The 112,120-nt window shown below is 59.1% G+C and carries 110 protein-coding genes, 2 tRNA genes and 1 riboswitch (1 of these 113 cut by a window edge); of the genes, 56 read left to right on the forward strand and 56 right to left on the reverse strand.

Translation table 11 applies throughout. The features are described from left to right. Nucleotides 1-59: 59 nt before the first annotated feature. Nucleotides 60-1,268, reverse strand: coding sequence for a 2-aminoethylphosphonate--pyruvate transaminase (locus tag GOX63_RS00005; RefSeq protein WP_367646670.1), 1,209 nt, complete (start codon nucleotides 1,266-1,268; stop codon nucleotides 60-62). A gap of 99 nt (nucleotides 1,269-1,367) precedes the next feature. Between GOX63_RS00005 and GOX63_RS00010 the strand changes: the two genes are divergently transcribed. Beyond that, a complete protein-coding gene (locus GOX63_RS00010) occupies nucleotides 1,368-2,252 on the forward strand; it encodes a LysR substrate-binding domain-containing protein (protein WP_170324435.1) in 885 nt (294 codons plus the stop codon). 29 nt (nucleotides 2,253-2,281) lie between these two features. Here GOX63_RS00010 and GOX63_RS00015 read toward each other — a convergent pair whose 3' ends face one another. The 3 genes from GOX63_RS00015 to GOX63_RS00025 form a co-directional block, all read right to left on the reverse strand. Beyond that, nucleotides 2,282-4,303 (reverse strand): putative 2-aminoethylphosphonate ABC transporter permease subunit, encoded by a 2,022-nt coding sequence (locus GOX63_RS00015; protein WP_170544411.1) that lies wholly within the window; start codon nucleotides 4,301-4,303, stop codon nucleotides 2,282-2,284. Then, nucleotides 4,300-5,433, reverse strand: a complete 1,134-nt coding sequence (locus GOX63_RS00020; protein WP_367647187.1) for a putative 2-aminoethylphosphonate ABC transporter ATP-binding protein — start codon at nucleotides 5,431-5,433, stop codon at nucleotides 4,300-4,302. The genes GOX63_RS00015 and GOX63_RS00020 overlap by 4 nt, the downstream gene beginning before the upstream one ends. Nucleotides 5,434-5,565: 132 nt before the next feature. Continuing rightward, complete coding sequence (locus tag GOX63_RS00025; RefSeq protein ID WP_170544414.1) at nucleotides 5,566-6,585, reverse strand: putative 2-aminoethylphosphonate ABC transporter substrate-binding protein; 1,020 nt, start codon at nucleotides 6,583-6,585, stop codon at nucleotides 5,566-5,568. Between the two features lie 379 nt (nucleotides 6,586-6,964). Between GOX63_RS00025 and GOX63_RS00030 the strand changes: the two genes are divergently transcribed. After that, a complete protein-coding gene (locus GOX63_RS00030; protein WP_170544417.1) occupies nucleotides 6,965-8,377 on the forward strand; it encodes a radical SAM/SPASM domain-containing protein in 1,413 nt (470 codons plus the stop codon). A gap of 20 nt (nucleotides 8,378-8,397) precedes the next feature. Here the strand turns inward: GOX63_RS00030 and GOX63_RS00035 are convergent, their stop codons facing one another. Next, nucleotides 8,398-9,357: a radical SAM protein gene (locus GOX63_RS00035; RefSeq protein ID WP_170324439.1), complete on the reverse strand. Its 960-nt coding sequence runs from the start codon at nucleotides 9,355-9,357 to the stop codon at nucleotides 8,398-8,400. Between the two features lie 343 nt (nucleotides 9,358-9,700). Between GOX63_RS00035 and GOX63_RS00040 the strand changes: the two genes are divergently transcribed. The 6 genes from GOX63_RS00040 (at nucleotide 9,701) to GOX63_RS00065 (ending at nucleotide 17,258) form a co-directional block, all read left to right on the forward strand. Continuing rightward, nucleotides 9,701-11,512 (forward strand): hypothetical protein, encoded by a 1,812-nt coding sequence (locus GOX63_RS00040; protein WP_170544421.1) that lies wholly within the window; start codon nucleotides 9,701-9,703, stop codon nucleotides 11,510-11,512. 78 nt (nucleotides 11,513-11,590) lie between these two features. After that, nucleotides 11,591-11,914, forward strand: a complete 324-nt coding sequence (locus GOX63_RS00045) for a hypothetical protein (RefSeq protein ID WP_170324441.1) — start codon at nucleotides 11,591-11,593, stop codon at nucleotides 11,912-11,914. Nucleotides 11,915-11,919: 5 nt separating this feature from the next. Beyond that, nucleotides 11,920-13,002: a hypothetical protein gene (locus tag GOX63_RS00050; protein ID WP_170324442.1), complete on the forward strand. Its 1,083-nt coding sequence runs from the start codon at nucleotides 11,920-11,922 to the stop codon at nucleotides 13,000-13,002. Continuing rightward, complete coding sequence (locus tag GOX63_RS00055) at nucleotides 12,999-15,062, forward strand: glycosyltransferase (RefSeq protein ID WP_170324443.1); 2,064 nt, start codon at nucleotides 12,999-13,001, stop codon at nucleotides 15,060-15,062. The genes GOX63_RS00050 and GOX63_RS00055 overlap by 4 nt, the downstream gene beginning before the upstream one ends. Continuing rightward, nucleotides 15,059-15,511, forward strand: coding sequence for a hypothetical protein (locus GOX63_RS00060; RefSeq protein ID WP_170544424.1), 453 nt, complete (start codon nucleotides 15,059-15,061; stop codon nucleotides 15,509-15,511). Before GOX63_RS00055 ends, GOX63_RS00060 begins: the two co-directional genes overlap by 4 nt. A 103-nt stretch (nucleotides 15,512-15,614) precedes the next feature. Next, the gene (locus GOX63_RS00065) at nucleotides 15,615-17,258 is read left to right on the forward strand and encodes a N,N-dimethylformamidase beta subunit family domain-containing protein (protein WP_170544427.1); all 1,644 of its coding nucleotides are present in this window, start codon (nucleotides 15,615-15,617) and stop codon (nucleotides 17,256-17,258) included. A gap of 3 nt (nucleotides 17,259-17,261) precedes the next feature. Here the strand turns inward: GOX63_RS00065 and GOX63_RS00070 are convergent, their stop codons facing one another. After that, nucleotides 17,262-17,726, reverse strand: a complete 465-nt coding sequence (locus GOX63_RS00070; RefSeq protein WP_170544430.1) for a putative molybdenum carrier protein — start codon at nucleotides 17,724-17,726, stop codon at nucleotides 17,262-17,264. Between the two features lie 237 nt (nucleotides 17,727-17,963). Between GOX63_RS00070 and GOX63_RS00075 the strand changes: the two genes are divergently transcribed. Next, a complete protein-coding gene (locus GOX63_RS00075) occupies nucleotides 17,964-19,367 on the forward strand; it encodes an MATE family efflux transporter (RefSeq protein ID WP_254435836.1) in 1,404 nt (467 codons plus the stop codon). 5 nt (nucleotides 19,368-19,372) lie between these two features. On the opposite strand, the gene GOX63_RS00080 is transcribed toward GOX63_RS00075, so the two are convergent. From GOX63_RS00080 to GOX63_RS00115, 8 genes are all read right to left on the reverse strand, one after another. After that, a complete protein-coding gene (locus tag GOX63_RS00080) occupies nucleotides 19,373-20,470 on the reverse strand; it encodes a M56 family metallopeptidase (RefSeq protein ID WP_170544432.1) in 1,098 nt (365 codons plus the stop codon). Beyond that, the gene (locus GOX63_RS00085; RefSeq protein WP_170324448.1) at nucleotides 20,457-20,852 is read right to left on the reverse strand and encodes a BlaI/MecI/CopY family transcriptional regulator; all 396 of its coding nucleotides are present in this window, start codon (nucleotides 20,850-20,852) and stop codon (nucleotides 20,457-20,459) included. The genes GOX63_RS00080 and GOX63_RS00085 overlap by 14 nt, the downstream gene beginning before the upstream one ends. Nucleotides 20,853-20,918: 66 nt before the next feature. Then, on the reverse strand, nucleotides 20,919-21,320 hold the full coding sequence (locus tag GOX63_RS00090) for a DUF2160 domain-containing protein (protein ID WP_170324449.1): 402 nt from the start codon (nucleotides 21,318-21,320) through the stop codon (nucleotides 20,919-20,921). An 8-nt stretch (nucleotides 21,321-21,328) separates the two neighbouring features. Further along, the gene (locus GOX63_RS00095) at nucleotides 21,329-22,126 is read right to left on the reverse strand and encodes a carbohydrate ABC transporter permease (RefSeq protein WP_170324450.1); all 798 of its coding nucleotides are present in this window, start codon (nucleotides 22,124-22,126) and stop codon (nucleotides 21,329-21,331) included. Further along, nucleotides 22,123-22,986 (reverse strand): carbohydrate ABC transporter permease, encoded by an 864-nt coding sequence (locus tag GOX63_RS00100; RefSeq protein WP_085807799.1) that lies wholly within the window; start codon nucleotides 22,984-22,986, stop codon nucleotides 22,123-22,125. Before GOX63_RS00100 ends, GOX63_RS00095 begins: the two co-directional genes overlap by 4 nt. Next, on the reverse strand, nucleotides 22,983-24,059 hold the full coding sequence (locus tag GOX63_RS00105; protein ID WP_170544435.1) for an ABC transporter ATP-binding protein: 1,077 nt from the start codon (nucleotides 24,057-24,059) through the stop codon (nucleotides 22,983-22,985). Before GOX63_RS00105 ends, GOX63_RS00100 begins: the two co-directional genes overlap by 4 nt. A gap of 1 nt (nucleotide 24,060) precedes the next feature. After that, complete coding sequence (locus GOX63_RS00110) at nucleotides 24,061-25,110, reverse strand: ABC transporter ATP-binding protein (RefSeq protein WP_170324453.1); 1,050 nt, start codon at nucleotides 25,108-25,110, stop codon at nucleotides 24,061-24,063. A gap of 83 nt (nucleotides 25,111-25,193) precedes the next feature. Continuing rightward, on the reverse strand, nucleotides 25,194-26,933 hold the full coding sequence (locus GOX63_RS00115) for an ABC transporter substrate-binding protein (RefSeq protein ID WP_170324454.1): 1,740 nt from the start codon (nucleotides 26,931-26,933) through the stop codon (nucleotides 25,194-25,196). Nucleotides 26,934-27,176: 243 nt separating this feature from the next. Between GOX63_RS00115 and GOX63_RS00120 the strand changes: the two genes are divergently transcribed. Genes GOX63_RS00120 through GOX63_RS00150 form a run of 7 tightly spaced genes read left to right on the forward strand, consistent with a single transcriptional unit; the run spans nucleotide 27,177 to nucleotide 34,563 of the window. Further along, on the forward strand, nucleotides 27,177-28,538 hold the full coding sequence (locus GOX63_RS00120; protein WP_170324455.1) for a V-type ATP synthase subunit B: 1,362 nt from the start codon (nucleotides 27,177-27,179) through the stop codon (nucleotides 28,536-28,538). After that, nucleotides 28,516-29,121, forward strand: coding sequence for a V-type ATP synthase subunit D (locus tag GOX63_RS00125; RefSeq protein WP_170324456.1), 606 nt, complete (start codon nucleotides 28,516-28,518; stop codon nucleotides 29,119-29,121). Before GOX63_RS00120 ends, GOX63_RS00125 begins: the two co-directional genes overlap by 23 nt. After that, nucleotides 29,118-30,914, forward strand: coding sequence for a V-type ATP synthase subunit I (locus GOX63_RS00130; protein ID WP_170324457.1), 1,797 nt, complete (start codon nucleotides 29,118-29,120; stop codon nucleotides 30,912-30,914). Before GOX63_RS00125 ends, GOX63_RS00130 begins: the two co-directional genes overlap by 4 nt. Then, nucleotides 30,911-31,354, forward strand: a complete 444-nt coding sequence (locus tag GOX63_RS00135) for an ATP synthase subunit C (protein WP_170324458.1) — start codon at nucleotides 30,911-30,913, stop codon at nucleotides 31,352-31,354. The genes GOX63_RS00130 and GOX63_RS00135 overlap by 4 nt, the downstream gene beginning before the upstream one ends. Further along, nucleotides 31,354-32,031, forward strand: a complete 678-nt coding sequence (locus GOX63_RS00140) for a hypothetical protein (protein WP_170324459.1) — start codon at nucleotides 31,354-31,356, stop codon at nucleotides 32,029-32,031. Before GOX63_RS00135 ends, GOX63_RS00140 begins: the two co-directional genes overlap by 1 nt. A 1-nt stretch (nucleotide 32,032) precedes the next feature. After that, the gene (locus GOX63_RS00145) at nucleotides 32,033-32,725 is read left to right on the forward strand and encodes a hypothetical protein (RefSeq protein ID WP_170324460.1); all 693 of its coding nucleotides are present in this window, start codon (nucleotides 32,033-32,035) and stop codon (nucleotides 32,723-32,725) included. Beyond that, nucleotides 32,722-34,563 (forward strand): V-type ATP synthase subunit A, encoded by a 1,842-nt coding sequence (locus GOX63_RS00150; protein ID WP_170324461.1) that lies wholly within the window; start codon nucleotides 32,722-32,724, stop codon nucleotides 34,561-34,563. Before GOX63_RS00145 ends, GOX63_RS00150 begins: the two co-directional genes overlap by 4 nt. An 8-nt stretch (nucleotides 34,564-34,571) precedes the next feature. On the opposite strand, the gene GOX63_RS00155 is transcribed toward GOX63_RS00150, so the two are convergent. The 5 genes from GOX63_RS00155 to GOX63_RS00175 all read right to left on the reverse strand — a co-directional run bounded on the left by GOX63_RS00155 (nucleotide 34,572) and on the right by GOX63_RS00175 (nucleotide 39,295). Next, nucleotides 34,572-34,646 (reverse strand) — tRNA-Glu (locus GOX63_RS00155). 98 nt (nucleotides 34,647-34,744) lie between these two features. Further along, entirely contained in the window at nucleotides 34,745-36,487 is a 1,743-nt protein-coding gene (gene recJ / locus GOX63_RS00160) for a single-stranded-DNA-specific exonuclease RecJ (protein ID WP_170324462.1), read from the reverse strand. Nucleotides 36,488-36,578: 91 nt separating this feature from the next. Next, nucleotides 36,579-37,562 (reverse strand): class II fructose-bisphosphatase, encoded by a 984-nt coding sequence (gene glpX / locus GOX63_RS00165; RefSeq protein ID WP_170324463.1) that lies wholly within the window; start codon nucleotides 37,560-37,562, stop codon nucleotides 36,579-36,581. A 69-nt stretch (nucleotides 37,563-37,631) separates the two neighbouring features. Next, entirely contained in the window at nucleotides 37,632-38,918 is a 1,287-nt protein-coding gene (locus tag GOX63_RS00170) for a homoserine dehydrogenase (protein WP_170324464.1), read from the reverse strand. A 128-nt stretch (nucleotides 38,919-39,046) separates the two neighbouring features. Then, nucleotides 39,047-39,295, reverse strand: a complete 249-nt coding sequence (locus tag GOX63_RS00175) for a hypothetical protein (protein ID WP_170324465.1) — start codon at nucleotides 39,293-39,295, stop codon at nucleotides 39,047-39,049. A 99-nt stretch (nucleotides 39,296-39,394) separates the two neighbouring features. On the opposite strand from GOX63_RS00175, the gene GOX63_RS00180 reads away from it, so the two are divergent. Beyond that, nucleotides 39,395-39,982, forward strand: coding sequence for a TetR/AcrR family transcriptional regulator (locus GOX63_RS00180; protein ID WP_170324466.1), 588 nt, complete (start codon nucleotides 39,395-39,397; stop codon nucleotides 39,980-39,982). Nucleotides 39,983-39,987: 5 nt separating this feature from the next. Here the strand turns inward: GOX63_RS00180 and GOX63_RS00185 are convergent, their stop codons facing one another. Further along, complete coding sequence (locus GOX63_RS00185) at nucleotides 39,988-40,899, reverse strand: pirin family protein (RefSeq protein WP_170324467.1); 912 nt, start codon at nucleotides 40,897-40,899, stop codon at nucleotides 39,988-39,990. Nucleotides 40,900-41,055: 156 nt separating this feature from the next. Here GOX63_RS00185 and GOX63_RS00190 point away from each other — a divergent pair, with 156 nt between their 5' ends. Then, a complete protein-coding gene (locus GOX63_RS00190; RefSeq protein WP_170324468.1) occupies nucleotides 41,056-41,550 on the forward strand; it encodes a hypothetical protein in 495 nt (164 codons plus the stop codon). On the opposite strand, the gene GOX63_RS00195 is transcribed toward GOX63_RS00190, so the two are convergent. Genes GOX63_RS00195 through GOX63_RS00205 form a run of 3 tightly spaced genes read right to left on the reverse strand, consistent with a single transcriptional unit; the run spans nucleotide 41,498 to nucleotide 44,388 of the window. Continuing rightward, a complete protein-coding gene (locus GOX63_RS00195; protein WP_170324469.1) occupies nucleotides 41,498-42,118 on the reverse strand; it encodes a TadE/TadG family type IV pilus assembly protein in 621 nt (206 codons plus the stop codon). The genes GOX63_RS00190 and GOX63_RS00195 overlap by 53 nt on opposite strands. Next, on the reverse strand, nucleotides 42,119-42,649 hold the full coding sequence (locus GOX63_RS00200; protein WP_170324470.1) for a TadE/TadG family type IV pilus assembly protein: 531 nt from the start codon (nucleotides 42,647-42,649) through the stop codon (nucleotides 42,119-42,121). Further along, complete coding sequence (locus tag GOX63_RS00205; RefSeq protein WP_367646675.1) at nucleotides 42,646-44,388, reverse strand: pilus assembly protein TadG-related protein; 1,743 nt, start codon at nucleotides 44,386-44,388, stop codon at nucleotides 42,646-42,648. Before GOX63_RS00205 ends, GOX63_RS00200 begins: the two co-directional genes overlap by 4 nt. 327 nt (nucleotides 44,389-44,715) lie before the next feature. On the opposite strand from GOX63_RS00205, the gene GOX63_RS00210 reads away from it, so the two are divergent. The 4 genes from GOX63_RS00210 (at nucleotide 44,716) to rpoD (ending at nucleotide 50,720) form a co-directional block, all read left to right on the forward strand. Then, nucleotides 44,716-46,146, forward strand: a complete 1,431-nt coding sequence (locus GOX63_RS00210) for a Glu/Leu/Phe/Val family dehydrogenase (protein ID WP_170324472.1) — start codon at nucleotides 44,716-44,718, stop codon at nucleotides 46,144-46,146. 147 nt (nucleotides 46,147-46,293) lie between these two features. After that, nucleotides 46,294-46,590 (forward strand): hypothetical protein, encoded by a 297-nt coding sequence (locus GOX63_RS00215; protein WP_170324473.1) that lies wholly within the window; start codon nucleotides 46,294-46,296, stop codon nucleotides 46,588-46,590. 80 nt (nucleotides 46,591-46,670) lie between these two features. Continuing rightward, nucleotides 46,671-48,617, forward strand: a complete 1,947-nt coding sequence (gene dnaG / locus GOX63_RS00220) for a DNA primase (RefSeq protein WP_170324474.1) — start codon at nucleotides 46,671-46,673, stop codon at nucleotides 48,615-48,617. Between the two features lie 114 nt (nucleotides 48,618-48,731). Then, on the forward strand, nucleotides 48,732-50,720 hold the full coding sequence (gene rpoD, locus GOX63_RS00225; RefSeq protein ID WP_170324475.1) for an RNA polymerase sigma factor RpoD: 1,989 nt from the start codon (nucleotides 48,732-48,734) through the stop codon (nucleotides 50,718-50,720). 185 nt (nucleotides 50,721-50,905) lie between these two features. Here the strand turns inward: rpoD and GOX63_RS00230 are convergent, their stop codons facing one another. After that, nucleotides 50,906-51,925: a helix-turn-helix domain-containing protein gene (locus GOX63_RS00230; protein WP_170324476.1), complete on the reverse strand. Its 1,020-nt coding sequence runs from the start codon at nucleotides 51,923-51,925 to the stop codon at nucleotides 50,906-50,908. A gap of 323 nt (nucleotides 51,926-52,248) precedes the next feature. Here GOX63_RS00230 and GOX63_RS00235 point away from each other — a divergent pair, with 323 nt between their 5' ends. The 5 genes from GOX63_RS00235 to ribD all read left to right on the forward strand — a co-directional run bounded on the left by GOX63_RS00235 (nucleotide 52,249) and on the right by ribD (nucleotide 55,836). After that, entirely contained in the window at nucleotides 52,249-52,686 is a 438-nt protein-coding gene (locus GOX63_RS00235) for a thiol-disulfide oxidoreductase DCC family protein (RefSeq protein WP_170324477.1), read from the forward strand. Beyond that, complete coding sequence (locus tag GOX63_RS00240) at nucleotides 52,687-53,235, forward strand: DUF4166 domain-containing protein (protein ID WP_367646676.1); 549 nt, start codon at nucleotides 52,687-52,689, stop codon at nucleotides 53,233-53,235. A 498-nt stretch (nucleotides 53,236-53,733) separates the two neighbouring features. Continuing rightward, nucleotides 53,734-54,147, forward strand: a complete 414-nt coding sequence (locus GOX63_RS00245) for a secondary thiamine-phosphate synthase enzyme YjbQ (RefSeq protein ID WP_170544438.1) — start codon at nucleotides 53,734-53,736, stop codon at nucleotides 54,145-54,147. Nucleotides 54,148-54,268: 121 nt separating this feature from the next. After that, complete coding sequence (gene nrdR / locus GOX63_RS00250; RefSeq protein ID WP_170324479.1) at nucleotides 54,269-54,739, forward strand: transcriptional regulator NrdR; 471 nt, start codon at nucleotides 54,269-54,271, stop codon at nucleotides 54,737-54,739. Continuing rightward, the gene (ribD, locus tag GOX63_RS00255) at nucleotides 54,736-55,836 is read left to right on the forward strand and encodes a bifunctional diaminohydroxyphosphoribosylaminopyrimidine deaminase/5-amino-6-(5-phosphoribosylamino)uracil reductase RibD (RefSeq protein WP_170324480.1); all 1,101 of its coding nucleotides are present in this window, start codon (nucleotides 54,736-54,738) and stop codon (nucleotides 55,834-55,836) included. The genes nrdR and ribD overlap by 4 nt, the downstream gene beginning before the upstream one ends. Here the strand turns inward: ribD and GOX63_RS00260 are convergent. The 3 genes from GOX63_RS00260 to GOX63_RS00270 all read right to left on the reverse strand — a co-directional run bounded on the left by GOX63_RS00260 (nucleotide 55,833) and on the right by GOX63_RS00270 (nucleotide 60,353). After that, a complete protein-coding gene (locus GOX63_RS00260) occupies nucleotides 55,833-57,833 on the reverse strand; it encodes a capsular polysaccharide biosynthesis protein (protein ID WP_170324481.1) in 2,001 nt (666 codons plus the stop codon). The two genes, ribD and GOX63_RS00260, sit on opposite strands and share 4 nt — an antisense overlap. Further along, nucleotides 57,833-58,963 carry a polysaccharide biosynthesis/export family protein gene (locus GOX63_RS00265; protein ID WP_170324482.1) on the reverse strand — a complete coding sequence of 377 codons (1,131 nt, stop codon included), beginning with the start codon at nucleotides 58,961-58,963 and terminating at the stop codon, nucleotides 57,833-57,835. The genes GOX63_RS00260 and GOX63_RS00265 overlap by 1 nt, the downstream gene beginning before the upstream one ends. A 91-nt stretch (nucleotides 58,964-59,054) precedes the next feature. After that, on the reverse strand, nucleotides 59,055-60,353 hold the full coding sequence (locus GOX63_RS00270) for a capsule biosynthesis protein (protein WP_170544440.1): 1,299 nt from the start codon (nucleotides 60,351-60,353) through the stop codon (nucleotides 59,055-59,057). Between the two features lie 137 nt (nucleotides 60,354-60,490). Here GOX63_RS00270 and GOX63_RS00275 point away from each other — a divergent pair, with 137 nt between their 5' ends. The 6 genes from GOX63_RS00275 (at nucleotide 60,491) to GOX63_RS24055 (ending at nucleotide 65,206) form a co-directional block, all read left to right on the forward strand. Beyond that, nucleotides 60,491-61,078, forward strand: a complete 588-nt coding sequence (locus GOX63_RS00275) for a riboflavin synthase (RefSeq protein WP_170324484.1) — start codon at nucleotides 60,491-60,493, stop codon at nucleotides 61,076-61,078. A gap of 109 nt (nucleotides 61,079-61,187) precedes the next feature. After that, nucleotides 61,188-62,309, forward strand: a complete 1,122-nt coding sequence (gene ribB, locus GOX63_RS00280) for a 3,4-dihydroxy-2-butanone-4-phosphate synthase (protein WP_170324485.1) — start codon at nucleotides 61,188-61,190, stop codon at nucleotides 62,307-62,309. A gap of 2 nt (nucleotides 62,310-62,311) precedes the next feature. Next, nucleotides 62,312-62,863 carry a 6,7-dimethyl-8-ribityllumazine synthase gene (locus GOX63_RS00285; protein ID WP_170324486.1) on the forward strand — a complete coding sequence of 184 codons (552 nt, stop codon included), beginning with the start codon at nucleotides 62,312-62,314 and terminating at the stop codon, nucleotides 62,861-62,863. Then, nucleotides 62,860-63,342 carry a transcription antitermination factor NusB gene (gene nusB, locus GOX63_RS00290; protein ID WP_170324487.1) on the forward strand — a complete coding sequence of 161 codons (483 nt, stop codon included), beginning with the start codon at nucleotides 62,860-62,862 and terminating at the stop codon, nucleotides 63,340-63,342. The genes GOX63_RS00285 and nusB overlap by 4 nt, the downstream gene beginning before the upstream one ends. Before the next feature lie 59 nt (nucleotides 63,343-63,401). After that, nucleotides 63,402-63,698: a hypothetical protein gene (locus GOX63_RS00295; protein WP_170324488.1), complete on the forward strand. Its 297-nt coding sequence runs from the start codon at nucleotides 63,402-63,404 to the stop codon at nucleotides 63,696-63,698. A gap of 125 nt (nucleotides 63,699-63,823) precedes the next feature. After that, nucleotides 63,824-65,206: a PIG-L deacetylase family protein gene (locus tag GOX63_RS24055; protein ID WP_170324489.1), complete on the forward strand. Its 1,383-nt coding sequence runs from the start codon at nucleotides 63,824-63,826 to the stop codon at nucleotides 65,204-65,206. A 214-nt stretch (nucleotides 65,207-65,420) separates the two neighbouring features. On the opposite strand, the gene GOX63_RS00305 is transcribed toward GOX63_RS24055, so the two are convergent. Further along, nucleotides 65,421-66,278: a hypothetical protein gene (locus GOX63_RS00305; RefSeq protein WP_170324490.1), complete on the reverse strand. Its 858-nt coding sequence runs from the start codon at nucleotides 66,276-66,278 to the stop codon at nucleotides 65,421-65,423. 208 nt (nucleotides 66,279-66,486) lie between these two features. On the opposite strand from GOX63_RS00305, the gene GOX63_RS00310 reads away from it, so the two are divergent. After that, on the forward strand, nucleotides 66,487-66,918 hold the full coding sequence (locus tag GOX63_RS00310; RefSeq protein ID WP_170324491.1) for an MmcB family DNA repair protein: 432 nt from the start codon (nucleotides 66,487-66,489) through the stop codon (nucleotides 66,916-66,918). Between the two features lie 4 nt (nucleotides 66,919-66,922). Here GOX63_RS00310 and GOX63_RS00315 read toward each other — a convergent pair whose 3' ends face one another. Continuing rightward, nucleotides 66,923-67,111, reverse strand: coding sequence for a DUF6324 family protein (locus GOX63_RS00315; RefSeq protein WP_068334412.1), 189 nt, complete (start codon nucleotides 67,109-67,111; stop codon nucleotides 66,923-66,925). A 77-nt stretch (nucleotides 67,112-67,188) separates the two neighbouring features. Between GOX63_RS00315 and GOX63_RS00320 the strand changes: the two genes are divergently transcribed. After that, nucleotides 67,189-67,671, forward strand: a complete 483-nt coding sequence (locus GOX63_RS00320) for a GNAT family N-acetyltransferase (protein WP_170324492.1) — start codon at nucleotides 67,189-67,191, stop codon at nucleotides 67,669-67,671. Between the two features lie 47 nt (nucleotides 67,672-67,718). Beyond that, nucleotides 67,719-67,795: transfer RNA gene (locus GOX63_RS00325), tRNA-His, on the forward strand. 102 nt (nucleotides 67,796-67,897) lie between these two features. On the opposite strand, the gene GOX63_RS00330 is transcribed toward GOX63_RS00325, so the two are convergent. The 10 genes from GOX63_RS00330 to secG all read right to left on the reverse strand — a co-directional run bounded on the left by GOX63_RS00330 (nucleotide 67,898) and on the right by secG (nucleotide 76,131). Continuing rightward, nucleotides 67,898-68,704: an ABC transporter permease gene (locus tag GOX63_RS00330; RefSeq protein WP_170324493.1), complete on the reverse strand. Its 807-nt coding sequence runs from the start codon at nucleotides 68,702-68,704 to the stop codon at nucleotides 67,898-67,900. After that, nucleotides 68,701-69,588 carry an ABC transporter permease gene (locus GOX63_RS00335; protein WP_170545024.1) on the reverse strand — a complete coding sequence of 296 codons (888 nt, stop codon included), beginning with the start codon at nucleotides 69,586-69,588 and terminating at the stop codon, nucleotides 68,701-68,703. The genes GOX63_RS00330 and GOX63_RS00335 overlap by 4 nt, the downstream gene beginning before the upstream one ends. A 71-nt stretch (nucleotides 69,589-69,659) precedes the next feature. After that, nucleotides 69,660-70,373 (reverse strand): transporter substrate-binding domain-containing protein, encoded by a 714-nt coding sequence (locus GOX63_RS00340; RefSeq protein ID WP_170544443.1) that lies wholly within the window; start codon nucleotides 70,371-70,373, stop codon nucleotides 69,660-69,662. Between the two features lie 33 nt (nucleotides 70,374-70,406). Further along, complete coding sequence (locus GOX63_RS00345; protein WP_170324495.1) at nucleotides 70,407-71,183, reverse strand: ABC transporter ATP-binding protein; 777 nt, start codon at nucleotides 71,181-71,183, stop codon at nucleotides 70,407-70,409. 146 nt (nucleotides 71,184-71,329) lie between these two features. Continuing rightward, on the reverse strand, nucleotides 71,330-72,061 hold the full coding sequence (locus GOX63_RS00350) for a PhnD/SsuA/transferrin family substrate-binding protein (RefSeq protein ID WP_170324496.1): 732 nt from the start codon (nucleotides 72,059-72,061) through the stop codon (nucleotides 71,330-71,332). Then, on the reverse strand, nucleotides 72,058-72,495 hold the full coding sequence (locus tag GOX63_RS00355) for a TerB family tellurite resistance protein (RefSeq protein ID WP_170324497.1): 438 nt from the start codon (nucleotides 72,493-72,495) through the stop codon (nucleotides 72,058-72,060). Before GOX63_RS00355 ends, GOX63_RS00350 begins: the two co-directional genes overlap by 4 nt. Nucleotides 72,496-72,515: 20 nt before the next feature. After that, nucleotides 72,516-72,965, reverse strand: a complete 450-nt coding sequence (locus tag GOX63_RS00360) for a TerB family tellurite resistance protein (protein WP_170325500.1) — start codon at nucleotides 72,963-72,965, stop codon at nucleotides 72,516-72,518. A gap of 122 nt (nucleotides 72,966-73,087) precedes the next feature. Next, nucleotides 73,088-73,861 (reverse strand): isocitrate lyase/PEP mutase family protein, encoded by a 774-nt coding sequence (locus GOX63_RS00365; RefSeq protein ID WP_170324498.1) that lies wholly within the window; start codon nucleotides 73,859-73,861, stop codon nucleotides 73,088-73,090. 101 nt (nucleotides 73,862-73,962) lie between these two features. Next, nucleotides 73,963-75,606, reverse strand: a complete 1,644-nt coding sequence (locus GOX63_RS00370) for a CTP synthase (RefSeq protein ID WP_170324499.1) — start codon at nucleotides 75,604-75,606, stop codon at nucleotides 73,963-73,965. Nucleotides 75,607-75,765: 159 nt separating this feature from the next. Then, nucleotides 75,766-76,131: a preprotein translocase subunit SecG gene (secG, locus tag GOX63_RS00375; protein ID WP_170325501.1), complete on the reverse strand. Its 366-nt coding sequence runs from the start codon at nucleotides 76,129-76,131 to the stop codon at nucleotides 75,766-75,768. Between the two features lie 151 nt (nucleotides 76,132-76,282). Here secG and nthA point away from each other — a divergent pair, with 151 nt between their 5' ends. The 5 genes from nthA to GOX63_RS00400 all read left to right on the forward strand — a co-directional run bounded on the left by nthA (nucleotide 76,283) and on the right by GOX63_RS00400 (nucleotide 79,656). After that, on the forward strand, nucleotides 76,283-76,897 hold the full coding sequence (gene nthA / locus GOX63_RS00380) for a nitrile hydratase subunit alpha (protein ID WP_170324500.1): 615 nt from the start codon (nucleotides 76,283-76,285) through the stop codon (nucleotides 76,895-76,897). Beyond that, complete coding sequence (nthB, locus tag GOX63_RS00385; protein WP_170324501.1) at nucleotides 76,894-77,571, forward strand: nitrile hydratase subunit beta; 678 nt, start codon at nucleotides 76,894-76,896, stop codon at nucleotides 77,569-77,571. The genes nthA and nthB overlap by 4 nt, the downstream gene beginning before the upstream one ends. Next, complete coding sequence (locus GOX63_RS00390; protein WP_170324502.1) at nucleotides 77,568-77,906, forward strand: nitrile hydratase accessory protein; 339 nt, start codon at nucleotides 77,568-77,570, stop codon at nucleotides 77,904-77,906. Before nthB ends, GOX63_RS00390 begins: the two co-directional genes overlap by 4 nt. A 212-nt stretch (nucleotides 77,907-78,118) precedes the next feature. Beyond that, entirely contained in the window at nucleotides 78,119-79,414 is a 1,296-nt protein-coding gene (locus tag GOX63_RS00395) for an adenylosuccinate synthase (protein WP_170324503.1), read from the forward strand. Beyond that, entirely contained in the window at nucleotides 79,414-79,656 is a 243-nt protein-coding gene (locus GOX63_RS00400) for a DUF2842 domain-containing protein (RefSeq protein WP_170397687.1), read from the forward strand. Before GOX63_RS00395 ends, GOX63_RS00400 begins: the two co-directional genes overlap by 1 nt. A 27-nt stretch (nucleotides 79,657-79,683) precedes the next feature. Here the strand turns inward: GOX63_RS00400 and GOX63_RS00405 are convergent, their stop codons facing one another. Both GOX63_RS00405 and GOX63_RS00410 read right to left on the reverse strand, forming a co-directional pair. Continuing rightward, nucleotides 79,684-80,244, reverse strand: a complete 561-nt coding sequence (locus GOX63_RS00405) for a GNAT family N-acetyltransferase (protein WP_170544445.1) — start codon at nucleotides 80,242-80,244, stop codon at nucleotides 79,684-79,686. A gap of 184 nt (nucleotides 80,245-80,428) precedes the next feature. Next, entirely contained in the window at nucleotides 80,429-82,009 is a 1,581-nt protein-coding gene (locus tag GOX63_RS00410) for a hypothetical protein (protein ID WP_170544448.1), read from the reverse strand. Nucleotides 82,010-82,184: 175 nt separating this feature from the next. On the opposite strand from GOX63_RS00410, the gene GOX63_RS00415 reads away from it, so the two are divergent. Then, nucleotides 82,185-82,838 (forward strand): thiamine diphosphokinase, encoded by a 654-nt coding sequence (locus GOX63_RS00415; protein ID WP_367647188.1) that lies wholly within the window; start codon nucleotides 82,185-82,187, stop codon nucleotides 82,836-82,838. 33 nt (nucleotides 82,839-82,871) lie between these two features. On the opposite strand, the gene GOX63_RS00420 is transcribed toward GOX63_RS00415, so the two are convergent. From GOX63_RS00420 to GOX63_RS00430, 3 genes are read right to left on the reverse strand one after another with little or no spacing between them, the layout of a single operon-like run. Then, nucleotides 82,872-83,228 (reverse strand): GFA family protein, encoded by a 357-nt coding sequence (locus tag GOX63_RS00420; protein ID WP_302478360.1) that lies wholly within the window; start codon nucleotides 83,226-83,228, stop codon nucleotides 82,872-82,874. Between the two features lie 33 nt (nucleotides 83,229-83,261). Beyond that, nucleotides 83,262-84,635 (reverse strand): L-serine ammonia-lyase, encoded by a 1,374-nt coding sequence (locus GOX63_RS00425; RefSeq protein WP_170544457.1) that lies wholly within the window; start codon nucleotides 84,633-84,635, stop codon nucleotides 83,262-83,264. A 1-nt stretch (nucleotide 84,636) separates the two neighbouring features. Further along, nucleotides 84,637-85,338 carry a glutathione S-transferase family protein gene (locus GOX63_RS00430; protein ID WP_170544460.1) on the reverse strand — a complete coding sequence of 234 codons (702 nt, stop codon included), beginning with the start codon at nucleotides 85,336-85,338 and terminating at the stop codon, nucleotides 84,637-84,639. Nucleotides 85,339-85,505: 167 nt separating this feature from the next. On the opposite strand from GOX63_RS00430, the gene rpiA reads away from it, so the two are divergent. From rpiA to GOX63_RS00460, 6 genes are all read left to right on the forward strand, one after another. Then, nucleotides 85,506-86,291, forward strand: a complete 786-nt coding sequence (rpiA, locus tag GOX63_RS00435; RefSeq protein ID WP_170544463.1) for a ribose-5-phosphate isomerase RpiA — start codon at nucleotides 85,506-85,508, stop codon at nucleotides 86,289-86,291. A 148-nt stretch (nucleotides 86,292-86,439) separates the two neighbouring features. Further along, nucleotides 86,440-87,798, forward strand: coding sequence for a glutathione-disulfide reductase (gene gor, locus GOX63_RS00440; RefSeq protein WP_170324512.1), 1,359 nt, complete (start codon nucleotides 86,440-86,442; stop codon nucleotides 87,796-87,798). Nucleotides 87,799-87,870: 72 nt separating this feature from the next. After that, a complete protein-coding gene (gene hflK / locus GOX63_RS00445; protein WP_170324513.1) occupies nucleotides 87,871-89,013 on the forward strand; it encodes an FtsH protease activity modulator HflK in 1,143 nt (380 codons plus the stop codon). Beyond that, the gene (gene hflC, locus GOX63_RS00450; protein ID WP_170324514.1) at nucleotides 89,013-89,891 is read left to right on the forward strand and encodes a protease modulator HflC; all 879 of its coding nucleotides are present in this window, start codon (nucleotides 89,013-89,015) and stop codon (nucleotides 89,889-89,891) included. Before hflK ends, hflC begins: the two co-directional genes overlap by 1 nt. Then, complete coding sequence (locus GOX63_RS00455) at nucleotides 89,891-90,085, forward strand: DUF2065 domain-containing protein (RefSeq protein WP_170324515.1); 195 nt, start codon at nucleotides 89,891-89,893, stop codon at nucleotides 90,083-90,085. The genes hflC and GOX63_RS00455 overlap by 1 nt, the downstream gene beginning before the upstream one ends. A gap of 185 nt (nucleotides 90,086-90,270) precedes the next feature. Then, complete coding sequence (locus GOX63_RS00460; RefSeq protein ID WP_174826680.1) at nucleotides 90,271-91,707, forward strand: DegQ family serine endoprotease; 1,437 nt, start codon at nucleotides 90,271-90,273, stop codon at nucleotides 91,705-91,707. Nucleotides 91,708-91,919: 212 nt separating this feature from the next. Here the strand turns inward: GOX63_RS00460 and GOX63_RS00465 are convergent, their stop codons facing one another. From GOX63_RS00465 to GOX63_RS00485, 5 genes are all read right to left on the reverse strand, one after another. Next, the gene (locus GOX63_RS00465; RefSeq protein ID WP_170324517.1) at nucleotides 91,920-92,588 is read right to left on the reverse strand and encodes a Crp/Fnr family transcriptional regulator; all 669 of its coding nucleotides are present in this window, start codon (nucleotides 92,586-92,588) and stop codon (nucleotides 91,920-91,922) included. A gap of 153 nt (nucleotides 92,589-92,741) precedes the next feature. Further along, on the reverse strand, nucleotides 92,742-93,347 hold the full coding sequence (locus tag GOX63_RS00470; protein WP_170324518.1) for an inner membrane-spanning protein YciB: 606 nt from the start codon (nucleotides 93,345-93,347) through the stop codon (nucleotides 92,742-92,744). Between the two features lie 16 nt (nucleotides 93,348-93,363). Further along, nucleotides 93,364-94,266, reverse strand: a complete 903-nt coding sequence (locus tag GOX63_RS00475) for an EamA family transporter (RefSeq protein WP_170397723.1) — start codon at nucleotides 94,264-94,266, stop codon at nucleotides 93,364-93,366. 86 nt (nucleotides 94,267-94,352) lie between these two features. Next, complete coding sequence (gene ftsY, locus GOX63_RS00480) at nucleotides 94,353-95,516, reverse strand: signal recognition particle-docking protein FtsY (RefSeq protein ID WP_170544466.1); 1,164 nt, start codon at nucleotides 95,514-95,516, stop codon at nucleotides 94,353-94,355. Nucleotides 95,517-95,574: 58 nt separating this feature from the next. Then, nucleotides 95,575-96,213, reverse strand: coding sequence for a lysoplasmalogenase family protein (locus GOX63_RS00485; RefSeq protein WP_170544469.1), 639 nt, complete (start codon nucleotides 96,211-96,213; stop codon nucleotides 95,575-95,577). Nucleotides 96,214-96,341: 128 nt separating this feature from the next. On the opposite strand from GOX63_RS00485, the gene GOX63_RS00490 reads away from it, so the two are divergent. Continuing rightward, the gene (locus tag GOX63_RS00490; RefSeq protein ID WP_170544471.1) at nucleotides 96,342-96,737 is read left to right on the forward strand and encodes a hypothetical protein; all 396 of its coding nucleotides are present in this window, start codon (nucleotides 96,342-96,344) and stop codon (nucleotides 96,735-96,737) included. A gap of 7 nt (nucleotides 96,738-96,744) precedes the next feature. Here GOX63_RS00490 and xseA read toward each other — a convergent pair whose 3' ends face one another. After that, a complete protein-coding gene (xseA, locus tag GOX63_RS00495) occupies nucleotides 96,745-98,238 on the reverse strand; it encodes an exodeoxyribonuclease VII large subunit (protein ID WP_170544474.1) in 1,494 nt (497 codons plus the stop codon). A 75-nt stretch (nucleotides 98,239-98,313) separates the two neighbouring features. Between xseA and purD the strand changes: the two genes are divergently transcribed. Continuing rightward, the gene (gene purD / locus GOX63_RS00500; protein ID WP_170324524.1) at nucleotides 98,314-99,576 is read left to right on the forward strand and encodes a phosphoribosylamine--glycine ligase; all 1,263 of its coding nucleotides are present in this window, start codon (nucleotides 98,314-98,316) and stop codon (nucleotides 99,574-99,576) included. Nucleotides 99,577-99,668: 92 nt separating this feature from the next. Here purD and GOX63_RS00505 read toward each other — a convergent pair whose 3' ends face one another. Together GOX63_RS00505 and GOX63_RS00510 are read right to left on the reverse strand one after the other, a co-directional pair. Then, nucleotides 99,669-100,415 carry an FG-GAP repeat domain-containing protein gene (locus GOX63_RS00505; protein WP_170324525.1) on the reverse strand — a complete coding sequence of 249 codons (747 nt, stop codon included), beginning with the start codon at nucleotides 100,413-100,415 and terminating at the stop codon, nucleotides 99,669-99,671. After that, entirely contained in the window at nucleotides 100,415-100,738 is a 324-nt protein-coding gene (locus tag GOX63_RS00510; protein WP_170324526.1) for a 2Fe-2S iron-sulfur cluster-binding protein, read from the reverse strand. Before GOX63_RS00510 ends, GOX63_RS00505 begins: the two co-directional genes overlap by 1 nt. A gap of 127 nt (nucleotides 100,739-100,865) precedes the next feature. On the opposite strand from GOX63_RS00510, the gene GOX63_RS00515 reads away from it, so the two are divergent. Continuing rightward, a complete protein-coding gene (locus GOX63_RS00515; protein ID WP_170324527.1) occupies nucleotides 100,866-101,231 on the forward strand; it encodes an OB-fold nucleic acid binding domain-containing protein in 366 nt (121 codons plus the stop codon). 5 nt (nucleotides 101,232-101,236) lie between these two features. On the opposite strand, the gene GOX63_RS00520 is transcribed toward GOX63_RS00515, so the two are convergent. The 3 genes from GOX63_RS00520 to GOX63_RS00530 form a co-directional block, all read right to left on the reverse strand. Further along, nucleotides 101,237-102,001, reverse strand: coding sequence for an extensin-like domain-containing protein (locus GOX63_RS00520; protein WP_170324528.1), 765 nt, complete (start codon nucleotides 101,999-102,001; stop codon nucleotides 101,237-101,239). A gap of 123 nt (nucleotides 102,002-102,124) precedes the next feature. Beyond that, the gene (locus GOX63_RS00525; RefSeq protein WP_170324529.1) at nucleotides 102,125-102,814 is read right to left on the reverse strand and encodes a glutathione S-transferase N-terminal domain-containing protein; all 690 of its coding nucleotides are present in this window, start codon (nucleotides 102,812-102,814) and stop codon (nucleotides 102,125-102,127) included. Continuing rightward, nucleotides 102,811-103,773 carry an alpha/beta hydrolase gene (locus tag GOX63_RS00530; RefSeq protein ID WP_170544477.1) on the reverse strand — a complete coding sequence of 321 codons (963 nt, stop codon included), beginning with the start codon at nucleotides 103,771-103,773 and terminating at the stop codon, nucleotides 102,811-102,813. The genes GOX63_RS00525 and GOX63_RS00530 overlap by 4 nt, the downstream gene beginning before the upstream one ends. A 132-nt stretch (nucleotides 103,774-103,905) precedes the next feature. Continuing rightward, nucleotides 103,906-103,983, forward strand: a riboswitch (SAM riboswitch). Nucleotides 103,984-104,048: 65 nt separating this feature from the next. Here GOX63_RS00530 and metZ point away from each other — a divergent pair. From metZ to GOX63_RS00555, 5 genes are all read left to right on the forward strand, one after another. Further along, nucleotides 104,049-105,239, forward strand: a complete 1,191-nt coding sequence (gene metZ, locus GOX63_RS00535; protein WP_170324531.1) for an O-succinylhomoserine sulfhydrylase — start codon at nucleotides 104,049-104,051, stop codon at nucleotides 105,237-105,239. A 170-nt stretch (nucleotides 105,240-105,409) separates the two neighbouring features. Beyond that, complete coding sequence (gene folE2, locus GOX63_RS00540) at nucleotides 105,410-106,513, forward strand: GTP cyclohydrolase FolE2 (RefSeq protein WP_170324532.1); 1,104 nt, start codon at nucleotides 105,410-105,412, stop codon at nucleotides 106,511-106,513. 275 nt (nucleotides 106,514-106,788) lie between these two features. Then, nucleotides 106,789-107,655: a transcriptional regulator gene (locus GOX63_RS23910; protein ID WP_170324533.1), complete on the forward strand. Its 867-nt coding sequence runs from the start codon at nucleotides 106,789-106,791 to the stop codon at nucleotides 107,653-107,655. A gap of 50 nt (nucleotides 107,656-107,705) precedes the next feature. Beyond that, a complete protein-coding gene (locus GOX63_RS00550; RefSeq protein ID WP_170324534.1) occupies nucleotides 107,706-109,154 on the forward strand; it encodes a TrkH family potassium uptake protein in 1,449 nt (482 codons plus the stop codon). Further along, nucleotides 109,154-110,728 (forward strand): thiamine pyrophosphate-binding protein, encoded by a 1,575-nt coding sequence (locus GOX63_RS00555; protein ID WP_170544480.1) that lies wholly within the window; start codon nucleotides 109,154-109,156, stop codon nucleotides 110,726-110,728. Before GOX63_RS00550 ends, GOX63_RS00555 begins: the two co-directional genes overlap by 1 nt. A 49-nt stretch (nucleotides 110,729-110,777) precedes the next feature. Here the strand turns inward: GOX63_RS00555 and GOX63_RS00560 are convergent, their stop codons facing one another. Continuing rightward, nucleotides 110,778-112,120 carry the 3' portion of a serine protease gene (locus GOX63_RS00560; RefSeq protein WP_170324536.1) on the reverse strand. It continues 397 nt past the right edge of the window, so 1,343 of the gene's 1,740 nt are visible here — the last part of the coding sequence; its start codon lies beyond the right edge, outside the window — the gene reads right to left on this strand; the stop codon is at nucleotides 110,778-110,780.

Below are 112,120 nucleotides of genomic sequence, written 5' to 3' on the forward strand. Positions count from 1 at the left end.
ATAAACACGCTCATTCGCAGTAATGGGAGAGTGATGAGTCATTTCGTCGTCCTTGATTGTTAAGCGGCCAGTTTGGCGCGTTCTTCCAGTGCTCGGAGTGGGGGTGCTGCACTTGTTACACCCATTTCCTCCAAAGATTCTTTGGCGGCGGTCACAACCTTGCGCATGACGTCTTCGTCCATTTGGCCGATACATCCGACGCGGAAGCTGTCAACCACGGTCAACTTGCCCGGGTAGATGATGAAACCTTTTGATTTCATCAGGTTGTAGAATTGATCGAACACAAACTTCTCGTCCGCAGGACAGAAGAAGGTAACGATGATCGGGCTGAGCCAGCGGTTGTCCAGTAAGGTCTCAAAGCCAAGTTCACGCATTCCCGAGACCATGATATCCCGGTTGCGGGTATAGCGCCCTCCGCGGCCGGGAACGCCGCCTTCTGCCGCGTGCGCCCTGAGCGCTTCGATGAATGCAGCGACCACATGTGTCGGAGGTGTGAATCGCCACTGACCAGTTTTGTTCATATGCGCCCATTGTGCATGCACATCCAGAGAAAGCGAGTGGCTGTTGCCCTTCGCGGCCTCAAGTTCGGATTTGCGGGCGACGATAAAGCCAAAGCCGGGCACGCCCTCAATGCATTTGTTGGCCGAGGATACCATTGCCTCATACCGGATTTCGGTCGGCTTCAACTCGACCGCCCCGAAGGCAGACATGGAATCAATCAGAAGCTTGCGACCGGCGGCATAGGTGGCTTCTGATATTTCCTCGACCGGGTTCAGGATGCCTGAGCTGGTTTCACAGTGAATGGCGACCACGTGGGAAATATCGGGATCCTCCGCGAGAATGCGGGCGACTTCCTCTCCTCTGGGCGGCAGGTAATCACCTTTGTCCAGAACGACATGCGCGCGGCCCAGATACTCTAATGTCAGGGCCGATCGTTGCCCATAGGCGCCGTTGGCCAGAACCAGCGCCTTACCATCGCGCGGAATGAACGACGCAAGCATCGCTTCGACCGAGAACGATCCGCTGCCCTGCATCGGGACGCAGTCAAAGTCTTCGGCGCCCTCACCAAGCAGTGCCAGCAGGCTTGACCGGACCTCGCGCGTCATGGCGCGAAAGTCGTCATCCCAGCTGCCCCAATCCTTCAGCATGGCTTCCTTTACCGCGTAGGATGTCGTCAAGGGGCCAGGCGTCAAAAGATATGGTTCACCAAGGCGAGGTGGTTCGATTCTAGAATTGGAAGACGTCATGAACAGGCTCCAGACAGGCATTTTCGAGAACAGATTTGCCGCAATGGTTGCTATATGTGAAATTGCAATTATCAATCTAATTATAAGCTCAGCCTATGTATGGTGAATCGGGGATACGCAATGCGGCACAGCCAGCTCAAAGCCTTTCATTTTGTGGCGAAACATGGCGGTTTTTCCCGCGCGGCAGAGGCGCTGTATCTTACGCAACCCGCAATTTCCGAGCAGGTGCGAAAGCTGGAACAGGATCACGATTTGTTGCTGTTCCAGCGCGAGCGGAAACGAGTGACGCTGACCCGAGAGGGTGAGCACCTTTACCGATACACCAAGCAATATTTCGAGATCGAAGATCAGATCGAGGATTACCTGACCGAGACCAAGGCTGTCGTTGATGGAGAGCTGCGCATCATTGCGGACTCTGCGTACCATCTGACGGCCTTTCTGGGCGCGTTTCAGAAGAAAAACCCGAATGTCACAATCACCGTGCGTTCGGGCAATACCGAGGAAATTCTCGAGGAACTCCGGTCATATAACGCGGAAATCGGAGTTGTGGGCAGCCTGTCGCCGGGCAAGGACATGGAAGTTCTGAGCCTTGGGTCCACCGAGATCGTGGCCTTTGCGGCGCAAGGTGTGCTTTTGGCGTCCAAACCAACTCTGTCGCTGGAAGAACTGTCAAATCTGCCGCTTATCTTTCGCGAAACTGGGTCGAAAACGCGCCAGAAACTGGAAGACGAGGCCAAAAGACAAGGGATCGTGCTGAAACCGGCCATCGTGGCTGAAGGGCGAGAAGCGATTCGGGAATTGGTGGCCTCTGGCGCTGGTATCGGTTTTGTCTCAAAAGCGGAATACGGGCATGACAACCGGCTTCGGCAGATCAAATTGAAGGGGATCGATCTGCAGATGGGCGAAAGCGTCATTTCGCTTTCGCAACGCCGCGAGGTGAAGATCATCCGCGCGTTCATGGAGTTCGTGCAGCGGACTTTGAAAGAAAACCCCGCCAATGGCTGATTGGCGGGGCAGGGGATCAGGAGTTGTCGTTAACGACTTCGCCAAGCCTGAGTGCGCTTCAGTATTCCTCTGGACGCAATAAGGTGAATGATCCGGGCGGAGGCATTTGTATAAAAGATCATCATCCCCATAGCCGCAGCCGGTGCGATATCTCCGGCATCATCCATGTTCAGCACTGCGATAGACGCAAGCGTGGTCTTGGGAGAGTACAGGAACACCACCGCTGATACGGTCGTCATCGCGTTGACGAACAGGTAGATGGATATATCCAGAACCGCCGGCAGACAGACAGGAACCGTAACCCGCGCAAACAGCTTCATCGTCGGCTGCTTAAGTGACGCGGACACCGACTCGAATTCGCGATCCATCTGCTTGAGGGCCGTCACTGCTGTCAGGTGTGACACGGTGTAGAAGTGGGTCACTGTACAGATAACCAAAATCGCCATTGTGCCGTAGATGCCGTTCAGTGGGTTAGAGGGATTGTTGAAGAAAAAGATGTAGGACAGCCCCAACACCATGCCCGGAATGGCCATCGGCAACATCGCGAACATCTGAAAGATCGATCTGCCGGTGCGGAAGCCTTTCGATTTCTCAACCAGATAGGCCCCGAAGAAAACAACAGAGGTGCCGATCACAGCGGTCAGCAGGGCCAGCCGGATCGAGTTAAAATACGACCCCCAACCGCCACCATCCATTTTGTCGAACTGATAGTTCTTCAGGCTCAGGCTCAAATCATAGGGCCAGAACTTGATCAGAGCCGCGAACTGGCACACGGCCAGAAGGCCGACGATGAACAGGCCGATCAGGCTGCAATAGGCCAGAAACAGGCGATCCGCCTTTGGGTTCGGGGTTGCCTGATAAGGCACCGACCGCGCCGACAGCAGCGCCACCTGTTTGGACTGGACCATACGATCAATTGCAAAAGCCAGGATTGCCGGGATCACCAGAACCACGGACACAACGGCGCCCATCTCGAAATTCTGCTGTCCGATCACCTGTTTGTAGATATCAACCGCCAGCACGTTGAATTGCCCGCCGATGACCTTTGGCAGGCCGAAATCGGTGATGACCAGATTGAACACGACAAACGCAGCAGAAATCAAACCGTACCGGGCCCCCGGAACGGTAACCGTCCAGAAGGTGCGCCACGGGGTCGAGCGCAGGCTTGCGGCGGCCTCGTAGAGCCGCGCATCGGAAATCGCGAGGGCGGTTGAGATGATCAGGAAAGCGTGCGGAAAGGTGAAAAAGACCGATCCGATCACAATTCCGATCGGGCCATAGATACTGGCACCAAACAACAACTCTTTAAGCATACCCTGATTGCCGAACAGGTAGACCAAGGCAATGCCCGGCAACAGCGAAGGAACTAGAATGGGTGCCATTGCGATCAGACGAAAGACACCCTTGAACCGCATGCAGCTGCGATTGAGCGCATAGGCGAACCAGAAGGCCAACGTCACCGTCACAATGGTGCTGACGACAGAGATCCAAAGCGAGTTTTTGATCGAGTTGAACAGCGCGGGCGTCGAAAAATAGTTTACGAAATTGCCGAGGCCCCGTGATTGAACAGGCCGCAACTGAACCCTTCGGAACGTATTGGAATCAAGCTCGACCCATTCGGTTCCTTGGTGCAATGTCGACCCAACCAGAAATCGCCCCGTGTCCGTCGTATTCCTGATCTGGTACATGACCGGACTGCGGAAGCTGAAATCCGGGAAAAAGCCCGTCACAGGCAAGCGCCCGTCCGAACCGGTAACAAGATCGGTATCGGTGAATACCTCGGTTTGCCGGTTCAGCGCATCGCCCGTTAGAACCGTACCGTCAAAATTACCTGCCTCGTCACTGACCTGAAACTCGTACTGTGACAGTTCCATCCGATAGGTGGAAAACGACTTGGACAGCATCGTGTAAAGCGGAAGCGCCAGCGTCACGATCAGATAGAGCACGATGACCATCATGCTCCCGCGCATCAGGATGTCGTCCCGACTGAGCTTGGGTTTTATGTCCGGGCCAGGGGGCAGGGTGCCGCTGTTGGTGGAAATCGTGCTCATGCCTCGGTCTCCGGAAGGTCAAAGGCCATCAGGCGGTCCTCGGGAAGCTCGATCATCATCGTCCGCCCTTCTTCCAGTTCAAGGCGGCGTACGGCGTTGACCGAGAAATCTGCAATCAGCTCCGAAGACCCGAAACGTTTGTTGCTTAACCGGCACCGCCAGAACGAACCAAGGAACTCCATCTCGGTGATCAGCACTTCGAACGCGTTTTCCGGGGTTGTTATCGTGTCCGGCGCACCCGGAGACCGCGCACCTTCGCCATGAGGGATAACGTCATCGGGTCGGACGGCTGCAACGACGCGGCTTCCTTTCTGATGAGAATGTCGCGCGCATTTCAGAACCGATCCCCCCAGTTCCAGCGTCTGAGGGTTGCCCGCATTGGCTGGCAGCTGGTTCATCTCGCCGATGAAATCGGCAACAAACAGGTTCCTTGGGTGACGATAAATCTCGGTAGGCGATCCCACCTGTTCGATCACGCCATGGTTCATGACCACGATCCGGTCCGCCATAGCCAGAGCTTCTTCCTGATCATGCGTAACCATCACGGTTGTCACACCAAGTTTGCGCTGTAACTCTTTGATTTCGTGTCTCAAGTGGACGCGAACCTTGGCGTCCAGCGCCGACAGAGGTTCGTCCAGCAGCAACAGTCCGGGCTTGGTTGCAATGGCCCGGGCAAGGGCAATCCTCTGCTGCTGCCCGCCCGACAATTGTGCCGGATACTTCTTGCCTTGATCGGGTAGCCCGACCAGATGCAGCAACTCGTTTACGCGGACAGCGATTTCAGATTTGCTACGGCCCGAGTTTTCCAGACCAAAGGCGATGTTCTTTTCAATCGTGAGGTTCGGAAACAGCGCATAGGACTGAAACACAATCCCGAAGTCACGTTCAGATGGGGGCAGGTTGGACACGTCCTTGCCGTCCTGCATGACCGTCCCCTTGGTCTGTAAATCCAGACCTGCGATGGCACGTAGCAGGGTTGTTTTCCCGCATCCTGACGGGCCCAGAAAGCAAACAAACTCGCCCTCGTTGATTTCCAGAGAAATATCCTTGAGTGCAAGAAAGCTGCCGAACGCTTTCCACAAGTTTTGGATGCTGAGATACAGTTCACCGGGTGGTGTTTTCTGAAGCACGGGAGAAGTCCTCACATCTGCACCTCGGGCACGGCTGATCCGTACCGGGCAAAGCCTGGTGCGCAGGTCACGGGGTTTGGAAGAAAAGGGTAGCGCGCAGGAGAGGCGAAAGAGCCCCTCCTGCCAACCTGTTTATTTCGCTTCCGACTTTCCGTCATAGCGAGATTGCCATTCCTTCAGGATCGCCGCCCGATTGTTCGCGGCAAACTCAAAATCATTGTCAATCATTGCATCCAGAAGGCCCTCTGGGAAGTGCTCGACCGGTTTCGCGATGCCGGGATAGGCCACAACCGCATAGCCGGTGTTGTACATCTCGTTGGCTTCTTTTGTGACTGAGAAATCAACCAGTTTCTGCGCGGCTTCCAGATTGGCAGTGCCCGCGACAATTGCGGTTGCCTCCATGTCCCAGCCTACGCCTTCGGACGGGACGATGATCTCAAGAGGTGCGCCATCCGCCTTGGACTTTGCACCGCGGAACGCAAACGAGATACCGATTGGAATTTCGCCCGCTGCCGCCAGCTTGCAGGGTTTGGAGCCCGAATGCGTATAGCGCGCTATGTTCTCGTGCAGCGCGTCCATGTATTCCCAGCCGCCTTCTTCACCAAACATTTGCAGCCAGCTTGAAACGTCCAGAAATCCGGTGCCAGAGGAGTTCGGGTTCGGCATGATCACCTGATCCTTGTACATCGGATCGGCGAGGTCCTTCCAGGATGTCGGTGGCGTCAGTCCGGCCTTTTCGGCCTCGACCGTGTTGTAACAGACCGAAGCAACCCAGGCGTCCATGCCCACCCAAGCCGGAGGGTTGTCGCCATCGACAAATTTGACGTCCAGCTCTTCGACCCCGACGGGCGCGTAGGGCTCCAACATGCCTTCTGATTTCAGCAACAATAGCGATGTAGCCGCCAGTCCCCATACAACGTCAGCCTGCGGATTATCCCGTTCCGCCAGCAATTTGGCGGTGATGATCCCGGTCGAGTCGCGAACCCAGTTGATTTTGATGTCAGGATTGCTCTGGTTGAACGTCTCGGCGTATCGGGCAAGGTCCTCTGCTTCGACGGCGGTATACACCGTCAATTCGGTTTCCGATGCCGCAACCGTCGCGGTCAGTGCGCCGACGGCCAGAGCGGCAAGAAATGATGTTGTGTGTTTCATTTTTATCCTCTGTTGGTGGCTTTTGTCGGGTTCGCTATTCTAAAGCAGCGTTCAAATTCCCTATTGCGTGTCGGCAGTTTGACAGATTCAAACCTCAATAAAAATCGATTATACCTTCGATGTTATAAGTCTGTCCTATGGATGGTGTTGCTTATGACGCGCGGCCAGAAGAGCTTATCTTGATGTAGGCAGTGGGCTCTCATGGGCTTGGCGCAAACGCAGCCCCACTTTCCAGACGGTGACGGGCCGAGGCTGCAGAGGCGCGATTTGGGCATAAAGCAGGTCAATGTTCCGGTTCTTTTTCATTTCTTTGCCTATATTTGGACCATTCAAGCGCGTACTTGATTTGATGTCGCGGTATGTCACTATGGCAGCCGCAATGCCTACAACGCGCAACAACACCAAATTGCTATACGACACAGACGATGCCGACTGTGGCGCAATCATCGAGTCGCTATCGGAAAAGAACGCGACCTATCTCAGGCGGCGCAGACTCCTTGAGGGGCCAAGCGCACATGCAAAAGATCTGGTGATCGAATGCGCAGAAGCCATAAAGCAAGACAGCAGTCCTGCTTTGTTGGATCGTTTCATTGCACAGGTTTCGGAAAACGCGACGGAGTATGAAATTCTGACGCTGTTGGCCGCCGGGTGGCTCGCTCTTCAAGACGAGCGATGGCAGGCAACGGAAATGCTAGGGCGCGAAGTCGTCAGCCGCGATCACCATGACCTCATGGCGCAGCGGCTTATTGATGCCGCCCGCGAAACGTCCAAGGATCTTGAAACCGAAACCGACCGCTGGCTTCGGACGCGGACGTGTGGTGCACCGTTTCGGGAAATGGAAACGCGGGTCAACGGTGAGGTTCATTTTTGCTGCTCGGCCTGGCAGCCAGTTCCAATAGGCCGTCTTGAAACAGCGGATGAGGGCGGTTTCTGGAACTCTGACCGGGCCCGCGAAATCAGACGGTCCGTCCGTGACGGCGACTTTTCGCATTGCAGCCGGTGGCATTGCCCGCAGATCGCAGGTCGCAGGCTTCCGGCCCGTACCGAGGAAACGCAAAGCCTGAAACTGGAGTTGGAAGAGGGCCCCGATCGGGTCATTCTGTCTCATGATCGGTCCTGCAATATCTCCTGCCCAAGCTGTCGAACGCAGCTGATCAACCTGCCGCACAAAGAAACGGAACGTTTAAACGAGATCTTTGAAAACCATCTTCTGCCGCTGGTCAGCAAGGCCACGAAAATCAAAGTGACCGGATCGGGTGATCCGTTTGGCAGCAGGCACTTCCGTCATCTTCTGGAGCGGTTGACGCAGTCAGGTCCGCCCGGGCGGCGAATCCAGCTTCACACTAACGGGTTGCTGGCCAATGAAAGGGCCTGGAACGATCTTGGACTATGGGACAAGGTTTCGTCGGTCTGGGTGTCGATCGACGCGGCGCAGGCCGACACGTACAGCGTGCTCCGCCGCGGAGGTGACTTTAACGCACTAAGGAAAAACCTGCGCTTTCTGGGCGAGCTGAACGCACGCGGAGACATTGATACGTTGCGATTGGACTTTGTTGTTCAGGCGGCGAATTACAGGGAAATGCCCGGCTTTGTCGATTTGGCAAACGAAATGAACGCCGATGGCGTCTATTTCTTGCGGCTGCGCAATTGGGGGCATGTGACACCGCAAGAGTTCAAAGGCCTGGATGTGTGCTCGTCCGACCATCCCGAACACAAAGCCCTGCTTGAGGTGCTTGCCGATCCGCGTATGGCCTGGAGCGGTGTGGACCTCGGCAGTCTAAATTCGATCTGACAGGTTGTCCCGGTGGGGGATCACAGCTCCTTTCGGATCAGGATATCGGCCAGACAGGAACAGGAGTCTTTTGTGCATCGGATCGGCTCGCGGGGCAGGTCAAGGTCTTCGCCCAGATAACCTATTACGCCTCCGACGCCGCAGACGCCCCGGTAAACCTCGCCCGTCTTGTGGACGCGCAGGGATTCCAGCCCGACATTGCAATTATACCCTCGCCAGCGGTTCATGCCCCTGAGAATGAACTCGTTCGGGGGCAGTGTTTCGCACTGCCCTGACCTTGTGGTCGCGCGCATCTGGGCTCGTGGTTTTTCACCAACCGGAGCGTACTTGGACGGCAAGCCTTTCGACATCACCTGCAACTGGTCTTTGGTGTAATCGAACAGTTTTGCCCCAAACCCTTGCCGCAACGGTTTTAACGAGATCGAAGCTGCCGGCAGCGCCGCACGCAATGCCTGGGCATCTTCAAATATCTGGTCAAAGCGGTCCGGAAGCATCGTGACGTTGATATGGACGCTGATGCGGTCCTCCATCATTTTCGCCACGCGGATGAAATGGTTCAGTTCCGCGAACTCGGAGTGATAGGTTAGGATGACGCTGTTCAGACACCCGCTAATCTTTTCCCAGAACCGGGGTGTTCGTGATGCGTTGCTGATCAAGCTAACTTTGAAGCCTATCTCTGATGCCTGGCGCAGCAGATCAATGATGCGGGGATGCATCGTGGGTTCGCCGCCGGTGAACTGAAGCCAGACAATCTTGTCCCGCTCGTCCACATAGTGCCGTTTCATCTGGTGATATAAATGCAGAACGTCCTTGGTTTTCTGCCAACGGACCGAGCCGTCATGCAAAGACTTGGGGCAATAGCTGCACGCATAGCTGCAGGCGTTCCCCAGCATCCAGTCCACCACGACCACTTTGGCATGAACGGGATTGGAGTGATCGATCAGAGTAAATGCGTCCGGTTCGTTCTGAATAGCGTCCATTTAAACCCAAGTGTTTTGCATACAGGTTATTCAAACAGCCGCCGAAAGCCCTGCAACAGCGTTCATGCGGCACTTACCATTCATCGCAGCCTAGCTTGAAATTGGTGGTGGGACAAAAAAATATAGCTGAAATCGTGGCCCGGAGGACCAAGGGGCAGCAATCCTGTCCTTTACTGGAAGCGTTCGCGTTCTTCCCGATGGTGCCAGCTGACTTGTCAGAGAGTGGTCAATTTTTTATACTCAAAGCCATATTTTTTTACGTTTTTGACGCGCCGGCATGTGTTCGGTTTGACCGGACTACAACAGCTTAGAGCTTATTTCAGCGGCCAGTCGGGGGTAATTCATGACGAAGGCGAGCGGCCAAAAGACTCGACCAGAAGTTGCCAAGAAGGGCGTTACTCAGGCGCCGGGTATCTATGATTTCGTTCAATCTCCTGAATGGCAGAAGGTGCTTGAAAAAGCTCGGATAGAGCGGGAGAGCATCCGCGCCGCGCGCCAGCAGAAAGGTGAAATGACCGAGGCGTCCGCAACAGTCGGTCGCGATGAAGGGCAATCAACCACAGGTGAGCCATCGCCGGTCGGGCAAATGCCGTGGTCAGACCAGCTTGAAGAAGCCATAAAGAAAAGAATTTCCGCAAGTGCCGAAAAGACGGGTGAGTCGGAAGAGCCCGGACTCGGTGCGCCTGAAGGCGTCCGAAAAGTCGATTCTGGCGAAAAAGTCAGGGAAACTTTCAAGTCCCTGCAAAGCAAAACCAGTTCGACAGGTCCCGCTCAGACAGATGTGGGGCGGAGTTTAAGATATTCCAATGAAGAGTTTGACTATCGCCTGTCCAAAACGCTTCAAAAACTGAAAGATCAGGAACGCGCGCGCCGCAAAGTCAGGCTGGGGTTAATCGCCCTTGGCTGCGCTATGGGGGTGATTGCTTCATCTTCGGTTTTTTGGGTTCTTTCCGGACCAGGCCCGCTTGAGACGGCTGGATCGGGGAGCGCTGACGTCGAGGCGGCCTCTTCGCTGCAGGCTCAGGACGTTGTTTCGGTGCCGCCTGATCTGTCGACGATCCCACAAGGCGAAATTGTCATTTCCACGACAGTGGTCGGTCCAACGCCACGGCAAGAAGTCCCAGATAGCAGTTTGGCAGAGACGGAGGATCTGGGCAGTCTTGCGTCGCTGACGCCTCCTACCTCGGGCTTGACAGAGGCGTTAGAGTCCCCCGAACCGGCAATATCAGATGCCGCTCCAAGCGTTCGGGCCTACGTTCCGGCGCTCGAACAGCCGTTCCTGCCAGTGGGTGGTCCCGGGTATCTGCCGACACGAGAGGCCAACCCGAGTTTCCTGCCATATGAAAACGCGCCGGAATTCCTTGATCCCGCAACCACCCTGGTGGCTGTCGCTGTTGCAGGGCTTGAACCTTTAGGCATTGCAGCAGATGCATTCATCCCTCCGGCTCCGTCAGCGAAACTCGCGGCTCAACCAGTCCTGTTCAGGCAGCCAGCGCCGCTGCCACCAGCAGCCGAGATCGTATCGCTGCCTGAGCAAGCTCCGGCCATCCAGCCGGATTTACCCGTATCGATCAATCCGATTGATAGTGCCTTGATGACTGTGGCATTGAACCCCTCGGCGCAAATTGAAGCCCCCGGAATTAGTCCGGAGGCGCTGCAAACGCCCACTTTGACGCCACGGCCGGAGCCGTCAGATTCAGTAGAGCTTGCGGCTTTGCCCAGCGCGGCTGCCGAACCAACGGAGACGAGCACGGGCGCAGGGGGCGCGGCGTTCAGACTGTATGCGCCCAACAAGCTGCCGCAGGGCGCTGTGGATTCGGTTGTCGCCGAGTTAACGACGACGGGTCACGAGCTAAGCGGGGCGGCGCGGGTAGGGTACCGGGTATCGGAGTCCAATGTTCGGTTCTATCACAGGCAGGATGCCGCCAAAGCCGCAGCCCTTGCGGAAGATGCTGGTGCGCTGTTGCGCGACTTTACTGGGGCAAGAACCAAAACACCTAGCGGTGTGGTGGAGTTATATCTGGCCGGAGACGGCTTTAGCAGTGCTCCGGTCAAGCGAAAAGCCAAGCGAAGCAGCCGTAGCGCGACGGCCAACAACCCGGTCAATCAACTCAGAAGTCAGGTTCTGAAAAAACTTCGGGCAACAACAAACTAATGACGCTATTCTTGTCTAGAGTGCGAAAGACTGAAGCAAGTGGTGGGTATAGTTAACAAGTATTGATAAGGTTTTTAAATGACTGATAGCAGACTCGTCGGCATTGTAACTGCGCTACTTTTCTTAGCATCGACAGAGGGTGTGCGCGCCGAGATCACGCTTGAGCATCTGATCGCGATTGATCAGCTTTTATCAACCAATGACACCCGTGCGCTCCGGTCCTACCTTGAGAGAAACCCGGAGTTGCTGACGGGCGAAGACGAACTGTCTCGGGAACTGCGCGACTTTTACGCCGCCGCGTCTGCTGGCAGTCTGGACTTTGGTTATCCCGCTAGCGTACCAGACAATCCGCTTGACGCTCCGACCGCGACGACCTCGCGCGCAAGCACGCTGCAGCACTAGGCCCCATGCCCGTGTTCGACGCCCTCAGTTGTCCCTCTCGCCCGAAGATCGCCTACATTATTGAACCAAGATTTTCTGGCGGTACGTCAGCGGCCGTCGCGGCCGAACTGCGTGTGGCCGTGGACTTTGGTGAACTGGAAGTCCACGCGGTAACCTCAAGGACGTTTGGCGAGGACCAGTATATTGCACCCGTGCTGCGGCGCGTGATGGATGAACTGCGCATTCCCCTGATTTGGGATGCGCCTCGTGTCAGTGCGGATTTCGTGATCCTGCACAATCCCGCGTTTCTAAAGTTTCAGGACGCATTGAAAACAAAGATTTTTGCGCGGGACCTGATCGTAGTCACGCATGAGAATTTTCTGCGTCCGGGCGGAGAAGAAGGGTTCGACGTTTCGTCCTGTCTGAACCAGATTGAGGCATCAGCGCTTTCACTCAGGAAATCGCTTGCGCCGATTTCGCCGTACAACCGGAAAACCGTGACCGATTGGTTGGCCGTGTCCCGTATGGCGCGGCAGTGGGAGGTTCTGGGCGCCGACTGGTTCAACATCTGCGAGACCGAAATACAAGCCCCTTGCGACATGCCCAAAGACCGCCGCGGCAGGCATTCGCGGCCGGGTTTCGAGAAATTTCCGGCTCTTGCCGATCTCGACAGTTGTTTTCCCGAACATGCGCAGAGCAATGTGATCCTGGGTGCAGACGCCTTGCTGGATGCGCGTGTTCTGCGGCCGCATTGGACCTTGCTTCCTTTCAACGCCATTCGCGTGGACGAGTTTTTTGAGATGATCGACTTTTTCGTTTATTTTACAGCGCCAACCTGGCAGGAGAGTTTCGGCCGCGTCATTGCCGAAGCTCTGGCTGCTGGCAAAGTGGTGCTTACCAATTCCGACATAGGGGTCACGTTTGGTGATGCAGTGCTCAGCTGTCGCCCACCGGACGTAGACGGGATCATTTCCGACCTTATCGCGCAGCCGCATCGCTATCATGAGCAGGTTTCCAGATCGCAATCGGCGCTGACGCGTTACTCCGCTGATAACTTCAGGGTGCAGCTGTCCAACGTTCTGTCCGCTGACAGCGAGGTAACGGGATGATTTTCATAGAGGCCGGTTCGCGTTCCTTACGATCCTTCGATGCGCAATTGATCTTTGCCGAGCAACTTGCTGCGCGCTGTTTCACCGTCTGCATAGATGCCGAGTATCTGCCCGAAGATGCAGGGCGCGGCAGAGTTTACGAGGCGGCTAGATTCCTTGTCGACCCGGCAGAGCATGAGGCCGAGGCCATATTCGTGCTTGGCGCCGAGGATATTGATGACGTGCTTCTGGCCTCCCTCCGGGAAAAGCAGATAGGCCCAGACGTGCCGGTGATTGCGACGGGTCGGTTCCAGACCCAGCAAAGCTACATCGGCGCTAAGGCGCGTCTGGCTTATGCGCTGGGGCGCGAAGCCACGGTGATCGACCTGACGGATTTCCAGCCGCGTTCGGTGCTGCCCTCGGCAGTCAGTCCTCTGGTTGCCGAAATTCGGGCAACGCCTCGGCCCGCGCGTGAGATGCCGACTGTCACGGTTGTTCTGGGGTCCATGGAGTTGGACAACCCCGAGACATTGTCCTGCTTTTCCCGGATGAGCAATCGGGGGGGCTATAACCTGCGGCTGGTCGTCAGCGGGGCACAGAACGAGGCGATCAATGCTTCCCCGTTTCATGATCTGCCCACCAACCTGTACACCGATCTTTCATCGCTGACTTTGGCGCACTCGACAGACATCCTTGTGATGTTCGGCCACGGCATTGCTGGTGTGCGAATAGCGGCGTTTGCGGTCGAATTGATCGCGGCCGGCGGTGTTGCGATAGATTGCACGGATGACGAAGCTCTGGTGTCGTCTGGCGCACCTGCATTGCTTGGCCCCAAGACACCGTTTTCGCTGGATGGGTATCTGACAGGAAAAATACTTGGCAACACCTCGCAAATTGCCGAACAGGCCAGAAAATCCCAGTGGCTTCATTCGGTGGATATTTCCCGGCTGGAAAGCGCTGCAGGACTTACGTCCAATGCACGCGAGCCTGTTCGCAGCACGCACAGAACGTTGTTCTTCCCAACCAATGGCGTGGGATTGGGCCATGCTCAGCGATGTGCGGTGATCGCAAACGCGCTGCCAGATGACATGTCATCAATTTTTGCGGCCTTTCCCAGTTGTGTGCCGCTTGTCCGCCGCGAAGGTATCGATTGCATTCCGCTGGTCTCGCGGATCGACATGACGGACAACCCCGACGGCAACGATATCCTGACATACCGACGACTTGGCGCCGCGTTGCAGGAAAATGACAGCTTGATCTTTGACGGCGGCCATGTCTTCGATTCTGTCTACCGCGTGATCCTCGAGCGTAACTTGTCCGCGGTTTGGGTACGGCGGGGCCTGTGGCCGGACGGGCGACCCCGACAAAAGATGCTTCGACGAGAGGGGGTGTTTGATCGGGTCATCGTGCCCTCGGAGGCCTTTGAAGAGCTGAACGACGCCTACAGCTATGGGGATCACGTGCACTATGTCGGACCTATCTTTCGCAAGGTGGTTCAGTCCGAGGACGAACGCGAAGGGCTCAGGGCCCGGCTGGCCGAGCGGTTCGGACGGGACTTCAAACAGTTGGTCGTCAGCATGTTGGGCGGCGGGGTGGCGTCTGACAGGTCGGCACAGCTACAGGCGATATCCGGGATGCTCGAGGATCGGACGGACTGTCTGCATCTTGTCGTGACATGGCCCGGCAGCAAGGTTCAGCCCGCCACGTTCGGTTGGACGAATACCCGCGTGGTTCAGACATTCGAGGCCACATCCCTGTGTCTGGCGGCGGATCTGGTCATTTCGGCGGCGGGGTACAATTCCGTCCTCGAGATCCTTTACAACAAAATCCCCTCGATTCTGATCCCGCAATCGGCCCCCTATCTGGACAATCAAGAGCGGCGCGCCCGAGCATTGGCCGACCGAGAACTCTGCGCGATCATCACCGAAAAAGACCTCATGAAACTGGAACGAACGGTATCGGCCTGTCTGGATCACGATGAGGTGGAACTTTATCGGTCTGCGTTGAACGCTATTGAATTACCCGAGGCGGGGGCGTCCAGGGCAGCTGAAATCATAGCAGAGGTCAGGCACAAAAAATGACAGACATCTCTTGGTTCGAAATTCTTGGCAGAACGTCACCCAAGCGACCGGTTCAGCTGGATGCTTTGATCACCGACAACCAAAAGCCGAAAGCATATGGAAAAGTTGTGTTCCCCGAGATGGAACTGACACCGTCCATTGCCCTGTGGGAACACGACAAGGGCGGCCCCACTTATATTGGTATCCGGGTTCTGAAACCGCTTGAGTCTGCCTATAATGTTGCAAGACTTCTCGCCGCCGCTGCGCTGGAGCGTGAGGTCTTCCCAGTCATTCTAAGCCGCGTCGAGTACAGCGGGTTCGAGCAGTTTGGCTTTCGTGTCGAACGCGTCCCAGACGAGCCGACGGCGGCGCTGGCGGCCGAAGCGGAAATCAGAAAGTTCTGGGATCTTGCGATCATCATAGACGGCGACGAAATCGGCCGTTGGTCGGACCAGAGCAACGGGGTTTAACACGGACTGCGGGCCTATCAGCGTCCCAGCATGGCCACTTCACGATCAAAAAACGTCAAAACAGTAGCCCCTGGATCGTTTGTCCTGTGGTAGTGCTTTGGCCATGATAGATTCCGAATCTTCTGACCCCGCAACAACTCCAAGAACGCGTGCCAAGGCACGACATATTCTGGATAATTACTATATCGGACCGGCCCGGGACGCCTCGGTTTTGGAGATTTGGGGGTATACGGATCGTATGACCTATGCTCCGGGTGATCGGCTGACATTGAGGGTGTCGACAACGGCGGAACACTGGGATCTTGAGATCGGCCGTGATAGCGCGCGATACGAGCCGCTGCATTCAGAAACGGGTATCGCGGGAGTACATCAGGCAACCCCCGAGGATTGTTCTGTCAGGGGCTGCGGATGGGAGGCCTCATACGAGTTCACGATCCCCGATGATTGGCGCGAAGGTGGCTATCTGGTGACCATGACCGCTGAACGCGACGGGGACCGGGTTGAGGAGCACCATTTGTTCCTGCTGCGCCGCGCGGACGACAAACCGCCTGCGCCCTATGTGCTGATCTGTGCCACGGGAACTTGGCTGGCCTATAATTGCTGGGGCGGGTCCAACCATTACGAAGGGATCACCGGCCCGGACCGCAATGCGTTTTCGCCGGTTGTCTCGACGCAGCGCCCATGGACGCGGGGGTTCTGCAAACTTCCAGTAGGCGCACCGCGCGCGGTGCCTGACACACCGCACAAGCCGGGGACGATGGTGCGCTATCCGTATATGGAGTGGGCCTACGCCTATGGATACTCCAAGAAATACGCCTCGGCCGGATGGGCCAGTTATGAACGCCATTTTGCGGCCTGGGCTGAGGAACAAGGGTTCGAGTTCGATTTCGCCACGCAACATGATCTGGAGGCCGATCCCGAATTGTTGAAGCGCTATAAATGCGCTGTCTTCGTGGGGCATGATGAATACTGGTCAGCAAACATGCGCGACGCGGTGGATCGGTACACCGCCGGGGGCGGTCGGGTTGCACGGTTCGGGGGCAATTTCCTGTGGCAAACCCGCATCGAGGATGAGGGGCGCACCCAAATCTGTTACAAGTACACGGCTGATCAGGACCCGCTTGTCGGTTCGGATCAAGAGCATCTGGTCACCACCGCGTGGGAGGTTTCTCCGGCAAACCGTCCAGGTGCGCAGACCTTTGGGGTCAACGGGTTGAAAGGGGTCTATACCGGTCTGGGCCGCTGCGTCGGGCAGGGTAGCGGGGGCTTTACGGTGTACCGCCCCGACCATTGGGCGCTGGCGGGAACTCAGTTGGGCTATGGAGATCAGCTGGGGGTCGCGTCCCGCATCTTTGGATATGAAGTCGATGGGGTGGATTACCGGATGGAGGACGGTCTGCCCTTTGCCACCGGGGCGGATGGGGCCGACCCTGCGCTTGAGATCGTGGCGATGGGGCTGGCGACCAATATTGAACCCACATACGGTGTTTGGGGCGAGACCGCTTATATCGCGGACGCGGATGCGATATTCAAAGCCCGCGCCCTGTTCGGTGAGGTCACGCCTGAAACACTGGATCGCAGCAGTCGAGGAAACGGCGCGATCGTGCATTGGCACCGAGGAGAGGGCGAGGTCTTTACCGCAGGCACTTGCGAATGGGTGATGGGGCTGACCCGGCGCGATTGGCAAGTGGAACAGGTCACCCGCAACGTGCTGGTCAGGTTTGGTGGGGCGGACAGGGCGCTTTAGGATTTACGCCGCAAGCAGTTCCAGAATTTGATCCAGTATCGCGCGGACTTGCGCTCCGATCTGCGGTGCCTCGGACGCTCGGGGACCTGCGATATTCAGAACCGTGGCCGGGGTGGATTGCAGCCATTCCCGTACCTGCCGCGTGCAGGCCGCCGTTCCATCCCTGACATCGACAACCAGATGTGGCTTCCCGGCCTCTTCGGCGAATACGACGGTCTGCTGCGTTCCAGGGCTTGCCGACCCATCGACAAAAATCAGCGTGGCATCGCTTGAAACCACGTTGCACCGGGTTCTTTCCACGACGTTTTCGGAACCCGTCTCAGTCAGGCCGGTGAAATGCTCTGGGATTCGGCCCGCCTCATTCGTGCGGCCCTTGGGAACCCAGCCGCCATAGGTCAGTCCGTTTTGCCGCGCGAACTCCAATGCCGTCATATCCACGCCGGTTTGCCCGCCTGAGACGATTTTCATAGCTGGTACCTTTCCTGAATAGAGCTTAGCCAGCCAACGCCATCCCGGGAACCGTTGGAATTCAGGATTTGTGCCGCAGGGGTGATACCCGAACTTCTGAACCGCCTGGTTGACCACAGGATGCCAAATCCTGTGCCGTTGTCAGAGTGGTATCATGAGCACGCAGTTCTGATTGCCGTTGCATCGCCCAAGGAAACGCGGGCACATTGGCCAGAGAGGGCAGAGGCTGAACTACACATGGCAACACAATCCGAAGGTCGAGCGGTCTTTCTGACAGGCAGCTTGATGGGTCACGTCACCCGCATGTCGCTGACCACCAGCATTGGCCTGATGGCGATTTTCGCGGTGGACTTCGTCGACATGATCTTCATTTCGATGCTGGGCAACGATGCTCTGGCCGCTGCGGTCGGTTATGCCGGGACGCTGTTGTTTTTCACCAACTCGATCAATGTCGGACTGTCGATCGCCGCGGGCGCTTTGGTGGCACGGCAGCTGGGGGCCGGTCGACATGAGCAAGCGCGCCAGTTCGGCACCAGCGTCGCGGTTCTGGGTGCTCTGGTCGGGTTGATCGTCTCTGTGGCTGTGCTCTTCAACCTGACTTTTTGCCTGTCCCTGCTGGGCGCCGAGGGTGAGGTACTGCGTCTGGCGGTCCGCTATGTTTCGGTCATCCTGCCGACCATGTGGGTGATGGCGGTTGCCATGACCGGCATGGCAGTGTTGCGTGCGTATGGGGATGCGCGACGCTCGATGCAGGCCACGATTTACGGCGGTGTGGCAAACGCGGTGCTGGACCCGATCCTGATCTTCGCCGTTGGGTTGGGGCTGGATGGGGCGGCCATTGCTTCGGTCATTGCACGGATCTGCATGTTGATTGCGGCGGTCAGACCGGCTGTGCGTGTGCATCGTGGTTTCGCCCGACCATCGCTGCGGCAGTTGGCGGCAGATGTTCGACCTGTTCGTGCGATTGCTGTACCGGCCGTCCTGACCAATATCGCCACGCCCATCGGCAATGCTATTGTCATCCGCGAAATCGCGCAGTTCGGAACGGAAGCTGTGGCCGGTATGGCGGTAATCGGGCGACTGATGCCGGTGGCGTTTTCGGTGGTGTTTGCCCTGTCCGGGGCCATCGGGCCAATCGTCGGGCAGAACTTCGGCGCAGCGCAGTATGACCGCGTGAAAGCGACCTTTCTGGCCGGTGTGAAATTCACCGCCGTGTATGTTTGCCTGATGGCGGCCACTCTGTTCCTGCTGCGCGCGCCGATTGCCGATCTGTTTCAGGCGCAGGGGCAGACACGGGCGCTGATCTATCTGTTCTGCGGGCCGCTTGCGTTGGCCTCATTCTTCAACGGTGTGATCTTTGTCGCGAATGCCAGTTTCAATAACCTGGGCCACCCTGTGTATTCGACCTGGGTGAACTGGGGGCGGCACACGTTGGGCACCTGGCCCTTTGCTGTTGCCGGGGCCTATATCGCTGGTGCACCGGGCGTACTGCTAGGGCAGGCGTTGGGAGGGGTCATCTTCGCCACAATCTGCTGGGTTCTGGTCCGACGGGTTGTTACGAACCTAGCCGCACCGCAACCCGCCGACCCGTTTGCCGGGCAGAACCGGTTGCAGGCCTTATTTGGGCGTCGCGGCTGGTAAGCGGGTCAGTTGCCCTGATTGCGTGCTTCCAACCGTTCGAGGTTGACCACGGTCGACAGCATCAGACGATCATGACTCCAATCCTCGGTCTGTTGGACCGACGCGGCGGCCAACCCAAGGACGAGTGCGAATAGGATCGTTAGACCAAGGAACATGAACGGCATTGACGATTGCACCGCGGGCGCATCCGCCAGCGCAATCACCCGTTGCCGCAGAACGCGTTTCGCCTTGCCACCGGTGACCAGAGCCACGTTCAGAACGCGTGGGCTGCCGCGCGTGACGGTACGGGCGCAATAGTCCAGCAGGCATTTGGTATAGTCGTGGGCATCGATGTTCTTGCGGGCCACGACCGACTGATCGCAGGCCAATTCGCGCAGGCGGTCGAACTGATATTTCAGCACCAGGTAAGCGGGGTTCCAGAACAGCAGGGGTCGCAGAAGTTCGAACCCAAGCTCCCATTCAACGTCCCCGGCGCGCACATGCTGAAGCTCATGCGCAAGGGCAAAGCGCAGCTCACGCGGGGTGTCCAGCAAGTGGCTGGGCAACACGACATGACGCCGACGCAGACCCCGGACCGCGAAGGGGACGGAGATGCGGTCGGACAGGCGGATATCCACCTTCGCCGAGCGGCGCCACAAGAAGCTGGTGTTGACCGTCTCGCGGATCGCCAGACCGTCGCGGAACACACGCAGGGCATAGACCAGCGATGCAAGCGACATCATCACAAGGATTGCGGATACAATCGAATGGTCTCCGCTGAACAATACCTCAACCCAGCGTTGGCGCGTGTTCAGCAGCGCCTCGAACTGGGTGGCGGGCATGGCGATGTCACCCCGCAGATAGGCGGCCACGGCGATGTCGCCAATGGCCACGGTGCCTTTGGCCTGGGTGAGTGTGGCGAGCGCAGATACGCCAAGCGCCAGCAATGGGCTGACAACGATACACAAGCAAAGCGCCTTGAGCGCCTGCAGCTGCGCCACAAATCCGTGGCTGAATGAGGTCCGGGACAGAAGCCCCCGGGCAACAAGCCAGAGAACAGCGGCCAAGCCGAGGACAAGATTCCATTCCAGATACGCGTCGAGAACCGGTTTAACCGCTGTCATTTTGCAGTCTCCTCTCTACCAGTGCCCGAATTTCCTCCAGATCGGCTTCGCTGAGGCCCGCATCGTCAACCAGACGTGCGACCAGCGTGGCAGGTGTGTCGTCGAACAGGGTCCGCGACAGGTTCTGCAGCGACCGTGCCTGATACCTGTCTTTTTCCAAAAGCGGCGTATAGATCAGCGTCTTCCCGTCCTTGTGGCTTTCGACAAACCCCTTGTCGTCGAGAATCCGCAGGATGGTTGCGCCGGACGTATAGGCCAGGTTGCGTTCTGGTGGCAGGCGATCAAGCACGTCACGGACCGAGCCCCGACCCAGCGCCCAGAGCTCGTTCATGAACTCGAGTTCCACTTCGGTCAGCAGGTTTGTTGTTTTCTTTTTTCGCATCGGTCTTTCGTGTCGCATTTTTTAGTATGCCTGACAGACAAGCATCCTTTCGCTGTTTCGCAAAGCCTAAACTTTCCAGAAGACGAAGATGCCCCAGCCTATGGACAGGAAAAGCGGCGTCCAGACGGGCTGACCCACCAGCCCAAGCCACGCGAGGAAGATATAGGCCGAGCCCAGCAGGGTGATGAACAGCCGATCGCCCAGAGTGGTCGTCAGGCCCAGCACACCGCGCCGCTCGATCCCGTCGCGGTATTTGAACCCTTCGAGCACGCCGATCAGGGCGATGGCCGAGAAGATGCCCACGAACACGGCCAGTGTCGCCGGGGTCCAAGCCATCCAGAAATCGGGCCAGAGGGGATCGGTCCACGAGAACCCCTTTTCCTCTTGCTGGCCGACATTGCCCCATCCGGCCTGTTGGGCAGCAGCCATCGAAGGCAAGAAGGGAAGGGTGAGAAGAAGTTTACGCATATCGAACCTCACACACGGCCCATCGCGAAACCACGCGCGATGTAGTTGCGGACAAACCAGATGACGATGGCGCCGGGGATGATGGTCAGGGTTCCGGCGGCGGCCAGCAGGCCCAGCTCATACCCCGCGCTGGAGGCTGTCCGGGTCATCACAGCGGCGATGGGTTTCGCCTCGACCGCGGTTAGGGTTTTGGCCAGCAGCATCTCGACCCACGAGAACATGAAGCAGAAGAAGGCTGCGACGCCGACACCGGCTTTGATGTTGGGCAGGAAGATCGTCACGAAGAAGCGGGGGAAAGAATAGCCGTCAACATAGGCCGTCTCATCCAGCTCTTTTGGGATGCCGCGCATGAAACCTTCCAAAATCCACACCGCCAGCGGCACGTTGAACAGCGTATGTGCCAGCGCCACGGCCAGATAAGTGTCGAACAGGTGGATCGACGAATAGAGCTGGAAGAAGGGCAGAGCGAACACCGCCGCCGGGGCCATCCGGTTGGTCAACAGCCAAAAGAACAGCTGCTTGTCCCCCAGGAATCGATAGCGTGAGAACGCATAGGCCGCAGGCAGCGCCACACAGACCGACAGTATCGTGTTGATCGTCACGTAGATGATTGAGTTGATATAACCCCAGTACCACGTCGGGTCGGTGAAGATGGTGATGTAGTTCTCCAGCGTAAAGGTCTGGGGAAACAGGGAAAAGCCCGACAGGATCTCGTTCGTGGTTTTGAAGGACATCGCCACCAGCCAATAGATCGGCAGCATCAGAAACGCGATATAGAGGATCGGGATAAGGGAACGCTTCTTCATTGCGCGTCATCCTTTGTCATCAGAGTGTAGAAGACCCAGCTGACCAGCAGCGTGATGGCGAAATAGATTAGGCTCATCGCGGCCGCAGGGCCTAGGTCGAACTGTCCCAGCGCGATCTTCACAAGGTCGATCGACAGCAGGGTGGTTGAGTTGCCGGGGCCGCCGCCGGTCAGAACGAAGGGTTCCGTATAGATGTTGAAGCTGTCCATGAAGCGCAGCAGAACCGCGATGGTCAGTACGGTTTTCATCTTGGGCAGTTGGATATAGCGGAACACCGACCAGGGGCTGGCGCCGTCAATCTTGGCGGCCTGGTAATATGCGTCGGGGATCGACACGAGGCCCGCGTAGCAGAGCAAGACAACAAGCGACGTCCAATGCCAGACATCCATGACAACGACTGTGATCCAGGCTGACAGCGGCTGTTGAGTCATGTCATAGTTGATACCCAGAACGTCATTCAGGAAATAGCCCAGCAGACCGATCTTGGGCAGGGTGAAGATGTTCCACATCGACCCAACCACGTTCCACGGTATCAGCATCGGCAGGGCCATCAGCACCAAGCAGACCGGCACCCAGAACCCCTTGCGCGGCATGGACAGGGCCACGATGATGCCCAGTGGAACTTCGATCAGCAAGATAAGGAAAGTAAACAGGAATTGCCGTCCCAATGCGGCTTGAAACCGGTCGGACCGCAGGATTTGTTCGAACCAGCCCAGCCCTTCCCAGAAAAACTGATTGTTGCCGAAGGTTTCCTGAACCGAGTAGTTGACCACTGTCATCATCGGCACCAGCGCGTTGAACGCGACTAGCGCCAGGACGGGCAGGACAAAGAACCACGCCTTTTGGTTTTCCGTTCTCATTGCGCCCGCTCCTCGGTTGCGATCCAGCCGTCGCGATAGACGCGGGATTGTTCAGGTTTGAATTGCAGGAAGACCTGCGAGCCCGGCTCGGGGACACTGTGTTCCGTCACGGCCTTGAGGACCGTGTTGCCGACCATTGCGCTGACCACATAGTGGCGGCCGATGTCCGACACCTTGGTGACATGCGCCGGGATGCCGGTGTCGCCAAAGCCCACATATTCAGGGCGGATGCCCAGATCGGTGCGGCCTCCGTCTCCATGGGTGGGACCTTCCAGCATAACCTCGTGGCCTTCGAATACTGCCCGGTCGCCCTTGGCTTCGCAGGGCAGAACGTTCATTCCGGGTGAGCCGATGAAGTGGCCGACGAACGTATGTTGGGGGCGCTCGAACAGTTCGACCGGCGTACCGATCTGAACCACTTCGCCTTCCTGCATCACCACGACTTCGTCAGCGAAGGTCAGCGCCTCGGTCTGGTCGTGGGTCACATAGATCATCGTGGCTTTGACGCGCTGGTGCAGTTCTTTCAGCTTCGACCGCAGTTTCCATTTCAGATGCGGGTCGATCACGGTCAGCGGTTCATCGAACATCACTGCATTCACGTCGTCGCGGACCAGACCGCGCCCCATTGAAATTTTCTGCTTGTTGTCAGGGCTGAGGCCACTGGCGCGGGTGTTCAGCATATCCGTGACGTCCAGCATCTCGGCAATCTCATCGACGCGGCGTTTGATCGTCGCGGGATCAACGCCCCGGTTTTTCAGCGGAAACGCCAGGTTTTCGCCCACGGTCATCGTGTCGTAGATAACCGGGAACTGGAAAACTTGTGCGATGTTGCGTTGGTCCGGGGGCAGGGTGGTGACATCTTTGCCGTCGAACAGAATCTGCCCTTCGGACGGCGTCAGCAGGCCCGAGATGATATTAAGCAGCGTGGACTTGCCGCAACCCGACGGGCCGAGCAGCGCATAGGCTCCACCGTCGCGCCAGGTCACATCGATTTCCTTCAGCGCATAATCATCGGGGCCTTTCGGCGTCGGCATATAGCTGTGTCGCAGATTTGAAAGTTTGATCTGTGCCATGTCAGGCCACCCTTTTGCCGTCTTGGCCGAAATACCGGCAGTGGGCCGGGTTCATGTAGAAGCTGTGGTCTTCGCCCACCTGATACGGATGAACGCCCGCCGCGAGCGAAACCCAAGCTTCGTCTCCGTGCTGGAAATGTGCGCTGGAATCCGAGCCCGACAGTTCGGTCACGATGACCCGTCCGGTCAATTCCACATCCGCGTCGGACGTGCGGAAGGGGGTCACGCGGTGTGGGCGTACAGCGACCATATAGTCTCCGTCGGCCATGTCTGCGACCGACCAGCCGCCGCCACCAGCCAGTTGCGCCTGAGCGCCGGATACGGTGATGCGTGCCACGTTGATCGGTGGGTCCGAGAAAACCCGTGCGGCAGCGATGTTTTCGGGGTTGCGGTAGATGTCGGCGGTAGGCCCGAACTGCGTCACGTGGCCGTCTTCCATCAAGGCGGTGTAGCCGCCCAACAATAGGGCCTCTTCGGGTTCCGAGGTGGCGTAGACCACCACGGCCCCGCGTCCGGCAAACAAGTCAGGCAACTGTTCGCGCAACTCCTCGCGCAGTTTGTAGTCGAGGTTGGCAAGCGGCTCATCAAGGAATACCGCGCGGCTTTCCTTAGCAATCGCGCGGGCCAGCGCTGTTCGTTGCTGTTGTCCACCCGACAGCTCATGCGGGCGGCGGTGCAGCATCGGGCGCAGTTGGAGCAGGTCAGCGGCCTCTTCAACGCGGCCCTCGATTTCTGACTTTGCCATGCCTGCCACGCGCAGGGGCGAGGCGATGTTGTCGAAAACTGTCATATGGGGGTAGTTCACGAAGAACTGGTGCACCAGGCTGATCTGCCGCTTCTGCGTGTTCAGCTTTGTGACGTCCAGCCCATCCATAAAGACCTTGCCCGAGGCGATCGGGTCCAGCCCGGCCATCATCTTGATCAGAGAGGTCTTGCCCGATCCCGTCGCGCCCAACAGCACGTTGAAATGGCCGGTTTGCAGCGTCAGGTTCGTGGGCTTGATGTGGATGACATTGCCAACCCGTTTGGTGGCGTCTTGTAGTTCGATCATGTCCGTGGGTTCCGGTCCTTCAGTGCAGCGCACTGGTCTTTGGGGTGGGGATGCCTGAAACGGCACCCCCGGGTTTAAATGGCTTACTGAGACTGCCAGCGCTGAACCAGTTCGTCATAGTTGACGGTCTGGCCCTGAGGCTTTTCGTTCTCAAGCTTGGCCTTCGGCGAGCCCGCTTTTTCCAGCCAGAACTCTGGGTCCTGCGGATCGTTCAGGCGGGGACCACAGCCACCGTAGACACCGGCGCTTTCATCCGCGGCCTGCATCCGAGCCATGGTGATGTCCATCTCTTCGGCCAGACGATCCATCGCCTCTTGCGGAGTGAAGGCACCCGAGTTCACGTCACCAATCTGCTGCCACCAGATCTGGGCCAGCTTCGGATAGTCCGGAACGTTGATGCCGGTCGGCGACCACGCCACACGGTCAGGCGAGCGGTAGAACTCGACCAGACCACCCAGCTTGGGCGCGCGTTCGGTGAACGACTCGTGGTTGACCGAGCTGTCGCGGATGAAGGTCAGGCCCACATGGGACTTCTTCACATCGACAGTCTTGGAGGTCACGAACTGAGCATAGAGCCACGCTGCCTGAGCACGATCCGCCGGGGTCGATTTCAGGAAGGTCCAGGAGCCCACGTCCTGATAGCCAACTTTCTGGCCGTCTTCCCAATAGGGGCCATGCGGGCTGGGCGCCATCCGCCACAGCGGCGTGCCTTCGTCATCCACGGTGTTGTTGCCTTCGGACTTCGGCTTCACCATGTCGGCAGTAAAGGCGGTGTACCAGAAGATCTGCTGGGCCACGTTGCCCTGGCTGAGTGCTGGCAGCGACTGATAGAAGTCATAAGACGCTGCACCCGGAGGCGCATAGTTCCGCAGCCATTCGTCCCACTTACGGATCGCATAGACTGCAGCCGGACCGTTCGCGGCACCGCCGCGCGAGACGGACGCACCAACAGGGTTACAGGTGCCCGCTTCCATGCGGATGCCCCATTCGTCAACCGGTACGCCGTTCGGCTCACCCTTGTCGCCTGCGCCTGCCATCGACAGCCAGGCATCGGTCATACGCCAGCCCAGGTCAGGTGCGCGCTTGCCGTAGTCCATATGGCCATAGATCGCCACACCGTCGATTTCCTTCACGTCGTTCGTGAAGAACTCGGCGATGTCTTCGTAAGCCGACCAGTTGACCGGAACACCAAGGTCATATCCGTACTTCTCTTTGAACGCGGCCTTGTTGGCCTCGTCATCGAACCAATCCTTGCGGAACCAGTAGAGGTTCGCAAACTGCTGGTCGGGCAGTTGATACAGCTTGCCGTCCGGACCGGTCGTGAACTGAATGCCCATGAAGTCATCCAGATCCAGCGTCGGTGAGGTCGTTGCCGCCCAGTCGCCGCCCATCATGTCGGTCAGCGGATAGGCCAGTTGCAGACGCGAGTGCGTGCCGATCAGGTCGCTGTCGTTGACGTAGCCGTCATATAGGTTCCGTCCGGTCTGCATCTGGGTCTGAACGGCCTGAACCACTTCGCCCTCACCAAGGATCTGGTGGTTGACCTTGATGCCGGTGATTTCCTCGAACGCCTTGGTCAGAACCTCGGACTCGTACGAGTGGGTCGGGATGCCTTCGGACAGGACGTTGATTTCCATGCCAGCGTAAGGTTGTGCAGCTTCGATGAACCACTGCATTTCCGACATCTGTTCGTCTTTCGACAGGGTCGATGGCTGGAATTCGTCGTCGATCCAACGTTGTGCTGCGGCTTCGTCGGCCCAAGCAGGACCGTGCCCCGCAATGACGGCAGCCGCCGCCACTGCGGAAAGTAGATGTCTCCGCATCTGTCTCCTCCCAAAGATTATGGTTTCCGGCGTGAACCGGATGCCGGACAGCATCAGCGATTTTTTGCGTATGTGTCAAACTAAATTTTTAGTAATTGGATTTTCAGGGGCTTCCGCGACGACAACGCAACCTCGGTTGCCAATTTGTGAATTCGTTGTAAGCTTCATCCGTAATTACAAAAAATGCCGCTGATTGACGTAGCGCTGATTGGCGAAAATCACTTGGACGCATGAGGATAGGCAATGTCCCAGAGTCTGTTGAAATACACGCGTGTACTGGAAATTGTCGGGGATACGATCAAGGTCAGGGTGCCGTTGGACGGGTCTGCTGACGCTGCGGTTCGGTTCAACGATCTGGCGGTGATCGAGACGGTTGATGGTCATAAAACCCTGGCACAGGCGATCTTCATCGACCATGACGTGGTGACGTTGCAGGTGTTTTCCGGCACCAAGGGAATCTCGACTGAAGCGACCGCAACCTTCCTTGGCCACCCGATGCAGACGCCGTATTCGGCCAACATTCTGGGCCGCGTGTTTGACGGGGCAGGGGTGGCTATCGATGGCGGGCCGGACCTGTCGGCCGAGCCTCGAATCGATATCGGCGGGCCGACCGTAAACCCTGCCGAACGCGCGGTGCCCAACAAGATGATCCGTACTGATGTGCCGATGATCGACGTGTTCAACACGCTGGTCGAAAGCCAGAAAATCCCGATCTTCTCGGTCTCGGGTGAGCCGTTTAACGCGTTCCTCAGCCGAATCGGTATTCAGGCCGACGCCGATATCGTGGTGTTCGGCGGGCTGGGGCTGATCTTTGACGACTACCACACGTTCCGGACGTCGTTTGAGGACGCGGGCGTGTTCTCGCGCACGGTGATGTTCGTAAATCAGGCGATGGACCCCTTGGTCGAACGCCTTCTGGTGCCCGATATGGCGCTGGCCGTAGCCGAGAAATTCGCGGTGGAAGAGGGCAAGCGCGTGCTGGTCCTGCTGACGGACATGACCGCCTTTGCAGACGCGATGAAAGAGGTTGGTATCAGTCAGGAACGGGTCCCCTCGCAGCGTGGCTATATGGGTGATCTCTACTCGCAACTGGCGCGGCGGTACGAGAAAGCCTGTGATTACGCCAAGGGCGGATCGGTGACGGTGTTGACCGTGACGACGATGCCCGGCAATGACGTGACACATCCGGTTCCGGACAACACTGGCTACATCACTGAAGGGCAGTTCTATCTGCACTCGGGCGTGATCGACCCATTCGGCAGCCTGTCGCGCCTCAAGCAGAACGTGATCGGCAAGACGACCCGCGAAGATCACGGGCAGATCATGAACACGATGATCCGGTTCTATTCGGAAAGCCGCGATGCCGCGCAGAAACAGGCGATGGCGTTTGACCTGTCGGACTACGATCACCAATTGCTGAAATTCGGCGCGTTGTTCCGTAAGCGGTTTATGGACATCAACGTCTCGATCCCGCTGGAAGAGGCGCTGGATTTGGGGTGGAAAACGCTGGCGGAGTGCTTCCAGCCTGAACAGCTGCTGATGAAGCAGGCTTTGGTCGACAAGTATTTCCCGAAGGATACAAATGGCGCGGTTGCAGCTGAATAAATCGTCGCTGGCCCGCCAGCAGACGCAGCTGAAAAGCTATGAGCGGTTCCTGCCGTCGCTGGACCTGAAGCGCCAGCAGTTGATGGCGGAACGCGCCAAGGCGCGCGAGGACGTAAGGCGGCTTGAGGAAGAGGTGAAAGAACTTGCCCAGCAGGTTGGGGCAAAGCTGCCAATGCTGGCGCAGCAGGGTGTCGATCTGGAGGGGTTGGTTGAACTCAAGGACTATCAGGTCAAAGAGGTCAACGTCGTGGGTGTGAAAATGCCCGCGCTCGACCGGATCGAGGTTGCGGTGCGGCCTTATTCCCTGCTGGCCAAACCCCATTGGGTCGATGCGGCTGCACAGTTGCTGCACGACATGATCGAGGCCCGCCTTCGGGTCAAAGTGGCAGAAGAGCGGGTGGAGATTTTCGACAAGGCCGTCGCCACGATCACGCAGCGCGTCAACCTGTTCGAAAAGGTTCTGATCCCGCGCGCCAAGGCCAACATCAAGAAAATCCGCATCTACCTGAGCGATGAGCAAATGCAGGCCGTCGTGCGCTCGAAAATCTCCAAACGCAAACATGCGCAGGAGGCCGTGTCATGAGTGTTGCGCGCCTCAAGAAACTGTCGCTGGTCGGACGCGCAGGGCAGAAGACTGAGACGCTGGAGGCGTTGCAAGAGCTGGGTTGTATGCACGTTCTGCCGCTGGCACCGCCGCCGGCCGAGCCCGAAAAGATCAGCGAACGCGGTGCAAGAAATGCCTATAAGGCGTTGAGGTTTCTGAACGATGTGCCAGAGCCGCGCCGCCAGATACAGCGTGACCCCGATTTTGACATGGACCAGTTCGTCAAGGACGTTCTGGACCTGATGCAGCGCTCGCGTGACATGACCGACCGGCGGGACTTTCTGGCCCATCGGATCGCTCAGGTGCGACCGTGGGGAGATCTGGATTTCCCACCCGATGACGTGTTGGCGGGCAATCGGCTGTGGTTCTACCAATTGCCGGTGAAGCACCGCGATGCGCTGTCTGACCTGACACTGCCATGGGCCATTCTGGAGCAGGATCATCGGTTCATCTACGCCGTCCTGATCGCCCCGGAAGAACCCGCCGACGACATCCTGCCGGTTGCGCGCACCCATACCGGATCGCTGCCCATTCACGAGTTGGAAGCACAACTGGAAGAGGCCGAGATCGCCATCGAAGCGCTTGAAGCTGAACGGGTTGCTCAGACCCGGTATCTGACGCTGATGCGGCGGAATCTGTCCGTGGCCGAGAGCGCGGCAGAGCTGGCACATGCGACCCAGAAGGTCCGCGACGAAGAGGCGATGTTCGCCCTGCAAGGCTGGGTGCCCGAGGATCGCATTGATGCCGTACTCGAGATGGCCAAAGCCAAGGATGCAGCCGTTCTGATCGAAGAGCCGGGGCCGGATGACGCCCCGCCCACGTTGTTGGAGCAACCGGAAAAACGCAGTGCTGCCGTGGACTTGGCGCTGTTTTATCAAGTGCCCGGCTACAAGGATTGGGACCCAAGCGTCATCGTCGCAGCCTCGTTTGCGTTCTTCTTTGCGATGATTGTGGCCGACGCCGGATACGGGGCCGTCATCATGCTGGGCCTGCTGCTGTTCTGGAAACGGATGGGCGGGACTGCCGGGCAAAGATCATGGCGGCTTTACGGGCTGATCATCTCGGGCGCGACGATTGTGTACGGGATTCTGGTCGGCAGCTATTTTGGAGTTTCTCCGCCTGACGGGTCAATCTGGGCCAAGCTCAAGCTGCTGGATATGAACAATTTCGGGGCCATGATGATGGTGTCAATTGTCGTCGGTGTCTTGCATCTGGTGCTGGCCAATGCGTTGGCCGCGCGGGCAGCGTGGGGGCAGAGGAAAGCCGTCGCCAATCTGGGTTGGATCGCGGCGCTGATCGGCGGGTTTGTTCTGTGGCTCAGCTACATGAAAGGGAATTCCCCTACACCGGGGGCGGCGATTCTGATCGTGGGGGCTCTGGCGATCCTGCTGTTCTCAAGCGAGCGGGTGATCAAGAAGCCCACCGATTGGATATGGCGCCTGATCGACGGGGTTCAGGGCCTCGCCGGGGCTATGGGCGCGTTTGGAGACGTGTTGAGTTACATGCGCCTGTTCGCGCTGGGGCTGGCCTCGGCCTCGCTGGCGATCACCTTCAACGATCTGGCCATGTCCGTGATCCATGCGTTGAAAGGGCCGGGCATTCTGTTCGGTCTGTTGATCCTGATTATCGGTCATATCCTGAACTTCGCCCTCGCGTTGATGAGCGGCGTCGTCCACGGATTGCGTCTCAATTACATCGAATTCTTTAAATGGGGTCTGCCGGACGAAGGCATCGTCTTTCGTCCGTTCGCCCGCAAGGAGGTTCAGGAATGAATGAGCTTGTACTGACATTGGGTTGGCTAGGGATTTATGCACCGATGGCGCTGGGCGCAGCCGCAAGCGCCATCGGCTGTTCGATTGCGGGGATGGCCAGTATCGGCGCCATGACCGAGACCGAGGGTGGCTATGGCCGGTTCGTCGGTGTTTCGGCCTTTCCCTCGACCATGGTGATTTACGGAATCGTTATCATGTTCACGCTGAACCGCGACGTGACGCCGGAAAACGCGGGCGGGCTGTTCGGGATCGGTATCCTTTCGGGCATCGCGTTGATGTATTGCGGCATCTGGCAGGGCCGGGCCTGTGCGGCGGCGATCAACGCGACCAAGGAAAAACCGGAAATCTTCGGCCTTTCGCTGGCACCCGCCGCGATCATCGAAGGCTTTGGCGTCTTTGCCTTTGTCTTTGCCTTGGTCATCAGCGCGGGGATTAGCTGATGGCACAGGATGGGATGATTTCGCACGGCGTTGACGCGCTGATCGACAAGCTGCGCAGTGATGGTGTGGCGGCCGGGCAGGCGGATGCGGAGAAACTGCGCGCGGATGCCAAGGCTGAGGCGGCAAAGATTCTGGCCGACGCCAAGCACGAAGCGGATGCGTATCAGAAGAAGGCCCGCAGCGAATCCGACAATTACCGGGCGGCGGGTGAAGAGGCGCTGAACACCGCCATGCGTGATGCGGTTCTGACCATGAAAGCGGGCCTGACCGATCGGTTCCGCGAAGATGTTGAACGGCTGGTCACCAAGGAAATGGCCGACCCGGACTTGCTGAAACAGATGATCCTCGAGGTGGTGGGCCGTGCCGCGGCTGAGGCCAAGTTGGACGGCAAGGTGCAGGTCATCTTGCCCGCCAAGGTCGCCACACAAGAGGATATCAAGCAGAACGCCGATGATATCCAGTCCGGCAAGCTGACCAAATACGTGCTGGGCCTGACCGCCGAGATGTTGCGCGAACAGGTTGAACTGCACGCCTCGGACGGTGCGCAGGACGGCATCCGTGTCCGGGCCGAGGATCAGGGTGTGGTGTTGGACCTGACCGACAAGGCCGTCGCCTCGCTGTTGATGGAGCATCTGCAGCCTCGTTTCCGCGCGGTGCTGGAAGGGGTGATCCGGTAACATGTCGGACCCAGACGCCTATATCGCGCTGGTCAGCAGCCTGCCGGGCTCGGAGCGGTTGTTTGTTGCCAAACAGCCGCCTTTGTCGCGGCTGCGGCTGGATCGGCGTCTGACGGCACTGACACTCGAGGATGCGCGTGTTTTGAAGCTGTTGGAGCACGCTCTGAACTGGGGCGACTATGATATGGACGTCACCGACGCCCAGGCCATCGAGCGTTGCAAAGAGGCGTTGCGCGATATCCCGCAACCAACCCTGCGCAAGCTGTTGCTCGAGCGGATGGACCTCCGCACGGCTGTCGCTGCGTTGCGCCTGCGCAAGCAGGGGGGGAACCCGGCGGCCGGGACGTTTGGCATGGGGCGATGGGCCCGGCACATCCCGGCCAACTGGACAGACCCAACCTTCAAGCTGGACGGGCCAATGCCCTGGATCAAAGAGGCCAAACAGTTGCTGGACGCAGAAGATCCTCTGGGGCTGGAGCGGTTGCTCTTGTCGGTCAGCCACAAGCAGCTGAAAAAGCACGCTGCCCGCCACCTGTTCGATTTCGAGGCCGTGGCGATCTACGTGCTGATCTGGAACATTTTCGACCGCTGGTCGCAAAGCAATGCGCAGGACGCGGCCAAGAGATTTGAACATCTGGCGCAGCAGGCCATGGCCGATGTCGCCGAGATAGACTTTGATGGAGCAAGCGCATGACAGCCCCAACCCCCACCACGCAGACCGCCACCGCCCGCGTTGTCTCGGTACAGGAGGGGCTGGTGCAGATACAGGCCAATCACGATGCCTCCGGCGAGCCCGGGCAATTGGTCAAGAACGAGGTGGTGTTTATCCTACCGACACGCGCTGGTCCGGGGGGGCGTCAGGAACGCTTGAAGGCCGAAGTGCTGCGGGTGCGCGGCGACATCGCCGACGTGCAGGTCTACGAGAGCACCGATGGGGTAGCCGTGGGCGATCCAGTCGAACAATCGGGGCAGTTGCTGTCGGTTGAGCTGGCTCCGGGCCTACTGGGTCAGGTATTTGACGGGCTGCAATCCCCTCTGCCCAAGGTAGCAGCTGAGTTCGGGACCTTCCTGCCTCGTGGTGCTGATGTGGCTCCGCTGGACGATCAGGCAAAGTGGTCATTCACGCCGTCGGTCAAGGTTGGCGACACGGTGACCGCTGGCGACAGTATCGGCACTGTGCCTGAGGGCCATTTTAGTCACAAGATCATGCTGCCCTTCAATTGGGTGGGCGACTACAAGGTGGTCTGGGTCCAGAAGGGAGCGGCCACAATCCACGACATCGTCGCGCGGCTTGAGGATGAGCAGGGTGGAGAGCACACGCTGACCCTCTCGCAGAAGTGGCCGGTGCGGCGCGCATTGCCGGAAAGCATCCTGAAACGCGCACTGTCTGAACGGCTTTACCCGACTGAACCGGTTCTCACCTCTCAGCGCCTGATCGACACGTTCTTTCCGATCGCACGCGGGGGGACGGCTTGTATTCCGGGTCCGTTTGGGGCTGGTAAAACCGTTCTGCAAAACCTGATCGCGCGGAACGCCAAGGTGGATATCGTGATCGTCGTCGCCTGCGGTGAACGCGCGGGTGAGGTGGTCGAGACGATTCACGAATTCCCAAAGATGACCGACCCAACCACGGGCGGCAGCCTGATGGATCGGACGATCATCATCTGTAACACGTCCTCCATGCCCGTTGCTGCACGTGAGGCATCGATCTTCACCGGCATCACGCTGGGCGAATACTACCGTCAGATGGGCTATGATGTTCTGCTGATCGCAGACAGCACCAGCCGCTGGGCGCAGGCGATGCGTGAAACCTCTGGTAAGCTGGAGGAAATCCCCGGTGAGGAGGGCTTCCCCGCCTATCTGGAAAGCTCGATCAAGGGACTGTACGAACGCGCTGGTGCGATGAAAACCAATGATGGCGATCTGGGCAGCCTGACCCTGATCGGCACGGTGTCACCTGCGGGCGGCAACTTTGATGAGCCGGTCACTCAGTCGACGCTATCCACGGTGAAATGCTTCCTCGGGCTATCTTCTGAACGTGCCTACAAACGGTTTTACCCGGCGGTTGATCCGATGCTCAGCTGGTCGCGCTACACCGATCAGCTATCGGACTGGTACGACAAAAACGCCGAGCCCGGCTGGACCGGCAAGGTGCGCGATCTGCTGGACCTGATCGAAAAGGGTGAGCAGGTCGATCAGATGATGCAGGTGACCGGCGAAGAGGGCGTCACCATCGAAGACTTTGTCACTCAGCAAAAAGCGCTGTTCGTGGACATGGTCTATCTACAGCAGGATGCCTTCGACAAGGTCGATGCCACGGTTCCGCTAGAGCGTCAGAAGATGACCTTCGAGCTGGTCTATGACGTGACCCAATCGACAGCATCCTTCACCGACAAGGCTGAGGTGCGGCAGGTGTTCACACAGCTGACTGGTCTGATGAAGAACTTCCACTATGCAGCAGAAAACACGCCGGAATTCAAATCTACTTGGGGGCAGATCACGGATCTGTGCCGCGACAAGTTCGGGGTGTAAGGAGGAAATGGCAGCCCGTAGGGGAATCGAACCCCTCTTTCCAGGTTGAAAACCTGGCGTCCTAACCGATAGACGAACGGGCCACGCTGGCTTGTGGAGGGCCTTTTACGGTTTACCTCACCCCCCCGCAAGCCGAAAAATGCAGGGACGTGAAAGTTTTTTCATAGGCCTGAAATTGGGCTCAATTTGCTTGCGCCGCGTCTTCGAGCCTAAGTTGCACGCTTTGGCGTCCACCCCATGTGTTCACCTCAAGCCGACCGGCGAAATGGAACCGTGCGCCACCGTGATTGGACAGCTTTTCGCCCATTGGGCCGTCAAAGGCTCCAAAGGAGATGGCGTCCAGACCGCCACCGACACCGTCCGCCAGTGACAGTTTCAGATGAGACTCACCGACGCGTTTGGCAAAGCGCACCTGCAGGTCGGGCAGGGCGTATCGCGGGGCAGGGGCGCTGGCTCCGAACGGGCCTGCTTTTTCGATCTGTTCGATCAGGTCAATCGTGGCCGCACCCGGCATCAGGGTGCCGTCAAGTTTCAGGTCGGCAGGCCCACCTTCACCCGCACCCTGCTTGGCCAGCAACTCGGACAGCCGTTCCATCGCTGGTTCCAACTGATCCCGCATCACGGTCAGCCCCGCTGCCATCTTGTGACCGCCACCTTTAACCAGAAGCCCCTCGGCCGCCAGCCGCTGGATAGACGCCCCGAGATCAACGCCAGAGATTGACCGGCCCGAGCCTTTGCCCTCATCCCCGTCAAAGCCGATGACAATCGCCGGGCGGTTCGCGTTTTCCTTCAAGCGTGATGCCACGATACCAACCACGCCCGGATGCCAGCCTTCACCCGCCGCCCAGACCAAGGGCGCGTCCAATCCCCGTTCTTCGGCCTGCTCCAGTGCGGCTGCGCGCACAGCGTTTTCGATATCGCGGCGCTCGGTATTCAGTTCGTCCAGCCGCTGTGACAGCGCCTGCGCTTCGTGGATCGAATCTGTGCTGAGCAACCGCGCGCCCAGATCGGCCTGCCCAATCCGACCGCCCGCATTCACGCGCGGACCAAGCAGAAAGCCCAGGTGATAGCTGTTGGGTGCCGAGTCCATCCTCGCCACATCTGACAGGGCCACCAGGCCCGGCCGTTGCCGCTGAGCCATGACCTTCAAGCCCTGACGCACCAGCGCCCGGTTGGCGCCGATCAAGGGGGCGACATCAGCCACGGTCGCCAGTGCCACAAGGTCCAGCAATGAAATCAGATCGGGGCCTTTGACGCCTGCCTCTCGCAGCTGCCGCCCGGCCTCGACCAGCATCAAAAACACAACACCAGCCGCGCAGAGATACCCCAGATCGCCGCTTTCGTCCTGACGGTTCGGGTTCACCACAGCCACGCAATCGGGCAGGGTTTCACCGCCAAGGTGGTGGTCCAGCACGATTACATCCGCACCTTTGGCGGCTGCGATAGGCACGTGGCTGAGCGTCCCGCAATCGACGCAGATGATCAGATCATGGTTCGCAGCCAGTTCCTGCATGGCCGGGACGTTGGGGCCATAGCCTTCGTCAATTCGGTCGGGCACGTAAAGCGTTGCCTGAAGGCCCATCTGACGTAGCCAGACCAACAGCAACGCGGCCGAGCTACCTCCGTCCACGTCATAATCCGCAAAGACCGCGATCCGTTGCTTGTTCCGAACCGCCGCCAGAAACCGCGTTGCGGCAGGTTCCATGTCCTTCATCGATCGAGGGTCGGGCAACAGTTCCTTCAACTTGGGCTCCAGAAACCCGTCGGCCTCCATCGCGGGAACGCCGCGCCGCGCCAGCACCTGACACACGGCGCGGGGCAGACCGGCCTGTTGCACCAGCATCTCGGTCGCGCGTTCCACCTCGGCCGTGGGACCGACCCAGCGCCGCCCGGACAATGATTGTTCAACCCCTAGAAAGCTCATGACCTGCCCCTGATATGCCAAGGCCGGACCCTCTCGGACCCGGCCTCATTGTCTTTATGGATAGCCTTGCGAGCAGTTCGGGCGCAAGCGGTTAGGCGTTGTCGTGCGGCCACATCGGCGTGCGGTAGGTCATGCGACGTACCGATCCGGTTTTCGAGCGCATCAGCAGGGTGGTGGTTTCCACCCAGCCCGGCTCGCGCTTGATGCGCGGCAGCAGCGAGCCACCGGTCACGCCGGTCGCGGCAAAGATCACGTCCGCCGTCACCATCTCATCGCGTGCATAAACGCGGTTCAGATCGGTGATGCCAGCCTTGGCGGCACGGCCACGTTCGTCATCGTTGCGGAACAGCAGGCGCCCAAAGATCTGGCCACCCATGCATTTCAGCGCAGCTGCGGCCAGAACGCCTTCGGGCGCGCCGCCTTGGCCCATATACATGTCGATGCCGGTTTCTTCGCTTTCGGCGCAGTGCATGACACCAGCCACGTCACCGTCGGTGATCAGGCGGATCGAGGCACCGGTTTCGCGCACCTCGGCAATCATCGCCTCATGACGTGGGCGTTCCAGAATGCAGACGGTAATGTCGGCAGGCTCACAACCCTTGGCTTTGGCCAGCGCTTCGACGCGCTCGCGCGGGCTCATGTCCAGATTGACGACACCTTCAGGGAAGCCCGGACCGATGGCCAATTTGTCCATGTAGACGTCCGGCGCGTGAAGCATCGAGCCGCGCGGACCCATAGCGATCACGGTTAGTGCGTTGGGCATGTCCTTGGCGGTCAGTGTGGTGCCTTCCAGCGGGTCCAGCGCGATGTCCACGCCGGGGCCTTCGCCGGTGCCCACCTCTTCGCCGATATACAGCATCGGCGCTTCGTCGCGCTCACCTTCACCGATGACGACGACGCCTGCGATATCCAGCAGGTTCAGCTGTTCGCGCATTGCGTTCACGGCTGCCTGGTCGGCGGCTTTTTCGTCACCACGACCGACCAAAGAGGCCGACGCCAGTGCGGCCTGTTCCGCAACCCGAGCAAGGCCCAGAGACAACAGGCGGTCGTTAAAATCTACTTTGGCAGCACTCATGTTCGGTATCCTCAGGTCAGTAAAGGCGTTTTGTTCGGGATAGCCTGCGTTTCATGCAGGCCGCAAGGGTCAAACCTCTTCAATCCGCAATGCAACGGGTTCTCCGGCCACCACGTCGGTCTCGCGCAACCCGTCGAGGGCCACGTCCAGCGTGGCGCGCGTGGTCTTGTGGGTGACGATCAGAACCGGCGCGGTGCTTTCCGAATGGCCGTACTGGCGCATCCGGTCGATCGAAACACCCGCATCACCCAGAATGGCGGCCACTTTGGCCAGCGCACCGGGTTTGTCGAACAGGGCAAGACGCAGATAATAGGGCGCGGGCAGGCCGGTCACCGCAGGCCGTGCCTCTTGCAGCGAGGTCGCGGGGCGACCAAAGGTCGGGATCTGCAGTCCACGGGCCAGATCGCAAACATCGCCCATCACGGCGCTGGCTGTGGGGCCTTCGCCGGCACCGGGGCCGCGCAGGACAACCTGTTCGACCGCGTCGCCTTCGATCACCACCATGTTGGTGCCGCCTTCCAGCTGCCCAAGGGGAGAGCTGCTGGGTACCAGGCACGGCTGCATCCGCTGTTCCAGACCACGGGCCGAGCGTTGCGCAACGCCCAGCAGCTTGATGCGATAGCCCATATCGTCGGCCTGGTGGATGTCATCCAGGCTGATCTGCTGAATGCCTTCGATCTGGATGCCGTCGAAATTCGGCTTGGTCCCGAATGCGATCGAGGACAACAGCGCCAGTTTGTGTGCAGCATCAATGCCGCCGACGTCGAGGTTCGGGTCAGCCTCCAGGTATCCAAGCTGCGCGCATTCCTCGAACAGGGCGTTATAGCCCAGTTCCTGCGACTGCATCCGGGTCAGGATATAGTTGCAGGTGCCGTTCATCACGCCCATGACGCGGGTGATCTCATTCCCGGCCAGCCCTTCGGTCAGGGATTTGATCACCGGGATGCCACCTGCCACGGCGGCCTCGAACCGGATCACGCGGCCGGCGGCCTCGGCCTTTTCGGCCAGCTCCTGACCGTGGATCGCCAGCAGAGCCTTGTTCGCAGTGACGACATCCTTGCCGGTGGCCAGCGCTGCCTCGACCGAGGCTTTGGCGGGGCCGTTCTCGCCGCCGATCAACTCGACAAACACGTCGATATCATCACGTTTTGCCAGCGCAACCGGATCGGTTTCCCAGGCATAGTCCGAAAGGTTCACGCCGCGGTCCTTGTTGGCATCGCGCGCCGACACGGCGACGATTTCCACAGACCGCCCCGTACGCGCCTGCAACAGGTCCGCATGGCGGCGGACGATCTTCACGACACCCACGCCAACCGTTCCCAAGCCCGCAATTCCCAGCCGCAGCGCCTGTGTCATCCCGTGGGTTCCTTTCCGCTCGAAAATTTCGTGGTATCGGGCCTGCCGCCCGTTCAGCGCTGCCTTAGCGGGTTCGGCGCTAGGGTGCAATGCGTCGTGGCCCAGGGCAGGCCCGGAATCGCATTGGGTCAGTTTATTTCCGCAGCTTGAAGTTCTTCTGCCTTTTTCTCCAGCGCTTCACGCCGGGCTATCAGGTCTTCTTCGACCTCGGCGGCCTCGTTCAACGGGTCGACGGGCGGGCCGAGGTTTTCCTGAATGGGAATAAGCGTGGGATAGGGGGCCGATCCGACATTGGGCTGCTCGCGCCCTTCCAGTTCCGGAAAATCGGCGCATCCGGCACAGGCGAGCATCAGGATCAGCAAAGGCAGGGGCTTCATTCAGAACCCTTTCACGGTCGATTGCAAACGTGATGCACCTTTTACGGCATTGGTTCAAGCGGGGTTCTATCTGAACATACGTTCAGATACGGTGCGGGAATGGCACGTACGCAAGGTTCACATTCCGATATTACCGGCCCGCGTATCCGCAAGGCGGCGCTAGGGCTGTTCGCTCGTCACGGCTATGCCGCGGTCTCCATGCGCCAGATCGCGGGTGAGGTTGGGGTGCAGGCGGGGGCGCTGTACAACTACACGCCCGACAAGCAGAGCCTGCTGTTCCGTCTGATGCACGAACACATGCAAGAACTGTTGTCGGCCTATGACGATCTGGATCAGTCCGAAGATGCGTCCGAAGCCTTGCGCCAGTTTGTCGGGTTCCACATCCGGTTTCACCTAGAGCGCCCGGATGAGGTGTTCATCGCCTATATGGAACTGCGCAACCTGACGCCCGAGAACTTTACAGAGATCGAAGCGTTGCGCCGCCGCTACGAGGATGCGCTTGAAGCGATCCTGCGGACGGGGCAGGCGGCCAGGGTGTTTGATATCGCGGATACCAAGATCGCGACTCTGGCGGTGATCGCCATGCTGAATGGTGTGATGACATGGTTCCGCTCCGGCGGACGCCTGTCGCTGGACGAGGTCGAGCAGGTCTATTGGGACATGGTCCGCCGGTCGGTTTCGGCCTGAGCAGCCTAATGTGCAGGGCGAATGAAGGTGCCGTTGCGCAGCTCCCGAAAGGCTTGCTCAAGCTCGGTCCGCGTATTCATCACGATGGGCCCATGCCAGGCGACCGGCTCGTCAATCGGCGCACCTGAGATCAGCAGGAACCGTACACCTTCAGGTCCGGCCTGAACCGTGATTTCATCCCCGGTGCCAAACCGGACCAGCGTCCGGTTGCCGGACATGTCGCGGATGTTGACCTCTTGCCCGGCGACTTCTTTTTCCAGCAGGATGCCAGTGGGTTGCGATGCGTCGGCAAACGCAGCCTGACCTTCGAACACATAGGCAAAGGCGCGGCGGTACGTGTCTATTTTAAAGGTTTTTTTGACCCCCGCTGGAACATGGACGTCCAGATATTGCGGATCGGCGGCAATCCCGTCGACCGGGCCGGTCTTGCCCCAGAACTCTCCCACGATCACACGAACCGTTGTGCCATCGTCATCGGTGATTTCCGGGATGTCCTTGCTTTGGACGTCCTGATAGCGCGGCGCGGTCATCTTTTGTGCCGAGGGAAGGTTGCCCCACAATTGGAACCCGTGCATCTGGCCTGACGGGTTTCCGCTTGGCATCTCCTGATGCAGAATCCCGGAGCCCGCGGTCATCCACTGAACATCGCCGGCACCAAGCGTGCCGCTATTGCCCAGCGAATCCGAGTGTTCGACCGAACCGGACAGCACATAGGTGATCGTCTCGATCCCGCGATGAGGGTGCCAGGGAAACCCGGCCTGATAGTCCTGCGGGCGATCATTGCGAAAGTCATCGAACAGCAGGAACGGGTCGAGCTCGGACGGGTCCTGAAACCCGAACGCGCGGTGAAGTTTGACGCCAGCGCCCTCAACTGCGGCGATGGCTTTCCGGGTTTCCAGAACGGGACGTAGGGACATAGCGGCCTCCTAAAGCTCTGGTCACCATGTATTTTCGGCAAGGACAGCGTCAATCGGCAGAAAAGAACGGGGAATGTGCATAAATCAGCAGTATCGGCCCCCCTGTTTTTTCCCGCCAGAAGCCGCTAAACCCACGGGAAAACAACAGGGGTTCACATGCAACAGGACATTCTAGCCACCATTAAGCCGTCACCTGCCAGACGTTGGCTTGGCGTTGGAATGCTGAGCGTCGTTGGCGTGCTGGTCCTGTCTGTAGCACTGGCACAACCGCCCGAACCCCTGTGGATGGTGTTCCTGCTTGCGGTTGGCGGCGCGGCATTCTGGTTGGCTTATCGCATGTGGCACGCGACAAATGACTGGATCGAACTGACGCAATCCGAACTCAGAACCGGGGCAGGGCACGTTATCGCGAAAGTAGAGGATATCGAAGCTGTCGACCGGGGGGTCTTTGCGTTCAAACCTTCGAACGGGTTTCTTTTGAAAACACGCGTTGGCGGGGAAAACAGCTGGGCGCCCGGGCTATGGTGGCGTTTGGGGCGCCGGGTAGGTGTCGGCGGAATGACTGCTGCCGCCGAAACCAAATTTATGACGGATGTGCTTAGCTCGTTGGTGCTACACCCACAGGACCAGCATCCCCTTGACAGAAATTAGCCGAAATATCGGGCGCTGTTACAAGATCGGTAAAGCGCGGCCGTGTGAAAACGAAGTTGGTGAACTCATAATCTTTGGTCAGCCAACCGGTTTTGAACAACGGGTCATATTCGTTCATCGTTTCAACGAGGATCAAAGTGTCCAGATCCGACATCGGCGGAAGCTGTTCTTTTATCTTGTCGATGTTGGAGTCGTTCCAGGCCCCAGTGAACCCGCAAGTTGTGGTCCATAGGACGTAATGACGGTCATCGTCCTCCTGGTACATGATGAATGTCAAACGCATCTTCAGCGTCGAGTTGTTGTTCACCATCCGCCGCATCAGAGTGTACATGGAAGCTGCATAGGTGTCGGTCAAATTTTCCGTTTCACGCGAGATAAGGTCACCCACTGTGTAGGCAGCTTTCAGGTTGGCGGTGTTTTGGCGGAAACCGTCAAAAAACGTGTACCCAAGCGTGATACTCCACACGAAAATCGGGAAAACTACAATTCCCTCGAAGGCGAGGCCGCCGCTTTCGCTACGGGCGAATTTGCGCAGAAGTTGCCGGATACTTAAAATATATTTTGTCATTTAAGGCTCCTGAACAAAGGCGGTGATCGACGTGAGCGTGACCAAGCCATCGTCACTTTGCAAAGCGCGCCCCATCGCGGTGGTCGGGAAAATTGGGTCAACTTTTGCACAGGCGCGAAGGATCATCAGCGCGTTCGACGCACCCGCTTCAAAGTTCCGGGCCGGTTTGGCCTCTTCCTCTCTGTTTACGCAATCCGGTTCCACTGGGAAATCCAAGCCGGTGAATGCGTCCTGAAGGATCATTTCCAGCCTTAGATTTTTGGAACAGCTTGGGATTATTCCCGCCCTGCTGCAGATATCGTCCTTGATCGTGTCGTGAGTGATCACGGCATCAGTTCCCAGGCGGATATCGCGAACGACAATGTCCATGGAGCGCTCCAACAACGATTGCTGAATCGTGACCATCGAGTATTCGACAGCCCCCATGATGAAGAAGAGATAGGCCGGGAAAATTAAGACAAACTCAACGGTCAGCGACCCATCTTCAGACCGCTTGAACCGAACTATTTTCTTTAGTAGCTCGCGGATCATTGTGTCAGCCTCAGTCGTTTGATCGACGAGGCGATGGACCGGAATGCCTCTTCAAGCGTCAGGTTCTCGTCACCCAGCTTGCCGGTGCTGTTGACCTCATAAACCATGCTGGGTTTGGTGGCGCAGTTTTCGATCGTGGCCAGACCTGCGTCAGGCGCTTCAAAAGCGATGCCGTAGACCAGTACACCTTTGTTTTTGATGGCGGCACAGATGTTACTTGTGCGCGTGTTCTTCGAGTTTCTTGAGACCGAATAATAGGCATTCGAATACCAGTCGCTGAGTGCGCTGCTATCCCATGGATAAAAGTTGTATCTTGCATTCCAGCGGAGCGACGTGAGGGCAAAAAGCTCTGGGTAGGTCAGGCGAACGGCGGAACCGTCTTCATCGTCCCTGTCGCCATAGCGGTGATCCATGTTCCAGCGTTCCTGCCGGGACCAGTAATACCTGTCCGGATTTGTTGACGAGCGGATGCTGTACTCGCCTTGAACCGTCACCGTCTCCCATACTTCAGTGTCCCAATTGTACCTGGTTTCCTGTTGCGAGTAATTGGGATTGTACCAAACAGGGGAATTCCCGCTGCGCAACGAATTTTTCAGTTTATACTGACTGGTGTTGTACCCATCGGTCATAACGATGATGACCTTCTGAACATCAGACGTGTATTCCTTGGGGCGGTTTGCGAATTCTGCCGGGACGACCGTCGGTGCATTTTCTGCGTTCGAGTCCGGGTCTTTATTCTGACTTGCCAGTTTGGTGATGATGGGCCGGAATTCGGGGTCGACCAGCGCGGCGGCCCATTTCATTCCAATATCAATTGACGTGTTGCCACTTGCAGTCAGCGCTTCGATCTGGGCATGAAGTTCCGCGATGTCGTTTGTCACCGGGGTGATCACACTACCGGCACGGGTGGGGCAGGTTGGTCTACGGTTGTGTTCCCACTGGTAGGCATCGTTGTTTGACCTGTATCGGTCAAAATGCGCTGTTCGTTCAAGCGCAGTCGAGGGTTTCAGGTTGTGTTCTTTGAATTGACTACTCGTGAAGTTCACACAGTGCGAGTAGTTATGTTCATTGGATACGCCCGTCATTTTGCCCAGAATGTTCTCTCCGGCATTGACCTGCGTGGCGTAAGGAATAATCGAGATCGAAATCTTCTCGGGATTTTCCTTTTCGTACATCGTTGTCACAAATTCCTTGGCCGCTTCCCGCAGCACCTGAATTTTCTTTTTGCCAGCCTCGGCGGACGCATTTTCCATCGATCCGGACATGTCGAGAACCAGAGAAATCTCGATGGCACCCACGGACTCTTCTGCGGTGCTGGTAACCGAAGCCCTCAGTTCAGGAATGCCTGCCAAATACATGAAGGCTGTGTTCACGACTACTTCAGCCTCAGCCGTAACCCGTCTTGAGCCGAATCCCGGAGTAACGACAGGGTCTTTCGTCAATTTGCCTCTAATGTTGGATTTTTCGACATAGGCCAATACGACTTCCTTCGGAGGCAGCTCCTGATCAAGGTCGGCGGCAGCCAGAACCGCGCGGTCCAATGTCGCCTGCAGGTTCGCCCGGTCGCGCTCAAAGTGCATCATGTCGGCGCCCATGCCGGTCAAACAGATGATGATCAGAAAGCCGGTCAGCACGAAGATCGTGAACACGCCACCGTCTTCGTCCTTGGCGAAACGACGCGCCGAAGGGGTGAAGCTCTTCAATTTCTTAGAGCCGCTTTTAAATACGCGCATTATCATATTGTCGACCTCGCTGAGCAGACATCCAAACTGCCAAGGAAATATTAACTTTCGAAAATTAACGCCGAATCGTGGCGGGATTTAGGCGAAAACGCCGCCGTCTTGACCGGTTTGCCGGGAAAAGCGAGATAATTTGAGGGAGTTAGACGCTTCTGTCGTCGTTTGGGCGACAATGTCGACGCGGCGGACCGTGTAGGGCGACTCAGGTAACCGCAAAAAATAAATCTTGGGTATTGGCAGTTTTATTTTCGCTTAAATATTGATCGTTTACGTATTGGGTGCGACAAAACGTCAGAACGTAAGTCGTTCGCTGGCACGGAGGATTAAATGACGGCCATCAAAGAACCCAGCTTTCGCGAGAGTGTGGACCTCATGTTCAACAGGGCCGCGTCCCTGATGGACCTGCCTCCGGGGTTGGAGGAAAAGATCCGGGTCTGCAACGCCACCTACACGGTCCGGTTCGGTGTGCGTCTGCGGGGTGAAATTCATACCTTTACCGGCTATCGCTCGGTTCATTCCGAACATATGGAACCGGTCAAGGGCGGTATTCGCTACGCTTTGGCGGTGAACCAGGACGAGGTCGAGGCGCTGGCGGCGCTGATGACCTATAAATGTGCGCTGGTTGAAACGCCGTTTGGTGGCTCAAAGGGTGGCCTGCGCATCGATCCCCGCCAATATGAAGAGCATGAGCTGGAGCAGATCACCCGGCGTTTCGCCTATGAACTGGCCAAGCGAGATCTGATCAACCCGTCTCAGAACGTACCCGCGCCGGATATGGGCACCGGCGAGCGTGAGATGGCCTGGATGGCCGACCAATACGCACGCATGAACACCACCGACATCAACGCGCGCGCCAGTGTGACGGGCAAGCCGCTGAATGCCGGGGGAATCTCGGGGCGGGTCGAAGCGACCGGACGGGGCATTCAATACGCTCTGCGCGAGTTCTTCCGCCACCCCGAGGATGTGCAGAAGGCGGGCCTTTCGGGCAAGTTGGACGGCAAACGCATCATCGTGCAGGGGCTGGGCAACGTGGGCTACCACGCGGCAAAGTTCCTGAGCGAAGAGGACGGTTCGCGGATCGTCGGCATCATCGAATGGGACGGAGCGCTGTATAATCCCGACGGGATTGACGTGGAATCCGTGCATCAGTGGATCGTGAAACACGGTGGGGTCAGCAACTACCCTGATGCAACGCATTCGGCCGAAGGGGCCGAAGTTCTTGAGGCGGAATGCGATATCCTGATCCCGGCGGCGCTTGAAGGTGTGATCAACCTGACCAATGCCGAGCGGATCAAGGCCCCTCTGATCATCGAGGCGGCGAATGGTCCTGTCACAGCCGGAGCGGACGAGATTCTGCGCAAGAAAGGCACCGTGATCATCCCGGACATGTACGCAAACGCGGGCGGTGTGACAGTTTCTTACTTCGAGTGGGTCAAGAACCTGAGCCATATCCGTTTTGGCCGGATGCAGCGCCGTCAGGAAGAGGCGCGGCACGAGCTGATCGTCAGTGAGTTGGAGCGTCTGGATCGCTACCTGGGCGAAGCGTGGTCAATGTCTCCAAACTTCAAGGCCAAGTACCTTCGTGGGGCGGATGAGCTGGAACTGGTGCGTTCCGGCCTGGATGACACCATGCGCATTGCCTACCAGTCCATGCGCGAGGTGTGGCACAGCCGCGACGATGTCGAGGATCTGCGGACGGCGGCCTATATCGTGGCCATTGACCGCGTCGCGAAAAGCTATCGCGCCAAGGGGCTGTAACTTTTGGCGTTGGGGGCGGTCGGGTTGCGGCCCGGTTGCCCCTGTTGCCGCTCTGCCCAATGTGATTGGGCGCAGTGAAAAGGGTGATAGCAGCCGATGCGTCCGCCGGGTAAGCTGCCGCGAATGAAACGATTCCGGGAGACCCCCATGTTGCGTATCGCCGTTGCGGCCGTTTTGCTGGCCACACCTCTGGCTGCTCAGGAAACCAAAGAACAAAGCTGCCAGTATCAGGCCGATGTCGTTGCAGCGATTCAGAAAGCGCGCCTGGAAAAGGTAAAAGAGCGCGACGTGCCGCAGGCGGTGGCCGATACAGGCCCGACATGGCCCGAAAGCTACAACAATGCCATCCCGCTGATCACGCCTTGGGTCTACGAGCAAAAGATGCGTGACGTCCGTAAAAAGGATCTCGGCGCGGCGTGGCTGGAACTGTGCCTGCAGCAATAATCCACAGGCCCTGCATTTCCCTGTGGACAACCGCGCGCCATCCCCTTGGCGCGCGTTTTCATTTCTGGCAGGTTTGACGAATGTCTTTGCCCCCCGGATTTCTGGATGAACTGCGCACCCGGCTGAGCTTGTCTCAGGTTGTCGGGCGCAAAGTCATGTGGGACCAGCGCAAGTCCAATCAGGGTAAGGGTGACATGTGGGCCCCGTGTCCGTTCCATCACGAAAAGACGGCGTCCTTCCATGTCGACGACCAAAAGGGGTTTTATTATTGCTTTGGCTGTCACGCCAAAGGTGACGCGATCAATTTCGTGAAAGAGACCGAGAACGTCTCATTCATCGAAGCGGTGGAGATTTTGGCGCGTGAGGCTGGGATGCCGATGCCCGCGCGTGATCCCAAAGCGCAGGAGAAACAAGACCGCCGGTCGCAATTAGCTGAAGTCATGGAACAGGCGGTGCAGTTCTTCCGCCTGCAGCTCAAAACCGGGGCAGGGGGCGCCGCCCGCGACTACCTGACCCGTCGTGGATTGGACGCGCAGGCGCTGGAACGGTGGGAGATCGGGTTTGCCCCGGACGGCTGGCAGGCGCTGTGGGATCATCTACGTGGCAAAAACGTGGCCGAGAATCTGATCCTCGGCGCGGGTCTGGCTAAACCGTCGAACAAAGGCAAAAAGCCCTATGACACCTTCCGCAACCGGATCATGTTCCCGATCCGTGATCCGCGCGGGCGCTGTATTGCCTTTGGCGGCCGGGCGATGGACCCGAATGACAACGCTAAATATCTGAACTCACCCGAGACCGAGTTGTTCGACAAAGGCCGTAGCCTTTATAACCACGGCCCCGCAAGGCAGGCTGCGGGGAAGGGGCAGCCCTTGATCGTTGCCGAAGGGTATATGGATGTGATTGCTCTGGCCGAGGCTGGATTTGGTGCATCCGTCGCGCCTTTGGGCACGGCAATTACGGAACATCAACTGCAACTGCTGTGGCGTATCTCGGATGAGCCGATCATCGCGCTGGACGGCGACACGGCCGGTTTGCGGGCTGCCATGCGGGCCGTTGATCTGGCTTTGCCGCTGTTAGAGGCTGGGAAATCCCTACGCTTTGCGTTGATGCCAGAGGGCAAGGACCCGGATGATCTGTTGCGTGCCGAAGGCGCCGGGGCGGTGCAGGCGGTGCTGGATGGTGCCATCCCAATGGTCAAACTACTGTGGCAGCGCGAAACCGAAGGTAAAGTATTCGACAGTCCCGAACGCAAGGCGGCATTGGACAAGGTGCTGCGGGACAAGATCAAACTGATCCGCGATCCGTCGATCCGTTCGCATTATGGGCAAGAGATCAAGGACCTGCGGTGGCAGCTGTTCCGCCCGCAACGGCAGCCACAGAACCGCCCGTGGCAACCACGTGGAAAATGGCAGCCCAAGCCAGCTGCGACAGCGGGCGCGCGAACCTCTTTCCTGGCCTCGTCTGAGGGGGCGGAAATCCAGCTACGTGAAGCGGCCATTCTGGCGATTGCTGCGCTGAACCCGCAGGTCGTGATCCAGTTCGAGCACCAGTTGGAAGAACTGGACTGCCGCGATCCCGACCATGCGGCCATGCGCAATGCCGTTCTTCGACACGCAATTGATGATCCGGACAACCTGAAAGATCACATCGCTGAAACATTGGGGCCGGACGCCCTTGAAAACCTGCTGGCCCTTCGCCATGTCGCAGTAATCCCCTGTGTGTACAAACCGGGCGACGTTGAAAAGGCCGAGATGACGCTGGCCGAGGAACTCGCAAAGATCAAAGCGCTCCGGGGGTTGGATGCTGAGATTGCCGAAGCTGAAGAGGAACTGTCCGATCTGGCCGATGAGGCGCTGACGTATCGGCTGGCGCAAGCCGCCGAAGAGCGTAACCGCACGAGCCGCAGCCAGAATGAGGACAGGGCCGTTTTCGACATCGCCGACAACGGCGCGCGAATCAACCGCGACGAGAAAGACGCGTTCAAGGCAATCACGTCCGGGATCAATTTTGAACGGAAACGCCGCTAAACTGATGTTTTCGTAAGGCACTGGAAAAGAAAAACAGGTAAACGGGTGGCCGAATCACTTCTACGCGCTAATGATTCGGTACAAACGAATCACCCATCCCTGCAGGAGCATTGAATGGCCGCCAAAGACACGACCGAAGATCGCAAATCCGAAGAGCAGGAACAGGAAATCTCGCTGGACATGAGCCAGGCCCAGGTCAAGAAGATGATCGCCGAGGCCCGCGAGAAAGGCTACATCACCTACGACCAGCTCAATCAGGTTCTGCCGCCGGATCAGGTCAGCTCGGAACAGATCGAAGACGTTATGTCGATGCTGTCCGAGATGGGCATCAACATCATCGAAGATGAAGAGGCCGAAGAGGAAGAGAACAAAGGCTCGACCGAACTGACCACCACCGAAAGCAACCGCGAGGTTGCGCTGGCTGGGGCCGCCACCGAAAAGTTGGATCGCACCGACGACCCCGTCCGCATGTACCTGCGCGAGATGGGTTCGGTCGAACTGCTGAGCCGCGAGGGCGAGATTGCCATCGCCAAGCGGATCGAAGCCGGGCGCAACACGATGATCGCAGGGCTGTGCGAAAGCCCGCTGACCTTCCAGGCGATCACCATCTGGCACGACGAATTGCTGTCCGAAGACATTCTGCTGCGCGACGTCATCGATCTGGAGGCCACGTTCGGCAACCAGATGGACGAAGACGGCGATGTCGAAGAGCCGGTTGTAGACACCTCGAACGTACAGGCGGCAAAGCCAGCCAAAGACGCCGGCCCCGAGCTGGATGCCGACGGCAACCCGCTGAACAACGACGATGATGACGACGACGACGATCAGGCCAACATGTCGCTGGCCGCGATGGAAGCGGCCCTGAAGGATCAGGTTCTGACCACGCTGGAGCGCATCTCGACCGACTTCTCGATGCTGTCGGAAATGCAGGACAGCCGGATCTCGGCCACCTTGAACGAAGATGGCTCGTTCAGCGAAAAGGACGAAGAGACCTATCAGAAGCTGCGCGCCGAGATCGTTGAACTGGTGAATGGTCTGCACCTGCACAACAACCGGATCGAAGCTCTGATCGACCAGTTGTATGGCATCAACCGCCGAATCATGTCGCTGGACAGTGCGATGGTGAAACTGGCCGACCAGGCCCGTATCAACCGTCGTGAGTTTATTGACGCCTATCGTGGTCGCGAGCTGGACCCGAACTGGTTGGCCGAAATGGCCGAAAAGCCGGGCCGGGGCTGGCAGATGTTCATCGAACGCTCGACCGCCAAGGTCGAGGAACTGCGCAACGACATGGCTCAGGTCGGTCAGTATGTCGGTCTGGACATCAGCGAATTCCGCCGCATCGTGCAGCAGGTTCAGAAGGGTGAGAAAGAAGCCCGTCAGGCCAAGAAGGAAATGGTCGAAGCCAACCTGCGTCTGGTGATCTCGATCGCCAAAAAGTACACGAACCGTGGCCTGCAATTCCTTGATCTTATTCAAGAAGGTAACATCGGCCTGATGAAGGCGGTGGACAAGTTCGAATACCGTCGCGGCTACAAGTTCTCGACCTATGCAACGTGGTGGATTCGTCAGGCGATCACGCGCTCGATCGCGGATCAGGCGCGCACCATCCGTATCCCGGTTCACATGATCGAAACGATCAACAAGCTGGTCCGGACCGGTCGTCAGATGCTGCACGAGATCGGCCGCGAGCCGACGCCGGAAGAACTGGCCGAAAAGCTGCAGATGCCGCTTGAGAAGGTGCGCAAGGTGATGAAAATCGCCAAGGAGCCGATCAGCCTCGAAACACCGATTGGTGACGAGGAAGACAGCCAGTTGGGTGATTTCATCGAGGACAAGAATGCCGTTCTGCCTCTGGACAGCGCCATTCAGGAGAACCTCAAGGAAACCACGACTAGGGTTCTGGCCTCGCTTACCCCGCGTGAGGAGCGGGTTCTGCGGATGCGGTTCGGTATCGGCATGAACACCGACCACACGCTGGAAGAGGTCGGCCAGCAGTTCAGCGTGACCCGCGAACGTATCCGTCAGATCGAGGCGAAGGCGCTGCGCAAGCTCAAGCACCCCAGCCGGTCGCGAAAGCTGCGATCTTTCCTGGATCAGTAAAGTCAAAGGCGCCTCGGACGAGGCGCCTTTTTTCTTTCAGCCAAGACCTTCACGTTGACCGGTTCAACGATCAATTTGGCGGCAACTCACAAGCCTAAAGCCTTGTGTTTTCTTATATCATTGGTGTCCACTCATGGGACAGGCCGGGGCGAGGTGGCAACACCGATGACCCCCGGCCACTCGTTTCAAGTGCTTTTCGGAAAATCCAGACGGCTGCGGAACGTGCTGGGTGCCTGACCGGTCCAGCGTTTGAAGGCAGTGGAAAACGCAGCCTGATCGGAATAGCCCAGGGAAAAGGCGATTTCGGACAGGGGCATCCCGTTGGTGATGAAGGTCTGCGCCAGATCGCAACGCAAGTCATCGACGATATCGCGATAGCTGACCCCCTCATCCTTGAGACGCCGGGCAAAGGTGCGCGGACTCATTCCCAGATTTGCCGCGGCTTCGTCGGCGTTGATAACCGTTCCCGGCATGGATCGGGTGATCAGGCCTTCGACCTGCGCGCGCAGCTTTTGATCGGGCGAGTGCCGTTCGGCCAAAACGCGTTCTCCATATTCCAGAAGATGTGCCCGAAGGTTGGGATCATAGGTCGGAACCGGTAAGTCCAGCGCGGACGGCGCAATGACGATTTCCAACCGTTCAGCACCGAATAAAACAGGGCACCCGGCAAGCTTTTGAAACTTCTTCTGGTTTGCACCTACTTCGTGCTGAAACCGGATTTCGATAGGAAAGAAATCTGTTTGTGTCAAAGCGCGCATACGGGACAGCCCGGCGAACATCAAAAACTCGGTTCGCCGGTGGTATCGAGCGAAACCCGCGTCTTTCCAGTCGGCTTCGATCGAGGCGAAATTGCCCGCAAGCCGCAAGTTGAACATTAGTGCCGGGTCGATGATCCTGTGAAAGCGCGACGTATTCTCCATGACCTGTCGCAGATCGCGGGAGTATTTACTGATATAAGCGGTCAAACTTGAGGTGGACTTGAACTGCAGCCCGGTCTGGGCAGCAAACGTGATGTCCCCCAATGCGTCGCACGCATAGCGTACGAACAAGGCCTCTTGGTGAGCGGTATAAGAGGTCGCTGGTGGTGCGATACTTGAACGTGTCAGATTGCATTTTTCAAGGATGCGGTCGGACATTTCGGGGCCATTCGTCCGCTGATCAAGCGCCCGGGTCAGCAACTGGATGCGTGCGATATCAACTTCCAAGGCGTTATCCAACCTATTTTCAAATCTACTTGCAGCCAAATCGGCAGGGTACGAAGCTCCTGAGCAAAGCAAATGTCCGTTGTCTTGAATTCGAAAGGTTTTGGCGCATGAACACAAGACCCGAGGGTGAAAATTCTTTATGTTCCGCGCGTTGCCGGGTCGGCGCCTTGTCAGTGATTGGAGGCAGAGCCCTGGATGTCCCCCCACCGGTGGCTCCCCGGCACGTTTCCTGTGCTGTAGTTGGCCGGATGTCCTCTTGTCGCATTGCCGGGTTGGGGCGGAAGTGAAAGGGTCAGGTTCAAGAACTATCGGACCCGAACAATATGCCGAGCCTTGTTTCCGCAAACTTCAAGGGCATTCAGGATGTCATTGTATTTGATGGGGAATGCGTCCTGTGTTCGGGGTTCTTTCACTTCATGCTGGCGCGGGACAAAGCGCGGCGCTTCAAATTTGCAACGGCGCAATCGCCCTTGGGGCAACGGTTGTACAGCGAGCTTGGGCTGCCAACGCGAGATTTCGAAACCAACCTGGTTATTGTTAACGGCAAAGTGCATCAGCGTCTGGATGCTTTTGCCGCCGCCATGAAGGGCCTGCCCGGGGGCTGGCCGGTTCTGTCGCTTTGCAGGTTCCTGCCCGGTTGGATCAAGAACCCGCTCTACCACTCGATTGCGCGAAACAGATACAAGATCTTCGGGCGCAAGCGGACCTGTATGATCCCGGACGCCGCGCTAAGGGCGCGGTTTCTGTCCGAGGGGTTCTGAGTGAAACCCGATCCCTTTCTTCAATCCCTGCCTTCCGGGGTTGATGTGCCCGTCGCCGTTCGGCGCTTGCACGAGGCCCCGGGCCTTTACGCCGGACGATGCAGTGTTGTTGCGGGTAGGGGGTGGCTGATCGCATGGGCCTTGCGTCTTGGGCGTTTCCCACGGGACGCCGGCGACATCCCGGTGCAGATCAGGATCGACTGTAACGGACATGAGTGGCAATGGGTTCGGGATTTTGACGGTCACACCACGCGATCCCGGCTGACTTTTGATCACGGAGCTGAATGTGTTCGTGAACAATTGGGCTTGCTGTCCATTTGGATGGTGCCCGAAATCTCTGATGGCCGTCTGCTGATCCATATCCGGCGTCTCAGCGTGATGGGGCTGCGCTGTCCCGCTTTTTTACTTCCGCGATCCTCAACCGTGGAATGGCAGGACGAAACAGGGCATTTCTGTTTCGACGTGTCGGCTGATATGCCAGTGTTGGGTTTGTTGATCCGGTATCGCGGCTGGTTGGCGCCTGTTCACGGCACATCGCGTCCGGGCTGAATTCATCGTGAAGCAGCTTTGTCAAAATTTAAGGTAAACTAGGTCAATACTTACCTCGAAATAGGAAAGAGTATAATTATGAAAAAGGTTATGACTTGCGCAGCGTTTGCGGCGGTTGTGTTGTGCTCTACGGCGTCGGCCTCGTTCGCTCGATTTGGATATCAGACTGTTGCTATGAGCCAAACGGAGTTTGAAGTGATCCCAAGAGGGCGCACAGATGTGGATGGGTATTGGTGCGCGGCGTCTGACTTTGCCCGCAGAACGCTGGGGGCCAGCTGGCAGCAGCGTTTATATGTCAAGCGCGGCTATGGCCCAAGCGAAACGACGGGCCGCAGGACCGCTGTACAGTTCTCGCTTACACCGCCTGCGGGTGTTCCGCAGCAAAGCAGTGGTGTTTTTTCGGCAGGATTTCAGCCGGGCTTCAATATGTCCGTTTCGGCTGCCAATGGCCGGTGCAACGTCCGACCCTTCATCGACTGATGTAAGGCCGCCGCCTTGATGCAGACCGAGTTTACAATTTCGACGCAGGGTCCAGGCCTTTACGAGTTTACCCCGGACGTGCACCAATGGCTGAACTCGGTCGGGGGCGATGGGTTGCTGACACTGTTCGTGCGGCACACCTCCTGCTCGCTGGTCATTCAGGAAAACGCGGACCCCGAAGTGCAGACGGATTTGCGCGCTTTTTTTGATCGGCTGGTGCCACCTTCGGATCACCCGGCGATGTCGTATCTACGGCACACCTATGAAGGTCCGGACGACATGCCCGCCCATATCAAGGCCGCGCTATTGCTGGTGTCCTTGTCGATCCCCGTTACGTCCGGGCACCCGGTTCTGGGAACGTGGCAAGGCATCTATCTGTTCGAACACCGCACCGCGCCGCACCATCGAAAGGTCGCGGCGCATTTCGCATAGATTCACGATATAGCGGTGGAAAATTCCGACTACCCAAATCCTAGCGGCTACCCTATAGTTGTGGATAAGTAAGCCGCATAGCTTACAAAAAGAGGCCGAACAAGGGACGAGGAGACGGCGGATGCGCTGCCCGTTTTGCGGAAATATCGACACTCAGGTCAAAGATTCACGCCCGGCAGAGGATCACGTCGCGATCCGCAGACGCCGGTTTTGTCCCGCATGTGGGGGGCGGTTCACCACTTATGAACGCGTGCAGCTGCGCGATCTGGTGGTGATCAAAACCAATGGAAAACGGGAAGATTTCGACCGGGATAAACTGGAACGCTCGATCCGGATCTCGATGCAGAAGCGCCCGATTGAACCGGATCGGATCGACCAGATGATCTCTGGCATCGTGCGCCGTCTGGAAAGTATGGGTGAGACCGATATCCCCTCCAGCAAGATCGGCGAGATCGTTATGGAAGCTCTGGCGCGGATCGACACCGTGGCCTATGTTCGTTTTGCAAGTGTGTACAAGAATTTCCAGGCGGCCGATGATTTCGAGGAGTTTGTCCACGAACTGCGCCCGCCGCAGCCTTCGACGGACGAGTGAGCGAAACTGATAAGCGATATATGGCGCTGGCCTTGTCATTGGGTCAGCGCGGTCAGGGCACGTGTTGGCCTAACCCGGCTGTGGGCTGCGTCATTGTACGCGACGGTCGGATCGTCGGGCGCGGCTGGACCCAGCCAGGTGGCCGTCCGCATGGCGAAACCCAGGCGCTGGCGCAGGCCGGTGAGGCGGCGCGCGGGGCAACCGCTTATGTCTCGCTGGAACCCTGTTCCCATCACGGTCAGACCCCCCCTTGTGCCGAGGCGCTGATTAAGGTCGGCGTATCGCGGGTGGTTTCGGCAATTGAGGACAGCGATCCGCGTGTGGCCGGGCAGGGCTTTGCCATGCTGCGCGAGGCGGGGATCGAGGTCACCACCGGCGTTCTGGCTGAACAGGCTGCGCGGGACCATGCGGGGTTCTTTCTGAAGACGGAACAGGGGCGGCCATTCGTAACGCTCAAGCTGGCCAGCAGTTTCGACGGGCGTATTGCTACGTCCACCGGCCATAGCCAGTGGATCACCGGGCCAAAAGCGCGCCGCGCGGTCCACGCCATGCGTGCGCGTCATGATGCGGTGATGGTCGGGGCGGGAACTGCGCGTGTGGATGACCCGTCGCTGACGGTCCGCGATCTGGGGATTGAAACGCAGCCGGTGCGGGTTGTCGTTTCACGACATCTGGACATTCCGCTGATGGGGCAACTGGCCCGTACGGCGTCGCAGATTCCGGTCTGGCTCTGCCATGGCCCGTCCCCGGACCCCGAGCGCGCCCGCGCGTGGGAAGGGCTGGGCGCACGTCTGATCCCTTGCGCTTTGGAAGAGCATCACATTGATGCCGCCGACCTGCTGCAGCAGTTGGGACAGGCCGGGCTGACGCGCGTATTTTGCGAAGGTGGATCGGCGCTCGCTGCGTCCTTGCTGGCCGATGATCTTGTGGATGAGCTGGTGGGGTTTAGCGCGGGTCTGACGATCGGGGCCGAGGGGTTGTCGGCCATCGGATCGCTAGGGCTGGAAACACTGGATGCGGCGCCGCGGTTCGAGTTGATCGAAGCCCGTGCCGTAGGGCCGGACGTTCTGCATCGTTGGGCACGTTCGCTGCGCTAGTGACGACGCCACAGATGCGCGTGCGTGGCAAACGCGCCCTGCAATTTGGACAGCAAACGGAGACGCGCGCCGCCTTGGCGCTCCAACCCTTCAGCAAGGCGTTGCACCGCAACTTCGACAGGGCAGGGTTGTCCACTGGCCGGGTCCATATAGCGCGGATAGTCGATCAGGGCGGCATGAACCAATCCCAGCATCGACGGTCGCGCCCCCCGCCGCACTGGGACCGTTCCCAGATCCTGTGTCAGACCCCAGCCAGCATAGAAAGGCGCGCCAAGCGTGGTGACGCGGACCCCGCGCAACAGGGCTTCAAACCCAAGAAGAGAGGTCATGGTCCAGACCTCCTGCACCTGAGGCAGCAGGGCGGCCGGATCGGTGTTGCTGGCGATAACGTCGGCAAGACTTTCGTCTTCTATCTCACCTTCGCGCAACCCGGCCTCGACATCGGGGTGCGGTTTATAGATCAGGATCGCGTTTGGGTTCGCTTCGCGGGTTGTGCGCAGCAGATCAGTGTTGGTGCGCACCGTGGTGGTGCCCAACAGGATCGAGGCATCGTCATGCACCTGTCCCGGCACCAGAATGCGGTGTCCTTGGGGCAGTTCGGGGACTGCGCCTCCGGTATTGTATTTGCTGAGCTGGCCAGCAAGGATTTGCGCCACCAGACGTTCAGCCCGCAGCTCCTGATCCGGGCGCAGGGTTTCGCGCATGGCGATCAGTTCTTCCAGCCTGCTGGGATGTGTCGGGTCGTAATAAATACCCAGATCATCAGTCGCCAGCGACAGGGGCGGCACCAGACTGGCGCCTAGCCCACGGGACCGCAGAAACCCGTCTTCGATCCGGGTCGCGTCTTCGGCACCACGGGCGTGGCTGGCCCAGACCATATGCGGGCGGTCAGATGCCTCCGGCGGTTCAAACGTGAAACGGATTTTCTTCTCACGCCCGAACATCTGTTGCAGGTGCTTGCGCTTCCACAGGCGCATACCCGATGCGGTCCATCCCTGGTGATCCTGCCGCCACGCGCGCGTTTGCGCCTCGAGAGTGTCCAGAACGGTTTCCAGCTCGCACAGCTGGTCTCTGAATGGGTCATACCAAGTAGGGTACAGGATCATTGCCGCCGCAAACAGCTGCGCCCGGGTCAGGTTGCGCTGGCGGCGAGGAAAGTGTTCCTCGTCCTGTGTCAGGCCCCACCCGGCATAAAATGGCTGGCCAAAGACCCGTGGTTTGTGCCCGGCCATGATGGCCTCGAACCCAAACTGTGAGGACAGAGTGTAGACGCCCGTCGCGCCTTCCAACAGGGTCCACGGGCTGATCGGCGTGTCGATGAACGAAACCCTGTCGGACACATCCTGATCCGAGAAATACCCGCCTCGATGTCCGGCGACGGTTTCCGGATGCGTTTTGATCAGAATGCGGGCGCCGGGGTTTTCCTCTTGCGCCATGACCAGCATCTCGCGGAACCGGGCGTAGTCGCCCTTGCTGGCAACTACCGAGGCGTCGTCATGCGCCTGATCGACCACCAGAACATAGCCGGGGTCGGGGGGAGGCAGAGTAGGGTCGACGGCCGAATACTTGCTCAGGTGCAATTCACGCACTCGTTCGATGCCATATCTGGCCCGATTCAGCAGCGCGGTGTCGTCCAGCGGATGCGTGACCAGTAACGTCTCGAGATCGGAAGGCTGTGCCGGATCGAAGTGCACGCCGGACCGGTCGAGCAGCAGCCCCAGCGGAGGCTCACCAGCCCGTCCTGGTTGCAGAGACCGTAGAAAGGCATCCTCGACCCGTAGGATGGGGGCGTCGCGTTGGGTGGCAATCTTCAAGCCGCGATGGGCCGTCGGGCTGTTGCCCCACACGCCGACGACATCCCCTTCGCCGGGAAAACCCAGTCGGATGTCATAGCCAGAGAGGTTCAGGATACGCCGCACACGGCGCTGGGTCAGGAAGCCGCCATTATAAACATACAGCCGGGCGCGCTGAGTCCCGGCTGTTGCGTCGGGTTGCATCAGCCACCCGTCAGTGTGGTGACATTGGCAAGCGGCGTCAGACCGCCCGCGATCAGCGAGATCGACTTGCTCCACTGTGCATACGGTGCTTCGGTGACATAGATCGTATCATCGTCACGAATAACGAAATCCCTTGCGATGAACAGCCCGTTAGGCGCAGTGAGGTTCAGCAGATAGATCATGCGTTGATCGCCCTGCAAATCCTGGCGCCCCATGACAGAGCGGGCAATGTCCTGCCGTTCCTTGCGCAGAACGAAGATACCGGTCGGGTCCGAGGACAACGATTGCAGCCCGCCTACCTGCGCCAGGGCCTCAAGCGCGGTCAGGTCCTGTGTGTCAAAGGCCACGCGGGATTGGCCTGTCGCCCCCAGCGCGATGTAAGACCGGCTGTCCGCCTCGACCAGAATGCGGTCGCCGCCGCGCAGCGCAACATCCAGCCTGGGGTTGCGGAACAGGTCATCATACCAGACGGTCCCCCGCTCGTTGCCACGGATCAGCGTCACTAGTGCGATGTCTGAGCCAACATTGACGCCGCCAGCCTGCGACAGCATCCCAAGCAAGGTTCTGCTGGGCCGTTCGATCGGATACACGCCCGGCGCAGAGATTTCTCCGGACAGAGAGACGGTCGAGCCGTTGCCTGCGGTGCGGCGCACTTCGACTTGTGGGTCGGGTGTCTGGTCCTGCAGTTTGCTGGTGATCAGTTGGCGCAGTTGCTCGGGCGTGTTGCCGGCTGCGCGAATACGCCCGGCATAAGGCACAAAGATGAAACCGTCGCTGTCCACCTGTACCTGTTCAAGCGAGGTGGCTGCGCTGAGTTCGCCGGACAGCAGGCCGTCATCAACGTTTTCCCAGATCGTCAGCCCCAGAATGTCGCCAGCCCGAACCGTATCCGCGGTCAGGTTCGGCGCGCTGCTGAAGGCGGCTGAAAATCCGTATTGGGGGACGGCAGACGTCGCCCTTGTAACCCGATCATCAACTTCGACCACAAAGGCATTGCCGCCATTCGCTGTTGAACCCGACAAAATCTCGGTCTTGTTGGGACCCGCTTTGGGAAGCTGGCACGCGGCCAACAGGCCAATTGCGGCCACAAGGGATATCCCCCGTATCCATCGGATTGGAAAGCGCTGCACTGCCGGTTATCCTCAGTCGTCTTTGTGTGGTCTTTTGTGTGGCGCAGGCTATCCGGTTCGCACGACAACTTCTAGCGCCAACAGGCCTATTTCACTCAACCACTTTCAACTGTGGCGTCTGCGCCTCTTTGTGGCTCAGGACTGATTGATAGGGGTCATTGGCTTCCAGCATCATGTCCGCAACACTCCGCAGCAATTGCCGCCGACCGCGGTGCGAATAGAAGCCCCCGGGCAGTTGGCTGGTTTTCAGCAGGAACTGGCGATAGCTCTGATAGGCAGCTTGGTCCGGGGGCATGGGGTAGGCAAAAAACGCAGCCAGCGGCTGGCGTGACACGAATTCGGGCTTGTCATAGACCGACCTGCCGAAAATGCGCAGTGGGATGCCGCGCCACAGAACCTGCTGCCCGGCGGTCGAGTTGATCGTGACGGCTGAATTGGCACCATCCAGCAGCTTTGCAAGCTTTCCGCCGGGCACATAATGTACACGATCCGCGATGCCATGCGCCTTTGCCATCTGACGCACGCGGCGGTGCAGGGGCTCGCGGTGGTTTTCAAGCGGGTGTTCCTTGACCACCAGCCTGTGGTGCGCCGGGGCGCCTTCGGCGAAGTCTTGAAACACGTCTTCAAGGAAGTCGGACATGCAGGAATAATCCGAATGAGCCTGAACCGAACTGTCATGCCCCAGTTGCAAAAGGACCAGATGGTAGGGGTGACCGTTGCCCAGTACCCGCGCCGTTGCCCACCGGCGCTGTATCCGATGAAGCGGCATCAGGGCTAAGCGTTTGAAATAAAGCCTGAATTCCTTTGAGACGGGCAGATCCCGGTGACGTCGAAAGTTGCGGTAATTCTGGTTCAGGAACAGCACGAACCAGTGATACATCGCACCATAGAAGATGTGCTGCCGCATATCCCCCCAATGTGATGGCGGCGGTGGCACCTGCAAGGCGGATTGATCCAGTGCCTGCTGCATCTGCCCCACATCCAGCGACATCAGGCGCGAGTTGCCGTTCGAGCCGAACCGCTCATACGTCACCCACCAGGGACGCAGGTAGCCTTCTTCGAAGACATGGACGGTGATGCCCTTGGCCTGTGCAACCTTAACGGCCTGGGCATGTACCGGACGTGTATCGCCATAGAGGACGATATCCGTGACACCCCGATCGTCGATGAGCTCTGACAACCGGTCCGGCCATTGTTCGGGGGCATCGCGAAAGGGGATGTAAGAGGACTTGTCGAACCAGAAGACCTGATCGCCCGCGTTGAAGCCGATGCGCCAAACCTCGGCCCCAGTGGAATGCAGCATCCGCCCGAGACCGCTGAAAAACGGTCCGTGCGGCCCCTGCAGAAACAGGAAGACACGGCGTTTCGGGGCGGTTGCAGGGGGTGACATCAATACTGCTCTGATCGTTTGTTGATGAAATTATGCCTGTTCCGGGTTTTCGCGGCAAGGTGGGGCTTGCCCGCAAGGCTGGTTGGGCTTACCTCGGCGGGGAACATTGAACCAGGTCAGGAATAAGGGTTAGCGGAATGTTTACAGGGATCGTCACCGATGTGGGCACCGTCACCGAACTGGATCAACAGGGCGATCTGCGGGCCCGGATCAAGACGGATTATGACACGGCGGGCATCGATATCGGCGCCTCAATCGCCAGCGATGGTGTCTGCCTGACCGTGATCGCGCTGGGCGATGACTGGTATGACGTTCAGATCAGCGCCGAGACGGTATCGAAAACCAATCTCGACAACTGGACTGTCGGCAAGCGTGTCAATCTGGAACGCGCCCTGAAGGTTGGTGATGAGCTGGGCGGGCATATCGTGTCGGGTCACGTGGACGGCGTGGCCGAAGTGGTCGCCGTGCAGGACGAAGGTGACAGCACGCGTGTTACCCTGCGCGCGCCCAAGGAACTGGCGCGGTTCATTGCTCCCAAGGGATCGGTTGCGCTGAACGGCACCTCTCTGACCGTTAACGATGTGGATGGCTGTGATTTTGGGATCAACTTCATCCCGCACACCAAAGAGGTCACGACCTGGGGGGATGTCTCGGTCGGTGACAAGGTGAACCTTGAGATCGACACGCTGGCCCGCTACGTCGCGCGTCTGGCCGAGATGTCCTGAGTTGCGCTGCAACGTCGCGTCCTGACCGGGCCTTGCCGTCTGCGGGCTGGCCTTTGGGCGCGTCGTGGTCTATCCACCCGTTCAAACATGCTCTGCGAAAGGCTGCCTCATGAGCTTTGAAACCCCCGGACCCGTCGAAGCGCAATTGCGTGAAGCGATCAGCCCGATCGAAGAGATCATCGAAGAGGCGCGTAAAGGCCGGATGTATATTCTGGTCGACCACGAAGACCGTGAGAATGAGGGCGATCTGGTCATCGCCGCCGAGTTTGCGGATGCCGAGGCGATCAACTTCATGGCCACCCACGGGCGCGGGCTTATCTGCCTGCCGATGACTGCCGAACGTGTGGATGCGCTGGGCTTGCCGATGATGGCCGTGAACAACTCGTCCCGCCACGAAACCGCATTCACTGTGTCGATCGAAGCACGCGAAGGCGTATCGACCGGTATCTCCGCCGCCGACCGTGCCCTGACCGTGGCGACTGCGATCAACGAACAGAACACGATGGCACATATCGCCACCCCTGGACACATCTTCCCCCTGCGCGCCAAGCGGGGCGGGGTGCTGGTGCGTGCGGGCCATACCGAGGCCGCCGTGGATATCTCGCGTCTGGCCGGGCTGAACCCGTCGGGCGTGATCTGTGAGATCATGAAGGCCGATGGTACCATGGCGCGTCTGCCCGATCTGGTGGAGTTCGCCAAAGAGCATGACATGAAGATCGGCACGATCAGCGACCTGATCACCTACCGCTCGCGCAATGACAACCTGGTGGTGGAAACCTCGCGCGAGACCGTGACGTCGGAATACGGTGGCGAGTGGGAGATGCGTCTGTTCACCGACCAGACTCACGGCATTGAACACGTCGTGATGATCAAGGGTGATATCACCACGCCCGAGCCGGTCCTGACCCGCACCCACGCCCTGCACGAGGCGCCAGACATTCTGGGCCTTGGTCCCAAGTCGTCACGCGAATTGCCACGCGCGATGGAAAAGATCGCCGAAGAAGGACGCGGTGTGGTTTGCCTGTTCCGCCAGCCGCGCAACTCGCTGTATGCGGCCGAAGACGAAGGCCCCCGTACCATCAAGCAAACCGGCCTCGGCGCACAGATCTTGTCCAAGATGGGTATTCAGGAACTGGTGCTGCTGACCGACTCGCCGGAAACCGTATATCTGGGGCTCGACGCGTTTGGCTTGTCCATCGTCGGGACCCGCTCCATTCTCAAGGAAGACTGATCGTGGCTGAACAAGACAAACACGGCGTTCTGCCGACCCCGACCTTCGACAAGCCGGTGAAACTGCTGCTGGTTGTGGCCCCGTTTTATCGCGCCGTCGCCGATAACATGGTCGCCGGTGCCAAGGCCGAAATCGAAGCCGCTGGCGGTACCTGCGATGTGGTCGAAGTCCCCGGCGCGCTGGAAATCCCCACTGCCATCGCCATGGCCGACCGTCAGTGTAACTACGACGGCTATGTTGCGCTGGGCTGTGTTATTCGCGGTGAGACCACGCATTATGAAACCGTCTGCAACGATTCCAGTCGCGCCATTCAGTTGATGGGCCTTCAGGGTCTGCTGATCGGCAATGGCATCCTGACCGTCGAAAATGACGATCAGGCCGAAGTTCGCGCAAATCCCGAAAAGATGAATAAAGGTGGCGGAGCAGCCGCTGCGGCCTTGCATCTGATCGCGCTCAGCCGTAAGTGGGGCGCTTCGAAAAAGGGCGTCGGCTTCAAGCCCCCGTCCGAGTCCATCCTTGTGGCGGGCGACAGCAACGGACCCACGACAGCATGACCCAGACAGACGCGCCGAAACCGGCCAACCAGAAACGCCTGATGAAATCTGCCGCCCGGCTCTACGCCGTGCAGGCGCTGTTCCAGATGGAGCAGTCGGGCCAGACGACCGAACAGGTTGTGAACGAGTTTCTGGATCACCGGTTTGGTGCTGTCTATGAGGGCGAGGAAATGCTGGACGGCGATACCCGCGTCTTCCGCAAACTGGTCGAGGACGCGGTGAACTATCAGGCCCCGATTGACCAGATGACTGACCGTGCGCTGGTCGCCAAATGGCCCATCGCGCGCATCGACCCGACCCTGCGCGCAACTTTCCGTGCGGCGGGGGCGGAACTGACCCAAAGCGACACGCCGCCCAAGGTGGTCATCACCGAATTCGTTGACGTGGCGCGCGCCTTTTTTCCCGAAGGCAAGGAGCCGAAATTCGTCAACGCCGTGCTGGATCACATGGCGCGCGAGGCCCAGCCCGAGGCGTTCTGACGCCTTTACGCGGGACTTACATGCGCTAAACTGAATGTCATAGCGCAAGGAGAGTCGCCATGCCCAAACTGATCCGGCTGTATATCACTCAGGTTGCCTGGGGGTTCGTGATTTCGGCGGTGTTTGTCGGTGTTCTTCTGGCCCTGAACGTCGCAAATTTGCGCCATCTGATCACAAGCTCGGAAATGGGCTTGATCGCGCTTGGCATGATCTGGTTCATGAACGGGATCGTCTTCGCAGGGGTGCAATTCGCCTATGCGATCATGAGCATGGCCGAAAAGCCGCAGGGTCCGCGCCGCGGAACGCCTGTGGCCGCCGAATTCAAGCCCGTGATGGTCAAGACCGATAACAGCTGATACCTGAATCTGGGTTGGCGGGCTGACCTTTTCACAGCGATTGCGCGTAAACCGCTTGAATGTCGGAACATGTTGCCATCTGATGTTGGCCAAACACACCAACCGGCAGCGAAAGAGCATATCCTGTGAACACCAGAACTTACGAAGAGGTCATCGCCTCTCGGGCCTTTCGCGAGGATCTTGCAGACCTGAACCATGCCATTGCAGAGGGGTTGAAGCGGGCAGGTGAACCTGTCGCCATCAACGGGAACGTCTGTTACGGTCATATGCAACCGGACTTCCATCTGAGCGATCTGGAACCCGGGATGGAACCCAAGCGACGGGCTCTGCACCTGTTGGCACAGGACAGTACCTGTTTTGTCGAGGTCGGCGTCGCCGGGGGACATGCAGCCTTGCTGGCGTTGCACTCCAATCCTGAACTCAAGTTTATAGGGATCGATCTCGGGCAGCGGCTCAGGGCGTCCTGGCCGCCGGTGGACATCTATGTTCCGATTGTTTTCAAATGGTTGGGAGACAGGTTTCCGGGGCGTGTCAAACTGTACATGTCGGACGCCCTTGACGGGTTGCGTCAGGCGGCGGCAGAACAACCCTTTGGCCCGATCGACCTGTTGCACCTCGACGCATTGAAGAAAACCAGAATTCAGGAGGTCGAGGCTGTTTGGCCAGGATTGGCCGGGCGCTGCTATCTGTTGCAGGGCGACAATAAGAACGGCCATGTTCAGGCCAGTTCCGAGAAAATGATCGCAGAGGGGCGGGCCCGTCGGGTCACTTCTTCGCAGTTTCAGGAGATACAAAGCGCCACTTATGATGTGCTGACGACCGGGCCGGATATTGTCGCGAGCAAGGCCAATTTCGAAAACCTGATGGGCCAACGGATATTGCTTTGCGTGTGCCATCAGGATGACGAGACGTTGTTTTGCGGCTCGACACTGTCACGCCTGAAGGACAAGGCGGATGTGACGGTCGCCAGCTTCTTTCGACCCGCGCCCAACCGCCGTGATACAAACACTCGCGAGGCAGCCATGCAGCGCGTGTGTGATGCGGTTGGGGCTCGGAGGGTTCAGTTTCCCTTTGCCGTTGAAGAGGATCACAGGCGGTTGCGGCGCTTTATCAAGATGCCGTCCGAGCCCGCGGACAATCCCCCTGAGTTGCTGCGCCCTTTGCACCGCCATCCTCTGTTCGACCTGCTGAGCGGATCGGCTTTTGCCCTGATGCAACAGATCAGGCCGTCGACCATCATCACACACAATCAAGTGGGTGAGTACGGTCACATCGAACACGTCCTGCTGCACTACGCGGTTCTGCAGGCTGCCCGGCGGTACCAGGGTGCAAACGTCCTAAGCTTTGGTGTCGGGTTGCCTGAGGTGGATTTTGTTGTGCCGTCTTGGCCCGAACAGAAGAACCAGTTCTTCGACGAATACATGCCGCAGTGGAAGGGTAGGAAACTGTATGATTTCGCTCTGTCGGACGAGGGGTTTGTCCAACAGGACCTTTCGGTCGACGACTAAGGTGGTGATGTGGCGGGACCACCAGTCAACCGTGCGGTGTGATTCCCGAGGACCTGTATGTACAGGTGGGCGCCAGGTAATCAGGCCAGGACCTGAACAGAGCCAGCCCCCTCGGAATTGCTTAAGGCCACCAGAATGCTACCAGTCACAAGAAGGGCAGTGCCCGCCACGGGCTTAAGTAGGGCGTACGACCGCCTTGCGCAAGTCTCAGGGTTCAGAACAGGGCTTTAAATCGTTCCGGAATTGGGAATGTCCAGCTTCTTCTGATGGTTGCGTGCCTCCACAAACCTTCCTGTTTGTCGAAAGCCCAGGTTTCGCGCAGTTTTTTGTGAATATGCGGAAATGAGAGGTCCACTTGACGCGGTGGGCCAGCGTCCGCAAAGACCTTTAACTCGTCCGAGATTTGGTCGAGGGTCCGATACCAACCCCTGCCAGCTACGCCATCGACCATTTTGGCGTCCGGGTTTGAAATCTGCTGCAACCGTTCCTGTTGGCGTTCGATCAGCATTCCGTTGTCCAGATACTTGAGATGGAACAGAAATAGTTTGTCCGACAGCACGCGGTCGGGGTTGGATGAGAAATGTTGGCCCAAGCTCCACGTGACAGGTTTCCGGAGGATACAAGGCTTGCTGTAGAGCGTGTTTATACGCCCGAAAGATCGCTGTTCGAGGATACCGCGTGACGGGTCGAACGCGTCTTCGAGGTCGGTTCTGTGAACCAGATCAATCGCAAACGGCGCGATGACGTCTGCCGTGGTCTCTTCTAGTATATACCGGATCGGATCCGATCCGATCTCGGGGTCCAGAGCCACAAGCTCGTCCACGTCGCCGCCGATGACCACGTTATAGCGAAGGGTCAAAGAACCGGCGAAGGAAGACAGAAAGTTCCAGCGTCTCTGGTCCCATCCGGGGCTTGGATCGTCTTGCGGCAGAACAATGACCGTGCAGCCCTCAAGGTTGTCCGGCAATTCGCTGTCCGCCCCATCAACAAGGATGAATAGGTTCTGACGCGGGACAAATCGTGAATAGTAGTCGACCCAGAGCCTCAAAAAGAAGTTCTCGTTGCGGACCATGGTCCACACTGCGACCTTGTCGTTAAACAATTCCAATACCTTGCAGACTGCCTATTGGCCTTTTGGATACTTCATGTTGGCTGATCCGTCCACCTGGGCCGCGGCCCATTCCGAAAGCCGTGCCAATTTATCTGCTCGGGCCTGAATAAATGGCGGCTGTGTTGACCGCGAGGTTGCTTTTTGTTCACGAATTGTTCACACTTACCGTATGACACTAGATCTTCAGCCCGGACAACGATTGGCGCGGGGCGTCGCCCGTCACCTGCTGACGCATGGCTTTGTTTCGGTTGAAGAATTCGTGCCGGCGCGCGGTCTTCGTGTCGATGTCATGGGGCTGGGCCCCAAGGGTGAGCTGTGGGTGATCGAATGCAAATCCAGCCGGGCTGATTACCAATCAGATTCCAAGTGGCAAGGCTATCTTGAGTGGTGCGATCGGTTTTTCTGGGCGGTGGACATCGATTTCCCGACCGATCTGTTGCCCGCGGAAACCGGCCTGATCATCGCCGACGCTTATGATGCCGAGATTGTCCGCATGGCGCCGGAAGATAAGCTAGCCCCGGCGCGACGCAAGAAGATGATCCAGAAGTTTGCGGTGGACGCCGCCCGCAGGTTACAGGCGCTGCGTGATCCCCGGATCTGAAGGCTTAGCCTTTGACGGCGCGGGCAGCTTGCGCGGCAGCGCGGATTTCGTCCGCGATTTCCTCGGCTTCTTCGGGATCGAAATCCATTGGTATCTCGATGCCATCGGCCTCGATGAACAGCCGTATCATGCCTTGATCGGTGGGGCCGATCTGCAGGTTTGCCTGAATGTCGCGTTCGGTGTTGATGCCCATGTTCGCCTCCGGGACTGAGCGTTCGTGCTAGCGCGCAAAGGGTTGAGAATCAAGCTGCCTTTGCGGTCAGATAGATCATGGATAACGTCCGGATCAGGCCCTTTCGCCCTGCAGATACGCCTTGGCTGGTAGAGCAACACCACAGGCTATACACGAGGGACGAAGGGTTTGACGCCTCGTTCGGTGCTCTGGTGCAGCGCATACTGGACGATTTTAACACCGATCACGATTCGACGCGCGAGCGGGGTTGGATCGCCGAACACGCGGGGCAACGGCTGGGCAGTATCTTCTGCGTCTCGCTGGATGATCAAACCGCCAAACTGCGGCTGTTCCTGCTGCTGCCGGAGGTCCGGGGGCAGGGGCTGGGAAAGCGGATGCTGGACACCTGTACGGGCTTTGCACGCAGCGTTGGATACGCGGAAATGCGGCTATGGACCCATGAAAGCCACCGGGCGGCCTGTGCGCTGTATCGGGTGAATGGGTGGCAGTTGCTGGACAGCAAACCGGTACATTCATTTGGGGTCGATCTTGTCGAACAAAGCTGGAAATTTCGGCTTTAATCCTCTTGCATTCCCCCTGCGCGTTCGGTACATCGCCCCTCACGAGTGCCGCCTTAGCTCAGTTGGTTAGAGCGCTGGATTGTGGATCCAGAGGTCCCCTGTTCAAGCCAGGGAGGCGGTACCATCTCTCTCAAACAGCATACGATGCAGCGCGCGTAACACGCTCAGCTCTGCTGTTTCGATTTTCAGAAAACCTGACCCAAAGGGGTGATTGGCGCGCCTGTGATCAGCGCGCCAGGTTCAGTCTCAGCTTCATTTTGCTCCGTTTCGCTACGGGCAGGTGTCGGTTCAGCCGTTTGTTGACCACGCCGAACCCCCAGATGACGACCAGCGTCAGCAGGATGAAGTAGAAGGCCAGAATCGGGTAGGGGATGAACGGGTTGAACGTCTTGTCCGCGAAATAGCCCGCGTAATAAAGGGCGTCACCGCGCTGTTGCCACACAGGGAAGGCCGAGAAGAACACCAGCGTGGTGGCGTGGAACAGGAAGATCGCCTCGTTCGTGTAGGCAGGCCATGCCAGCCGCAGCATGGTTGGCCAGACGATACGGCGGAACCGGGACCAGCCGGTCATGCCATAGGCGTCTGCAGCTTCGATATCACCTTTGGGAATCGACCGCAGCGCGCCATAGAAAATTTCGCCCGAGTAGGCTGCGGTGTTGCAGAAGAGCACGATCAATGCGCCCAACCAGGCTGAAGTCAGAGCGTCGAGGAACGGAAAGGTCTGTTTCAGCGACAGGAAGAGGAAGTAGGCAAAGAAGAACTGGATGAACAGCGGTGAGCCCCGGAACAGGAAGATGAACCATTCCGAAGGTTTGCGCAGCCATTTGTTCGTGGACGCTTTACCAAGGGCGAGCGCGGTGGCCAGGAAGAATCCGGTCGCCAGCGCCATGATCCCGAAATAGATGTTCCAGATCATGCCCGAGCCGATCAGGGTAAACTGCTCGCACAAGGTGAAATCGTTTCGGGGAAGCAGACGCTCACCAATGCCGATCGAGCGCAGGCCGTAGTCCTGAATGGTTTGGATACAGCTCATGCGGTGGTCTCCTTGCGCAGCAGCTCTCCGCCTGAGGTCGCCTGACCGTGGGACAGGCGGCGCATCAGCCGTTCAAGACCGATCTCTGAGATGCGGGTCATGCCCAGATAGAACACAAGCAGGGCGAGGAAATACCACATGCGCCAGTCGCCATGCGGATATTGGGTGAATTTCGGGTTCTTGAACCCGCCCAGTTCGCGTGCCCAATAGACGATGTCCTCGATGCCCAGCAGGAAGAGCAGCGGCGTGGCTTTGATAAGCACCATCCACAGATTCGACAGGCCGGGCAGGGCATAGACCCACATCTGTGGCACCAGAATGCGCCAGAAGGTCTGGCGGCGGGTCATGCCGTAGGCCTCGGCCGTTTCCAGCTGGGCGTGTGGGACGGCGCGCATGCCGCCGAACAAGACGTTGGCAGCGAAGGCGCCAAAAACGATAGAGAATGTAATGACGGCCAGGAAGAACCCGTAGGTTTCGTGCACCCATTCCGGTGCAGTACCCAGCGGCAGTTTGGCAGCCTGACAGACGATAAAGTCATTGCCCTGACGTACAGGATCGGTCCATTCCGGGCAGAGGATCTTGTGGCGCGTCCACTCGAATGCCTGATCCAGTGCGATTACGAAGAACATGAAGAAGGCAATATCCGGCACGCCGCGCACGATGGCGATATAACCCTTGCCCAACAAGCTGAGAGGCGGGAAATGCGACCGGGCCGCCATCGCCCCCAAAAAGCCAAAGCCAAGTGCTACCGGCGCGGTGATCGCAAGCAGCAGCAGCACCTTGAAGAAGGACAGATAGAACAACCAGTGCACACCGTTGGTCAGATAACAAGAGAACCAACGGAACGTGCCGAGTGTTTCGGGGTCAGTGCAGAACGAGAAAATGGCGGGCCTCTTTGACTGGCAAAGGCTCTGAGGCGGCGCGCCCTAGGGGAAGGCGCGCCGCAGAGTTCAAATCAGAAGGTCGAAGACACTTCCCATTTGGTGATCAGCTCGTTCAGGCTGCCGTCGTCCTTCATGGACTGGATGGCTGCATTGAACTTTTCTTTCAGCTCACCGTCGGATTCGCGGATACCCATGCCGACGCCACCGCCCAGCGGGACCTCATCGCCAACAAAGAGCAGGCCCGAGCCATCTTCGGTGAAGGGCGCGAGGAAGGATTTGTCCGCCAGAACCGCATCCGCTTCGCCGTTGCGTACAGCTGCGAGGGTTTCTTCCGGGTTTGCGAACTCAACCAGAGTCGCGCCGGAATCAGCAACATAACCCGCCTGAATGGTGCCAGTCTGTGCCGCGATTACGCCACCCGCCAGGTCAACGTCTTCGGACATCGCCAGATAGGCCGACGGGTCCGGCGGCGTGTAGTTCTGGGTGAAGTCGATGACTTCGTCACGCTCGTCGGTGATCGACATGCCAGCGATGATTGCGTCGTAGTTGCCCGACACCAGGTTCGGAATGATCGAATCCCAGTCGTTCTTGACCCATTCGCATTCCAGATTGGCGCGCTTGCACAGCTCATCGCCCAGCTCACGCTCGAATCCGTCAATCTCGCCAGCGTCGTTGACGAAGTTCCACGGCGCATAGGCGCCTTCGGTGCCCAGACGGATGGTGTCCGCCATGGCCATGCCAGCGCTAAGCGCCAGAGCCGCAGTGGTCAGGATCAGTTTTTTCATTGGATACTCCCCAGTTTGTTTTCTGATCTGAAGTTAAGCCGCCTTTGTGGCGGATAGAAAGCCCCGAAGTCGTTCGGATTCGGGGGACGTGAAGATATCTTCCGGCAGACCCTCTTCTTCGATCAAACCTTGGTGCAGAAACACCACATGGCTTGAGATGTCTGCGGCCATTTTCATGTCATGCGTCACGATGATCATGGTGCGGCCTTCGGCGGCCAGATCCTTAATCACCTTGATGACTTCTTGTTCCAATTCGGGGTCCAGCGCCGAGGTCGGTTCGTCGAACAGCAGCGCCTCGGGCTCCATGCACAGGCCACGGGCGATGGCGGCGCGTTGCTGCTGACCACCGGAGAGCTGCGCCGGGTAGACGTCACATTTGTCGCCGATGCCTACTTTATCCAGGTACTTGCGGGCGCTGTCCTCAACCTCTTTCGGGTCGCGGCCCAGCACGGTGACGGGGGCCTCCATCACGTTTTGCAGGATGGTCATGTGAGCCCACAGGTTGAACTGCTGAAACACCATGGACAGGTTGGTGCGGATGCGCATGACCTGTTTCGAGTCAGCGGGGCGGCGGTGGTGCGCGTCGCCGGACCAGCGCACGGGCTCGCCCTTGAACAGAATCTCGCCCTGCTGGCTGTCTTCCAGCAGGTTGCAGCAGCGCAGCAGGGTGGATTTCCCCGATCCCGACGACCCGATCAGCGAAACAACGTCCCCGCGTCTTGCCGTTATATCGACGCCTTTCAGCACTTCCAGATTGCCGAAACTTTTGTGGAGGTTCTTGATTTCGATGACGGGAGTGGAATCTGTCACGGATGGTCCATGTGTTATCGGTGTTGGTGCGGTAATAGGGCTTAAAAATCGGGGCAATGCAATGCGCAATTGACATCATCGGGGGCTTAAACAGTCAAATTGACCAAAGGTATTGGCCAAATTGGTCAGCGAATAAGCCCGGTTGTCTAAACCTGAGACGGATTTGGGACCGACAGATAATCACCATCCGGGATATCGATCAGTCCGCGAAGGTGCAGTAAATCGCGGTCCGTCGCGGAAAGGTCGCCAATCGCGGTGCGAACGGCGCGGGCGATTGCGGGGGCGTCCTGTCTGTCGGCGGTGATATATGGCAGAGCGGGCGTCGGGGCCGTGGTCCCCGCTTCGCGCAAATCCGCGCCAAGGTCGGTATGCGCTTTAAGCATTTCCCATGTCAGCGCGTCCAGAGCCGCGAAATCGGCCCGGCCTTCTGCAACTGCTTGTGCCGATTGCGCGTGGCCGCCGGTTGTTACGGTGCTGCCGGGCCGCAAGCCGCGACCTTCAAGATGAACAATCGGCGCGGCCCAGCCCGACTGCGACAGTTTTTCGTTGTAGGCAAAGGTGCTGGTCGCAAGTTGGCTCAGGTCGCGCGGGTCATCCTGACGGGCAACGAAAACCGAGCGGTAGTAGCCGGGCGGGCAGCCTGCCAGCCCGTAGTCTGGCGTTCCGACCAGCTGCACTTTGCCGTGTAGGTGAGTGCGATAGGGCATCCCGCAGGTCTGGGCAAAGGTCAGATTAGGGTTCAGCCAGATGTCCCAGACATCCGCGTCTCGGGTCAGGCGATCGGGGCCATAGCCAAGATGATTCCGAATCAAGGTCCAGAACCGGTCATTTGCCGGCTGCAGCGCGGGCATGTCATACATGCCCAGCATCGCAATCACGATTTGGCGGCCTTTTGGCGGGCCAGAGCGGAATCCACGTCGCTGACGCCCAGAAGGCTGACCACCAGCCGCAGCAGCGAATCCTCTTCGCCAGACCGTTGTCCGTCGGCCAGAGCGACCGACCACATTGCCTGCACCACGGCAAGACGGTCGTCATAGGCAATGGCTTCCTTGATCGCGCGGGTGAAACGGACGGTGTCGGGGGCTTCGGCCTCAAGATCCTCGGCACGGGCACGCAAGGCGGCGGCTTCGAACGGGGACAGGCCATAGCGCTGCGCCGAAATCTTGTCGATTCGGGCCATTTCGGTGTCGGCATAGTCGTTGTCGGCCCGCGCGATACGCACCAGCAGGGCCGTCAGGGCAAGACGGGCGTCATCATCGGCAAGCGGGTCGGGGGCGGGCTGTGTCAGCCGTGCCAGAAAATCACTGAACATGTGTTAGATATAGAGACGGTCTAACGCTCTTCCAAGCGTCTTTGCACCCGTTCGCGCGCGGTCTGGCTGTCGTTGAAACTCAGCCCCATGGCAATGCGTGCCTCTTCGACGATATTCATCTCACCTTCGTCGGAATTGCCGTCGGCCAGAACGACCTCCCACAAGGCATCCAGCGCGGCCAGACGTTCGTGCAGGTCGGTGGTCTCGCGGATCAGCTTGCCGAATGTGTCGGTTTCCGGTGCGGCGGCGTGCAACTTTTCACAGGTGGCGCGGACCTTGGCAGCCTCGATCGCGTTATGCTGATACAGCCGCGCAAGGATGCGGTCGATCAGGCTGATTTCTTCAAGCTTGTAATCCCGATCCGCCTGCGCCACGCGCACCATGAGTGCGCCCAATGCCAGCTCGGCATCCGGGTCGGGCAGGTTGTCGTGTTGTGGCGGGCGAAAAGCCTGTAAGAATTTCTTCAACATGCCCAGAGGATATTCCATATTTTGTAGCCCGCCAAGCGCGGACTACCTGTCATGGGATCAAATAACACCGGGATTGCCATGTATGGCAAAAACACGCTGAGCGTGATCCCAGAGTTGGAGAATCAACCGCTCTGAATGGCCTGTTTTGCCTGCTCCTGCAGCCATCCCAGCATCTGTCGATAGGGAACAGGGCCATAGCTGATCCGGGCCACGCCCAACCCGGCCAGCGTGGCCGTGTCGGGTGTGCCGGGCAGGGCGATGATGTTGACCGGCAGAGGGGTCGATTCGCACAGCCGGGCAATCATTGCCTCGTCTTTCAGTCCAGGTGCGAAGAACCCGCTGGCACCGGCATCAGCATAGGCTTTGGCCCGGGCAATCGCCTCGTCCAGCATAGCGTCTGAGTGGGTTTCAGGTTTGGCCTTCAGAAAGATATCCGTGCGCGCGTTGATGAAGGCCGGGATACCGGCTGCATCGCAGCCTTCGCGCATGGCGCTAACCCGCGCTTCCTGCGTTTCAATGTTATAAAGATCGCTGGTACCAACGATCTGATCCTCAAAATTGAAGCCGATGACGCCGGTCTGCAGCGCGCGTTGTACGTTTGCGGCTACGCCCAGCACGTCCTCGGAATAGGCCCCTTCGAAGTCCAACGTGACTGGCAGATCAACCGCCGCGACGATCCGGCGGGCATTGTCCAGCGCGGCGTCCATCGGGATGTTCTGACCATCGCCAAACCCCTGCGCCATCGCAACCGGAGCACTGCCGGTGGCGATCGCCTTGGCCCCCGCATCGCGCACGGCCCCGGCGCTGCCGGCATCCCAGATGTTGTAAAGGATGACCGGATCGCCCTTCTTATGCAGGGCTGCAAATTCTTCCGCCTGGGTAATCTGGTTGGTCATGCCGATCTCCTGTCGCTGCTATTGCGGCAGTTAACCGTGCAATCAGTCGGCGCGTAAAGATGTTTCGCGCCGACCGAAACAATAGAGTGAACGGTCCGTGATCAGACCAGACGCGAGCTTTCTTTCGCTGCGCGCACGAAATCGCGGAACAGGGGGTGCGGATCGAACGGTTTGGACTTGAGTTCCGGGTGGTATTGCACACCGATGAACCACGGGTGGTCCGACCATTCGACGATTTCCGGCAAACGCCCGTCCGGCGACATGCCCGAGAAGTTCAGGCCCGCCTTTTCCAGCTTTTCGCGGTATTTGATGTCCACCTCATAGCGGTGACGGTGGCGTTCTTCGATCTGTGTGCCGCCATAAACCTCGGCCACTTTTGAACCTTCGGCCAGAACCGCGTTATACGCGCCCAGGCGCATGGTGCCGCCTTTGTCGTCACCGACTTTACGTTCGACCTTGTGGTTGCCCTGTACCCACTCTTTCAGGTGATACACAACAGGCTCGAAGCGCCTCTTGCCCGCTTCGTGGTCAAACTCCTCGGACCCCGCCTCGGTGATCCCTGCAGCGTTCCGGGCGGCTTCGATTACTGCCATCTGCATACCCAGACAGATGCCCAGATAGGGCACTTTATGCTCGCGCGCGTATTGCGCGGCCTTGATCTTGCCCTCGGTGCCACGCTCGCCAAAGCCGCCGGGTACGAGAATGGCGTGGAAGCCTTCCAGATAGGGGGCTGCATCTTCAGTGTCGAAAACCTCGGCATCGACCCACTCGACCTTGACCTTGACCCGGTTGGCCATACCGCCATGGGTCAGCGCCTCGGCGATCGACTTATAAGCGTCTTCCAACTGGGTGTATTTGCCGACGATGGCAACCTTCACTTCGCCTTCGGCGTTGTGGATGCGGTCGCTGACGTCTTCCCATTTCGCCAGATCGGGCTTGGGGGCAGGGCTGATCTGGAACGCATCCAGAACCGCCTGATCCAGACCTTCGTTGTGATAGGCCAGAGGGGCGTCGTAGATGGTGCTGAGGTCCTGTGCAGCGATCACGCTGTCGGGGCGCACGTTGCAGAACAACGCCAGCTTCTCGCGTTCTTTCTTCGGAATCGGCCCTTCGGAACGACAGACCAGAATATCAGGGGCCAGACCGATCGAACGCAGCTCTTTCACCGAGTGCTGGGTCGGCTTGGTTTTCAGCTCGCCGGACGCCTTGATGTAGGGCAGCAGCGTCAGGTGCATGAACAGACACTGACCGCGCGGCTTGTCCTGGCTGAACTGACGGATGGCCTCGAAAAAGGGCAGGCCCTCGATATCGCCCACGGTGCCGCCGATTTCGCACAGCATGAAATCGACTTCATCCTCACCAATGGCGATGAAATCCTTGATCTCATTTGTGACGTGCGGGATCACCTGAATGGTCTTGCCAAGGTAGTCACCGCGGCGCTCTTTCTCGAGCACGTTGGAATAGATCCGGCCCGAGCTGACCGAGTCGGTCTTGCGCGCGGCCACGCCGGTGAAACGTTCATAGTGGCCAAGGTCCAGATCGGTCTCGGCGCCGTCATCGGTGACGAACACTTCGCCATGTTCAAACGGCGACATCGTGCCGGGATCGACGTTCAGATAGGGGTCCAGCTTGCGCAGACGCACCGAATACCCCCGGGCCTGCAACAGCGCGCCCAGAGCCGCCGAAGCCAGTCCTTTGCCCAAGGACGAAACAACACCACCAGTGATGAAAATAAAACGCGCCATGTTTTTCGGCTGCTCCCGTGAGACGTCAATATCAGCTGCCCGGCGGTTCCGAAAAACCGCTGCATCACGGGACTTCACGTATAAAGGATTCGCGCCAATAGCGCAAGAGAACCGCAAGATGCTGTTGCAGCTCTCTTTTAGATTTCTAAGTGTAGTGGATCAGTCCGCTTGCGGGATCAGCGGCGCGTTGTCGCCCTGTGCCGGAGGCAGAAGATCATCGGTCGACGGAACGGCCGGAGTGCTTTCCTCGGTCGCGGCAGGGGCCGGAACGCCCAGACGATCGATCACCGAGCTGCCCGAAGATTTCTGAGCGGCCAGAATGGTCAGCGTGATCGAGGTCACGATAAAGCAGGCCGCCAGAATCCAGGTCACCTTGCCCAATGCCGTCGCTGCAGCGCGGCCGGTCATGGCGCCACCGCCACCACCGCCCATACCCAGGCCACCGCCTTCGGACCGCTGCATCAGAACAACGGCGATCAGGCCCAGAGCCAAGAGAAGATGGATGATGAGAACGACGTTTTCCATGGTGGTCCTGTACAGCGTGGCGTGTATCGCGTGGTACTTATGCAAGTTTGCCATCGGGGGCAAGGGAGGAGTTGCCATCACGACCCCTGATATGCAGCATCACGGCAAAGAGACTGGACAGCTGGGCAAAAGGTAACGCAGGCTGCGACCCATGCCACATGACGATCCCGACCACCCACACGCTTTGTTGCCACCTGACCCCGCGCTGCGCGTTAAGGCGCTTGAGACGATTCTGACCCGCAAGGGGCTGATCGACCCTGCGGCGTTGGATGAGATCATCGACACCTATCAGAACAAGATCGGCCCGCAAAACGGCGCGCGCGTGGTTGCAAGGGCGTGGATCGATCCGGACTTCAGGAAAGCTCTGCTTGCAGACGCAACGCCAGTTGTCGCCGATCTGGGTTTCTATGGGCGTCAGGGTGAACATATCGTCGCGGTGGAAAACACGCCGGACCTTCACAACATGGTCGTCTGTACGCTGTGTAGTTGCTACCCGTGGCCTCTGCTGGGAATTCCGCCGGGATGGTACAAGTCCGATGCTTACCGGGCTCGCGCGGCCCGGGAACCGCGCAAGGTTCTGGCCGAATTCGGGGTCACGCTGCCGTCCGAGACGGCCGTTCGTGTCTGGGATTCGACTGCCGAGATTCGTTACCTCGTATTGCCGATGCGTCCCGCAGGCACCGAAGGGTTGGGCGAAGACGATCTGGCCGCTCTCGTCACCCGTGACTGCATGATCGGAACGGGCCTGCCCAAGGAGCCCTCATGACCCGCGTGCACGATATGGGCGGTCGCTTTGGTGACGGCCCGGTACGGCCCAAATCCGATGACGAACCGGTTTTTGCCGAGGATTGGCACGGGCGGGCGCTGGCGGTGACTCTGGCCGCCGGGTTTCTGGGGAAGTGGAACATAGACGTCTCGCGCCACGCGCGCGAGAGATTGTCCCCCAAGGATTATGCGCGGTTTTCCTATTACGAAAAGTGGATATCGAGCCTTGCTGATCTGCTGGTGGAATCGGGTGTGCTGACTAAGGAGGATTTCACAGGGGCAGCTTCGGACGACCCGCACCCATTGTCTGCCCGCGCTCTGAAAGCCGAATCCGTCGCTGCAGCCCTTGCCAAGGGCGGGCCAGCAGACCGCCCGTCAGATGTGCCCGCTCGGTTCAAGATTGGGCAGAGTGTACGTACCGTACATCCGGCCGCCAATCGACTGGTTGATGGCGGCCACACGCGCCTGCCGATCTATGCATCCGGTGCGACCGGGAAGGTCATGCGGCTGCATGGCACACATGTGCTGCCGGACGCCAATGCGCATGGATTTGGCGAGGCGCCCGAGCCGCTCTATGCGGTGGTCTTCCCAGCCTCGGAATTGTGGGCAGACCCGGAAAACCCCAAAGACGAGGTCGTACTGGACCTCTGGCAAAGCTATCTGGAGCCAGCATGAGCAATTGCGCTGCCCATTCTGCGCCTGAACCTGTTTTTGCCGAACCCTGGCACGCTCAAGTATTTGCGGTAACTGTGGCCCTGAACGAGGCTGGATGCTTTGACTGGCCCGACTGGGCCACGCGTTTTTCGCAGACGCTAAAGCGCCACGGACTGGATCGCGATCTAGACGGGGGCGATGACTATTTCCATGCTTGGCTGGAAACTCTCGAGCAGTTGCTGGACGAGCAAGGCTCGGCGGTCGCTGGCGAAGTCACCCAGTATCGGAATGCGTGGGAAAAGGCTTACCTGACAACGCCTCACGGTCTGCCAGTGCGTTTGACTGCTGACGGGTAGGGGGCGTTGCCACCGCCGCCCGTTCCGGACGACTCCCCCGGGAAATTTGGAGCCAGATGAACAAGGGATTCGCGCTTCATCTGGCCAAAAATACCCTCGCCGGAGGCACCGCGCGCAGCGCGGTTCTTATCTGCGGCGAATTACCGGTTTCCCTGTCGCTTTGTCCTCGTTATACGAGCCGAGTTTGGTAATTCAGCGCAAAAGGACCGGATATGGCCAATGTGGTTGTTGTCGGCGCCCAGTGGGGTGACGAAGGAAAAGGCAAGATCGTCGACTGGCTCAGCGAGCGGGCAGACGTGATCGCGCGTTTTCAGGGCGGGCATAATGCCGGTCATACGCTGGTCATTGATGGTGAGGTCTACAAGCTGCACGCGCTGCCTTCGGGCGTTGTGCGTGGCGGCAAGCTGAGCGTCATCGGCAACGGCGTTGTGCTGGACCCGTGGCACCTGATCAAAGAAATCGGAACCATCCGCGCGCAGGGCGTCGATATTTCGCCCGAAACCCTGATGATCGCCGAGAACACGCCGCTGATCCTGCCGATCCATGGTGAACTGGACCGCGCGCGCGAAGAGGCTGCCAGCAAAGGCACAAAGATCGGAACCACCGGCCGCGGCATTGGCCCGGCTTACGAAGACAAGGTTGGCCGCCGGTCTGTGCGCGTAGCCGATCTGGCGGACGAGGCTACGCTTGAGGCACGTGTAGACCGTGCGCTGCAGCACCATGACCCGCTGCGCAAAGGTCTGGGGATCGAGCCTGTGGACCGGGACGCGCTGATTGCGCAACTGAAAGAGATCGCATCGGAAATCCTGCCCTTCGCGGCGCCTGTTTGGAAAGTGCTGAATGAAAAGCGCAAGGCGGGCAAACGCATCCTGTTCGAAGGGGCGCAGGGCGCGTTGCTGGATATCGATTTCGGCACCTATCCTTTTGTGACCTCGTCCAACGTGATCGCCGGTCAGGCAGCAACGGGCGTGGGCATCGGTCCGGGGTCGATCGACTTTGTTCTAGGCATCGTCAAAGCCTACACCACCCGTGTGGGTGAGGGGCCGTTCCCGACCGAGCTGGACGATGCGGACGGTCAACGCCTCGGCGAGCGCGGGCATGAGTTCGGCACCACCACCGGGCGCAAGCGCCGCTGCGGTTGGTTCGACGCGTGTCTGGTGCGTCAAACCTGCGCTACCAGTGGCGTGAACGGCATCTCGCTGACCAAGCTGGACGTTCTGGACGGGTTCGAGACGCTCAAGATTTGCGTCGGCTATGAGCTGGACGGTGAACGTTTGGACTATCTGCCCACCGCGGCCGATCAGCAGGCGCGCTGCACACCGATCTACGAGGAAATGCCGGGGTGGAGCGAATCCACCGAAGGCGCACGCAGCTGGGCCGATCTGCCGGCCAACGCGATTAAATACGTGCGCCGCGTCGAGGAGCTGATCGAATGCCCCGTAGCCCTTTTGTCCACCAGCCCGGAGCGGGACGACACCATTCTGGTGACCGACCCGTTTGCTGACTGATGAGCGACGACGGAAAGACCGGCCTCAGCTACAAGGCACGGCGCCGCTGGTCGCTGGTGCTGCTGTTGATTGGGTTGCCGGTCTATATCGTGGCGGTGGTGACAATCGTGAACTGGCTCGACCGCCCACCGATCTGGCTGGAGCTGCTGGTCTATGTCGCTTTGGGCATTGTCTGGGCGCTGCCGTTCAAGTTCGTCTTCAAGGGCGTCGGCAAGGAAGACCCGGACCAGCCGTCGGAATGACAGGCCGGAGTGACTGATTAGGTCAGTTCACTCCGGATGCCGATCCGGCCCGGGCCAGCTGAGGATGGCGCGGGCCATTGCGTGGTACTCGCCTGAGATCTCTTCAGCAACGCTGAGCGGGGTAGGCCAGGGCGCGGTCAGAGTTGCCTGAACCTGCCCCGTGACCAGATTCAGATCTGCCTCGTGTTTCGCAGCCAGTCGGCGCATTTTCTGGTTGGTGGCCAGGCACAGCATGTGCACTTCGCGAATTCCGCGATTCCGGGCCGCGGTGATGATCCGCGACAGCAGGGCATCCCCGATACCACGATCCTGCCACGCGGTTTCGACCGAAAAGGCAGCCTCGGCCACATGCGTCCGGCTGTCTGGCAATACGCGTAGTTCCCCCACTCCACGCAAACAGGAATCCGGAAATGCGCCGAAGATCAATGCCGCGTTGTCGAATAACCCGGACAAATAGCTCTGAACATATGTGGTGCTGACCGGAGCGCCGAATCTCGAAGCTAGAGCTTCGTCATTCAGGTTGTTGAAATGGCTTATTATTTTTGGTTTGTCATATATCCGGAGGCGTCGAATAGGCAGTTCATACATGGCGCGGCCCTTGTTTGAACGGATTTAGAAACGTCTTTTTTCTATCACCCAGTATACCATTTTTCTGCGGTGCAGCATAGCGGGTGCGCCCGCAAATGACGCCAAAGGGACAAGTGGGAAAATTTGTGCAAGAAAAATGGGCCGAAGAGATCTCCGGCCCATCATCCCGTGATTCTATTGGGTTTTATCCTGCGGCGCGCGCGTCATCCGGGCGGAAGCCGATCTCGGTCGAGGCTGCAAAACGTCCGCCGCCTGCTTTTTCGATCTTTCCGTCCCGCAGCAACTGACCGAACGAACGCAGGCTTTCCTCACGATTGAACTCATCCTGCTTGAGCGAGCGAATCTTGTTCATCAGTTGCGGGCGCGAGAACTGCTCCTGACCTTCAATGAAGGACAGATAAGCGGCCGCTGCTTCCAGCAGATCCGACAGCGATTGCGCACCTTGTTCTTGCGCGAACAGGGCAAAACCACTTTCTTCAGCAGCTTCTTCTTCACCCTCGGTCTCGGATGTCACACGGCGGGGGGTTACCGGGCCGGCATCCTTGGTCTGATTGTCGATACGCTGCTCGGCGACCAGCTTAAGCGGTGCCGACGCGTCGCTGGTTGGGCGTTCGCTGGTGACCTCAACCTCCGGGCGGCGCGGGCTGACGACCGAGGACAGATCGCCACGGTAGTCCTGATCATCGTCCTGATCGGCCTTACCTTTTTCACCCCGTTCTGCTTCGGTTGCAGCGACCGCCGCACGCAGCTGGGTATAGGTTTCGCGTGTGTTGCTTGTATCCGGATTGTCCAGTTGTTCTCCAACCTTGTCCATCAGACGCGAGACATCGTGGTCAAGGTCAGATGTTTCAGCGGCCGGGGTTTTAGAACGGCCGGCCAAGATGGCTTCCACACTGGAAATCTCTTCCAGCAGGTCAGCCTCGTCCTCTTCCGTCATGATCCCATCAGCGGCTGCCTCGGTGGGTTCTTCGTCAGCACTGGTATCGCTGAGGATATTGGTTACCTCATCGCCTTCGGGCTCACTCTCATCAGTTTCGTCGAAATCCGCGAGCAGAACATCCGGTGTGGTAGTTTCGTCTTCGACCTCTACCTCGACAGCGGAGACCGGGGTCTCGGGTTCGATTTCCTGGGCCGGAGCGGCGGGTTCTTCGATCTCTTCAGCCCGGGGCATTTCTGGTTCAGGTTCGGATTCTTCGACAGGTGCGTCAGCCTCTGTTGTGGTTTCCAGGTCGGCCGGATTCAGTGAGCCGGCCGCGAATGCCGCCGCGACTGCGTCAGACGGACCGGCTATGTTTTTCATCAGGGCCGTCTCTTCATCCTCAGTGTAGATGACCGAGTTTTCCTCGGAATGGGATACAACGGCCCGGATACGCTGCAGTTTGGCGGCGATGCTGTCAGCGGCAGGGGGAGGCGTGTCTGCGACTGCTTCGGCGTCAGTGACAACGGGCTGAGAGGGGGGCGAGGGGGGAGTGTTGATAACGTTCAGATCCGGCGCGCTGGTGGCAGGTTCGTTCGTGGCGCGGATCAGCAGGCCGGCGTCGCTCTGGCGTGCTTCGACCTTGCGCGACGCATCGCGCTGCGCAATTTTCGTCAGCATTTCTGTATCAGGCTGCGGAGGTTCAGAACCGAAATACCGATCGTCGGCGGCAAGATCACGGAAGTATTCGGCAATCGCTTTCATCGTCTCAAAGGAATCGTCAAAACCTTCCAAAGTGCACGAGAAGGTTCCATAGGAGACGGTTAAAACCTTGTTATTCTGTACCATCAGACGCACGTCCTTTACAAACTACAAGAGCCATTCACCCGGCAACGGGCACACCTATGGCTCGAAACTCTCAGCATGAACCTATCATTTTGTGGTCTCAATGTGTCCAAATCCGGGAAAAATGATCAATCTTAGAAAAAATAGCCAAATTGTGCGGTCTGAGGAGCCAATCGCGTTGGTTGGAGGTGGTGAAATCGGCCCTGAAGACCTGAACCAGACGCTGATTCGCGTCAAGACGGTTGTGGCAGCGGATGGCGGAGCTATTCCGTTGATTGATTCGGGGCGGATGCCAGACGCCGTTATTGGCGACTTTGATTCGCTGACCGGCACGTATCTTGAGCGGATTCCAGCGGACCGTCTGTTTCCAATACGTGAACAGGACAGCACGGACTTCGACAAGGCCCTGCGCAGTATCGACGCGCCTCTGGTGCTCGGGGTCGGATTTCTGGGTGGTCGGCTGGATCACCAGATGGCGGTGCTTAACGCGCTGGTTCGCTTGCGGGATCGTCCGTGCATCCTGATCGGAGAGCATGAGGTTGTTTTCCACGCGACGCCGCAGATTAAGTTAAGCCTCACGCCTGGTGATGTGGTGTCATTGTTTCCGTTTCAGCGCGTAACCGGCCGTAGCAAAGGGCTGGAATGGCCAATCGACGATTTGGTGCTGGAACCGAACGGTCGCGTGGGTACGTCGAACCGGGCGCTGTCTGATGTGGAGCTGACCGTAGACGGACCCGGCCTGTTGGTGATGGTGCCTCGTGACGCTCTGGATCAAGTCATGCAGGCGTTTTTGTCGGGGCCCATCAGGCGCTGGCCCGCCCGCGATGACTGACATCCAAGCGGACAGCCGTATGGCGGAGTGCGCCTAGGGCAGGGGCTGCACCTTGGTGTAGTCCGGCCCGATGCAGGTGGGTAGGTCGTCGCCAAGTTTCAGCCAATGCAGCTTTTCCTCATGCGCCACGTGCAGCGTGGGTTCCAGCTGGTTCGGGTCTTCCAGCGTCGCCACGTACAGATGCAGTACGTCCGACATGGATTGCGAGCGGAACGAGATCGGCGTGCCGCAGTTCGGGCAGAAGCAGCGCTCGACTCCTGGAGAGGAATTGAAGGTTTTCGGCGCCTCTCCGGTCCAGCACCACTGGCCGTCGCGCACGCCGAAATAGGTGGTCATCGGGGCAGCGCACTGCCGCCTGCAACTGTCGCAATGGCAGGTGACGCAGGACAATGACCCCGCATGGTTTCCCCTCCTGTTGTGGCGTCAGCAGTTGGGTATGTTCACCGCCAGACCGCCCAACGACGTTTCCTTGTACTTTTCGTGCATATCTTGCCCCGTCTGGCGCATGGTTTCGATCGCCGCGTCCAGCGGTACGAAATGCTGGCCATCACCGCGCAGCGCCAATGACGCCGCCGAAACCGCCTTGATCGCCGCCAGCCCGTTCCGTTCGATACATGGCACCTGAACCAGTCCTTTGACCGGGTCGCAGGTCATGCCCAAGTGGTGCTCCAGCGCGATCTCGGCGGCGTTTTCGACTTGCTCAGGCGTGCCGCCCATCACGGCGCACAGCCCAGCAGCAGCCATGGCTGAGGCGCTGCCGACTTCGGCCTGACACCCAGCCTCGGCGCCCGAGATCGAGGCGTTGTACTTGACCAGACCGCCGATGGCGGCCGCGGTCAGCAGGAAATCCTCGACATGGCTTTCCGAGGCCCCCGGCACGTGGTCGAGGTAATAGCGCAGCACCGCAGGCAGCGTGCCCGCCGCGCCATTGGTCGGCGCAGTGACGACCTGACCACCGGCGGCGTTTTCCTCGTTCACCGCCATGGCATAGACGCTCATCCAGTCATTGATCGTGTGCGGCGCGTTCAGGTTCATACCCCGTTCGGCCAGCAGAGCTTCGTGAATGCCTTTGGCGCGGCGGCGCACGTTCAGACCGCCGGGCAGGATACCGTCGGTTTTCAGGCCGCGTTCGATGCAGTCGTTCATAACCTCCCAAAGGCGCGCGGTGCCTTTGGCGAAACTGATGGGGCAACCGCGGGCAACTTCGTTCTCGCGCTTCATCTGCGCGATGCTCTTGCCGCTGGCTTTTGCCATCTCCAGCATTTCTGCCGCCGAATGGAACGGGTAGGGTACGGGCGGGCCGTCATTGGTGTCCTTGCCCTCAGCCAGTTCCTCTTCGGTCAGGACAAAGCCGCCGCCGACCGAGTAATAGACCTGCCGCAGGATCACGTCGCCCTGCGCATCGGTTGCCATCAGGATCATGCCATTGGCGTGACCGGGCAGGTTGTGATCGTAGTCAAAGACAAGGTCGGTCTTGGGATCGAATATCAGTGTCGGCAGGCCTTCGGGCGTGACCGTATGGGTCTTGGCGATTTCGGCCAGCGCGGCCTCGGCCTTGTCGTTGTCATAGGTGTCGGGCACGAACCCGGCCAGCCCGAGGATGGTGGCGCGGTCGGTCGCGTGGCCAACTCCGGTAAAGGCCAGTGAGCCGTGCAAAGACCCACGTAGCCCCGCGAATTCGAACGGCGAGGCGCGCATCAGGTCCAGAAACCGAGCGGCCGCAACCATCGGCCCCATGGTATGAGACGAAGACGGGCCGATGCCCACTTTGAACATATCGAAGACAGATAGAAACATGTCAGGTAGCTGAGCCTTCTTGAGGAGTAGCGTAACTCGGAGAGGTGAACGGTGTAACCCCCAACCCTTCGGCCGCAATGGCGGCTTGGGTTGCGGGACGGGTTTCAAGCTGCGTCAGGATCGCTTGCAGATGGGGTGTATCCGACAGGTGATACCAGCCGCGATCGGCGTTGGCGGGGTACAGCGCCATCCATCGCATCTGGCAGGCCAGATAGTATGTCAGAACCGAGGGCTGCTCCGGGTGCAGCCAAACCGGCGTGTTCTTTGCTTCGGCTTCCAGAACCTGCAAATGTCGGCGCAGGCGCGGGCGGATACTTTCGCGCAGGGTGTCGGCTTGTGCGGCGTCGATATATTTCTCGGCATAGAACAGAATGCGCAGGTCGGCGTGCAGCGTGTTCGATGCAAAGAACAGCCATTTCAGAAACGCCGCGCGCTCTGGAGTTTCGGGCGAGGGTGCCAGTTGTCCGTGTGCATCCGCCAGCCACAACAGGATGGCTGCCGTTTCAAAGATCGGTCCCTGCGGTGTGTCCAGAACCGGGATCAACCCGTTCGGGTTCAACCGCCTGTAGGCCGCACTGTCCTGCTCGTTCTGGCGGCGGTCCACCAGTACGGTTTCATAGGGTTGGCCCATCTCTTCCAGCGCCAGTCTGATCACCAGAGAGGCGTTGTCGGGGGCATAGTGCAGGCGATAGGGCGCGATCATGAAGTCTATGTATAACGCCAGAAGAAGCGCGGAAGCCTCGATTGCGACGTTTCCAATTGGAAACGCGTATTTTCGATAGATGTTTGGGTGGCGGCAGGGCGATTTCGCTCTCGCAGTCGGCGGTTGCATTCCGTATAAACCCTGCAGCAATACAGGGAAACGCTGCCATGACCCCAGATATGTCCCCCATCGGCAAGGCCAAATATGTTGCCGCGCGCCGTGCCGCCGATATGGTTCAGGATGGGATGCGCGTCGGGCTGGGCACTGGATCGACCGCCGCCTGGATGGTGCGCCGCCTGGGCGAACGGGTGAAAACCGAAGGTCTGCGCGTCAAAGGGGTTCCGACCTCGATCCGCACCGCGCAACTGGCCCGTGAGGTCGGGATCGAAGTGGTCTCACTGGATCAAGCCGGCTGGCTGGATCTGACCATCGACGGTGCGGATGAGTTCGATGGTGAGCTGAACCTGATCAAGGGCGGCGGCGGCGCGCATCTGCAAGAAAAGATCGTGGCCACGGCCAGCGATCAGATGGTGGTGATTGCCGATGCCGGTAAAGAGGTCGAAACGCTGGGTGCCTTCCCCCTGCCGGTCGAGGTGATCCCTTTTGGCTGGCAAACCACGCGGACCCTGATTGAAGAGGCGCTGGACACGATGGATGTTCTGGGCAACTCGGCGATGCTGCGGATGAATGGCGAGGCGCCGTTTGTGACAGACGAGGGCAACCACATTCTGGACCTGCACCTGCAGCGCATCGGGAATGCGCGCCAGCTGGCCTTGGTGCTCAATCAGGTGCCGGGCGTGGTCGAAAACGGACTGTTCATCGACATCTGTGACAAGGTTGTGATCGGCCACGGTGATGGCCGGGTCGAGCTGCGCGACATCAATGCGGGCACCACCGAACTGGACCAACTGGTCGAGAGTGGAGACAACCTGTTCTCGGATCTGGCGGATTGAGACCGGCGACTGGCACCAGTGCAGAAGCGTGAAACACACATGGTGGCAGTGCTTTAAGTGAAGTTTACACACCGACAAGGGTTGGCAGCGCGTCTTTCGACCCCAGATAATCATCGAATTTTGGCCTGACGGTATAAAGGAACTCAGGATGAGCTTTGACTATGATCTGTTCGTCATCGGAGGCGGCTCGGGCGGGGTCCGTGCGGCGCGTGTGGCGGCTGGTGAAAACGGTGCCAAGGTGGCGCTGGCCGAAGAGGACCGTTATGGCGGGACCTGCGTCATCCGGGGATGTGTGCCAAAAAAGCTGATGGTGTTTGCCAGCGAATTCTCAGGCATGGTCGGTGATGCACAGGCTTATGGATGGGACATTCAGCCCGGTGCGTTGGATTGGAAAACGTTTCACGGCAAGCTGGTAATGGAACTGGACCGGCTGGAAGGCATCTATCGCAACATTCTGAAGAACAACGGCGTTGAGAGCTTTGATCAACGAGCCACTGTTGTTGATGCGCATACCGTTGAGCTGGCCGATGGTACGCGCAAGACCGCCAAGCATATTCTGATCGCAACCGGCGGTCGCCCGGTTGTACCTGAGTTCCCTGGATCAGAACTGGCGATCACGTCGAATGAGATTTTCCATCTGGAGAAACTGCCTGAAAGCATCCTGATCGTCGGTGGCGGCTACATCGCCAGCGAGTTCGCCGGGATCATGAACGGGATGGGTGTGAAAACCACTCAGTTCTATCGCGGTGCGCAAATCCTGCGCGGGTTTGACGAAGAAGCACGCGGGCTGATCAGCGAAGAGATGTGCCAGAATGGTATCGACCTGCATCTTGGCACAAACGTGCTTGAGATGAAAAAGCAGGGCGACAAGATCTGGGTCAAAGCCACCAACGGAACCGAACAGGTTTTCGATGTGGTCATGTACGCCACCGGGCGTGCGCCTAATGCTGATGATCTGGGGCTTGAGGCCGTGGGCGTTGAACGCGGTCGCAAGGGTGAGATCGTGGTGGACGAATACAGCCAGACCGGTGTGCCCTCGATCTTTGCCATCGGGGATGTGACCGACCGCGTGAACCTGACCCCGGTTGCGATCCGCGAAGGCATGGCGTTCGTCGAAACCGTCTTCAAAGGCAACCCGACGCCTGTGGATCACGAGTTGATCCCAACCGCGATCTTCACGCAGCCGGAATTCGGCACCGTGGGCCTCAGCGAGGAAGACGCCGCGGCACAAGAACCGATTGAGGTTTACGCGACCTCGTTCAAACCGATGCAGAAAGCGTTTGCCGGCGGCACGCAGCGCGTCTTGATGAAGCTGATCGTCAGCCAGGCGACTCGTAAGGTGCTGGGCTGTCACATCGTTGCCCCGGGCGCGGGTGAGATGATCCAGCTGGCCGGAATTGCCGTAAAGATGGGCGCGACCAAGGAAGATTTCGACCGCACCGTTGCCGTTCACCCGGTCATGGCCGAGGAACTGGTTACACTGCGGCAACCTGTGCGCACTGCTTGATTTGCAACTGCGCGCACACAAGTTACAAGGGAAACCGTGATCACACGGTCCAACACAAGGGAATAGATACATATGGCGGGCAACAGCGGTGGCCCCTGGGGGGGCGGAGGCTCTTCAGGCGGTGGAGGAAATCGGGGTAACAACGGGGACGGGCGCAAGCCCCCCGAAGGCGACGGCCCGCAGATCCCCGAGATCGATGAGCTGATGAAGAAAGGCCAGGAACAGCTGCGCGTCCTGATGGGCGGCCGTGGCGGTTCGGGTCGTGGTGGCGGTCAGGGTGCCGGTGGGGGTGGTCCCATCTTTACCAAAGGCACCGTGCTGATCGGTGTGGTTGTTGCAGCCGTGCTTTGGGGTGCGGCCAGCTTCTATACCGTCAAGCCCGAAGAACAATCGGTTGAGCTGTTTCTGGGTGAGTTCTCGGCCGTCGGCAATCCGGGCCTGAACTTTGCCCCGTGGCCCTTTGTGACCGCTGAGGTCATCCCGGTCACCCGCGAACAGACCGAAGACATGGGCGGCACGCGCGGCAGCGACGACGGTTTGATGCTGACCGGCGACGAAAACGTGGTCGATATCGACTATCAGGTCGTTTGGAACATCAATGACCCGGCCAAGTTCCTGTTCAACCTGCGTGACCCGCGCCAGACGATCCGTGCCGTGTCGGAATCGGCGATGCGTGAGATCATTGCGCAAAGCGAACTGGCCCCGATCCTGAACCGGGACCGTGGTATCATTGCCGAGCGTCTGCAGGAACTGATCCAGTCCACGATGGACAGCTACGACTCGGGGATCAACATCGTCCGTGTCAACTTCGATAAGGCTGACCCACCGCAAGACGTGATCGCCTCGTTCCGTGACGTTCAGGCCGCTGCACAGGAGCGTGACCGCCTTCAGAACGTGGCCGACGCCTATGCTAACCGTGTTCTGGCGGAAGCCCGTGGTGAAGCTGCGCAGGTTCTGGAGGAGGCCGAAGCCTATCGCGCCCAGCAGATCAACAGTGCTCAGGGTGAAGCCAGCCGTTTCAGCGCGGTTCTGGAGGAATATACCAAAGCGCCTGATGTGACCCGAAAACGTCTCTATCTGGAACGGATGGAGCAGGTTCTGGGTGATGTCGACAAGATCATTCTGGACGAGAACTCGACCGGTCAGGGGCAGGGCGTCGTGCCCTATCTGCCGCTGAACGAACTGCGCCGCAACCAGACCGGGGAGAGCAACTGATGCGTAAGTCACCCATTCTTCTCATTGTCGTCGTGATTCTCGGCGTCGTCGGCCTGTCCTCGATCTTTATCGTGGACGAGCGTGAGCGTGCGCTGGTTCTGCAATTCGGCCGTGTGGTTGCGGTGAAGGAAGAGCCGGGTCTGGCCTTCAAAATTCCCGTGATCCAGGAAGTTGTCCGTTATGATGACCGCATCCTGTCGATTGACGTCCAACCGCTTGAAGTAACGCCTCTGGATGATCGTCGTCTGGTTGTTGATGCCTTCGCGCGCTACCGGATTTCGGATCTGAACCGTTTCCGTCAGGCTGTAGGTGTCGGCGGTATCCCGGTTGCCGAAGATCGTCTCGATCGCATCCTGCGCGCTGAAACGCGCGAGGTCTTGGGTTCGGTGTCGTCCCGCGATATCCTCAGCTCGGACCGTGCCGCGCTGATGCTGCGCATCCGCAACAGCGCGATTGCCGAAGCTCAGGCGCTGGGCGTCAACGTGATCGACGTGCGTCTGAAGGCCACCGATCTGCCACAGGCGAACCTCGAGGCGACCTTTGACCGGATGAAAGCCGAACGTGAACGTGAGGCGACCGACGAACGCGCACGCGGTAACGAAGCGGCGCAGCGTGTCCGCGCGCAGGCCGACCGGACCGTGGTCGAACTGGTGTCGGACGCCAACCGCGAGGCCGAGATCATTCGCGGTGAAGCTGACGCCGAACGCAACGCGATCTTCGCCGAAGCCTTTGGCAAGGACCCCGAGTTCTTCGAGTTCTACCGCTCGCTGTCCGCGTATGAACGCGCACTCGGCGGCAGCAACAGCTCGATGGTGCTGAGCCCGGATTCCGAATTCTTCAACTATCTGAAATCGCCCACCGGGCAGAGTGGCCGATAATGGGCTTGATCCTTCTGGCCTTCGGGCTGGTACTGATTGTCGAGGGGCTGGCGTACGCGCTGGCCCCTTCGCTTATTGAACGCATGCTTGAGGCACTGCGGTCGCTGCCGGAACAGGCGCGACGGCTGGCGGGGCTGCTTTGCGTGGTCAGCGGTCTGGTGCTGCTGTGGGGCGCGTATCAGGTCGGGTTTTAGTGCAGTCATTTCAATTGCCGGTGATTTCCCCGCGATCCCGAGTTGCGGGCTTGAACAAACTGACTACATTGGTTGCTAAGAAAGGTTGCCGAGGGGCGGCCACAGAAGAATTGTCGACAAGGAGTTCCCAAGTGCAGGCACAAGCACGAAGTATTTCCGTCCGGCGGGACGATAGTGTTGGTTTCATGCGGCTGATGTGGCTGGCTTTTGCAGGGATGTTGCTTGTTCTGGCCCAGACCGTCGCTGCGCAGGCGCGGGGCGAAAGCCTGGCGCCGCTCGCTGAGAAGATCAGCCCGGCGGTGGTCAACATCACCACTACAACCCTGATCGAGGGGCAAACGGGCCCCCAGGGGATCGTGCCCGAGGGCTCACCGTTCGAGGATTTCTTTCGCGAGTTTCAGGATCGTAACGGTGACGAAGGCAACCGCCCCCGCCGCAGCAACGCACTGGGTTCGGGGTTTGTAATTTCCGAGGACGGTTACATCGTCACCAACAATCACGTCATCGCCGAAGCTGACGAAATCCTTGTGGAATTCTTCCCCGGCGACGGGCAGCCCAAGAAGGAATTGCCTGCAAAGGTGATCGGCACGGATGAGAAAACTGATATCGCGCTTCTCAAGGTAGAGGCCACGGGCCCGCTGCAATACGTGAAATTCGGTGACAGCGACATTGCGCGCGTTGGCGATTGGGTGATCGCCATGGGCAACCCGCTGGGGCAGGGATTTTCGGTTTCAGCTGGCATTGTCTCGGCTCGGAACCGCGCGCTGAGCGGGTCTTATGACGACTACATCCAGACGGACGCGGCCATCAACCGGGGCAACTCGGGCGGTCCGCTGTTTAACATGGATGGCGAGGTGATCGGCGTGAATACCGCGATCCTGTCGCCCAATGGCGGCTCGATCGGGATTGGCTTCTCGATGGCCTCCAATGTGGTGGTCAAGGTCGTCGACCAACTGCGTGAGTTCGGTGAGACTCGCCGCGGCTGGCTGGGTGTGCGCATTCAGGACGTGACTGAGGATATGGCCGAAGCGATGGGGCTGGACAAACCCGGCGGCGCTTTGATTAGTGACGTGCCGGACGGTCCTGCCAAGGAAGCGGGCCTGCTGGCCGGGGACGTGATCCTAAGCTTTGACGGGGTCGAGGTTGCGGACACCCGCGGTCTGGTCCGTCAGGTGGGTGAAACCACCGTTGGCAAATCGGTCCGCGTGGTGGTCCACCGCGATGGGGGCACCCAGACTGTTCTGGTGACTCTGGGCCGCCGTGAGGACGCAGAGCGCGCCGAGAATGGCGACGAGGAAACGCCGGACGCTCCGGCCGAGGAAAACGCCGATATTCTGGGTCTGACCATTTCGCCGCTGACCGATACGTTGCGCACGGATATGGGGCTGGATGCGGATGCTGACGGGTTGGTCGTGACCGCGGTGGATGAGGCCTCTGAGGCCTTTTCCAAAGGTCTGCGTGCCGGTGACCTGATCACCGAGGCCGGTCAGCAAAAGGTCAGCTCGATTGAAGACCTTGAGGCACGCATGGACGAGGCGCGTGAAGCCGGGCGCAAATCCCTGCTGCTGTTGGTCCGTCGCGGAGGCGAACCCCGTTTCGTAGCTCTGAGCCTTGGCGAGTAAGTAAATCAATCAAAAACGAGAAAAGGCCGGAGCAGATGCTCCGGCCTTTTTTGTGCTGGGAGGTAGTAAGCCACGCACCGAGTAAGGCACGTGGCTCTGATACAGGGAGAGGTCAGTGGACAGATATCGGGGATGATTCTCTGACCTCCTACGGTAACAGTTATGACGATAGGCTTAACGCCATTCGGGGTCTGTGAAGCAGGTCACAAGGGTCAGATAAGGTCGGACTCGGCCAATTCCCGAAGTGCTTCGAAATCCTGGATCATCAGACCACCGCGCGACGCTTCGACCACGTTGTCGCGTTTCCAGGTGGAAATGGTCTTGGAGACCGCCTCCCGCGTAGCCCCTACAAATTCGGCCAGTTCGCTTTGCGAGAGGGTGATCCGCGTGGATGGGTCATCTTGCAGCCCGGAGAGGTGCAATAGCTTGCGGGCCAGGCGGATCGGCATCGGCAGAAAGACCTGCTCGTTCAGTTGCGATCCCATCCATCGCATACGCAGGCCGGCCAGACGGATCAGGTCAACCGCAAGGTCGGGATGTTGCCGGATCTGTTCCATCACATCACCTTGCCGGACCCGCAACACGCGGGACTGTTCGGCGGCCGCGATGGTAGCGGTGCGGGGTCCGCTGTCAAACAGGGCAATCTCGCCAAAAATCTCGCCGGGCCGCATCAGGGTCAGGGACAGTTTGCGGCCGCTCATGGCCAGAAAGGACACTTCGAGCGTGCCTTCAAGGATGGCAAAGAGGGCATCGCCTTCGTCGCCCTGTTCGAACAGAACCTCGCCACGCTCCAGAGAAATTTCGGTCGCCTGCGCGGAAAGCATGGCTTTCAGCCTGTCTGACGCTTCGGACAGAAAGCCAGTGTCTGGGAAAGCCGTCATGAGTTTCGGGTGCTCCGGCTGTGAGTGGTGACACAACTTTCCACAGCTTTGGCGTTTAGCCAAGGATTTTCGTCTGTTTGTTCCAGCCTTACGTATGGGAACAGCGCAAAACTCTGTTATCCCATGGGGCGAGACGGGGGCGCACTTTCTCGCCTATTGGTGGTCGGGATCGTCCATGTAACCTTGCAGCAGATTGAATTGCAGCATCAGAAATACCATCAGCGCGATGGGAAAGCCGAATGTCTCGATCTTGACCCATAGGTCGGTCGACATTGTGCGCCAGACAAATTCGTTGGCCACAGAAAGAACCGCGAAACAGCCACACAGGCGCCGCGTCAGGATCATCCATCCCTCGTGGCGCATTGGCAGCATCTCGTCCAGGACATAGGCGAGGTAGGATTTACCCTGCAGCAGGCCGATGCCCAGCATGATCGAAAAGAAGCCGTAGACCAGTGTGGTCTTCATCTTGAAGAACCGCTCGTCATTGAACCAGGCGGTCAGGCCACCGAAGAAAATGACCATGATTGCGGTGAAAATCTGTATCCGGCTGAGCTTGCCCGTCAGGTACCAGAGGATGCCCATGGCGACCAGCATCAGCGGCACAAACAGGATCGTTGCGACGATGAAGCCGGAATATTCGATGCCACCGATCAGGAAGCTGTCGTCACGCAGGCGCAGGTAGATGAAGAAGAAGGCCAGCGGGGGGCCAAGCTCCAGCACCTGTTTCAGAAACGGATTGATCTCTTTTTTGCCTGTCATAACGGTTTCCTGCTGTTTACCCGCCCATTTCAACTATTACGGCGCCGAGTGCAATCAATGCCATCAGCGCGATCCGTCTTGGCCCTACGGTTTCCTTCAGGACAAGCCAGCCTATGAGGGCGGCAAAAACGGTCGAAGTTTCCCGCAGGACGGCGGCTTCGCCAACCTTGTCGAGCCGTGTGGCCAGCATGATAGCTCCGAAAGACAGAGGCGCGATGATGCCGCCTGCCAACCCGCGCAACATCAGGGGGCCGATGGCCGGGCGGTTGATCATCGCGCGCCATCGGAGGAAGGCGTAGATCGGCATCGCGGCCCCGTCGATCATGAAGAACCAGGCCAGAAAGGTAAACGGGTCTGCGGTGGCACGGATGCCGTAAGCGTCGTAGGTGGTGTAAAGCGCGACGAACAAACCGGTCGCGACCGCCAGTACCAGTGCGATGCCCAGTGTTTCGCGGTTGGTCTCGAGAAACCGGAAATTATAGGCGGCCAACCCGAAAATACCGGCCAGCAGAACGGCTACGCCGAACCATTGGGTGCCAGTGAAGGTTTCTCCGAACAGTAGATAGGCACCGATGACGGTAAAAAGGGGACCGGTGCCACGGACAACCGGGTAGACGACCGTGTATGAGCCCTTGGTATAGGCCATGGCCTGCAGGATTTTATAGGCGATGTGGATTACCCACACCGTTGCAAAAATCGGCCACATATAAGGCTCGGGCCACGGTACCACGAAGAAGGCGAAAGGTGCGGCCAGTAGGCAATAGCTGGCGTCGATGGCACCGCGCGACATCCACGGATCGTGGCGGCCCTTTTGTAGGGCTCCAAAGACCGCATGCAGGAAGGCTGCCATCAGGGCCAGCCCCAGCGCGAGTTGGTGGCCTGCTTCGGTACCTTCGAGTGAGATCAGCCAGTCGCTCAAGTGTCAGGTCTTTGTGCTGGGATGAGGCTGGGGGTTTTCCACCCCCCAGACCCCCGGAGGATACATTTGCCAGATGAAGGGGCGGATCAGCTTTGGTCCAGACCTGTAAGGGCGGCGGCGAACTCTTCGGGGTCGAAGGGGGCGAGGTCGTCGATTTGTTCGCCGACACCGATGGCGTGGATGGGCAGACCAAACTTGTCTGCCAGCGCGACCAATACGCCGCCCTTGGCGGTGCCGTCGAGTTTGGTCATCACGAGGCCCGAGACATCGGCCAGATTGCGGAAGGTTTCCACCTGACTCAGCGCGTTTTGGCCGGTGGTGGCGTCCAGCACCAGCAAAGTGTTGTGAGGCGCGGTTTCGTCGACCTTGCGGATGACGCGGACGATTTTCGCAAGTTCCTCCATCAGGTCGGCGCGGTTTTGCAGACGGCCTGCGGTGTCGATCATCAAAAGGTCAGCGCCATCTTGCTGCGCTTTGGTCAGCGCATCGAAGGCGAGGCTGGCGGGGTCGGACCCTTCGGGGGCAGTCAGAACGGGCACGCCTGCGCGTTCGCCCCAGACCTGCAGTTGTTCAACAGCAGCGGCGCGGAAGGTGTCTCCGGCAGCGATCACGACCTTTTTGCCAGCCGATTTGAACTGGCTGGCCAGTTTGCCGATCGTGGTCGTCTTGCCCGATCCGTTGACGCCAACGACAAGAACCACCTGCGGACGTTTGGGGTAGATGGGCAGGGGTTTGGCCACCGGCTCCATCACGCGGGCGACTTCCTGTGCCAGCAGTTGTTTGATTTCCTGGGTCGAGAGTTTGCGGCCATGGCGCCCCTCGGCCATATTCGCGGTGACGCGCAGGGCAGTATCGACGCCCATATCCGAGGCGATCAGCAGCTCCTCGAGCTGTTCCAGCATGTCGTCGTCCAAGGTGCGGCGCAGGGCGGTCTTGGCTTCACTGCGACCGAACAGACGGCCCAGCACGCCCTTTGCGGGCGCGGCCTCGGGCGGGGGCGGCGCAGGGGTCGGATCGACGGGCGCGGGTTCAGGCACCTCGACGGGCTGCGGTGCTGGTGCGGGTTCCGGCACTTCGGGGACCGGTTGTGGAACTTCCGGAACGGGTTCGGGCTGCGGCTCGGGCTCGGGGATGATTGGGTCAGGCGCGGTTGTTTCCTCGCCGCCATCCTCAACAATAGCCTCAAGCCCCTGTTCGAGGCGGGACGAGGATTTGAACAGCTTGTCCTTGAGCTTTGAGAAAAACGCCATTTTTGGTCTCCGCAGGTGTTCCCCTCACCTAATGCGGATTTGCGGCAGTTGCAAAGGGTCAGAGGAATGCGATCAGCAAACCAGCCTGCGCGACCCAATAGAGCGGCCAGACCAAATAGGGTGTGATCTTTAGGGCCGGGTGGTCTTCGGGCAGCAAGAACTTTTCAGTTGCCAGGATCAGATCGGACGCGATGAAAGCCAGGGCCGCGGGCAGGGCCCAGCGCAAGGCGCCGGTTTCAGGCAGGGCCAGAACGGTAATGCCCATCCCCAGAATGATCGGGATATAGGCCAGAACGGGGATTTTGAGGTCCCCGGCGCGTGGTGCGAGCAGGGTGGCGGCAACGATCCCAAGGATGATGAGCGACCAGAAGATCGCGGGCCGGTCGAAAATCAATGCGGGCTCGCTGGCGGGATGGGTCAGGAACAGCGCGATATAGGCCAGATGTCCGGCGGCAAAGGCCCCGATGCCAGCCATGAAGGTGCTGTCGGTCTCGCGTGACAACAGCGCGTCGCCTAGGGCGCATAAAGCCAGCGCCAGAACCAGCAGAAGTGGAGCGGCTTGTAGCAAGGCGATCCCGGCTAGCAAGGCGACGGAGGCGGTTTTTAGCAGCGACCGCAAGGCGCTAGCGGGGCGTGGTGACAGAGGCAGATAGGCCAGTGCACAAAGACCTGCGAGCCAGAACATTGCGGTTGTCATGAAAACCCCTCCCGTTTTTTAGGCAGCATGTTACGGGTTGTTGGTTCACCTCAACCGGTGACGTTAAGGCAGGTGGTTTTGCGGAAATGGCAATGGCACGGGGCAATCGCATCTGACACAATACGCTCATGTTCAGATACCTAGCGATTCTTCTGCTGCTGCCCGCGTTTTCAGCCTCGGCCCAACCGGCCCTGACGGCATCGGATTTCGATGACTACACGCGCGGGAAAACACTGTTTTACGGTTTTCAGGGAAAGGTTTACGGGGTCGAGCGTTATCTGCCCAACCGCCGCGTCATCTGGTCGTTTCTGGATGGCAATTGCAAGGAAGGCGTCTGGTATGAGCAGGACGAGCAGATCTGTTTCATCTACGAAGATCGTCTGGCCCCGCAATGTTGGGTCTTCACCCGGTCAGGGAACGGTCTGATCGCGCAGTTCGAGGGCGATCCGGCGCAGACGGAACTCTATGAAGCCCAGGATATCGGCGAAGAGATGCTCTGCTACGGGCCTGAGGTAGGGGTGTAGGGCGCACTCAGAAAAGTGAGCCCTGATCTGGCGCGTCCTTTTTCGGGATTTTCTTGGGGGACGGTCGCGGGCCTGTGGCTTGGCCGGTGGACAGCACGCCATCAGCGAACTCGATCTGGAGTGAGCTATGCTCCTCGGCCTGCTTTTTCGTCGTCAGTACCTGATCTTCGGCGCGGACCACGGCATAGCCGCGCTGCAACGTGGCCTTGTAGCTGAGCGTTTCGCGCAGCCGATCCGTCGCGGTCAGCTGTTGCCGCATCCGGTCCATCCGCGTTGTCTGCGCTGCGTTCATCCGCTCGGCCAGCCGGGTGATGGTCTGGCGCTGCACTTCAATCTCACGCTGAATGGGACGCAAGGACAGGCGCGAGGACAGGTTGCGCACCGCTTCCTGACGGCTTGTCACGAGGTTGCGCAGGGTTGATGGGCGCAGATGGGCCGACAGTTTTACCACTTGCAGATGGCGGTTCTGAACGCCGCGCTCCAGCGCTGGAGTCAGGCGATCCGCAATTAAATCAAGACGTTGGCGCGGGGTATTCAATAAGCTGTCAGGTCGCGGCAAGGCGCGGGACAGGTCGCGCAACCGTTGGGATCGCCGTTGCACAGCATCCGTCGCAGCGCGGGACAGGCGCGCGCCTTGTTCGCCGGTCCAGGCCAGCAGCTCCATCCGTACGGGCACGGCCAGCTCGGCAGCGGCGGTCGGTGTTGGTGCACGACGGTCGGAAACATAGTCGATCAGGGTTGTGTCCGTTTCGTGCCCGACGGCTGAAATCAACGGGATATCCGAGTCCGCCGCAGCACGCGCGACGATTTCTTCATTGAAACCCCACAGGTCTTCGATCGATCCACCGCCCCGGGCGACGATGATCAGGTCCGGGCGTGGTAGGGCTCCGCCGGGGGTCAGTTGGTTGAAGCCCTTGATCGCGTTCGCAACTTCGGGGGCGCAGTTCGATCCCTGAACTGCCACCGGCCAGATTAGAACCTTGCGCGGAAAGCGGTCGCGCAGGCGGTGCAAAATGTCCCGGATCACTGCCCCCGAAGGCGAGGTCACCACGCCGATGATCTGCGGCAGGTAGGGCAGAGGCTTCTTGCGTTCGGGAGCAAACAGCCCTTCGGCCTCAAGCTGTTTCTTGCGTTTCTCCAGCAGCGCCATCAGCGCGCCTTGCCCGGCAACCGCGACCTCATCGACGTTCAGATTGTATTTCGATTGCGCGCCAAAGGCGGTCAGCCGACCGGTGACAACAACCTCAAGCCCTTCTTCCGGCACAACTGACAGGCCTGAAATCTGACCTTTCCAGGTAGTGCAGGCCAGAACGTTCCGGTCGTCCTTGATGTCATAATACAGATGCCCCGAGCGCGCTTTGAATATACGTCCAACCTCTCCGCGCACGCGGATTCGCCCAAACGTGCCTTCGAGCGTCCGTTTCACCTCGCCCGAGATGTCCGAAACTGTGTATTCAGGGGTGTTTTGGCCGGGAATAGGGTCGTCTAGCAGGTCGGACATTTCAGCGCCTTGTGTCAAATGCCCGCCCAGCTTAGAACGCCCGCAAGGCGAGGCCAAGCAGATCGGAGAGCAGTCATGAATATCCTCATTCTCGGCAGTGGTGGGCGGGAACACAGCCTGGCCTGGGCGGTGATGCAGAACCCCAAATGTGACCGTCTGATCGTGGCTCCGGGCAATGCCGGGATCGCGCAGATCGCGGAGTGCGCCGCGCTGGATATCGAAAACGGCGGGGCCGTTGTCAGTTTTGCCGAAGCAAACGCGATTGATTTCGTGATCGTTGGCCCCGAGGCCCCCCTGGCCGCCGGAGTGGCGGATCGTCTGCGCGAGGCGGGTGTGCTGGTGTTTGGCCCTTCGGCAGCAGCGGCACAGTTGGAGGCCTCAAAGAGCTTCACCAAAGAGATTTGCGATGCGTCCGGTGCTCCAACGGCGGCTTACGCGCGGTTCACCGAGGCCGAACCAGCCAAGGACTACATCCGTGCGCAAGGTGCCCCGATTGTGGTCAAAGCCGACGGTCTGGCTGCGGGCAAAGGCGTGATCGTGGCGATGGATGAGCAAACCGCGCTGGACGCCATCGACGACATGTTCGGCGGCGCCTTTGGTGGCGCTGGCGCCGAGGTTGTCATCGAAGAATTCATGGAGGGTGAAGAGGCGTCGCTTTTTGTGTTGTGCGATGGCGAGGACATCCTGTCCGTTGGTACTGCGCAGGACCACAAGCGGGTGGGTGAGGGTGATACCGGCCTGAACACCGGCGGCATGGGTGCTTATTCCCCGGCTCCAGTTCTTAGTGCCGAGATTGAAGCCCGCGCGATGGAAGAGATCATCAAGCCCACCGTGGCCGAGATGAAACGGCGCGGGATGCCGTTTCAGGGTGTTCTCTATGCCGGTCTGATGATCAAGGACGGCCTGCCGCGTCTGGTGGAATACAACGTGCGCTTTGGCGATCCCGAGTGCCAGGTTTTGATGATGCGCCTTGGCGCGCAGGCGATGGACCTGATGCACGCCGCTGCCGAAGGCCGGCTGGGCGAGGCTCGCGTGAACTGGGCGGATGACCACGCCCTGACCATTGTGATGGCGGCAAATGGGTATCCGGGTTCGTATGAGAAGGGCAGTGTGATCAAAGGATTGGAGGACCTGCCCGAGGATAGCGGGAACATGGTGTTCCACGCCGGAACCAAAGCTGCGGACGGGCAGGTGCTGGCCTCGGGTGGTCGTGTTCTGAACGTCACCGCGCGGGGTGAGACACTGCAGGAGGCGCGGGATCGGGCCTATGCAATGGTGGACGGTATCGACTGGCCCGATGGGTTCTTCCGTCGCGACATCGGCTGGCGGGCGCTTTGATCCCAAAGCCTCCCGCGCCCTGACGTTGCATCAAAGATGCAACGCCAAAGGCCTTGGGCCGGGCAGCCCGCTGGTGCGGGCTACGGTTGGGTCTAGTGTGTGCAGGTCAAAACCTGTTTCATTGCTTTGCGGCTAAACGGGGATAACGTCCGCGTTCCCCAACCTTTTTCATGTCTGATGCTGACGATCTGTTGCCAGTCGGCGCTGACGACGATCATTTCGGGGCCGGTGCCGCAATCTCTGATCCCGCCAGTGATGAAGTCGTCACCGATCTTGTGGTTGGTCAGGCCGGGCAGGGTAGCGATCTCGGCCAGGTCACCATCCTTGAAACGCCAAATGCGCAGGGTCTTGGCCAGATGTGGCCGGTCGACATAGGCGATTTCCACAAAGCCGTCGCTATCCAGATCAGCCGCTCCAATCGGGGCCAGCCAGCGAAAGCGGGTGCCGATATGAGGCGTGGCGGCAATTTTCCTTCCGCCACTGTCATAGATCGCCAGTTGAGCGCCTGTTCGATTGTGGGATTCGACGACGATGACCTCTGGTTTGCCATCCAAGTCCATATCTGCCAGCCTTGGAGCCAGGTCTTCAAACACCCGATCTGAGGGCAGCCGGATGGTGAGCGTGCCGCCTTGGACCGTCAATTCCAGCGCGCCGTACTCGACGTTATCGCCCAGGACACCATGAGCGTAGCGTGTGGTGGGTTCTGTAAAGCGGGCGCTTGTGATTGTTTTGGCAACCGCAGGAACTCCTCCGGCCAGCCACAGGCACATCGCCAGCAGCGCGCCGCGTGCCCGACATTGCCACAGGCGGGCGGGCAGGCGCGGCGCTTTGGAGATCATCAGATCTGTTTTTCGGGCATCTGTACGACCAGACCGTCCAGCTCATCCGTGACCTTGATCTGACAGGTCAGGCGCGAGCGGGCGGGGTCGGGCTCGTAGGCAAAGTCCAGCATGTCTTCTTCCATGTCGTCCTTGGCCGGAACTTTCTCGACCCAGTCGGGGTGGAGGTAGACATGGCAGGTCGAGCAGGCGCAGGCGCCGCCGCAATCGGCCTCGATGCCGGGGATGTTGTTGTCACGGGCGCCTTCCATGACAGTCAGCCCATTGGCGACCTCGACTGTATGTTCGGTACCGCTGTGCTCGACATAGGTGATCTTTGCCATTGCGTGCGTCTTCCTTTTTCGATTGTCGAATTCTTCCTTAGTGAAGGCAATTAGGTCTTTCCAGCCTCATTTGCGACTCATCGCGCCGCGACTGGACTTTCCTGCTGTATGTTCTATCTTTGTTCTTATGCTTGTTGCCCCTGTTCGCCCTGCGGTTTCAAACCGGGACTGGCCGCGCCCGCCTGCCTGTCTGCCCTCTGACCGGCTGGACGACCCGCCCGAGGGCGCGCGCGTTGCCGTGGCCGGACTGGTGATCCTGCGGCAGAGGCCGGGGACGGCCAAAGGGGTGATCTTCCTGACGCTTGAGGATGAGACCGGGATCGTAAACGTGGTGGTCTGGCGCAAGATCTACGAACAATTCCGCCGCGCGGTGATCTCAGGGCGGTTGCTGAAGGTCACCGGTCGCATGCAGCGGGCGCATTCGGTGACCCATGTGATCGCGGAAGAGATCGAGGATATCTCGGGGATGCTGGACATGTTGCTGCAGCGCTAGGGGCGCTAACGACACACAGCGCCACTGCGACGGCGCGCCGTATCAAAATGGAAATGTCCCTTGTGATAGCGGTCCGCGTCGGGGCCGAGCACCGTGCCAAACAAACCGCAGGCACCGGTGTGAAGTTCGCGCAAAACGTCGCTGGTCTCTTCGTCCTCCCAGCCATCAAGAACAGTAATCACGGTGCCATCCATCAGTATAAAGGAGGAAATATCAATCGCGCGGCCACGCGCATGTTCCGATATTCGCGCACGCGGTTGATTGTTCTGTGTCTTGCACGCATAGTGGCCTGCCAGCCGCAACCCTTTCAGGCCGCCCCCCCGATCCGCAAAGGCTGGTTTAGCCGTATTCTCCAGCCATGTTTTCAGCGTAATGGCCGTCTCGCAATCCATCAGCGCCAACTGGCTAAGAAAGACGTCAGACACCATGCGGAGGCGGACAGGCTCGGCAATGCCGCATCCCAGAAACTTCCCTGCAAAAGGTTTGCGGTTTTCGCCGAGAATGGTCCAGTCGCCACACACGGCGCCGCGTTGACGCATACGTTCCCGTCCGGCTTCAATCTGACGGAATTTGCAGGGGCGCACTCGTGGTCTGGGGGAAACTGTCAATTCCTGTTTGGGAGGCGCAACGGCTTCTTCCTCTATGAGCACATCCAGTTCGACGGGCGGTTCATATGCCACCAGTTCTTGAGCCTCTGCAGGGTCTTCGCAATCCGGTGCGGCACTCGCCGTGACCGCACATAAAACAAACATAAGGGCCAATACTCGCATAAAAAACTCGTTCCCCTTCAGTCCATTGCATCCTGACCGGCCTCAATACATTTGCGCGAAGCGCATCGAGCGGGCTGCGTAAAATCCTTTTCCTATTCAAAGTCAGAGTATAGCAGGGTTTTCCTATCGCTTGAACAGATTGCTCTGTGCCTGCTTGCCCCGGTTGTCCGAACGCAACTCGGCATGCAGCGCGCGGCCGGCTTGAACCGCCGGGCGGGCGCTGACCATATCCAGCCAGCGGGCAAAGTGGGGCTTGTCCTCCAGCACCTGCTGCTGGCCTTCCCACAGGCTGGCCCAGCCCCAGATTGACATATCGGCGATGGAGTAGAAATCGCCCGCGACGTATTCGTTCTCGGCCAGTCGCCGGTCGAGCACACCGTACAGGCGCCCGACCTCGGCGCGGTAGCGGTCTTGGGCGTAGGGCAGGTCCTGCGGCGGGTCCAGTTGAGGGGCGTATTTCAGGAAGTGGTGCGCCTGACCGGCCATCGGGCCAACGCCGCCCATCTGCCACATCAGCCATTCTTCAACAGCGATCCGGTCACGCTCGGTTTTGCCATAAAACCGCCCGGTCTTGCGGGCCAGATACATCAGGATCGCGCCGCTTTCAAAGACCGAGACCGGTGCGCCATCCGGGCCATCGGGGTCAACGATGGCGGGCATCCGGTTATTGGGTGAAATCTTCAGGAACTCGGTCTCGAACTGGTCACCCTTGCCGATGTTGATCAGATGGGTGATATAGGGCAGATCCATCTCTTCCAGTGCGATGGATGCCTTCCAGCCGTTTGGCGTGGGCCAGAAATACAGATCGATCATGATGTCTCCTCAGCTTGAAGAGATAATGAGGCTTTCTGTGCAAACGGCAAGAGAGCTTTGGGACGGGGCAGCGCAAAAAGCCGTGACCAGCGGCGGGATGATGACTTTGGGATGCCATTGCGCAGCAACGATAGGCTCAAACGGTCCTCGCTGCGCAGCAGGGCATTATAGACGCGCAGCACACCGGGGCGAGTATAGCTGGACCAGTGGCAAATGCGGCGCTGCGGGTCTCCGACCGGAAAGATCACACGCGACAGATGGTCTAGCGTATGGGCGCAATCGAGCTGTAGCGTGACCGCGTTTGGAGCCTGCAAGCCGACGCCGATGCTGCGGTCGCCGTGCTGTGGCGGTTGGATCATCCATTCATACAGAAAGTCGAACAGGTCGTTTTCGCGGCTGGTCACATTGATGAACTCGGCCATCTTGCCTGCGGGCGTGTCCAACGCACCCAGCGTGCGGCTTTGGTACACGGCCCCGGACATCGAGATGATGCGGTTCAGTGAGCCGGGCACGACGTGGTGCAGGGCCTCTAGCGCCAATTCAGTGCCCATCGAATGCCCGATGAAGTGAATGGGTCGTTTCGGGTTCAGAAAGTGCAGTTCCTGGATCAGCCCTGCCAAAGCGCGCCCCGCCTCAACCGCGCGGCGGCGAACGGCCCAGAGCGGCCCCTGTGCGTTCCAGCCGAACGCGATGCCCAGACCCTCGTCTTCAAAGCCCGACCCGAACCCCAGTTGTTGCGGCCAGCTTGGGCAATGCCAGGGCATCGGCGTGGGGTGCAGCGAAAGAATATGTCGGTGCGGGCACGCTTTGGCATCATCGGGGCGATACTTGTACCCGTGGGTCATGATGATGACCGGCCCCTGGCTATCGCGCGTTTGCCGCAAGGTTCCAAGCGGAGATCGCGGGCTGCGGTGCAGGGCGAACGTGTCGCCGATGGCATTGATCCTGATTACTGGCATTGTTCTGCCTCACACAAGATGTTGTGGTGCTCGTGTGACACAACGCTATGACGCTTTGGTGAATGGGCGGTTACAGAACCGTGACGATACCGTTGCAAGGGTTGACGCGTCCGCAACTGCGGCGTAAGGGCAACGATACTACGTGGCGATTTGTTACCGGATTGCGGGCCACGCTAAACAACACCGCTAAAAGGTCAGGATGAAAGGCCCCTTTCGCTTGACCGCGTCTGGGGTTTTTTTGATGCCCTTGCCAGGCAAGGGTCGAGAGGAATGACATGAGCGAGAGCTGGAATAAACGCACCCAAGCCGTCCATGGCGGCATCCGTCGCAGCCAATATAACGAGGTGTCCGAGGCGATCTTTCTGACGCAGGGCTTCGTCTATGAAAACGCCGAGCAGGCCGAGGCGCGGTTTATCGAGACCGGCCCGGATGAGTTCATCTATGCCCGCTACGGCAACCCGACCGTGTCGATGTTCGAACAACGTATCGCGGCGCTGGAAGGGGGCGAAGACGCTTTCGCCGCTGCGTCCGGCATGGCGGCGGTCAACGGTGCGCTGACCTCGATCCTGAAGGCGGGCGACCACGTTGTGTCCGCCAAGGCCCTGTTCGGGTCGTGCCTGTACATTCTGGAAAACATCCTGACCCGCTATGGGGTCGAGGTCACCTTTGTCGACGGCACCGATCTGGACGAGTGGAAGGCGGCAATCCGGCCGGACACCAAGGCAGTGTTTTTTGAATCCATGTCGAACCCGACGCTCGAGATGATCGACATCGCCGCCGTTTCGAAACTTGCGCATGAGGTCGGGGCGCTGGTGGTGGTGGACAACGTCTTTTCCACCCCGGTCTTTTCGCGCGCGATCGAGCAGGGCGCTGATGTGGTCGTCTATTCCGCGACCAAGCACATCGACGGGCAGGGGCGTGCGCTTGGCGGCGTTGTTATCGGCACCAAGGATTACATCCGTGGCACGCTTGAACCCTATATGAAGCATACCGGCGGTGCGCTCAGCCCGTTCAATGCCTGGATAATGCTCAAGGGTCTGGAAACGATGGCTTTGCGGGTCAACGCGCAGGCTGAGACGGCGCAGACCGTGGCTGAGGCGCTGGAAGGTCACCCCGCGTTGGAACGCACCCTTTATCCGGGGCTGAAAACCCACGCGCAGAATGCGCTGGTTCAGGCGCAGCTGGGCGGCAAGGGCGGTACGGTACTGTCGCTGGACATCAAGGGCGGCAAGGACGCGGCGTTTGCATTCCTGAATGCACTGACGATTCCGGTGATTTCGAACAATCTGGGTGATGCCAAGTCGATTGCGACGCACCCGGCCACCACGACGCATCAGCGGCTGAGCGATGAGCAGAAGGATGAGCTGGGCATCACGCCGGGTCTGATCCGCCTGTCCATCGGTCTTGAGGATGCAGGCGACTTGCTTGCCGATATCAGCCGCGCATTGGACGTTTCTCAACAATAACGGCGCCTAATTGCCTGTTACAGCCGTTTCGAGCTTGACGATGAGGGGCACAAATCACGTGCCCCTCACGTAAATTCGATCCGGGCTGTGTTTCGGCGCGTATACAGTTACACTGGAAAACGCGCCGAACCTGTATATAGTCCGGCGACCAACCCGAGGAACCCCGATCGATGAACGTGCACCCCCGCAGCATTGATGACGCACCTGACCATGATGAGGCCGCCGCCGCGCTGAAAACGCTGCGCAAATGGGCCGAAACCGCAACCGAGGCCGAGATCAGCCAGCTCGATCCGGCGATTGCGCGTTTGGTGCCGGGACTGGTCCCTGTGAACTACCCGTCACTGTCGCGGGACTATCCGGAAGATTTTCGGGTCGATGATGCCTATCGCGCAACTTTGCCCGATCTTCAGAACGGCCCGTCCAGTCTGATCCGCGGGGCAAAACAGCAGATTCAGCATGTGGGGATTTCGAATTTTCGCCTGCCAATACGGTTCCACCGCAAGCATGGCGACGACTTGACGTTGGAAACATCCGTTACGGGTACGGTCAGCCTTGAGGCTGAAAAGAAGGGCATCAACATGTCCCGGATCATGCGCTCGTTCTATAAACATGCCGAGCGCACGTTCAGCTTTGAGGTCATGGAAGCTGCGCTGAATGACTATATGACCGACTTGGACAGCTTTGATGCGCGTATCCAGATGCGGTTTTCCTACCCGGACCGCGTGAAAAGCCTGCGCTCGGGTCTGGAGGGATACCAGTATTACGACATCGCGCTGGAGTTGGTTGAACAGAACGGCGTGCGCCAGAAGATCATGCATCTGGATTATGTCTATTCCTCGACCTGTCCGTGCTCGTTGGAGCTGAGCGAACATGCGCGGTCCACGCGCGGACAGTTGGCGACGCCTCATTCTCAGCGCTCGGTCGCGCGCATCTCGGTGGTTGTCGATTGCGACGCGGATTGTCTGTGGTTCGAGGACCTGATCGCGCTTTGCCGTCGTGCTGTACCGACGGAAACCCAGGTGATGGTCAAGCGTGAGGATGAACAAGCATTTGCCGAACTGAATGCGGCCAACCCTATCTTTGTCGAGGACGCCGCCCGTTTGTTCTGCGCCGAGCTTCAGGCCGATCACCATGTCGGAGATTTCCGCGTTGTGGCCAGCCATCAGGAAAGCCTGCACAGCCATGATGCGGTGTCGGTTCTGACCGAAGGCCCGACTTTTGTTTCGGCCAGCTTGGACCCGCGCCTGTTCTCGACCCTCTTCCATATTGGGTAACTGCGTGGGGCTCTTGAAGTCTCAAAATTAGACAAAATGGCGAACTTTCGCCGCATCGCAGCAAAAATTGCTGCAGTCGCTCTTTCTTTGACGTAGAGTAAGGGGGATTGCAGCCGTGGCGTACGCGCTTGCCAGCCGTTTCGCCACACTGAAAGGAAGCCGAGACGTGAGACGCCCCGGGACTTCAAACCTTGGCAATCCGCCCCAGACGTCAGGGCGGAGCAGGGTGCTTCTTCCCTTTGAAGGTTGCATCGCTTTCACAGGAGAAATGACTAATGAATCCGATTACCCAGCCGCTGGAGTTTCAGGCGGCGGCCATTCGTATGGCCGGCTACGCGGTTAGCAACCAACTGAAGATCATGCAAATTCTGGCCACGTCGGCCATGGAGCTGCCGTTTGCACCGGTACATGCTCTGCACATCTCGTCCGCGCAACCGGCGCCGACGACTGCGAAACCGGAATTCAAGTCCAAAGCGGCGGCAGCTAAGTCTAAACCGGCGGCGACTCCGAAGGCCAAGCCGGTCGCGCGCGACAAAGCGGCGGTTACGCCCAAGGCCGAATCGCCCAAACCTGCCCTCGCCAAAAAGACGGCTTCTGCAGCGAAGAAAACTGCCGCTGCGCCCAAGGCAACGGCTGCTCCGGCGGCATCCAAGCCTGCGAATGCAGCAAAACCACAAGAGGCCAAACCCGCAACCGCACCCAAGCCCGTCGCGGCAAAACCGGCTACCAAACCCGCAGCGCCCAAGGCTCCGGCGAAAGCGGCGGCATCTAAAACTGCGGCCCCAAAGCCCGAGGTGAAGACCGCAGCGCCCCGACCGGCGGCCAGACCCTCAGCGAAAAAGGCTCCGGCGAAACCTGCGGCGCCCAAAGCGGCCACCAAGCCAGCGGCTCCGAAGGTACAGGCAGCAAAAACCGCAGCCCCAAAGGCTGAGGTCGCCAAGCCGGTTGCACCTGCCGTAAAACCGGAGGCACCTGCTGTCAAAGCCGCTGCAGCTGTTGCCAAACCAGTCGCCCCTCAGGCACAGGCCAAACCGGTCGCACCCAAGGCCGAAGCGGCCACGCCCGCAGCGCCCCAACGCCGGACGCGCGCGCCTTCGAAACCGCCCGCGATGCCCACACCCGTCAGCAAAACCGACGAGTAAACGGGACATCCGCTTGACACGGTCGTGCAGGCGCGCCAACGCTGCGCCTCATGACGGACATGCGCCCGGTTGGATATGTGATTGGCCTGTTGGTCGCCATTCTTGGGGCGACCATGATGCTGCCCATGCTTGCGGATCTCATCGAAGGTCGGGGCGAGTGGCACGTATTTCTGGAAAGCGGCGTCATCACCATGCTGACGGGCGTAGTCCTGTCCATCAGCTGCTCGAACGGGGTGGGCGAAGGTCTGACGATCCGTCAGACCTTTTTGCTGACCACCGGCGTCTGGGTGGCGCTGCCGCTATTCGGTGCCATCCCTTTTTTGTTCGGTGAGACCGAACTGCGCTTTGTCGATGCTTATTTCGAGGCTATGTCGGGCCTGACCACCACCGGTTCGACCGTTTTATCCGGCTTGGATAATCTGCCACAGGGTTTGCTGTTATGGCGCGGCCTGCTGCAATGGCTGGGCGGGATCGGTATCATCGTTGTCGCCATGGTGTTCCTGCCCGAGCTTCGGGTTGGTGGTATGCAAATCTTCCGCTCGGAAGGGTTTGAAACCATGGGAAAAATCCTGCCGCGCGCGCAAGAGATTGCGGGCCAGATTTCCCTGATCTACGTCTTTCTGACCTTCGTCTGCGCCCTGGTTTACGCTGCTCTGGGGATGAGCTTTTTTGATGCCGTTGTGCACGCAATGACGACCATCGCCACGGGTGGGTTCGCGAACTACGATTCCTCCTTTGCAGTGTTTTCGGGACCAACCGAATACGCGGCTGCGGTCTTCATGATCCTCGCGGCCCTGCCGTTCGTGCGCTACGTTCAGTTCGCCAATGGCAATACGAATTCTCTTTGGCAGGATAGCCAGATCAAGACCTTTCTGGCGACGATCCTGGTTCTGGTCGCAGTCATGGCGATATTCTTGGTCTCGGTCTTTCCGCACCATTGGGAGCAGGCGTTCCGCGAGTCGCTGTTCAACATCACCTCGATCATTTCCGGTACGGGCTATGCCAGCGTCAACTATATGACCTGGGGCAATTTCCCGGTGATGCTGTTCTTTCTGATCGGGCTGATCGGGGGATGCGCGGGTTCGACCGCCTGTTCGATCAAGATCTTCCGCTATCAGCTGTTGTTTGCCTCGATCAAAACTCAGATTAGCCGTATCCGGTCGCCGCACGGTGTGTTCAACCCGCGGTATGACGGACGCACGATCGGGCCAGATGTTCTGAGCTCGGTCATGAGCTTTTTCATGTTCTTCGTGCTCTCGATGGGCGTACTGGCCTGGGCGCTGGCGCTGACGGGTCTGGACTTCATCACCTCCGTCTCGGGCGCGGCGACGGCGCTCGCCAATGTCGGGCCGGGGCTAGGGGATCAGATCGGTCCCGCGGGCAACTTTGCTGGGCTGAGCGACACGGCCAAGTGGTTGTTGTCCATCGGTATGTTGGTCGGGCGGCTCGAGCTGCTGGCTGTCTACGCGCTGTTTACTGTCCAATTCTGGAGAAGCTGATGAAAAGACCTCTGGGTGCCCAGATTTCGCATATGTTGAAAGACAGGGGCGTTGACGTGATTTTCGGCATTCCCGGCGTTCACAATCAGGAAATGTATCGGGGTATCGAAGAAGCGGGCATCACGCATGTTCTGGCCCGGCACGAGCAGGGGGCCGGGTTCATGGCCGATGGTTATGCCCGCGCTACTAGAAAACCCGGCGTGGCCTATGTGATCACCGGGCCGGGGCTGTGCAATATCATGACGCCGATGGGGCAGGCCTATACGGATTCTGTGCCGATGCTGGTGATGTCGTCCTGTTTGGACGAGACGGACGCGGTGCAGGGCCAGTTGCACCAGATGAAGGATCAACGCGCTGCCGCTGAAACCGTTACGGATTGGTCCCGTCAGGCCAACACCGCACAGGCGGCTTATAGGTTGGTCGAGCGTGCGTTTGAGGAATTCGAACTCACGCGCCCGCGCCCCAAGCATATTCAGGTGCCGATTGCCCAGCTTGAGGCCGAGGTTGATCCGGCACCCTTTCCCAACCAGCCCGGGTTGCGGTCCAAGGTGGTGCCACCTGATCTGGCGCCGCTCATGTCCTTGCTGAATATCTCGCGGCGGCCGCTGTTCATTCTGGGGGGCGGGGCGAGGTCCAATCTGTGGCGTCAGATACTGACCCAGTTGGGGGCCGCCTGTTTCACCACCTATGCCGGGCGCGGGATGGCCGGGTTAGGCTATGCGCTGGATTTCGGGGCCACGCTGCCGCGACCGGGCAGTGCCGATGTGATCGGTTCGGCTGATCTTGTCGTCGCAGTCGGGTCAGAGTTGGGTGAGGTTGACCTGTGGCGCGACACGCTGGGGCATACCTCTCATCTGGTGCGGGTCGATCTTGATCCGCAGGTTCTGTCCGACCGTCACCGCGCAGGGATCAAGCTGCAGGTCGATGGCGAAAGCTTTGCCCATGCTCTCTGGGCTGCGATTGACGCCGTGAAACCGGCGACGGGCTGGAGACCCGAAGAGGTCGCCGAGGCCCGCAAACGCTGGCGCGCCGAATCCGATGCCGAACGTCCCGGGATCGTGCCGGTGCTGGATGCTTTGCGCGAGGCAATGCCGGCTGACACAATGATCTATTCCGACATGACTCAGTTTGCCTATGTCGCGAAAGAGGTCTGGGACATGGCCTACCCCTATCACTGGCACCACCCGACCGGGTTCGGCACACTGGGTTATGCGCTGCCTGCCGGGATCGGCGGCGCGGTTGCGCGTAGGGGTAAACCTACGGCCGTGATCGCGGGGGATTATGGGTTTCATTACACGATGATGGAGCTTGGTGCGGCGGTCGAGTTGGGCCTGTCTCTGCCCATCATCCTGTGGGACAACGCCAAGCTGAAAGAGATCGAAGACAGCATGGTTCGCGGCCAGATTGCCCCCAACGCAGTGGTGGCCCGCAATCCCGATTTCTGCAAATTGGCCGAGGCCTTCGGGGCCTTGTCCGCCGCTCCAGGTAATCTGGAAGAGATGCAGGCTGCCGTGCAAGCCGCGTTTCACGCCCCGGTTCCGACGTTGATCCGGGTGACGCCCGATATCGCCTAAACAAAAAACGCCGCCCGAAGGGGCGGCGTTCTTGGTTCTTCAGATCAGTTTAGTCCCAGCAATGCACCAGAACGGTCATTCCGTTGGCTCGTCGGCTGAGTTCATTGGGTGAGATTTCCGCCGTGGACTGAGCGGGCTGACCAGACACGCCAGCCTTTTCCAAAGCTTCGTTCAAGCGGTCCGTCGTTGCCGCCAGACTGACCGAAGCGGGAAGGGTGCGCCCCTCGGACGGGGTGGGCAGCAGCATACCGACAACCTGTCCATTGTCGTCGAAGACCGGGCCGCCCGCATCGCCGGGTTGCGCCGCCAATGCAAGGCGCTTCACACCGTCCTCACCATCCAGGCCCCGCACATCAGTGATCTGGCCATAGGTCAGTGTCGGTGCACCCAACGCGCCTTCATACGAGAAACCCGAGACAGCGACATCGGACTGAATGCGCGGCTTGTCGGCGCTGAACTCGGCGATGCTGATCGGCGCAAGGCTGCGGCGGGGGCGCAGAACAGCGACTCCAAGATCTGGGTCTGCCCAGGCCACCTGAACCTCCTGATCGTCGTTCAGGGTGATGCGGGTGCAGCTGTCCGTTGCCTCGGAAACGGTCAGAACCGTGCCGTTTGCGTCGGTGAAGAAGCCGGACCGGGACAGGCGCGGTTTACGCACTTGCAGACCCGATACCAGATCGATCCGCTGATCGGCATCCGCGCCCGCACCGGCATCCAGTACGGCGTCGTTGGTGGTGAAGCTGGCCTTGATCGCGGCCAGAATCCGCGCGCGGCGGGCCTCATCGCCTTCGGGCCAGACCAGAGTAAAGCCCTTGATCTGATCGTCTTTCAGCGCCGCTTCGGTGTACGACACGATCCCGTTGCCGCGACCCTCCAGCGTGAAACGGTCACCGCGCAGCTGTCGCGGGCCGTCCAGAGGCACGATCTCCAGCGATTGCATCACTTCATACAATGCCCGCAGGGTGGATTTGTTGCCCTTCTGGCTGATCAGCAATGCCTTGGCGTTCAGATCGGTTGTGCCGTTGAAATGCGCAAAGGGGGCCTCATAACGGTCAAAGGCGATGACACCCAGCGGCAGGTCCAGATCGATGCCCGCCTGCGTGTCCGAATAGCGCTCTATCCCGACACTGATCAGCGGCGCGTTGTAGCCGTCCATCAGCACCTTGCGCTGCGCCGTGGTCAGAACTCCGGTGGGCTCATAGCCATTGAAGCTCTGCCAGTCACCCATTGAACGCCGGGTCCCTGCACCAAACGCTCCATCGATGGTCGAGTTATAAAACCCGGCGGCTTGCAAGGCGGTTTGCAGATCCTTGCGTTCTTGCGCGGTCAAAGCGCGTTCGGATTGCAGTGCCTGCGACCGCGTCTCATCCGAGGGCTGTGGGGTCAGCCCGG

It is taken from the genome of Ruegeria arenilitoris, assembly GCF_013031355.1.
In the GTDB taxonomy this organism is placed as follows: Bacteria; Pseudomonadota; Alphaproteobacteria; order Rhodobacterales; family Rhodobacteraceae; genus Ruegeria; species Ruegeria arenilitoris_C.

Coding starts and splice junctions, on each gene's coding strand:
- GOX63_RS00340 (WP_170544443.1), bottom strand. CDS start 70,373: ATGAAAAAACTGATCCTGACCACTGCGGCTCTGGCGCTTAGCGCTGGC.
- GOX63_RS00260 (WP_170324481.1), bottom strand. CDS start 57,833: ATGCAACCCGACGCAACAGCCGGGACTCAGCGCGCCCGGCTGTATGTT.
- GOX63_RS23910 (WP_170324533.1), top strand. CDS start 106,789: ATGAATCCGATTACCCAGCCGCTGGAGTTTCAGGCGGCGGCCATTCGT.
- ftsY (WP_170544466.1), bottom strand. CDS start 95,516: ATGGCGTTTTTCTCAAAGCTCAAGGACAAGCTGTTCAAATCCTCGTCC.
- GOX63_RS00125 (WP_170324456.1), top strand. CDS start 28,516: ATGGCGCGGTTGCAGCTGAATAAATCGTCGCTGGCCCGCCAGCAGACG.
- GOX63_RS00245 (WP_170544438.1), top strand. CDS start 53,734: ATGCAGACCGAGTTTACAATTTCGACGCAGGGTCCAGGCCTTTACGAG.
- GOX63_RS00095 (WP_170324450.1), bottom strand. CDS start 22,126: ATGAAGAAGCGTTCCCTTATCCCGATCCTCTATATCGCGTTTCTGATG.
- GOX63_RS00150 (WP_170324461.1), top strand. CDS start 32,722: ATGACAGCCCCAACCCCCACCACGCAGACCGCCACCGCCCGCGTTGTC.
- rpiA (WP_170544463.1), top strand. CDS start 85,506: ATGACCCCAGATATGTCCCCCATCGGCAAGGCCAAATATGTTGCCGCG.
- GOX63_RS00465 (WP_170324517.1), bottom strand. CDS start 92,588: ATGACGGCTTTCCCAGACACTGGCTTTCTGTCCGAAGCGTCAGACAGG.
- GOX63_RS00470 (WP_170324518.1), bottom strand. CDS start 93,347: ATGACAGGCAAAAAAGAGATCAATCCGTTTCTGAAACAGGTGCTGGAG.
- GOX63_RS00130 (WP_170324457.1), top strand. CDS start 29,118: ATGAGTGTTGCGCGCCTCAAGAAACTGTCGCTGGTCGGACGCGCAGGG.
- GOX63_RS00490 (WP_170544471.1), top strand. CDS start 96,342: ATGTTCAGATACCTAGCGATTCTTCTGCTGCTGCCCGCGTTTTCAGCC.
- purD (WP_170324524.1), top strand. CDS start 98,314: ATGAATATCCTCATTCTCGGCAGTGGTGGGCGGGAACACAGCCTGGCC.
- GOX63_RS00205 (WP_367646675.1), bottom strand. CDS start 44,388: ATGATAATGCGCGTATTTAAAAGCGGCTCTAAGAAATTGAAGAGCTTC.
- GOX63_RS00050 (WP_170324442.1), top strand. CDS start 11,920: ATGCCCGTGTTCGACGCCCTCAGTTGTCCCTCTCGCCCGAAGATCGCC.
- nrdR (WP_170324479.1), top strand. CDS start 54,269: ATGCGCTGCCCGTTTTGCGGAAATATCGACACTCAGGTCAAAGATTCA.
- GOX63_RS00400 (WP_170397687.1), top strand. CDS start 79,414: ATGAGCGACGACGGAAAGACCGGCCTCAGCTACAAGGCACGGCGCCGC.
- GOX63_RS00455 (WP_170324515.1), top strand. CDS start 89,891: ATGGGCTTGATCCTTCTGGCCTTCGGGCTGGTACTGATTGTCGAGGGG.
- GOX63_RS00305 (WP_170324490.1), bottom strand. CDS start 66,278: ATGGTCCGCAACGAGAACTTCTTTTTGAGGCTCTGGGTCGACTACTAT.
- GOX63_RS00105 (WP_170544435.1), bottom strand. CDS start 24,059: ATGGCACAGATCAAACTTTCAAATCTGCGACACAGCTATATGCCGACG.
- GOX63_RS00460 (WP_174826680.1), top strand. CDS start 90,271: ATGCGGCTGATGTGGCTGGCTTTTGCAGGGATGTTGCTTGTTCTGGCC.
- GOX63_RS00355 (WP_170324497.1), bottom strand. CDS start 72,495: ATGTTCAGTGATTTTCTGGCACGGCTGACACAGCCCGCCCCCGACCCG.
- GOX63_RS00080 (WP_170544432.1), bottom strand. CDS start 20,470: ATGACAGCGGTTAAACCGGTTCTCGACGCGTATCTGGAATGGAATCTT.
- GOX63_RS00100 (WP_085807799.1), bottom strand. CDS start 22,986: ATGAGAACGGAAAACCAAAAGGCGTGGTTCTTTGTCCTGCCCGTCCTG.
- folE2 (WP_170324532.1), top strand. CDS start 105,410: ATGAACGTGCACCCCCGCAGCATTGATGACGCACCTGACCATGATGAG.
- GOX63_RS00145 (WP_170324460.1), top strand. CDS start 32,033: ATGTCGGACCCAGACGCCTATATCGCGCTGGTCAGCAGCCTGCCGGGC.
- recJ (WP_170324462.1), bottom strand. CDS start 36,487: ATGAGCTTTCTAGGGGTTGAACAATCATTGTCCGGGCGGCGCTGGGTC.
- GOX63_RS00310 (WP_170324491.1), top strand. CDS start 66,487: ATGACACTAGATCTTCAGCCCGGACAACGATTGGCGCGGGGCGTCGCC.
- GOX63_RS00525 (WP_170324529.1), bottom strand. CDS start 102,814: ATGATCGATCTGTATTTCTGGCCCACGCCAAACGGCTGGAAGGCATCC.
- GOX63_RS00510 (WP_170324526.1), bottom strand. CDS start 100,738: ATGGCAAAGATCACCTATGTCGAGCACAGCGGTACCGAACATACAGTC.
- GOX63_RS00270 (WP_170544440.1), bottom strand. CDS start 60,353: ATGTCACCCCCTGCAACCGCCCCGAAACGCCGTGTCTTCCTGTTTCTG.
- GOX63_RS00075 (WP_254435836.1), top strand. CDS start 17,964: ATGGCAACACAATCCGAAGGTCGAGCGGTCTTTCTGACAGGCAGCTTG.
- GOX63_RS00055 (WP_170324443.1), top strand. CDS start 12,999: ATGATTTTCATAGAGGCCGGTTCGCGTTCCTTACGATCCTTCGATGCG.
- GOX63_RS00045 (WP_170324441.1), top strand. CDS start 11,591: ATGACTGATAGCAGACTCGTCGGCATTGTAACTGCGCTACTTTTCTTA.
- GOX63_RS00185 (WP_170324467.1), bottom strand. CDS start 40,899: ATGTCCCTACGTCCCGTTCTGGAAACCCGGAAAGCCATCGCCGCAGTT.
- GOX63_RS00015 (WP_170544411.1), bottom strand. CDS start 4,303: ATGAGCACGATTTCCACCAACAGCGGCACCCTGCCCCCTGGCCCGGAC.
- GOX63_RS00295 (WP_170324488.1), top strand. CDS start 63,402: ATGCCCAAACTGATCCGGCTGTATATCACTCAGGTTGCCTGGGGGTTC.
- GOX63_RS00520 (WP_170324528.1), bottom strand. CDS start 102,001: ATGCGAGTATTGGCCCTTATGTTTGTTTTATGTGCGGTCACGGCGAGT.
- nthA (WP_170324500.1), top strand. CDS start 76,283: ATGCCACATGACGATCCCGACCACCCACACGCTTTGTTGCCACCTGAC.
- hflC (WP_170324514.1), top strand. CDS start 89,013: ATGCGTAAGTCACCCATTCTTCTCATTGTCGTCGTGATTCTCGGCGTC.
- glpX (WP_170324463.1), bottom strand. CDS start 37,562: ATGAGTGCTGCCAAAGTAGATTTTAACGACCGCCTGTTGTCTCTGGGC.
- GOX63_RS00530 (WP_170544477.1), bottom strand. CDS start 103,773: ATGCCAGTAATCAGGATCAATGCCATCGGCGACACGTTCGCCCTGCAC.
- GOX63_RS00025 (WP_170544414.1), bottom strand. CDS start 6,585: ATGAAACACACAACATCATTTCTTGCCGCTCTGGCCGTCGGCGCACTG.
- GOX63_RS00030 (WP_170544417.1), top strand. CDS start 6,965: ATGCCTACAACGCGCAACAACACCAAATTGCTATACGACACAGACGAT.
- GOX63_RS00555 (WP_170544480.1), top strand. CDS start 109,154: ATGAAAAGACCTCTGGGTGCCCAGATTTCGCATATGTTGAAAGACAGG.
- GOX63_RS00235 (WP_170324477.1), top strand. CDS start 52,249: ATGCCGAGCCTTGTTTCCGCAAACTTCAAGGGCATTCAGGATGTCATT.
- GOX63_RS00410 (WP_170544448.1), bottom strand. CDS start 82,009: ATGGTACAGAATAACAAGGTTTTAACCGTCTCCTATGGAACCTTCTCG.
- GOX63_RS00370 (WP_170324499.1), bottom strand. CDS start 75,606: ATGGCGCGTTTTATTTTCATCACTGGTGGTGTTGTTTCGTCCTTGGGC.
- GOX63_RS00215 (WP_170324473.1), top strand. CDS start 46,294: ATGTTGCGTATCGCCGTTGCGGCCGTTTTGCTGGCCACACCTCTGGCT.
- ribB (WP_170324485.1), top strand. CDS start 61,188: ATGAGCTTTGAAACCCCCGGACCCGTCGAAGCGCAATTGCGTGAAGCG.
- GOX63_RS00360 (WP_170325500.1), bottom strand. CDS start 72,965: ATGTTGAAGAAATTCTTACAGGCTTTTCGCCCGCCACAACACGACAAC.
- GOX63_RS00060 (WP_170544424.1), top strand. CDS start 15,059: ATGACAGACATCTCTTGGTTCGAAATTCTTGGCAGAACGTCACCCAAG.
- GOX63_RS00505 (WP_170324525.1), bottom strand. CDS start 100,415: ATGATCTCCAAAGCGCCGCGCCTGCCCGCCCGCCTGTGGCAATGTCGG.
- metZ (WP_170324531.1), top strand. CDS start 104,049: ATGAGCGAGAGCTGGAATAAACGCACCCAAGCCGTCCATGGCGGCATC.
- GOX63_RS00315 (WP_068334412.1), bottom strand. CDS start 67,111: ATGGGCATCAACACCGAACGCGACATTCAGGCAAACCTGCAGATCGGC.
- nthB (WP_170324501.1), top strand. CDS start 76,894: ATGACCCGCGTGCACGATATGGGCGGTCGCTTTGGTGACGGCCCGGTA.
- GOX63_RS00120 (WP_170324455.1), top strand. CDS start 27,177: ATGTCCCAGAGTCTGTTGAAATACACGCGTGTACTGGAAATTGTCGGG.
- GOX63_RS00110 (WP_170324453.1), bottom strand. CDS start 25,110: ATGATCGAACTACAAGACGCCACCAAACGGGTTGGCAATGTCATCCAC.
- GOX63_RS00140 (WP_170324459.1), top strand. CDS start 31,354: ATGGCACAGGATGGGATGATTTCGCACGGCGTTGACGCGCTGATCGAC.
- GOX63_RS00040 (WP_170544421.1), top strand. CDS start 9,701: ATGACGAAGGCGAGCGGCCAAAAGACTCGACCAGAAGTTGCCAAGAAG.
- GOX63_RS00180 (WP_170324466.1), top strand. CDS start 39,395: ATGGCACGTACGCAAGGTTCACATTCCGATATTACCGGCCCGCGTATC.
- GOX63_RS00085 (WP_170324448.1), bottom strand. CDS start 20,852: ATGCGAAAAAAGAAAACAACAAACCTGCTGACCGAAGTGGAACTCGAG.
- GOX63_RS00485 (WP_170544469.1), bottom strand. CDS start 96,213: ATGACAACCGCAATGTTCTGGCTCGCAGGTCTTTGTGCACTGGCCTAT.
- GOX63_RS00175 (WP_170324465.1), bottom strand. CDS start 39,295: ATGAAGCCCCTGCCTTTGCTGATCCTGATGCTCGCCTGTGCCGGATGC.
- GOX63_RS00425 (WP_170544457.1), bottom strand. CDS start 84,635: ATGTTTCTATCTGTCTTCGATATGTTCAAAGTGGGCATCGGCCCGTCT.
- secG (WP_170325501.1), bottom strand. CDS start 76,131: ATGGAAAACGTCGTTCTCATCATCCATCTTCTCTTGGCTCTGGGCCTG.
- nusB (WP_170324487.1), top strand. CDS start 62,860: ATGACCCAGACAGACGCGCCGAAACCGGCCAACCAGAAACGCCTGATG.
- GOX63_RS00070 (WP_170544430.1), bottom strand. CDS start 17,726: ATGAAAATCGTCTCAGGCGGGCAAACCGGCGTGGATATGACGGCATTG.
- rpoD (WP_170324475.1), top strand. CDS start 48,732: ATGGCCGCCAAAGACACGACCGAAGATCGCAAATCCGAAGAGCAGGAA.
- hflK (WP_170324513.1), top strand. CDS start 87,871: ATGGCGGGCAACAGCGGTGGCCCCTGGGGGGGCGGAGGCTCTTCAGGC.
- GOX63_RS00330 (WP_170324493.1), bottom strand. CDS start 68,704: ATGAGCTGTATCCAAACCATTCAGGACTACGGCCTGCGCTCGATCGGC.
- GOX63_RS00275 (WP_170324484.1), top strand. CDS start 60,491: ATGTTTACAGGGATCGTCACCGATGTGGGCACCGTCACCGAACTGGAT.
- GOX63_RS00395 (WP_170324503.1), top strand. CDS start 78,119: ATGGCCAATGTGGTTGTTGTCGGCGCCCAGTGGGGTGACGAAGGAAAA.
- GOX63_RS00010 (WP_170324435.1), top strand. CDS start 1,368: ATGCGGCACAGCCAGCTCAAAGCCTTTCATTTTGTGGCGAAACATGGC.
- GOX63_RS00405 (WP_170544445.1), bottom strand. CDS start 80,244: ATGTATGAACTGCCTATTCGACGCCTCCGGATATATGACAAACCAAAA.
- GOX63_RS00035 (WP_170324439.1), bottom strand. CDS start 9,357: ATGGACGCTATTCAGAACGAACCGGACGCATTTACTCTGATCGATCAC.
- GOX63_RS00200 (WP_170324470.1), bottom strand. CDS start 42,649: ATGATCCGCGAGCTACTAAAGAAAATAGTTCGGTTCAAGCGGTCTGAA.
- GOX63_RS00115 (WP_170324454.1), bottom strand. CDS start 26,933: ATGCGGAGACATCTACTTTCCGCAGTGGCGGCGGCTGCCGTCATTGCG.
- GOX63_RS00090 (WP_170324449.1), bottom strand. CDS start 21,320: ATGCGTAAACTTCTTCTCACCCTTCCCTTCTTGCCTTCGATGGCTGCT.
- GOX63_RS00135 (WP_170324458.1), top strand. CDS start 30,911: ATGAATGAGCTTGTACTGACATTGGGTTGGCTAGGGATTTATGCACCG.
- GOX63_RS00190 (WP_170324468.1), top strand. CDS start 41,056: ATGCAACAGGACATTCTAGCCACCATTAAGCCGTCACCTGCCAGACGT.
- GOX63_RS00195 (WP_170324469.1), bottom strand. CDS start 42,118: ATGACAAAATATATTTTAAGTATCCGGCAACTTCTGCGCAAATTCGCC.
- GOX63_RS00515 (WP_170324527.1), top strand. CDS start 100,866: ATGCTTGTTGCCCCTGTTCGCCCTGCGGTTTCAAACCGGGACTGGCCG.
- GOX63_RS00170 (WP_170324464.1), bottom strand. CDS start 38,918: ATGACACAGGCGCTGCGGCTGGGAATTGCGGGCTTGGGAACGGTTGGC.
- xseA (WP_170544474.1), bottom strand. CDS start 98,238: ATGTCCGACCTGCTAGACGACCCTATTCCCGGCCAAAACACCCCTGAA.
- GOX63_RS00065 (WP_170544427.1), top strand. CDS start 15,615: ATGATAGATTCCGAATCTTCTGACCCCGCAACAACTCCAAGAACGCGT.
- GOX63_RS00210 (WP_170324472.1), top strand. CDS start 44,716: ATGACGGCCATCAAAGAACCCAGCTTTCGCGAGAGTGTGGACCTCATG.
- GOX63_RS00365 (WP_170324498.1), bottom strand. CDS start 73,861: ATGACCAACCAGATTACCCAGGCGGAAGAATTTGCAGCCCTGCATAAG.
- GOX63_RS00550 (WP_170324534.1), top strand. CDS start 107,706: ATGACGGACATGCGCCCGGTTGGATATGTGATTGGCCTGTTGGTCGCC.
- GOX63_RS00430 (WP_170544460.1), bottom strand. CDS start 85,338: ATGATCGCGCCCTATCGCCTGCACTATGCCCCCGACAACGCCTCTCTG.
- gor (WP_170324512.1), top strand. CDS start 86,440: ATGAGCTTTGACTATGATCTGTTCGTCATCGGAGGCGGCTCGGGCGGG.
- GOX63_RS00005 (WP_367646670.1), bottom strand. CDS start 1,268: ATGCCTGTCTGGAGCCTGTTCATGACGTCTTCCAATTCTAGAATCGAA.
- dnaG (WP_170324474.1), top strand. CDS start 46,671: ATGTCTTTGCCCCCCGGATTTCTGGATGAACTGCGCACCCGGCTGAGC.
- GOX63_RS00390 (WP_170324502.1), top strand. CDS start 77,568: ATGAGCAATTGCGCTGCCCATTCTGCGCCTGAACCTGTTTTTGCCGAA.
- GOX63_RS00320 (WP_170324492.1), top strand. CDS start 67,189: ATGGATAACGTCCGGATCAGGCCCTTTCGCCCTGCAGATACGCCTTGG.